Source organism: Xenorhabdus stockiae (assembly GCF_002632825.1).
Lineage (GTDB): Bacteria > Pseudomonadota > Gammaproteobacteria > Enterobacterales > Enterobacteriaceae > Xenorhabdus > Xenorhabdus stockiae.
Genome location: NZ_NJAJ01000016.1, coordinates 1 through 112,040 on the forward strand (window position 1 = coordinate 1; position 112,040 = coordinate 112,040).

Below are 112,040 nucleotides of genomic sequence, written 5' to 3' on the forward strand. Positions count from 1 at the left end.
TTATTCCAAATCTGAAGAGATGCATGACAAAGTGGTAGGTACGTTCATTGAGCGTGAATACTATCTTTCATAACAGATCTAACTATTGGAAGCATGACCGGAATTAGCTACCCGGCTGACCGATAATTTCCAAACTTTAATTCCTGCATCTTCAAGTTAATTGCATATACAACAATTAAAAGCATTACCTGTTAAAGGAATTCCAGCAACCAGTGTTGTTCAGTTCGGTGCAATAGTAGGGATTAAATCCGCCGATATATATTACTTTACCCTCTGTAAGAATAGGCATATAACATCTCCCGCCTAATCAAGCGGGAGATAACAGGAGGGGGTTATAACTCAGTTTTATCCTCAAACTCACACAGATCTTCAATAATGCAAGATCCACAACGCGGTTTACGGGCAATGCAGGTATAGCGTCCGTGTAAAATCAGCCAGTGATGGCAATCAACCTTGAACTCATCGGGGACGACTTTCAGCAGTTTCTTTTCCACTTCATCAACGTTTTTCCCCGGTGCAAACTGCGTCCGGTTACTGACGCGGAAAATATGGGTATCAACCGCAATAGTCGGCCAGCCAAACGCGGTGTTCAGCACAACGTTAGCTGTTTTACGGCCCACGCCCGGTAATGCCTCCAGCGCTGCGCGATCTTCCGGCACTTCACCCTGATGCTTTTCCAGCAGAATCCGGCAGGTTTTAATCACGTTCTCGGCTTTGGTGTTATATAGCCCGATGGTTTTTATATACTCTTTTAAGCCATCAACGCCTAAATCAAGAATAGCTTGTGGCGTATTAGCAACCGGATACAGTTTTGCTGTTGCCTTATTCACGCTGACATCAGTCGCCTGAGCGGACAGCAATACCGAAATCAATAATTCAAACGGTGAATTGAAAACCAGTTCAGTAGTTGGTGTTGGGTTGTTATCCCGTAAGCGGGTCAGAATTTCGACCCGTTTTTGTTTATTCATGCCTGATTACACTCTTAGCCTTTTGTGATATTGCTGCCACAGCCTTTATCCACTTCGTAGTGACGTGTTTTGCTTTCTGAACGGTTTCTGAGGCGTTCATCAATAATGTATTTCCCTGCCAGCATTAATCCTAATCCGATAAAGGCTCCCGGTGGCAGGATAGCGAGCAGGAATGGGGAATCCATATGAATAATTTCAATCCGCAGGACTTTAGCCCAGTTGCCTAATAGCAGATCTGCTCCATCAAACAGGGTGCCATTACCCAGAATTTCACGCATCGCACCCAGTACGAACAGGGCAAACGTTGCCCCGAGTCCCATAGCAATGCCATCAACCGCTGAGTGATAGATAGAATTTTTTGATGCGTAGGCTTCTGCACGGCCGATAACGATACAATTAGTCACGATCAGCGGAATAAAAATTCCCAGTGATTCATATAACCCGAATGCAAAGGCATTGATTAACATCTGAACGGCACTGACGACAGAGGCAATGATCATCACATAAATCGGAATGCGGATTTCATGGGGAACCCAGCGGCGCAGGGCGGATACCGCAATATTGGTACTCAGCAGCACCAGCGTTGTTGCCAGCCCTAATCCCAATGCATTGGTGGCAGTAGAAGAGACGGCTAAAAGGGGGCAAAGCCCCAGAAGCTGTACTAATGCAGAGTTGTTCTTCCATAACCCCTGAAAAAATAGGTTCTTGGTTTCACTCATTTATTTGGCTCCACATGTCGGTAATGAAGAGAGTTGTGTTGGAATGGTTTCCATATAGATTGCTGTGCGTTTAACGGCGTTGACCACAGCACGTGGGGTAATGGTTGCTCCGGTAAACTGATCAAATTCTCCGCCATCTTTTTTCACCGCCCAGTGCGGATCACTTGGTGAGGTAATTTTTTTGCCGGAAAACGCATAAATCCAATTGGAGATACGAGTATCAATTTTATCCCCTAATCCCGGTGTTTCATGGTGCTCAGTTACACGAACACCAAACACCTTGCCGGAAAAGTCAGCCCCGACCAATAATTGGATGGCACCTGAATAACCATCTGGCGCGGTGCTTTCCAGTGCTGCCGCAACAGGAATTCCATTTTTACGGGCGAGATAGAGGCGATGAGGTTGTTGGCTGCCCAGAGCATCGGCAGTTACCAGATAGCATTCATTAGGCATATCGTTGTCATAGAGGGCTGGTGGAACAACCTGATCCAGTAATATTTTATGCTGTAATGCAGCCTGCTCTGCAATCCTGTCTTTTGTTAAAGAGTAGACAACCGCAGTTAACCCTGTCGTGCAGGCGGCAAAAATAGCGAGAGTAATACCGTGACGTCGCATAGTTTCTAACATAGTCACTCCCTTATTTATGACCGTAAGCACGAGGCTGAGTGTAATTGTCGATCAGCGGTACACAGATGTTTGCCAGTAAAACAGCAAAAGCGACAGCATCCGGGTAACCGCCATAAACTCGGATTATCCAAATCAGTAAACCAATAATGGCACCGTAAATCAGGCGGCCTTTCGGTGTTGTTGAGGCACTGACCGGATCGGTTGCGATAAAAAATGCACCTAACATAGTTGCTCCGGAGAAGAGCTGTAGTAAAGGCGGTGAATAACGGCCGGGATCAATCAGCCAGCTAATCAGGGCACAGCTTCCCAGTACCAGAATAAATGTAGTTGGAATATGCCAGCTAATGATTTTGCGGTTCAGCATGATTAATCCGCCAATCAGGTAAGCCACATTGATCCACTGCCAGCCAATGCCTGCCAGAGTCCCTTGCAAGATGGGCTGTTGTAATACTTCACTTATATCATGTGTTAGTCTGCCGGTTTTGAAGCTGTCCAACGGCGTGGCCTGACTTAACCCATCAATACCCTGTAAAAGTTGTAACAGAGTCGAGCCGTCAGGTGTATGGCCTGTGAAAATGACCATCAGACACTCCCAGGGCGTTAAAGTAACGGCCTGTAAGGAAGCGGGTGGCATCCAGCTGGTCATTTGTACCGGAAATGAGATAAGAAGAACCACATAACCGACCATCGCCGGATTAAATGGGTTTTGTCCCAGACCGCCATAAAGATGCTTGGCAATAATAATGGCGGAGAAAGTCCCTAGTACGATCAGCCACCACGGTGCCAGCGGTGGCAGGCTGATCCCGAGTAATAACCCGGTGACTAAGGCAGAGTTATCTTTCAGGTAGGGAATAACCAGCTGTTTTTTTAATGTGATAGCAGCGGATTCTGCTAACAAAGCGGTAATGACTGCCAATAGGATCTGGATCAGTGTTCCATAACCAAAGAAGTAAGTTTGTAGTGCGATACCGGGTATGGCAGCAAAAACCACCCATAACATAATTTGGCTGGTATTTTTTTTACTGTGTGTAAAAGGCGAACTGGCGACTTTTAACAGGTTATTGTCAGTGTTGACTGGCCTAAATTTCATCGATAAATGTCACTATTCTGTTAGAGTTTCTTGTTTTTCCTGAGCAGCTTTCTTCGCTTTGACACGAGCAATAGCTGCTGCAACAGCGGCTTTACGGGGATCTGCTTCTTCTGAAACCGCAGGTTGAACCTCTGGTGCGGGTGTCGGTTCAGGTTGAGTCTGCGCGGCTTTTTTCGCTTTGGCGCGGGCAATGGCTGCTGCAACAGCGGCTTTACGGGGATCAGCTTCTTCCGAAACCACCGGCTGAACTTCATGTGTCGATGTCGGTTCTGGCTGAGCCTGAGCAGTTTTCTTCGCTTTGGTGCGGGCAATCGCTGCCGCAACAGCGGCTTTACGCGGATCTGTTTCTTCCGAAACCGCAGTTTGAACCTCTGGTGCGGGTGTCGGTTCAGGTTGAGTCTGCGCGGCTTTTTTCGCTTTGGCGCGGGCAATGGCTGCTGCAACAGCGGCTTTACGCGGATCTGTTTCTTCTGAAACCGCAGGTTGAACTTCTGGTGCGGGTGCTGCTTCAGGCTGAGGCTGAGCCGCTTTCTTCGCTTTGGCGCGGGCAATGGCTGCCGCAACAGCGGCTTTACGCGGATCTGTTTCTTCTGAAACCACCGGCTGAACTTCATGTGTCGATGTCGGTTCAGGCTGAGTCTGCGCGGCTTTTTTCGCTTTGGCGCGGGCAATCGCTGCCGCAAGAGCCGCTTTACGGGGATCAGCTTCTTCCGAAACCGTAGGCTGAACTTCTGGCGCGGGTGCTGGTTCAGGCTGAGTCTGAGCCGCTTTTTTCGCTTTTTTCGCTTTGGCGCGGGCAATCGCTGCCGCAAGAGCCGCTTTACGCGGATCTTCTTCGTTTTCTACAGAGGCTGCTGCGGTTGCTGGTGTAGTCGCAGCAGCTGTCTGTTTTTCAGCCTGGCGAGCGCGTAATTGTTCCTTTCTTGCCTTACGTGCTGCAATTGCTGCTGCATTATCAGGTAACTGACCAGCTTGTACGGTGATTTCCTCTCCCGCAGAGGATTGTTTTTCCTTCACACGAGCCAGTGCTGCTTGTACTGCACTTGTATCCTGATTGCCCACCTGAACGGCGGCTTTTTTATGACGTTCTTCACGAGCCAGTTTTTCGCGCTCCATACGTGCTTGCTTGGCTTCAAACCTCAGTTTAGCTTCGGCAGCCCGGCGGGTTTCAGCATCAATGGCGCGTATTTCGGCCTTTTCCTGTCGGTAGTATTGAACAAGCGGGATATTGCTAGGGCAGACATAAGCACAGGCCCCACACTCAATACAGTCAAATAAGTTATGGTTTTTGGCTTTTTCGTGTTCCTGTCCCCGGCTGAACCAGTAAAGTTGTTGAGGCAATAACCCGGCGGGGCAGGCCTCAACACATAAACCACAACGAATACAGGCTTCTTCCGTAGTTTTTGGCTCCATTTCCTGTACAGAAGGAGCAAGTATACAGTTGCTGATTTTGACGATGGGGACATTCAAATCAGGCAGAGTAAAACCCATTAACGGGCCACCCATGATGACCATCTGCTCTGACTGAGGAATAAACCCGGCCTGTTGCAACAGAAACTGAACCGGTGTTCCTAAACGTGCCCAGAAATTGCCGGGTGAAGCAACAGCTTCTCCTGTCAGAGTAACCACGCGCTCAATCAATGGTTCCCCATCAATAATAGCCCGCTTGATAGCCACCACAGTACCGACATTCTGCATCAGGGTACCAATATCAGAAGAACGGCCACCAGACGGGACTTCTTTGCCTGTCAGTATCTTGGTTAGCTGCTTTGCACCACCGGAAGGGTATTTTGTCGGAATGACTCGCACGGTAATCGATTTATCACCTTGCAGAGCAAGATTCAGAGCGCTGATCGCCTCTGGTTTGTTATCTTCGATACCAATCAGAACCTGCTTCGGATTAAGCAGATGCATCAGAATGCGGATGCCTTCAATGATCTCGCTGGCATGTTCCTGCATCAGACGATCATCTGCTGTGATATAAGGTTCACATTCAGCCGCATTGATGATCAATGTGTTGATGTAGCTCCCGCCACCTTTCAATTTTGCTGCTGTCGGAAACCCTGCTCCGCCAAGGCCAGCAATACCTGAGGCATGAATACGTTGTAGTAAGGTATTAGCATCAAGGGATGTGTAATCTAAGGTTTTAACTTGTTCGCACCATTGATCTTGACCATCCGGCAGTAAACGGACGCATAATTCTTTCAGACCCGATGGGTGAGCTGTAACACAGGGTTCAATGGCAGTGATCGTACCGGAAGTTGAAGCATGAACAGGGACGGTTCTACCAGAACCTTGTGTCAGTGGCTGGCCTTTCAATACCTTATCTCCGGTTTTCACCAGCAACTCTCCCTCCGGGCCAATGTGCTGCTGGAGGGGAATAATTAATTCTTCTGGTAACGGAGCATAGCGTAATGGTGTCCGGCTGGATTGCAGCTTCATTTCCGGTGGATGAATGCCACCATCAAAATCCCATATTTTGTTTTTGTTGGTAAGCAAATTGAATAGGTTAAACATTGGCTTTAACCTCAACAGGCTTAACAGATGACATAAACAGAGAATGGGAATCAGCAGGAATATTTTTGACCGGAATGGCATTCAAATCCCATTTCCAGTTGGATGTGGTAGTGGCTACAGGGATCATCGTGATGCAATCGGTCGGGCATGGGGCGACACATAAATCGCAGCCAGTACAGAGATCTTCAACTACGGTATGCATTGCGCGGTTTGCACCGATAATCGCATCAACAGGGCAGGCCTGAATACACTTTGTGCAGCCTATGCAGTTTTCTTCATCAATAAAAGCAACTTTTCTGGCCGGATTTTGTATGCTTTCATCGCCATCCAGCGGTTGTGGATCAATGCCGAGTAATTCAGACATTTTGAGCATCACTTGCTCTCCGCCCGGAGCACATTTGTTGATCATCTCTCCATTGTTGATAACCGCCTCGGCATAAGGGCGGCAGCCCGGATAACCACATTGCCCACACTGGCTTTGCGGCAACAGATTATCAACTTTCTCAACGATTGGATCTTCTTCCACTTTAAAACGGCGAGCAGCAAAACCCAGAATTAATCCGAAAATTAACCCGAGTACACTGAGTACACCGACAGCAATCCATAAAGATATCATCAGAATTTCACCAAACCACTAAAGCCCATAAATGCAAGGGACATTAACCCCGCAGTGACAAGCCCTATCGATGAACCACGAAAAGGGGCAGGTATATTGGCAACAGCCAGACGTTCACGAATGGCGGCAAATAGCACCATAACAAGTGAAAACCCGGCCGCAGCGCCGAAACCGTATACAGCGGACTGTAAAAAGTTATGCGATTGATTGACATTCAGCAGAGCTACGCCGAGTACAGCACAGTTTGTTGTTATCAGAGGCAGGAAAATGCCTAATAAACGGTAGAGTGAAGGGCTGGTTTTACGGACGGCTAACTCAGTGAACTGAACGACAACAGCAATTACAAGAATGAAACTTAATGTGCGTAAATAAACCAAATCCAATGTAATAAGAATATAAGTATTTACCAGCCATGAACTGATGGAAGCAAGCGTCAGAACAAATGTGGTCGCCATTCCCATACCAATAGCGGTTTCAAGTTTTTTTGAAACACCCATAAACGGACATAGGCCCAAAAACTTCACTAAAACGAAGTTATTGACCAGAACCGTGCCAATAAATAACAGAAGGTATTCAGTCATTGCTATACCTGAAAATAAGATTATTTGATGAAAATTATATAGTCGTGAAAGTGACAGAAACTCCCCACGTTGCGGTGAGGCAAGTGGGGCAATGATAACAACCAATTGTGGGGGATGTTATCGATCTTGTGTGAAAGTCATTTTTACCCGATAAGAGCGCTTAATATAAGGAACAAAAACAGCAGCCGCTAATAGTGACCAAAGTAATGAGCTGACTGCAAGTTCATCTGAAATGGGGGAGAATGCAAAAGCTTTGACAGCAATAAGTACTGAAAGTGTCAGCCAGATGATAAAAATACGTGGGAATCGTTTTGAACGAATAAAAAGCAATTTTAATACCCAAAGCGTAAAACACCACATAATAGCCGTGGTTAATACGGATATATACCATTGGACTGCGAAATCGCCACCTATTCGATGAATTAACGTACTTTGATAGGAATAGGTTATTCCATATAACACTAACATTGTACTGGCAGCAATAAATGTCATGACTAAATAAGCAGCAGGTGCTAATAGCCAACCATTAATACGGTAATAATCATTGGATTGATACATACAAAACATTCTCTCCATGATGGGTATTCAAATATAAAAAAGATAGTAACACAGGAAGTAGGATTATTTGCTAATGAGTCACCGCAGGTGATATTTTCTTATCCTTTTTGTAAATGTTGAGAGGTCATTATGAGTCATCTTCTGAAGGTTGGTCTGGTTGGATATGGTTATGCCAGTAAAACGTTTCATGCGCCATTGATTGCGGGAACGCCGAATGTAGAATTAGTTGCTATTTCCAGCTCTGATGCAGAGAAAGTCAAAAAAGACTGGCCAGGCATTAATGTTGTTTCTTCTCCAGAAGCATTATTTAACGATCCTGACATTGATCTTATTGTGATCCCAACGCCTAACGATACACATTTCCCATTAGCACAAAAAGCGTTGGCTGCCGGAAAGCATGTTGTAGTCGATAAGCCTTTCACAATTACGGTGGCAGAAGCCGAAGCCCTCAAAAAACAGGCAGAAGAGGCTAATTTATTATTATCGGTATTTCATAATCGTCGCTGGGATTCAGGTTTTCTGACAGTTCAGTCACTACTGAAAGACAATGTGTTGGGCGAATTAAAGTATTATGAATCTCATTTTGACCGTTATCGCCCGGCTGTACGTCAGCGCTGGAGAGAGGCGGCAGGCGCAGGCAGCGGGATTTGGTATGATTTAGGCCCTCATTTGTTGGATCAGGCAGTGCAGCTTTTTGGCAAACCTCAGGCCATTACAACCGATTTGGGCATAATACGTCCAAATGCTGAAACTGCTGATTATTTCCATGCTCAGTTAAAATACCCTACGCTGAAAGTTGTATTACATGCATCAATGCTTGTTGCCGCAGAATCCCCGATTTATACCTTACATGGTATGTCTAGCAGTTACGTAAAATATGGTTTAGATACACAGGAAGATTGTCTGAAGGCCGGGGAAAGTCTGACACAAGAAAATTGGGGATATGATGCGCGTGATGGTCATGTGACAGCGTCACAAAATGATAATCTGATTACGCAGACTGTTCCTAATTTACCGGGTAATTATGGCGCGTATTATGCTGCTGTCCGTGATGCTATTTTGGCGGGAAAACCGAATCCTGTGACGGCGGAGGAAGCTATCCTGATTATGAAACTGATTGAAGCAGGTGAAAAATCAGCGAAAGAGCAACGCACAGTAGTTATCGATTGACTGATTTAGTGATGGAGTAATCCTAAGGCAAGAGGTAGGGTACTGATGAATTGGTTGCAAAAATTAAAAATAGATCCTTTTCTGTTAACACTGCTTACTGTGGTCATGATTGCATCGTTTTTTCCCTGTGAAGGGGAAGTGAAAACGTGGTTCCAGTACCTGACTACGGCAGCCATTGCACTGTTATTTTTTATGCATGGAGCCAAACTTTCGCGTGATGCCATTCTGGCGGGAATAGGGCACTGGCGTTTGCATCTGGTTATTTTTCTGAGCACGTTTGTTTTGTTTCCTGTACTGGGTATGGGGTTACATTTCATTGTACCGGAATGGATGTCACCGCCCGTTTACATGGGGTTTCTGTATCTTTGTGCATTACCAGCCACGGTGCAGTCAGCCATCGCTTTTACCTCCGTTGCTAAAGGAAATGTTGCCGCAGCGATATGCAGTGCTTCTGCTTCCAGTTTACTGGGAATATTTCTCTCACCTCTACTTGTCGGCTACCTTATCCAGACGCATGATGGTGGAAGCCATCCTGATACATGGCAGGCGATAAAAGATATTATCCTGCAATTGATGGTACCTTTTATTGTTGGCCATCTGTCACGTCCATTGATTGCTAAATGGGTCGAAAAGCATAAAAAATTGGTTAATATCACCGATCGCTCATCTATTTTGCTGGTGGTTTATGTTGCATTCAGTGAAGCCGTTGTCGAAGGAATCTGGCATAAAATTGATGCTTACTCACTGGTCATGATAGGTATTATCTGCTGTGTTCTGCTTGCTGTGGTATTAACTATCAATGTATACAGCTCACGCTTACTGGGGTTCAGTAAAGAAGATGAGATCACAATCGTTTTTTGTGGTTCGAAGAAAAGCCTTGCTAATGGTGTGCCGATGGCAAATGTGCTATTTCCGGCTGCGATGGTGGGCATTATGCTGTTGCCACTGATGATATTCCATCAAATCCAGCTGATGGTTTGTGCTGTACTTGCCAATCGATATGCCAGACGTTCAAAAAAGGTCTAATTGTTCAAAAAAGGCAGAAGTTATTCTGCCTTTATACCCTCATATCATCAGCCTGATATAAGCTTAAATCGCCTGTTAACGATTTGCGACTTTCATTCTTAATGCCTGTTTCTCTGTTTCGCTGAGGAATGCGGTTTCCAGACCATTTATCTGTGCCAGTCGGATTTGCTCCGGTGACAAACCAGCGGCAGGGGCAGCAACATGGTACTCATGGCGAATTTCAATTCCTTCAACAGCCGGATCATCAGTATTGATGGATGCCAGAATGCCATGTTCAAGGAATTTTTTCAGTGGGTGAGCGGATAAAGCACTGACAGTACTGGTTTGCAGGTTTGATGTCAGGCAGGATTCAATACCAATACGGTGCTCTGCTAAATAATCCATTAGTGCCGGATCGGTAATGGCTTTAACACCATGACCAATTCGGGTTGCTCCCAGTTCACGAATCGCGTGCCAGATGCTTTCTGCACCTGCTGCTTCTCCGGCGTGTACGCTGATATTCCAGCCTGCATCACGGGCCTGAATAAAATGTTGTTCAAATAAATGCCCGGGGAAACCCAGCTCATCACCCGCTAAATCCATTGCAGTAATATGTTGCTTATGAGCGAGCAGACCGGCTAACTCCTCAGAACAAGCTTTTTCTCCGAACGTTCTGCTCAGAATACCAATCAGACGGATTTGGATATCGTGCTGCTTGCTGGCGGAATGAATCCCATCGATGACGGCTTCCACGACCCCCTCAACAGGAAGCTGGTGTTTCATTGCCATATAATAAGGAGAGAAACGTAGCTCAGCATAATCCAGTCCGGCATTAACGGCATCTTCTACGTTTTCTACAGCAACGCGGCGGCAGGCATCCAGATCAGCCAGTACAGCAACGCCCCAGTCAAGTTTTTGCAGGAAACTGACGAGATCTGGCTCACTTTCAATGATCTGAACATGAGGACGCAGAGCTTCCAGCTCATAGGCAGGAAGAATGATATTGTGTTGACGACCAAGATCCAGAATCGTTTCGGGACGAATGTTGCCGTCAAGGTGGCGGTGTAAATCGGTCAGCGGAAGCTGTGTATCAATCATTTTTTATCCTTTTTGTTTTACTAAAGTTATCATAAAAAGTATACAAAAAAGCCAGTCAACGCATTGACTGGCAATGAAAGTACTATCTATCGGTTTTTTTTACGATGTTTTCGCTGTTTAGGCTTCTCCAGCCTCAGCATGTACTTTCTTATAGAGAACCTTGATAGGGTTTTGTGTTACTCAGCCGCAGGAAGACTAGCTTCATCATCATGCTGATTTTGCTCATCGGCATCATCATAGGAGTCGATGAGGTTATGATCAAGCAGGAATTGATGCAGGTTGAACTCTTCACCGTTAAATTTGACTTTGTCATCGGCATAGTTGAGATTCATGTCAATGGAGTCATCAGTATGGGTAAATAAATTAAGTGCCGTAGCCTGTGCTTCAATCATTTGCATAACACTTTTTCCGGTAGCATCGGCTGATTCTCTGTCTTCACCTCTGACCATCGCAGACAGAGCGATAGATTCTGTCAGCATTGGTTTTGATAGCTTAATGTCAAGTGAGAATTTTTTGATCAGACTACGAATGATTTCTTCTTGATTACTATTCTGTAGTTTACTGAAATCGTCAGGAAGGTTATTCAGGGTTGTTGTGAAGTTAGCTGTACTTTCGCCTTTGCTATTTTTGAAGCTAAGAGTTTCGAGGGTGAATGTTGGATTATGTTGCAATAATGCTGGCAGGTTTTCCATCAGCGCAGCGTCTGTAATCTGAGAATATTTTTCTATATCAAAAGAATTAATTGTTTTGAAGAGAGCATCATAAGTTGCCCGGTCTACCTTACTGTAAGCTTGGTTATCAATATGGTACATGGCTAACACAAATTTGGCTGAACCAAAATCCAGGTTTTTCACTTTGATGCCATCAATGGTAAGAGAAGATTTTCCATCCAGATTGTTCTTTTCACCTTCAGTAAAGGTAGAAAAAGATTTGATACCGTTAATGGACATCATATCTTCACCAAATCCACTCAGGCTCACTTCGTCTATGTTTGATGAAGTGTCACCGAGATAGACACCAAATTGGTTTTTTTTGCTATTAAATGAAAAACTTAAATTTTTCATTTTAAATTCGGTGTTTTGCTGAGCAGGCTGAACAAATTTTATTTCATCGCTTTTCCCTGTGGATGTAATTTCACTGAAATCCTTATTAGTATCTACAGTTATATCTGCTCCTGAAATGACCCAATGGAGGCCTTTTTCAGTGGTGTAATCAACAGGAATAATATTGATACCAAAAGATAAATTACCATCATACGCGACACGGGTATCTACATTAAGTAAGGATTTATTTTTGGTGATTTCGAACAGTTCTTTCAGTAATTCACCGTCTTTTAGTTCGGAATGGATTGATGCTAATTTAGGGCTAAATTTAAATTTAGCAATATCGGAAAGAGGGAAAGGCCCATGCTCAATATTGGATGCGATAACAATGCCTTCTTTCTTATCAAGTTTGCTAGTAAGAGCAAGTTGGACATCCGTGCTAAAGATACCGCGTTTCACATCTTTTTTCTGCAACTCTAATCCAAGGTCTGGCATCTTTTCGGCCAGTTTTGTATTTGCTTTTTGGAGCGCTTCATCCATACGCGCTTCAACCTGCTTCCCTGTGTACCAGGACGCGCCTGTCCATGCTGCACCTAAAGCAACAATAACACCTACAGCTACTAGCGATTTTTTCATGTGGGAATTCCATCCTTTTTTGCGCATACGGCATTATTGCCATATGCGATATGTCTTTGTGTAAAAAATAGTTGTTAATTGTATAGATTAACTAGAGAACTTTTAATCACTTTTCAATAAAAGTGTGATTAGCTACTGATGGGTCATTTTGTAACTATATGAATCACAATTATTTATTAGATACTAAGGCAAGTTTTCCATTACCATAAATAGTTACATTTTTCTCTGCCGCAGCTAAGAAGATGGATTCACCAGCATATAGTTTCAGTTCCTGCTCAGCAGACTTGACTGTAATCTGACCGCAAGAACAAAAGAGAACCGATGCGGAATCATTTTCCAGCGTTATCGGCTGCCCTGAAACAGCATAAATAGAAAAATGAAAATCGTTGACTGGAACAGAATAATTCAGAGCTTCTTTTTCTTGTGTTGGGATAGTTAACAAGGTGGCAGCGGGTTTAGAGGTAAACTCCAGATTTGCCATCAATTCAGGAACATCGATATGTTTGCTGGTTAAGCCGGCGCGAAGGACATTATCTGAATTTGCCATAACTTCTAATGCAACGCCTTCAAGATAAGCATGTGGAGTACGGGCATAGAGAAACATGGCCTGACCCGGTTGTAATTCCACAATATTGAGCAGGAGAGGAGTAAACAGACCATTATCGTCGGGATAAAATTCTGTCATTTTTTTAATCGTCTCCCATGGCTCTCCCTGACGGCTATTCAATGCCGATTTCAATACCGCAATCGCTAAACTTTTCTGCTTACCCTGCATATTTAGCAACTGAGCAAAAAGGAACGATAAACCTTGCTCGGTAGGGTGTTGAATAAATGGTTGAATATCGGGATGTGCGTTCGAGACATAATTCAGCAGCTCAGTTATTTCTGATAAAGGCCGGAAAGCATTCATCGCTCTGAATGGAGTCAGCGCATACACTAATTCAGGCTTATGATTATCATCTTTATAATTACGCTGGGATGAATTCAGAGGAATACCCGCAGCATTTTCTCTGGCAAAACCTTTTTCTGCCGATAATTTATCCGGATGCACCTGAATAGAAAGTGGCTGAGCTGCGCACAAGACTTTAAATAAAAAGGGTAGCCGACCGAACTGCGTGGTGACTTTTTTACCCAGATATTTTTCTGGATCTTGAGCGATAAGCTGATTCAGGGCAATAGGCCGGCCCGTTTCAGGATCAGCTACCTGAGAACTGCATTTGGGATGTGCGCCCATCCATAGCTCTGCCATAGGCTGATTATCCGGATTCGCGATACCATAAATATCGGTCAGTGCGGTTGTACTTCCCCAATCATAATGTTGGATTTGGTTGGTCATTTTCAGCATGGCGGGTTTCCTGTAATAAAAAAACTTATTTATACAACAACTTTATATGACAACAATACAATAAACACGATTAGGTCGCATTATCGATAATAAATTTATGGCATTATAAAGAGATGCCGATTAATTTATCTGCACTGTTGGGTGAGTTAAAAACAGTTGGATCCGGCGTATTCAATTATTCTGTGTGCTAAGGAGATAGTAATGGCAGCCACTCGCATTGAAAAAGACTCAATGGGACCTATCGAAGTACCTGCTGACCAATTATGGGGAGCGCAAACTCAGCGCTCACTGGAGCATTTCCGCATTTCTCAGGAAAAAATGCCTGTTGCATTGATTCATGCTCTTGCGTTAACCAAGCAGGCCGCGGCCAGTGTTAATATGGATCTGGGCCTTTTACCTAAGGAACGCGGTGATGCAATTATCGCTGCGGCGAAAGAGGTGTTGGAAGGTAAACACCCGACAGAATTCCCTCTCGCTATCTGGCAGACGGGTTCTGGCACTCAAAGTAACATGAACATGAACGAAGTGCTGGCGAACCGTGGTAGTGAGATCCTTGGTGGTCAAAGGGGTAATGAACGCCTGATCCACCCTAATGATGATGTTAATAAGAGCCAAAGCTCTAATGACGTCTTCCCGACAGCAATGCACGTTGCGGCAGTTATCGCATTACGTGAACACCTGTTGCCTGAGTTGAAAGTTCTGCAAAAAACGTTGGCAGATAAAGCCGAAGCATTTAGAGATATCGTAAAAATTGGCCGTACTCACCTACAGGATGCCACACCACTGACTTTAGGTCAGGAAATTTCAGGTTGGGCAGCAATGCTGGCTCATAACCTGAAACACATCGAAAACAGCATCCCTCATGTTTGTGAGCTGGCGTTGGGCGGAACGGCGGTTGGTACAGGTCTGAATACTCACCCTGAATATGCCGTTCGTGTTGCGAAAAAAATCGCTGAATTATCCGGTCAGCCTTTTATCACTTCACCAAACAAATTTGAAGCATTAGGTACTTGTGATGCACTGGTTCATTCCCATGGTGCACTGAAAGGTCTGGCTTCATCATTGATGAAAATTGCTAACGATGTTCGCTGGTTGGCTTCCGGCCCTCGCTGTGGTATCGGTGAAATTTCTATCCCTGAAAATGAGCCGGGTAGCTCCATTATGCCGGGCAAAGTAAACCCGACTCAGTGTGAAGCTATGACGATGCTGTGCGCTCAGGTTATGGGTAACGATGTGGCTGTCAATATTGGTGGTGCGTCCGGTAACTTTGAACTGAACGTATTCCGTCCAATGGTAATTCATAACTTCTTGCAGTCTGTCCGTCTGTTGGCTGATGGTATGCGTAGCTTCAATGAGCATTGTGCTATTGGAATTGAGCCTAATCGTGATCGCATTACTCAATTACTGAATGAATCGCTGATGCTGGTAACTGCTCTGAATACCCATATTGGCTATGACAAGGCAGCAGAAATTGCTAAAAAAGCACATAAAGAAGGTCTGACTCTGAAACAATCAGCAATGCAGTTGGGTTACCTGACTGAAGCTGAATTTGACGCTTGGGTTCGTCCGGAAGATATGGTTGGTAGTATGAAGTAACTCTTGCCTATTAATGGCTGATGTGGAACCGGAGGTATTTCCTCCGGTTTTTTGCCTATATTTCCCGATAAAGATGTAAACGGGGGATTACTAGTTCAAGCGGTTTAGCTTTGGGTTTGTGGCGGTATTTTATTGTATTGGCGTTATAATTTGGCAGTGAACCTACTTTTGGGGTTACGTTACTATCTTTTGTATAAAAAGCGATGATGGGGAGAGGGCAGGCATATTGAACCTGCTTTTGTATTTCTGAGTACCAGACACGTGCGATAGGCTGTACTTTTACTGGTCGTTTAATTTTCAAAACAACATCATCAGGCAACTTCTTAATATCGGTGATTTCCAATGCGACCAACGCGGTCCACTGATCGCTGGAGTAGGGGGGGACTGCACGACCGGAATTATAACTCTTTTCCAGCCTTTCCAGAATTTGTTGCTTTGCCACTTTATTAATGATGTTTTTATTGGCCCAACCAAAGTTGATAGTATCCGGATCTACAAGTGGGGTAATCGTTCGATAGGCATTTAAGGTAATTAAACCACGTAAATGATCATGAACAAATTCAAACCGCTCTTCTTTGCTGACACCTGACTCCTTAGTTACTATATTTTCCAGTTCTATTTTTAACTCGTTGACATCATTAATAATACTCATAGCCGCTTTATATTGTTGCTGGCTGACAGAAAAACATAATGCTCCCGGTAATCGGCTTGCGGATTTGCTGCTGATATTGGGATGATTATGATGTATGAATAACTTCTGATAAAACCGTAAACCTAAGTTAAGGGCATCTTCACCTTGTAGAGGAGTGACTTCAATTTCAGTAATCTGATCATGTTCATCGCCTTTTTCAATTTGCGGTAATTGGAATACCCGGGCATCAATAAGGGGATATTTCATCAACAGTTCAGCTAATTCAGCTAATTTTTTTTCCTGTTTTTTAAAGCAAGAAGTAAGTGACTCTATTGAAAGGTATTTATTCATATTCGAACGCTCACACTCGTATTCTAGTGGATTTCCTCAATTTTAGTTACAACATACTTATTAAAACACAAAAAATCCAGTGTAACCTTCGAAAACAGAAGAAAATAAAGCTAATTAGGGAAGTTCATGGCAAATTATCTTTTAAATTGATTATTGCCAATTATTTCTACATTATGATAAAAGCTAAAAATAGATGCTTGCTATCAGTGTCAGTGCGATTACTTCGCTCTTGGGAGAGTTTTTTGAAATCGGTTGGATAAAGCGCTTTTCATTTCTCAAAACGTATGAGAAAAATTTTTATTTTTTATGGGCGTTATTCTGGGGTGGTTTGATATGAATAAATTAATTAAGCCAGTGAATTCTTTTAATAAAATTATTGATGCATTATTACCTTCCTCTGAAGAAATTTTATCCGATTTACCAACGCAAGGTTCATTAATTAAAATTGAGAATGAATTTGCCAAGTTTTTTTTACTAGTGCAGGGATATGTAAACATACGCAGAGTAGAAGATAATTTAATTATTTCGACTGTTTTTTCTCCTTATATCTTAGGGTTATCTTTTTATTCTGGATCAGAAACCTATTATTCTATCGAGCTTGGCCCTGATTGTAAGATATATCAATTGCCTCGTGTTAGTGCATTGAATGCAATAAAAAAACACGACCTTTACAGAGAGTGGATGAGAGTGATTTCATATAAAATGGCTTTCCTATATGCTAGAGATATGAGTATATTCCGTCACGGCGCTAAAGATATAGTATGTAGTCTATTATCCCGTCTTATCACGTTACCTGATGAATTCAGAGAAAATATCTCAGCTATTAAATATATAGAGCAGCGATGTACACTTTCGCGCAGTTGTATTCAGCGCATATTAGCTTCTTTGAAAAAAAGTAAAAATATTGAGATTATTGATGGTTATTTAGTAAAGGTGATTTTTTTGCCAACAGAATCATATTATTAATAATCATATCTGCCTTTTTTAAGTCAATTTTTTATTGATTGTACTTAACAATAATCGTTTTTATAATATATGATTATCTATATTTCTCTGGATTTTGAGAGGGTTCTGCCTCTCAAAATCCATTGGATATGTTTTGTTATGCTGATAATTTATTGAGCTTAATTCCTATATAAAAAGCTATGATTGTTAATAGTGAAATAAAAATAGCAACACCGTTCCATTGATAGTAAAACCAAAATATTCCACCTAATGTTCCTGATATACTCGAACCCGCATAATAACAGAACAGATAAAGTGATGAGGCCTGTGCTTTGGCTCGTTTAGTTCTTGCGCCTATCCATCCACTGGCTACGGTATGAGCGGCAAAGAAGCCCATTGTCAAAATTGTCATACCAAGGAACAAAGCCCAGAGAGAGGAAAAAACCATGATTAAATTACCAATCAGCATCATACTGATCGCAATGAGTAAAACCTTTCCTCGTCCATGCTTACTCAGTAATGAACCAGCTTTTGTTGCACTGTAAACACCTGTCAGATAAACAACGGATAATAATCCGACTACTGTCTGGCTCAAATGATAGGGAGCATCTAATAACCGATAACCAATATAGTTAAACATTGTGATAAAGCTTCCCATCAATAAGAAAGCTTCGGCGAATAAAAGGGGCAATCCCTGATCGCGGAAATGTAATTTCAGATTAATAAATAACGTCTTAGGCTTGAGAGAACTGGATTTAAAATGTTGGGAGGAAGGAAGCATCACCCAAAATACGATAGCGGCAATAAGTGAAAATGAACCTAATAAAATGACAGCGAGATGCCAGGAATAATAATCTGTCATTACACCGGTTACTAATCGCCCACTCATTCCACCAAATGAATTTCCACTGATATACAGTCCAATCGATAAGGCTGCACAACTCGGATGAATTTCTTCACTTAAATAAGTCATTGCAACGGCCGCTACGCCGCTTAAAGACAAACCTACCAAAGCCCGAATAATTAAAAAACCATACCAACTGGTAGTCATACTACTTAAAAGTGTAAGTAAGGAAGCGAAAATCAGAGAGATAACTATCACATTTTTACGACCAATTGCATCAGACAGAGGGCCAGTGATCAATAATCCCAGTGATAACATGCCAGTAGATAATGAGAGAGCTAAGCTGCTATTAGCCGGTGAAACTGAAAACTCTTTCGATAAGATAGGTAATATAGGTTGGATAAAGTAAAGCAGGGCAAAAGTTGCCAACCCGACCGCAAAAAATGACAAAGTAACACGTAGGTAGGCAGGGTCGCTGCTCTGTATGTAGCCACTATGTTCCCTATAACGAACTTCTTTTTCAGTATCTCGTGTAACATCAGCGTTTACTGAATTTCTACTGATATCAGAGATTGTACCCATTCTACTTCCTTAAAATCCCTTCATTCAGGATTTATACTAAGAGGCTAAAAAAACGTTAATGTTTTGTTTCATAAAAAGGTTCCGGGATAAGGGTAGGAAGTTGTCAATATTTTGTCTAATATATTAATAATAATAAATGATATTTTAAACATATCAATTGACGGAAGATGATGAATATTAATATTGAATTAAGGCACTTACGTTATTTTATTGCGGTTGCAGAAGAACTGCATTTTGGGCGAGCAGCAGAACGACTGAACATTTCACAGCCTCCATTAAGCCAGCAGATCCAGTCTCTTGAAGCAAATATTAAAGCTAAATTGCTGGCACGTAATAATCGTACTGTTACCCTTACACCTGCGGGTCATATGTTCCTCAAAGAGGCCTATCAGATATTATCTCAAGTTGATGCTGCGGCAACTAAAGCAGCCAGAATGCAGCAGGGTGAATTAGGCGAAATATCAATCGGTTTCACATCCACCACACCTTTTATGCATAAAGTGGCGCTTAGTTTACGTCAGTTTCGGGAGCGTTACCCTGATGTATCGGTTCATATGCATCAGATGAACACCAAAACTCAGATTGCTCCATTGCAGACTGGTCGGATTGATATCGGGATCATGCGTAATACGTTATTACCTGATAATTTGCAGCACCGGCTATTGTTTCGTGAACGTTTTATGCTCGCTGTGTACGATGGCCATCCTTTACTAGAGCGTGTAAACGAAGGGATCACAATAAAAGTGCTATCTAAATACCCTTTGGTGTTTTTTGAACGAGATGTGGGAACGGCTTTATATGATGAAATTATTGCATTGTTTATCAGTGCCGGAGTATCTCCGATGATTTCACAAGAAGCGGGTGAAGCGATGACTATACTTGGCCTTGTTGCCGCTGGTTTGGGAATTAGTATTGTTACGGAATCATTTATACGGATGAAAATCGATGGGGTGCAATATATTCCGTTAGCTCATACGTCGGTTCACTCTGAAGTTTGGCTGGTTAACCATAAAAAACGGCAGAACAATCCGGCAGTAGAGAGGTTAACTGATCTATTGCTCTCAAATATCTACAGTTGACAGAGAGTGGTTAAACAAACGTAACAATCACGAGAAATTCGTGTGAAAGATCACATTTTTGTTCTAAACGGATATCTTCAAATTTAAACAACGACATAATCATTACTAATTATTTAGAGGTGTAAATTAAATAGCGGGAGGCTCAGTGAGTATAGACGTACAACCAAGCCATGTTGACCAAATCAAACAGATTAATCTTGGTTTGGTTTACGGTTTGATAGATCAATATGGGCCTATTTCACGTATTGCACTTTCTAAAAAATCTCAGTTAGCACCTGCCAGTATTACAAAAATTACCCGAGAACTGTTCGATGCTCACTTAGTGAAAGAAGTTGAATTTCCTGATCTAGGGTTTCGTGGGCGTCCGGCAATCGGGTTAAAAACCGACAGCAAAGGATGGCAATTCTTATGTATACGGATTGATAAAGATAGTACTGTATTGGGGCTTAGGGATTTGAGCAATAACCTTATTGTTGAAGAAGAGTTATCCTTATCTGCTTCTGAAAACCAGTCTTTTTTGAATTGTCTTGCTGAGCTGATCGATAATTTTTTTTCCCGGCATCAATCCCACCTTGAACGTTTAACGGCTATCAGTGTGACCACAAACGGGATTGTTGACCCGATTAATGGAATTATTCATAACTCACCGCATTACAGTATCCAGAATCTTCCTCTCAGCACATTTTTATACCGACGTATCGGCGTGCCGGTTTTTTTGCAGCATGGTATTACCGCATGGACAATAGCTGAATCTTTATATGGTGCAGGGAAGGGATGCCAGAACATTATTCAGATTGTTATTGATGATAACGTTGGTGTTGGCATTATGATCGCCGGGAAAATGCTTCATGCAGGAAATCAGAGTGTTGTTGAAATTGGGCATACTCAGGTCGAACCTGATGGCGAGCGTTGCTATTGTGGCAATACGGGCTGTCTGGAAACCGTTGTCGGCATTAAAAATATTTTGCTGAAAGCACGAGAACTAGCCAGCCAATACCCCGATTCATTAATATCTCCGGCAACGCCTCTGACAGTGGAATTGCTTTGTCTGGCAGCTAATCAGGGTGATCCTCTGGCAACAGAGATTATCCGGGGTGTAGGGGAAAGAATAGGGCACATCATGGCGATTATGGTCAATATCTTCAATCCCGATAAGATATTGATTGGTTCACCGCTAAACAAGGCGAAACATATTCTTTATCCTGTCATTCAACAGAAAATAACGCAGCTTTCACTTCCCGGATACAGCCAAAGAGTCAATCTAGCAGCGACCGCATTTGCTAATTCAGGAACCTTACCAGCCGCATCATTGATCAAGCAATCCTTGTACAGTGGTCATTTACTGCTCGAAATTATGCAGGGATAGCGCACATCAGGCAAAACATTGAGCTAACGCAATCCCTATCTCAAACACTTCACCTAAACTTCAACTCAGTTCTCTAGTTACAGCAAAGAGTAACCAGTCTAATCGGTTATTACGGAAATAAATTTATGTTAACGCGCTTATTTGTTACAGGCACGGATACCAACATCGGTAAAACGGTTGTTACCCGCGCATTACTGCAATTGTTTAATCATGAAAAGGAAATTGCTGTAGGGTATGAACCTATAACAGGGGAAGGAACTTCGGTTGATTTTGCTCAAATGACTGACTGTCTTAATAAGCTGAGTCATAAGGCAGATCGTGTGATTGTTGACGGAAATGGTGGCTGGCGAGCGTTATTACAAGATAATTCTTTCTATTCTGATTGGGTTGTGAAAGAAAAACTACCCGTAATTTTGGTTGTCGGTATTCAAGCCGGGTGTGTTAATCATGCCATTTTGACTGCACAATCCATTATCAGTGATGGTGTGCCATTGCTTGGTTGGATAGCTAATCGCATCAATCCCGGTTTAGCACATTACGCTGAAGTACTGGAAAGGTTACGTTGTCACATACCAGCCCCTCAACTGGGTGAAATTCCTTATCTATTAAGGCCAGAAGAGCGGGAATTATCCCATTATCTGGATAGCACCGTCATATCGACGTTTGATTATCTGTGAATACAAGAAGGGAGTGCTGCTGTGCTCACTCCCTTCTTGTGATGTCATTACTTGTGGCGATAGATTAGTGAGTGGACTGGTTTTCGTCATTAGTGTGAAGAAGTCGGGTATAAATAATTTTCTGTTTGCCGCGGTTACAGCTTCCAACGACTTTCTCATCACTGTTAACCACTTGATCATTATCGATAACTTCAAGCTTAAAGTTTGCTTGTTTAACGCCGTTGTTAATAATTTTCTGCGCTATTTGCTCTTTTAGAACATCACATGTTACAACTTTATTTGTCACTACATTGGATTGCGGATTTTGATCTTGTGATGCCTGAGTTACAAAAGATGTAGCTGCAGTCATTAAAATAGCCCCGGCTAGTAAGAATTTTTTCACCTTATCTCCTTGTTTTATTGGTATGGGTATAGCCTATTTAGGATTAATAGGGCGACCTGTATTCACATCCAGACAGCGCTTTGTTTTTGGTTCCCAATAAGCATTCAGGTTGAAGTTTTTCAAACAAGCATCCTCATTGTCAATGTCATTCTCATATTCTTCAAATCTCTTTTCTTTGCGTTTATTAATTTTATTACGCAAATCACGTTGTGCGTTCCACTCTTCTCTATCCTGTCTGGCGGTCTCTCTGGTCATAGAATTCTCACCACCGCCATTAATAATGACGCAGTTATCTGATATGCAAGGATTAGATCTGGATAGCGCAGGAGTTTGCCAAAATAGTAGTAAAAGAAGGGCAATGGCAGGGAAATACTTAGATATTAAGGAATTATGAACATTCATGCTTTAACCTCTCTCACAAAGTATTCATTGAATGATACCCGAAATAATTGAAACCTCTTTTAAAGAGCCGCCTTATTATTTCGGGTATAAAATAACACCTATACCATTACCCATTGATCAACAGATTAAATTTTTAAGCTCTATGTATAGTCAGGCCTGCAAATGTCTGGCAAACAGGCATCATTTCTAATGTATTAATATTGACGCGACCTGGCAGGTTAGCAACCCAGAATACAGCTTCTGCAATATCATCCGCAGTCAGTGCATCTGCGCCTTCATAGGTTTTATTCACTTTTTCACCATCACCTTTAAAGCGAACCTGAGAAAACTCCGTTCCTCCGACCAAACCCGGTTCAATATCTGTAACCCGAACTTTCTTCCCTTGTAAATCAGCACGAAGACCCAGGCTGAACTGTTTTACAAATGCTTTGGTAGCACCGTAAACGTTACCGCCGGCATATGGCCAGCTTGCTGCAACTGAACCAATATTAATAATATGACCATGATTCATTTTTACCATGTTAGGTAATAAGGCGCGGGTCATATTCACTAAGCCTTTTGTATTGGTATCAATCATCGTTTCCCAATCATCAAGGTTAGCCTGATGAGCGGGCTCCAGCCCTAATGCCAGACCTGCATTATTCACGAGAATATCGATATTACGTAAGTTATCAGGCAAATCCTGCATCACTTTCTCTATTGCAGCACGATCTTTCACATCCAGTTGTATAGGATAAAATTTTTCACCTAATTCTTCCCTTAATTTATCCAGACGTTCTTTACGACGCCCGGTAGCAATAACGATGGAACCATGTTCAATAAATTTTCGTGCAATTGCTTCACCAAAACCAGCTGTTGCTCCAGTCACAAAAACAATCATAGTCGTCCCCTTTTACCGATTATTAACTAATTTTCCTATTTAACTATTAATTAGAGAAAGTTATTTATCTTTAGTCAAGAAAGAATTTAATAAGTTCTTTAGTTGTGATGAACAAAGGAAGGGTGTTCAGATCCCATTGATTAATGTAACCATATGATATTGATTTGATTTACTGATTTTTCATCTTCATAAAACAATGGGAGTCATTTCGATAATTAACCATAATGAGTTATTTTATGGGTTGCAGAAAATCATGGGAATACAATATTAATTCCCTGCCACTTGCAGCAGGGACGCTGGCCCTTAATTTTAATGGCTTGAACTATTTAATGAATAGCCCAAATCTCTGTAGCTGATTGATTTGGTTAAAAAACCCACCATAATATTTATTTTCTTCTACAGTATCATTTGCAGAATATTTGCCATATATTGTAGATAAATCAATGGTTACTTGGTTAATTTCTTCCCAGAGTTTATCGTAAATATTCGGATTGTCGGAAGATTTAATCTGATTTAATAATGAAACCAATTTTTCTGCTTCTTTCTGCACATCAGCGTGTTTAAATTGCGGTGTAGGTACAGTGTAATCAAATACCGTATTCACAGTATCGTTGTTTTCATCAGCTTTGGTCTCAGGAGTGAACTTTTCATCGTATTCTGTTAAAAAGTATTGCAATAACTCTGGTTTATCAAAACATTTTGAGGTTATTTTTCCCTGCGATTTTTTATCATAAAGATTAATTTCTTCTGGGAATGGTTTGCCTAAAGGAAATTGGCAGTTAAAGATATTGCCATCAATAACTGCTGCGTTACTACTTCGTAATGGCATTTCAAGCTCATGTCCGTTAATAGTAACCTCATATTCTGCAGGCATGAAACGATCAGCCTGACCCTTTAACGCATATACTTCTGATAAGGTGTAATACATATAATTGTTCGGATTGAGAATGCCGCCATTATTGTGCTCCAGTACCATAAAGGTAGATTTATTACCTTTATTATTATCAAGATAATGTACTCCCGGTGACAGTTTTACACTTCCGCTGATCCCCGGTTCGATGGTGTAATCCTTATCGTCAATTTTAAATGTGATAGTGCTGTTTGTTGGGTTGCTATAATAGAATTTGTTTTTATTGCTTTCAGGATCTAAGGCATCACAGGCTGCAAGAAGTAATGCTGCGCTACTTAATACACCAACTTTTAAAAATGTTTTCATTGTTTATCGTCCATAACAAAAAAGTTTTCAAATTATTCATACACCAGAAAATTTTTGCAAATGTTTTGTTTTTAAAAAAAGAAAAATAAAGTATTCGGAGTTTTCAACTGAGTATGATGTTACGTTGAGTACGGTTTTAATTATCTGATAATTTTATCAAGGAGAGCATATTCATGATAAAACCAGCTACGCTTCTGATCCCTGTACCTGATGTTAGTCAGGGTTTGGAATGGTATAAACAGGCATTTCCAGAAGCAGAAAGTATTTATTTGAAAGAATTTAACTTTACTATATTAAAAATAAGAAATTTTATTCTAGAAATAGTTCAGGCAGATGAAAAAGTTTATGCTGGAAAAAATGGTACTGTTCTGTATTGGTCAGTCCCTTGTCTTAAATCAGCTATTCATAACTTCGAAGAAATAGGTGCGAAACTATATAGGGGACCGATGAAAATTGAAAATAATTTAGGAATGTGCCAATTAGAAGATCCGTTCGGAAATCTGATAGGATTGCGTGGTAAATTCTTACTATAAATGTATTATTATTACTCAATAATACCTTTGTACTGATGAGATACATATGAGCAAAAGAATACTTGAAGTCGTTGATTACAATCCTCAGTGGCCTGTTCTGTACCAAAAAGAAGCTGAATTGTTACTTGATATATTGAACAAAAATATATCTAAGATTCATCATATAGGTAGTACTAGTGTTGAACATCTTGCTGCAAAACCAATTATCGATATTTTAGTTGAAGTGAATGATATTAACTTACTGGACAGTTATTCAGATATTATGTTTCATCATGGTTATAAAGCGAAAGGGGAAAATGGTATCGCAGGAAGGCGATATTTCCAGAAAGGGGACGATAATCGGACTCACCACATACATGCTTTTGAGGTCGGTAATCCACGTATTGTAGATCATTTGGCTTTTCGTGATTATTTAAAGCAACACTCTAATATTGCGAAAAAATATGGAGAGCTTAAAAAGCAAATAGTTAAAGTTTGCAATAATGATAGTGATAAATATTGCCGTAGCAAAGAGGCCTTTATCACTTATCACCTTATTGAAGCGCTCCGTGTTTAGCTATAAGAAAAGATTTTTTGCATGGCTGTAATTAAGCGCTGATTTTCCCACTCACTGAGTACGGCTATTCGATAGTAACGGTTATCTAGTCCGGCATAATTTTTACAATGGCGGATTAGCAACTGATGTTTCAGTAAGGCATGCCACAGATCAATCTCAGGTCGCTCACAACGAAAAAACAAAAAATTGGCTGATGGCGGCCAGATTGTCAGTTCAGAAAAGGCTGAAAGTTGGTTCCATAAATAATGTTGCTGTGATTTAAGCCATTGATGTGTAGCAGCAATATAGTCATGCTCCTCAAATAAAATTTCACCGACTTTTGCGGCAAAAGCGTTAATTGACCACGGCTCACGTCTGTTTTTCATCTCTGCAATAACAGTTGTATTTCCGCTGATTAAATAACCTAAGCGTAGCCCGGGAATAGCAAAAAATTTTGTCATTGAACGCAATATATAGAGATGTTTTGTGGTCGAAATTTGAGGGGTCAATCCTCGGTTATCAGGTAAAAAATCAATAAAGGATTCATCGACAATCAGCGAAATTCCATTTTTCTCGCAATATTCCACCAGCGCCTGTATGACTTGATTATCCGGCATTAACCCAGTGGGATTATTCGGCGTAGCAATAAACAAACAATCGGGTTTAATCGCAGCAAGCATATCCAGTAGACGTAAATCAGGCTGAAATCCGGTTTCTTCTGTTAATGGATAGTCGATGATTTTTGTTCCGATTTGCTGCAAAGCCCGTCGATATTCGGCAAACCCCGGAGTAAGAAGTAGAGCGCGTTTGGGTTTAAGATAACGGACAATGGCATAAATCAGCTCTGTCGCACCGTTACCTGCAATGACCTTTGTCTCATCACATTTATGCGCTTTTGCAATTACCTGATGTAAATAGCGATATTCCACATCGGGATATTTTTCAATATCGGCCAGACTATTCTTTATCAACGTCTTAACGCTTTCCGGCGGGCCTAGCGGGTTAATATTGGCACTGAAATCAATGAGTGCATCGGCTGAAAGACCATATTGTTGAGAAATGCCGATAATATTGCCGCCATGTTCACTCATGGTATTACTCCGTCAATAGAACCTTCCAGTGTAGGGCAAAGCGAAGAAAGATTCAGATAAGAGGGAGAGAAGGCTAGCATTTCACTTAAATTAACCACATCACCGATCACAATCAGAGCAGGTGCATGCAGTTCCTTTTCTTCTGCCTTTGCTGCCAGTGTTTCCAGTGTGCCGATAACGCTCTCCTGCTTCGGATGGCTGGCATACATAACGACTGCCGCTGGCGTTGTCACGGGTTTTCCATGCTGAACTAATTGCTGACAGATATCTGTCAGGCGGGTCATTCCCATCAAAATGATCAGAGTACCTTCCAGTTGAGCGAGTATTCTCCAGTTCTGTTGTGTATTTTCCTGGGAAGTGTGTCCGGTCACAATATGAAAACCCGATGCGTAATCGCGGTGAGTGACCGGGATCCCTGCATAGGCTAATCCGCCAATTGAGGAACTGATCCCCGGAACAATTTCAAATTTAATACCATATTGCGCCAGAATTTCTGCTTCTTCTCCCCCACGACCGAAAACATAAGGATCGCCGCCTTTTAAGCGCACGACTCGTTTTCCGTCCAGAGCATGTTTTACCAGAATTTCGTTAATCGCTTCTTGTGGAATAGGGTGATAATCATGTTCTTTACCGACATTAATAATTTCACAGTGATCGGGTATTTGAGCAATAAGTTCAGGATTAACGAGACGATCATGAACAATGACATCAGCAGATTGAATGCAATGTAATCCCTTGATTGTAATTAAACCCACATCGCCGGGACCTGCACCGACTAACCATACACATCCTTTATTCATGAGATGACCTCTATGGATGTAAAATATAATGAAATTATATTTTTCTTTATCTCAGGGTTTTTACTATACACAATATAAATATGTTGATAATTATTACTGCAATGCTGAACAATTGAAATTGATTCAAATCAATTTTTGTATTTTTTGATGATGAATATTTTTCAGATTAGATGTTATCGTTTTAAATTAAAGTGTTTTATGTGAAGTTAATTTAATTAAAGATAAACGATATTCATTTTTAAACTAAAAATATCAATGCACTACTGGTTGTTATTGCCACCTCATTGTTGTTATGTGTCATTTTTCATTTTATCTCACTATAAATAATTATTAGAGGTTGTCATTAATATTATCAGTGGAATATTAATTGTTATATGGCGGGTTAATTAAAAGTCATTTTGTTTGATATATGTCAATGATTAGGAATGCATGAATTTAACATCCTATTACTAATACAAGATTAAAACTAAGAAAGTCTTAAAAACTAAATCTGATTTTAATATCAAATCAGAATTTATATGTTTTGGGGTAAGCACATGCAACAGAAATATGCTTTTATCATCGCAGGTACAGGCAGCGGATGTGGTAAAACGACGGTAACGTTGGGCATTATGCGATCCTTGATAAACCGAGAACTACGGGTACAACCGTTCAAAATCGGGCCTGATTATCTGGATGGTGGATGGCATTGTGCAGTAACGGGAGTTGCTTCACGGAATCTTGATGCTTTTATGCTCCCGGAACCTATCCTGAATGGTTTATTTAACGAAGCTATAGTTGATTACGATGTTGCCGTCATTGAAGGCGTGATGGGGCTGTATGATGGTTATGGTACAGATCCTGACTATTGCAGCAGTGCAGCGATGGCAAAGCAATTGGGTTGTCCGGTAATTTTGGTGGTGGATGGTAAGGCTGTTTCCACCTCGATTGCTGCAACAGTGATGGGATTTCAGCTATTTGATCCGGCAGTGAATATTGCAGGTGTACTGATTAATCGCGTTAATCGGGATAGTCATTTTCAGCTTTTAAAACAGGCAATTGAAAATTACTGCGGTATTCCTGTTTTGGGGCGGCTTCCCGTTATGCCTGAAGTGACACTGCCTTCCCGTCATTTAGGTTTGCTTCCAGCGCAAGAACAGCGAGATCAACATGCTGAACGCTGGTCCCGTCTTGCTCAGCAGGTTGCAGACTCAATAGATTTGGATAAGTTGCTGGATTTAACCCGGCTATCTTCGCTGCCAAAAGGCGATATAGGTTCTTTGGTTGATCCTACTCTAGGGCGGGGTTTAACGCTGGCACTGGCGGAAGACGAAGCATTTCACTTTTATTACCCGGATAACCTGTTGTTATTGGAAAAGGCCGGTGTATCAATCAAACGTTTCAGTCCTCTGCATGATCACCAACTTCCTGAATGTCAGATGGTTTATCTGGGGGGAGGGTATCCTGAAATTTATGCCAGCACTTTAGCTACCAACTACGCCATGCATATAGCATTACGTCAGGCACACCAGAAAGGTATTCCCATTTATGCAGAATGCGGGGGGTTGATGTACCTCGGTGATGCCCTGATTGATACGGATGGTGTACGGCATAGCATGGTGGGGCTGATTTCTGGTGAAAGCCGGATGGATGATCACCTGAAACGCTTTGGTTACTGCGAAGCCACGGCAATGTGCGATACGCCTTTAATTGCGAAGGGAGAAACATTGCGTGGGCATGAGTTTCATTACTCAGATTTTATTACGACTCAGCCTGCGGTTTTTCAATGTATTAAGAAAACAAATACCAAAGAAGCCTCAGAGAAAATCCAGAAAAGCTGGCAGGGCAGTTACCTGAATGGCAATACACTGGCGGGTTATCTGCATATCCATTTTGCCCAACGGCCTCATTTGCTCCATCGCTGGTTAATGCTGGCCCGGAGGCTGTTATGACCGTCTTATTGTGGTTCTCTGCTTTTATTCTGGATATGAAATTGGGTGATCCTCTTCATTGGCCTCATCCCGTACGCTGGATAGGGCAGCTTATCAGCCGGTCTGAGCAATTTATTCGTCGGGTTTGTCAGACCGAAGCCAGTCTGAAATGGGGTGGTGTGCTGCTATGGCTTGTCGTTGTGGGGATTACTTGGCTGGCGAGCTATTGGTTTTTGCAACTGGCCTATGGGCTGATGTTCTGGCTGGGATGTGTAGCGGAAATCTGGCTGATCTATACCATGCTGGCAGGACGTAGCCTGAGCGATGCAGCAAATACTGTTTATCAGGCATTGTGCAAGGAAGCTACAGATCACAATAATTTGGATATCAGCCGTCAGGAGCTTGCCAAAATTGTTGGCCGTGACACTTCTCAATTACAACCACCACAAATCAGCTGCGCTGTGATTGAAACCGTAGCTGAAAATAGCGTGGATGGCGTGATTGCTCCTTTATTTTTCTTAATGCTTGGCGGCGCTCCACTGGCTATGGCTTATAAGGCAATCAATACCCTTGATTCAATGGTGGGATATAAAATTCCTCGTTATCAGGCAATAGGAATGTTTTCAGCCCGTATGGATGATGTCGCGAATTGGTTACCTGCGCGTCTTGGATGGCTTCTCTTGGCAATGGCCGCAAAATGGCAGGGACTGGATTTTCGGCAGGCATTGCGTATTGGCTGGCGTGACCGCTACCAGCACAGCAGCCCGAATAGCGGCTGGTCAGAGGCAACGATGGCAGGAGCATTAGGTATCCGCTTGGGTGGGCCGAATGTCTACTTTAACCAGCGGGTGGAAAAGCCGTGGATTGGTGATGAAAAGCGCGAAGTCACACCAGACGATATACCTCAGTCTGTTCGAATAATGCAAGTAGCATCAGTCATGGCGCTTTTGCTTTTTGCCCTGCTGTATAGCCTGTTCAGCGTGATGATATAAGGAGGGAACAACATGAGTGATTACATCCGACAGCCTCAACAGATTGAAAAAAATAGTTTCGATATCATCAGCCGGATTATTTCCGAATCATATCCTGATTTTCACTTTGCCGATGAGGAGCAGGAAGCGGTCATCAAACGGGTCATTCATACCACTGCTGATTTTGACTGGCTTCATCTTCTCTACTTTTCCCCTGATGTTTTTCAGCTTATTCGTAACGGCATATTGCGTGGCTGTACCCTATACACCGATACAACTATGGCGCTGTCTGGCATCAATAAAACCCGTCTGGCTCAGTATGGAAGCAAATGCCGTTGCTATGTCAGTGATTGCCGTACTATTCACATGGCAAAAGCGCAGCAAATTACGCGTTCGATGGCGGCTGTCGATCTGGCTCTGCAAGAACCGGGAGAGAAGATTTTTATCTTTGGCAATGCTCCGACAGCCTTGTTTCGTTTAATGGAACATCAAATTGCCCCCATTGCTGTCGTCGGTGTACCGGTTGGGTTTGTTGGGGCAGAAGAATCAAAAAATGCCCTGATCCATAGCGGAATAAGCTGTATTGCAGCAAAAGGCCGTAAAGGAGGCAGTAATATTGCGGCTGCGATAATTAACGCGATTCTGTACCGGATGCCAGAGGTAAACTATGAATGATCTCATTGAACTCGGTACAGTCTGGCACAGAGGAAAGCAGTATCGTAAAGGCTATACTACCGGCTCTTGTGCGACCGCTGCGGCAAAGGTGGCTGCGTTAATGATCCTGCGTCAGCAGATTATCCATCAGGTTTCAATTGTCACACCTTCCGGCATCACTCTGGCTTTGAATATTGAACAACCCTTGATTGAAGGCGATCAAGCTGTCGCGGCTATCCGCAAAGATGGTGGTGATGACGTAGACGCAACTCATGGGATGCTGATTTTTGCCCGGGTATCCCTGAACGACAGCGGTGTTATCACACTGGATGGCGGTGACGGTATTGGCAGGGTAACGCGGGTGGGAGTCGGGTTGCCTATAGGCTGGGCGGCAATCAATAAAACCCCGCGTCAGACCATAGAAGAGACGGTACGGGAGGTAATCGGTCCGAATCGGGGGGCAGATATCATCATTTTTGCACCTGAAGGTGAGGAGCGAGCGAAGCAAACTTATAACGACCGATTGGGGATTAAAGGCGGAATTTCGATTATCGGTACAACAGGCATTGTAACTCCGATGTCAGAAGAGAGCTGGAAACGCTCACTGGCGCTGGAGTTAGAAACGAAACGTGCCAGTGGGCTGGATCGCATTATTTTTGTGCCGGGTAATCATGGGGAACGTTTTGTCAGCCAGCAGTTGGGCATTGATGCCAGCTATGTCGTCACCATGAGTAACTTTGTCGGTTACATGTTACAGGAAGCCGTACGTTTGGAATTCCGCCATATCGTACTGGTCGGGCATGTCGGCAAATTAGTGAAAATTGCCGCGGGTATTTTTCATACTCACAGCCATATTGCCGATGGACGTATGGAGACGCTGATTGCCAATCTGGCCTTAATGGGCGCTCCTTTCGAACTGATTCAGGCGGTGGATCAGTGTGACACCACTGAAGCAGCCATTGAATTGATTGCTGGACAGGGCTGGCAGGGAGTGTATCAGCAGATAGCGCAGAAAATATGTTGGCGTATCGACCAAATGCTGCGTTTCGCCAAGAGTAAGCCACAGTGTGACGCCATTTTATTCTCCTTTGATAATCAGGTATTAGGTTGTAACCGGTCTGTAGACCAGATAGTGCGGGATTTTATGGAGGGCGGCCGATGATCACAGTTGTGGGCGTTGGCCCGGGTGCTTTAGAAAATCAGACACTGTCTGCGTTGGATGTTATCAGTCAGGCCGATGTACTGGTTGGAGGAAAACGCCATCTTGCCGAATTTCCTTACTTCGATGGTGAAACCCATCCTATAAATGCTGATATGGATACGTTAATGCAGTGGCTGGAACAGAATCAGCATCGGAAAGTTGTTGTACTGGCTTCAGGTGATCCGCTTTTCTATGGCATCGGTAAACGGATTAGCCAGCATTTTTCAAAGCTATCTTTTATAAAAAAACCAAATGCTGATGACCAGCATAATGGTAGAAAAAATATCCGCATTATTCCCGGTATCAGTTCAGTCCAGTATTTGTGCGCGCAAATGTTGCTGGATATGAATGACATTTATCTCACCAGCAGTCATGGTCGCAAGCCAGATTTTGACTGGTTACTCCAACACGAAAAGATCGCCATGGTGACGGATAACATTATTGGCCCTTACCAGATCGCACAGGAAATTCTGGCGCGAGGGCAACAGCGTTGCATGGTGATTGGTGAAAATTTATCCCACAAACATGAACACATTCGTTGCCTGACCGCAGAGCAGATCGAGCAACGTGGCGACATTCATTATGGTCTGAATGTCGTGATTATCCTGAATGGTGATTTCGATGAAAGATGAACTGTTTTTGCGTGGTCATCGCATTCCAATGACCAAAGAAGTGGTTAGAGCGCTGGCACTGGAACGTTTGCAACTGGAAAACGCCCGCCATTTTATTGATGTCGGTGCAGGTACTGGCAGCGTCAGTATTGAAGCAGCACTGCGTTATCCCGCACTGGATATTATCGCCATTGAGCGCAAAGAAGATGCACTACGGCTACTGGTTGAAAATGTTCAGCATTTTTCCTGCCATCAGGTTCGTATTAAATCGGGGATAGCCCCTGTGCCACTGGAAATCAGTGCAGATGCTATTTTCATTGGCGGAACGGGTGGGCATCTGACCGAAATTATTGATTGGGCGTTGCTCAATCTGAATTCAGGCGGGCGTTTGGTCATGACTTTCATTCTGTTAGAAAACTTTACACAGGCATTATCCTATTTGGGAGCGTGTTCTGTAGCTGAGTTGGACGGGCGTGAAATTCAGGTGGGGGAACTGACAGCATTAGGACAGGGGCATTATTTCAAGCCTAACAATCCGACTTATCTATTGTCCTGCCTGAAGAGTTCTGATCAGGAGGTACAAAATGGATAACGTCAGCTTTGACACCGAAAAAGTCTGGTTTGTTGGTGCCGGGCCGGGAGATAAGAGTCTGATTACCCTAAAGGGATATCAATTATTACGTCAGGCTCAGATAGTGATTTATGCCGGTTCACTGATTAATCACGAACTGTTGAGTTATTGCCGGCCCGATGCTGAATGCCATGACAGTGCCGGATTAACGTTATCAGAGATCACCGAATTAATGGTGAATGGCGTGAAAGGGAAAAAATTGGTGGTTCGTCTGCAAACGGGAGATTTATCGCTGTTTGGTTCTATTCGTGAACAGGCGGAGGAGCTGAAAAACCACGGGATCAGTTTTATCTCTGTTCCCGGCGTGAGTTCATTTCTTGGCGCGGCCGCGCAATTAGGGGTGGAGTACACGGTCCCCGAAGTTGCCCAAAGTTTAATTATTACCCGTATGGAAGGCAGAACACCCATGCCCCCGCAGGAGACACTGGAAGCCTTTGCCGCTCATCAAACCTCAATGGCGATTTTCCTTTCGGTACAGAACATCAGGGAGGTTGTTGCTCGGTTAATTCAGGGCGGTTATGAACAGGGAACACCGGTTGCTGTGGTTTATAAGGCAACGTGGCCTGATTCACAGATTGTGCGGGGAACACTGGAAACCATTACTGAACAGGTACGCAGTGCCGGTATTCGTAAAACGGCTCTGATTCTGGTGGGTGCTTTTCTTGGGCAAGAGTACCACTATTCAAAACTGTACGATGCGAGGTTCAGCCATGAATACCGTAGCGCCTGACATAATGATTGCTGACACAATAACAGATGAAGTGACAATGTCACTTCATGCAGTCACTCCTGATAACAAATATGCCTTGTTTTGTCTGACAGCGGGAGGCATCGCACTGGCTCGTCGTTTGCAGTCCTATTTAGCGATAGATTGCTTTACTTCCCCTGAGCTGGTGGAAAGTGGATTTTTCACATTTGACGGTAGTTTTTCCAATACGGTACGCAAAGTATTCACACGGTATAGTGCCCTGATCATGGTTGGTGCAACGGGGATCGCCATTCGGGTTATTGCGCCTTTACTCCGGGATAAAATGACTGATCCGGCGGTTATTGTGCTGGATGAAAAAGGGCAGTTTGCTATCAGTTTATTGTCAGGGCATATGGGAGGCGCCAATAAATTGGCACAGCAGATTGCCGATATCCTTGATGGTCAGGCTGTCATTACGACAGCAACGGATGTCAATCAGGTCGCGGCGCTGGATCTCTTATCCCAACAATTAGATGGAAAGATGGATAATTTCCGGGAGAGCGTTAAAACCGTTAATCAAATGCTGGTTAATGGTAAACGGGTTGGAATTTGGTTTCACCCTGATTTGAGTGATGAAAAAAATCGTTACGATATACGTGGGTTTATTCCCGTTGATTCTCTTGAAGAGCGCCCTGAGCTGGATGCTTTGGTATATGTCAGTTATGAACGAACTAATATAATGCTGGCAATCCCTGTATTTAAATTAATTCCTCGCCGTATTGTGGCAGGAATAGGTTGCCGGCGAGGGGTAGAACCTGAGCAATGCGCCGAACTCTTAGAACGCCATCTGTTAGAACTCAACCTTGAACCACTGGCACTGAAAGCCATCGGCAGTATTGAATTGAAAAAAAACGAGCCAGCATTAATCCAATTAAGTCAGCAGCATCAAATTCCCTTTCAAACTTTTTCTGTTAATCAGCTTTCCCGCTATGAGCAAGTATTTCCCACGTCTGAATTTGTCCGGAAAACGGTAGGCATCGGCAGTGTCTCCCAGCCTGTAGCTTGGTTAATGAGTAAAGGGCACTTAGTTGGCCATACTCTGCGAGAGCAAGGTGTCACCATCACATTAGGAGTATTGAGTCCATGTTAACTGTTATTGGAATTGGTCCCGGTAGCGAAGCCATGATGACGCAGGAAGCGATAACAGCACTGAAAGCCGCTGATATCGTGGTGGGTTATAAAACCTACACCCATTTAGTGAAACCGTTGGTTGGCGACAAAGAAATTATTAAAACTGGCATGTGTAAGGAGATAGAACGTTGTCAGACAGCGATTGAGCTGGCAGAACAGGGTAAAAATGTGGCGGTGGTTTGCAGTGGTGACGCGGGTATTTATGGCATGGCCGGTCTGATTCTGGAACTGGTCAGCCAGCAAAAACGTAATGTAGAAGTCAGGCTGGTGGCGGGAGTGACGGCAAGTACCGCCTGTGCTGCTTTGCTGGGGGCGCCGTTAATGCATGACTTTTGTCATATCAGCCTGAGTGATCTGCTGACGCCGTGGGAATTGATCGAAAAACGGGTGAAGGCGGCGGCAGAAGCCGATTTTGTCATCTGTTTCTATAATCCGCGCAGCCGTGGACGGGAAGAACATCTGGCCCGGGCATTTGCCCTGATGGAACCGTGGAAATCAGCAGATACGCCTGTGGGAGTGGTGAAAGCAGCAGGACGTAAACATGAAGATAAATGGCTGACCACTTTTGGCTCAATGGATTTCTCCCGTGTTGATATGCGTAGTCTGGTGATAGTGGGTAATCAGTCAACATATGTACGTGACGGGCTGATGATCACACCAAGGGGATACCGGTTATGAAACGGCCAGCGACTCTCATTTTTGGCGGAACCAGCGATGCCCGCCAGATTTGCCAGATGATGGATACTGTCGGTATCAATTACTGCCTGTCAGTGGCGACTTCCGCAGGCGTACAACAGGCGATGGGAATCTGTGGCGAGATAATTACCGGCAGAATGGAAGCGGAAGAGATGGCTGATTATCTGAAAACGCGTGAAATGGAAAGGGTAATTGATGCCTCTCATCCCTATGCTGAACGACTGAGCCAGAATATTGTCAGCGCCTGCCAGAAGTTAGGTATTCCTCTCATTCGTTATATCCGACCCAGCGATATTGATACCGTCGATAACCCGCTTATTCATAAAGTCACAACCATCAAACAGGCATGCGAAACAGCGGTCAGGCTGGGTACACGGGTTTTGCTGACAACCGGTAGTAAACAGCTGGCCGATTATATGAAGTACCTGAAAGAGAAAACGGTACTGGCCCGGGTATTACCAACCGCAGAAGTGCTGAAAATGTGTGAATCCTGTGGCTTATCTGTCGATCAGATTTTTGCCCTGAAAGGCCCGTTCAGTGCTGATTTTAATCGGGCTTTTTACCAGTTTTGCCGGGCAGATGTTGTGATTACCAAAGAGTCTGGTGAACAGGGGGGCTTCAGGGAAAAAGTGGAACCGTGTCTTTCTCTTGGGCTGCCCTGCATTGTGATTTGTCGCCCGGAACAACAATTTGAAGGCGAGGGGATCACTCAGATTCATGGATTAGAAGAGATGGCGTGCTTGTTGGCAAATTAAAACAAACCAATAAGGAAAAACGAAATGAAAAAAGCACTGTTGGTGATCAGTTTCGGAACCAGTTATCACGAAACACTGAAAAATAATATTGAAGCCTGTGAGCAACAACTGGCATCCGTATTTCCGGACAGGGAACTCTTCAGGGCATTTACCTCCGGTATGATCATTCGCAAATTGCGCCAGCGCGATGATATTCATATTGATAACCCCCATGATGCGTTAACCAGATTACACCACGCCGGTTATAACGATGTTGCCGTTCAGTGTTTGCATATTATCAAGGGCGATGAATATGAAAAGGTGTTACATGAAGTTGAAAAATTTCGTCCTCGCTTTAGACGATTAGTGCTCGGCGCTCCATTACTCAGCCATTTTGATGATTATCTGCAACTGATGCGGGCATTACACCACCAGCTTCCTGTACTGACGGAAAACGAACGTGTCGTCTTTATGGGACATGGCACAGAACACCATGCTTTTTCTGCTTACTCCTGTCTTGACCATCTGATGAATCATTATCACTTTCCGGCACGGGTAGGTGCGGTTGAAAGTTATCCGGAACTTCCCCTGATTATAAAAGGATTAAAAGAGCAACGGATCCGCAAAGTATATCTGATGCCATTGATGCTGGTGGCCGGAGATCATGCCATCAATGACATGGCTTCAAGTGAAGACGGTTCGTGGAAATCACAGCTGGAAAAAGCCGGAATAGCCGCAATCCCCTGGCTACAGGGATTGGGAGAAAATCCGAAAATTCGGCAGATGTTTGTCGACCACCTGACTTGTGCGCTGAACTGTCAGGAGAAAATCTGATGGATGAAAAATCGTCGGATAATATGGGAAAATTGTATGTTATTGGCGTAGGGCCGGGAGCCAGTGATCTGATTACGGTACGGGCAGCCCGCATTCTTGCTGAACTTGATGTGATCTATACCCCAACGGGCAAAAAGGGAGCCAAAAGCCTTGCTCACTCCATTATTGAAGAATATCTTTTGGCGGAAACCAAAGTTTTCACTTACCACTTTTTAATGAAAGCCGATATAGACGCTAAAAATGCAGTGTGGGATGAAGTTGCTCACTCATTGCAAGAAGAAGTGTCTGATGGCAGAAAAGTCGGTTTTATCACTTTGGGTGATCCTATGCTGTTCAGCACATGGGTATACCTTTTGCAGCGGCTGGTATCGACTCAAATGGTCATTCCGCCGTGGCTGGAAATTGTGCCGGGAATAACTTCATTTTCTGCTATCGCCGCTGCCGGTACGATGCCATTGGCAATGGAAAACCAAACATTGGCTGTTATTTCCTGTACTGCTTCTGAAACCACTTTAGAGCAGGCATTGCTTAATCACGATTGCCTTGTCCTGATGAAAGTCTATTCGCATTTCCCCCTGATCCGTAACTTGTTACAACGTCACAATCTTCTGGAACATGCATTGATGATGGCTGATGCCACATTGCCGGGTGAACAATGCTGGCGCGACCTTACCACACTGCCGTTCAGTGAAAAAGATTGCAGACAGGAGTTATCTTATTTTTCAACGATTTTAATTAATAAAAACTGGCAATTATCGAGGTGAGTTATGCAACAGAAACTGACGAACTCTACGTTATTGAGTGCAATTATCGCACTGTTGTTGGTGATGGCACCGCAGGAAGTTTTTGCTATGCATGTCATGGAGGGTTTTTTGCCCCCCATGTGGGCGATTGGATGGTGGCTGGCTTTTCTGCCTTGTCTGGCGGTCGGGTTGGTAAAGTTACGCCAGATTGTGCAGGATGAGGGGAATCAGAAAGTCTTACTGGCACTGTGTGGTGCATTTATTTTTGTCCTTTCAGCTCTGAAAATTCCTTCGGTTACCGGAAGTTGCTCACATCCTACCGGCGTGGCGCTGGCGGTGATTTTATTTGGCCCTTCTGTTGTGGCGATACTGGGCGCAATTGTCTTGTTGTTTCAGGCGTTATTGCTGGCGCATGGCGGTATCACAACGCTGGGTGCTAACGGAATGTCAATGGCAGTCATTGGCCCAGTGGCCGGGTATTTGATCTGGCGTTTCTCCTGCAAGATGGGAATGCGCAAAGATATTAGCGTCTTTTTGTGTGCTTTTGTCGCTGATATCGTCACTTACGCCATTACCTCCATTCAGTTGGGTGTTGCTTTTCCTGATCCGCAACTCGGTATGGGGGCGGCGATCCTTAAATTCATGGGTATTTTCTGCATAACTCAGCTTCCCATTGCCGTGGCTGAAGGGTTACTAACCGTACTGATTTACGACCAGTTGGTAAAAAGACAATTAATTCAGGCCCGCAGTTTCTGAGGAGAACAACAAATGAAAAAGACCTTGATATTACTGTCCCTCGTTGCAGCACTGTGCATTATCCCGTTTTTCATTGAGCATGGCGGAGAATTTGGTGGAGCAGATGGACAGGCAGAAGCCCAGATTATGGAAATAGCGCCGGATTATACACCGTGGTTTGAATCGCTCTATGAACCTGCCAGTGGTGAGATTGAAAGCCTGTTGTTTACTTTACAGGGAAGCCTGGGTACTGCCGTGATTTTCTACATTTTTGGCTACTATCACCGTAATCGGAAAGATCATGATCGGAATAGATAAACTCAGTTACCAGAGCCGCTGGCGTGATAAAGATCCCAGGGCGAAATTCGCCCTGTATCTCCTGTTCATGACTCTGGCAATGGTGCTTTCGCCATTGTGGCAGGCCGTATTGTTGGTCGGGCTTGTGATGCTTAGCTGCTATCTATTGCGGATCAGCCTGCTGCGTTATTTGAAATGGCTGTTAATTCCTTGTGGTTTTTTGGTATTCGGCCTGATTGCTATTGTGTTGTCCATTGGTATGCAGCCGGAAAAAATGCTGTGGGGATTTCGTATCGGGCAATATTGGCTTGGTATTGATACGCAGGGAATTCAGATAGCTAATCAAACTCTCTGGCGCAGCCTTGCTGCGCTATCTGCAACATTCTGGTTCATGATGAACATGCCCTTTGAGCAGATAATCCGATTACTGAAATTTTGCCGCGTTCCTCATCTGCTAATCGAACAACTCCTGCTGACATGGCGTTTTATTTTTATCTTTGTAGAGGAAGCAGCCGCAATTCATCATGCGCAATCATTACGGTTCGGTTACCGCACTTTGCGAACGAGTTACCACTCACTGGCAATGCTAATCAGTATGTTATTTGTGCGGGTAATGAACCGTTATCAGCAAATGAGCGTGGCATTAGAACTCAAGCTATATCAGGGGAATTTCCATTTATCAGCGGGAAAACAATGAAATAAGGATAAACAATATGTTAGAAACTCGGGCACTGTCTTTCAGCTATCAGGATGATCCGGTCTTAAAAGATCTCACACTTGATTTCAGTCGCTTTCAGGTTACTGGCATTATTGGTGCAAATGGCTGTGGCAAATCCACCTTATTTATGAATCTTTCCGGTATTCTGCGCCCACAAAAAGGCGCAATCTGGTGGAATAACACACCGCTGGATTACAGTAAAAAAGGTTTGATGGCTCTACGCCAGCGTGTTGTGACAGTTTTTCAGGACCCTGACCAACAAATTTTTTATACCGATATCAACAGCGATCTCGCTTTTAGCTTGCGTAATCTGGGTGTTGATGAAACTGAAATTCAGCGCCGGATAGAATATGCACTGACACAGGTAGATGCACACACTTTTCGCGATAAGCCTATTCAATACCTGAGTTTTGGTCAGAAAAAAAGAGTCGCTATTGCGGGTGCGCTGGTTATGGATGCTGATTATTTATTGCTGGATGAACCAACCGCAGGGCTTGATCCGGCAGGGCGCCAACAAATGCTAGATATTATCCACGCTATTGCAGCTGAAGGTAAAAGGATCATTATTTCCAGTCATGATATAGATTTAATCTATCAAATCTGCGATGGCTTATATGTGCTGGCAAATGGAGAAATGATCAGTTCCGGCAGCACTGAAACCGTGTTCCTGCAAAAAACTCAGCTTGAGCAGGCTGGATTGGTACAACCGTGGCTGGTGAAAGTACACACTGAAGGTGGTTTGTCTCTGTGTAAGACAGAGCAACAGCTTTTTTCCATGCTTCACAAAAATATCCCTCATCATTAACGCTTTTGTAAAGCAGCAATATGAAGTTTGCTATGCAACTTTGTAACTACCAAAACCCCAGCTATACTGCATTCGTTAAATTTTCTGTTGCTGAGATATTAAGTACGAATACAACTGGAAAAATATTTTTAGTCAAAAAGTGGGTTACTTGTCTAATCCCGTAACATCCGATTTGTGTATAGGATAAAGTAACCACACAGTGTGCCAGCTAATCTTTAATCGAGTTGAATTCCTTTTTCATTCATCACCCCGAACACTTCTTCGCTCACAGGAAAACATCCACCAGCACACGGGTTTCACATGATTAAAATGGTTTTGTCGGTAAATACTTACCGTCCAGAGTGATTACAGCCCGGCTTCCGCCTGCGGGATCTTCGGTTTTCTTGATATCTAATTTAAAGTCAATCGCACTAATAATACCGTCGCCAAATTGCTCATGAATTAACGCTTTTAAGGTTGTCCCGTAGACTTGTAATATTTCATAGAAGCGATAAATCGTTGGGTCAGTGGGTATTCCGGTTGGGATTGAACCCCGCATAGGAATTGCCTGTAGAAGTTTTACCGCATCATCTTTCAGCCCCAATTGTTCGACAACCTTTTTGGCTGCTTCCACCGGTAATGAATGTTGCCCAAGTAAGGCCGCGGTAACAAAAGTCACACTCAGCCCTGTGCCACGCGCAATGTCTTCCCATGAGAGGTTTTTAGCAAGTTTGGCTGTGATAATACGTTCAGTCAGTTCGAGACGAGAGGTTTGAGTGGTTAATGTTTGTTGCATGTTATTTTCCTGAATAGTCGTGATTCGTGTTATTGACTGCTTACTTTTTCATTTCAATAATATAGTGATGACTTCCTATCAGGGAGAAATTAAGATTGTATACATTTGTTATGGTGAGACCAGCTTGTCCTGCTATTGATTCGAATTCTGAGCGATATCGTGATTTACCCGATACTGTGACGTCCATATATAAATCAAAAGACTCTGAGGTCGCATTATTTTTCTCTTTAATCATCTCGATAATATATAAAACAGAATCTTTTCTCATTGCTTTATGGCAATTTCTGAGAATGTCAACGGCTTTTTTATCTGGCCAGTTATGTAATACATTTTGTATACAATAAGCATCGTATCCTGAAGGGATATCAGCAAAAAAATCACCATTAATTAAAGTTACACCTTCAGATTCTTTTTTGTCAAAATCATACAGATCCATGACGTGACACTGGATATGAGGATATCGGATTTTTATATTTTTTGCTAAAGCACCAAGACCTCCACCGATATCAATAAATGAATTAATGCCATTTAGAGGTATATTTTCAATAATTTGATCACTCTTTGATTCAGTTGCTTTTGCCATAGAAGCATCAAAAATCATTTTGAAGTTTTTATTACTTTCATGACCAGCATAAGCGAAAAATGATTGATGATTTTGTATTTCAAACGCCGGTTTGTCGCTCATTTCATTCAGAGATGTGCTGTATTGTGACCATGCATTCCAAATGGCTGGGTTTAATTCGAATTTTATGTGTAATGTCTCAAAACTGTTTGGATCGCTGAGAGTTGAACATTGTTCAGTGAGATAAAATTTATCTTCTTTTTTTGTTAACACATTGAGTGTTTGCATATAATTCAACAACCTATGAAACCTATCCTCAGAAACATGACATAATTGAGCAAGATGTTTCGCTGTTTTACCCTCTTGGGTGGTTAAATATAATGGCGCTTTACTTTCCACAAAGGCAAACAGTGCAGCAGACTTACGATAAGACACCGTCATTTCTGATAGCATTACTTTCTCCTACATGTATATATATTTAGGGTTAAAATATATTCTTTTAATAAATCTCACATTATCAAATAATGACATAAGAGCAATAATTATTTCCATGAAAAAAAGATCAAATATTATCACATGGTCTTTATGGAAACCTGTTTATTAAATTATTCATCTTTGACAAATATCAATTAATTATCAAGTAATTATCATATGGCATAATTTTATTATGTGTTTAATAAAAAATGTAATGCAATGTAAAATAATACCCCTTGTGTTGAGTAAAGCGTGGTTCATAAAATAAAACACCCGAATTACGATGTAAGCAGTAAACCGTTATGAAAACTTCACAATTAGTACCTCTTACCCAGTACCAAAAAGAAATTTATTATGAAACTCAACGTAATCCAGAAAGTAATCAATTTACTATAGCCATCGCGCGAAAATTAAAAGAAAATATTAACTTTGAAAGATATTTTCATGTGGTTAATAACATTATAAGTCGCGATGTAACACATAAATTACGTATCCTTGAACAGGATGGAGTGCTGAATCAGCAGATAAAAAACAGTGCTGTTAATCAAGTGAAAATTATTGATGCTGAAGGTAAAGATATTTCTGTGCTCTTCAAAGAATGGTCAAAACACATTTTTACTCTGAATGACAAATCATTACTTGAAGTTGCCTTACTGCGCAATTTGAAAAATAACCAGTCGGCTATTTTTATTCGTGCTCATCATATTGTTTGTGATGGTTGGGGAATAAATCAGCTAACAAAAAAAATTGCCAAATATTATCGGAATACTAAAAATAATACAGAATCACTATCCCTCAACACTGAAAAGTATATTTCATCGATCCTTGAACAGGAAAGAATACTGTCACAGCCAGAAACAGAACAGCAAATAACAAAACTGGCTGAGCTTACACAACGTCATGAACCGGTTTTTTTTAATCGGAAAAAGAAAACGCATCAGTCTCACTTTATACAGCATAGACACCTATTAGCGCCTGCTAAAGTAGAAAAAATGCTTTCTCAGGGAATCAATCCTTATCAGGTTGTTATGGCTTCAGTGGCTATCTTGTTATCACGAATACACAATAACACCCGATTAACAATTGGTGTTCCATTCCTTAATCGTCGTATGAATCAGCTTGATATTGCAGGGGAGTGGGCTAATACACTGCCATTGACTGTTACAGTCAACGCACAGGATACGTTTCTTGAACTGGCGGCGCGTATTAAAGCAGATATTTCAAATCTAAAAACGTTTGAACATATTCCTCTTGGGCGTTTACTTAAATCTATAGGCGCCGGGAAACGTCAGTGTTTCGATGTCACTGTATCTTATAACTATTCACCCCTAACTGCGGCTTCCAGTGATATCTATAGCGACGAAGAGATTTATGCCGCAGCAACGGCCCATGAAGATGATGCTATTGCGATTCATGTTCATAGCTGTGGGAATAATAGGGAAGTTGCGATTGATATTACCGGGGCTGAGGATATTTTCGATGAAGATTATTCATTTGAATCCCTTACTTCATCTTTAGGGTATATCATTGAGCAGATGGTTGCATCACCGGAGCAGACTGTTGCTCAGGTGAACCTCTCTTCAATAGAAGAAGTGGCACGACTTGCTCTTTTCGAGCAAGGGCCGCTTACTGAATTCTCAAAACAAGAAACCTTATCAACGCTATTTGATACTCAGGTTGCATTAGACGGTGAAGCAATCGCTATTGCAAGTTCTGGCGCGAAACCAGCCCTGACTTATCTCCAGTTCCAAAACCGTATAGACAGTATGGTGGCCGTTTTACTGAAGGCTGGCGTGAAAAAAGGGGACATGGTTGCTATTTTGATGGATCGTAGTACGGATATGCTCACAGCGATTTTCGCGGTATTGAAAGCTGGTGCTGCTTATTTGCCTGTAGATCCCAATTATCCGCAAGAGCGGGTTAACTATATGCTGAAGGACAGTGGTGTCACAGTCATCATTTCCGATGAGGTTAATCCATCTTTGAGTGAGCAATCGTATGTTGTTATTGACGGAAGTCGCATTTCTCATGAGCATATAAAGCAGCCCAATTTATCTGACGCAGATTCGCTGGCTTATATGATTTATACCTCAGGTTCTACCGGACAGCCTAAAGGTGTAATGATCAACCATAATTCAGCGGTAAACCGGATTGAGTGGATGCAGGAACGTTATCCCTTGAATAACACGGATGTGATATTACAAAAGACACCCATTTCATTTGATGTATCTGTCTGGGAATTATTCTGGTGGTCGATTTCCGGAGCATCTGTTCACTTATTACCTCCCGGTGCTCATAAAGATCCGCGGGAGATAATAAAAGCAATAAGTACACACAACGTAACAACATTGCACTTTGTTCCTTCTATGCTTCAGCCTTTCCTCGATATTCTGGAAGCTGAGCCAGATTTAGTGAATCAACTAACTAGCTTACGCCGTGTATTCACCAGCGGTGAAGCCTTGCCTCCGGCACGAGTTAATCAGTTCCGTAATATTTTTTCCGCTCTTGGTTTAAATGCACCGGCTTTGATCAATCTCTATGGCCCGACAGAGGCAACCGTAGATGTGTCATATTTTGAGTTTCTTCCCGAAAATGACAGTGTTATCAATCGGGTTCCTATTGGATTCCCGATCAACAATATTACACTGAGAATCGTGTCCCAGCATGGCAGCCGGCAACCAATAGGTATTGCGGGTGAGTTGCAGATTAGTGGCATTGGGTTAGCCCGTGGTTATCACAATAAAACTGAATTAACAGACGAGAAATTCATTCTGGATGGTGATAAACGCTGGTATCGCACAGGGGATTTAGCTAAATGGTTAGCTGATGGCAGCATTGAATATTTGGGGCGAATTGATAATCAGGTAAAAATCAGAGGTAACCGTATTGAGCTGGGGGAAATACAAAATACGCTTGAGCGTATTCAGGGGATCAGCCGGGCGGAGGTTTTACCACAGGTAAACAGTAATGGGGATACTTACCTGTGTGCATATTATGTTGTTAACCCGAATGTCATCAACAACCAGTATTTTACTTCCGAAAAACTGCGTGAGGTGTTACTGGAATGCTTGCCTGATTTCATGATCCCGCAGCAATTTATCCCTGTTTCTTATATTCCTCTTACTCCAAACGGAAAAGTTGATCGTCAGGCACTTATTACGCTGGTAAATAGCTCATTGGTAAAAACGGAGGTTTCGGCTATCTATGATGATGCTCAGACTGAAACTGAATATCAATTGGCTGAAATATGGCAAAAGGTATTAAAGATTGAGAAGCTCAGCGTGCAGGATAATTTTTACACATTAGGCGGTGATTCAATCCTGATGTTGAAAGTGCGTTCTGAGGCTGAAAAAGCAGGAATGAATGTCACGCTTTCTGAGTTATCACAATATTTGACAATAGCTGAGTTGAGCCAGCAAATTGACGCTGGCCGGAAAGTTCAAAAACATGTTGAGCTATCTCCGATTGCCTTGATCAAAGAAAAAGAGCGTGCAGCACTTTCACACTATGAAGATGCGTTTCCTGCCACTCAACTTCAGCTTGGTTTGATATATCACAGCCAGCAGAGTAAACATTCAGCCACTTATAAAGATGTTTTCCGTTATACGCTGAAAGGAAAGTGGGAGCCTGAAACTTTTCGTCAAAGTATATCAGCGATAATCCAGCGGCATCCTGTCCTGCGTTCCCACTTTAATCTGGCGGATTTCAGTGAACCATTACAAATTATCAACCACAATATCAGGCTTGATGATGTTGTAGAGATTCGTGATATCAGCTCACTGACAAAGGATGACTACGAAATAACGATCAAAGAGTGCATGGAAAAAGGACGTCGTCATAACTACCAATTTGATTGTGCACCATTGTATCGAATCAGCTTATTCAGAACGGCAGATACTATCGATATGGTATTCAGTTTTCATCATGCCATTCTGGATGGTGGCAGTGTGGCAAATTTGATACGTGAACTCTTTTCTCGTTACCAGCATGAGGGGATGTATTCTTCTGAGGCAGATGTATTACCATCACCAGCTCTATATGTTCAGGATGAGATCCACGTATTACAGTGTCAGGAACACCAGTTGTTCTGGAAAAGCATGTTTAGCGGGCTTTCCAGAACGCAATTACCTGCCTACCGATTGTACGACAGTGGGCCAGAAGATCGGATCTTCACTAAAAAATCAATCATTCCCAAAGAGACGGAAGAAAAGCTGACGACGTTAGTCCAACGTGAACGTGTTTCAGTTAAATCAGTATTCTTTGCCGCCCATTGTTTAACTGTGGCTAAAATTACAGCTCAGGATGAAATTGCAACCGGATTAGTCACTCATGGCAGACCGGATGCACAGAATTCAGAGCAAATACTGGGTTTGTTTCTCAATACATTACCTGTCCGTTTTTCTGCGCAGAATAAAACATGGAAAGAGTGTATCCATGCTGTATTTAGCGCTGAACAGCGTCATGCCCCATATCGTAAATATCCGCTTAATGCTATCCGGCAAGTGGCCGGAGAAGGCGCTGAAATAAGTTCCGCGTTTAATTACATTCATTTTCACGTATTAAAGGACGTTTTTGACACTCCTGATTTATCTCTCACTGCATTTGATCCGTGGGAAGAGACGAATTTTGAATTACTGCTCAATGTCATGACCGATTTCAGTACTGGCCAACATTATCTGCGATGTGATTTTGATGGCAGGGTGTTCTCACAGATTCAGGCTGATACATATATGGATATCTATATGTCCATATTGAACAGAATGGTCAGCCATCATGATCAACCGGCAACGCTGAGCCAGCCGCTTACACAAAGCAATAAAGAAATATCTTCTCAGGAATTTATCTCTGTGCTGGCGATGATGGCCAAAAATGTACGGGAACAGCCGGATGCAATTGCAATCCGTTATCATGATCTGCAATGGAGCTATAGAAAACTCTGGTCGGAATCCGGGAAAATTGCTTCCGTGTTGATTGCGGGTGGCATTGTACAAAATACACCTGTTGCGATTGCGCTTGAACGCTCTCCGATACTGGTTGCATCACTGCTTGGTGTTATGAGAGCAGGCGGAGTTTGTCTTCCGTTGGATTTAAGCTATCCGGCTCAGCGTATTGAAGCCATGATGGAACAAGCTCAGCCAGCACTTGCCATTGTTGATGATAAATCCAGTCAGTTATTTAACGTGGCGGAAATTCCAACCGTAAGGGTTGATACGCTGATACACAGAGATGAGCTTTTATCAGATACAGAGGAACCAGAGACAGACATAGCGCCTGAGCAACTGGCTTATTTACTGTTTACCTCCGGTTCAACGGGAAAACCTAAAGGCGTGGCAATGCCGCACCGTAGCCTGTCAAATATGGTTATCTGGCAGAATGAAACCCATTCCGGTAAAAATATTTGTTCTACCTTACAGTATGCGCCACTGAGTTTTGACGTTTCATTTCAGGAAATTTTCTCTACGTTGGCTGCCGGTGGCGAGCTACATCTTATCAGTGAAGATAAGCGACGCGATCCTTTGCAACTACTGCGTACTCTTGATAATTACCGGACAGAAAGAATTTATCTGCCTTATGTTGCGCTTCAGCAATTAGCTGAAACCGCCGTTGCATTGGAAACCTACCCGAAAAACCTGAAAGTTGTTATTTCATCAGGTGAACAACTTCGGGTGACGGATGATATTCGTTTGCTTATCGGTCAGATTAATAACGGTATTCTTGAGAACCAGTACGGCCCGACGGAAACCCATGTTATCACGGCATTTACCATGCAGGGTGATCCGGCCGCTTTTCCGGCACTTCCTCCCATTGGTAAAAGTATCAACAACGCAGATATCATCTTACTTAATAGTCAGTTAGAAGAAGTCGCCACTGGTGAACAGGGGGAGATTTATGCCCGTGGTTTACCTGTGGCACAGGGTTATTACCGCCAGCCAGAATTAACCGCAGAACGATTTATTACCCTTAAAGGTAGCGGAGAGACACTGTATCGAACCGGTGATTTAGGCGTAAAACTCAAGGATGGCAATATCCTCAGCTTAGGACGAAAAGATACTCAAGTGAAAGTACGTGGGTATCGTGTAGAACTGGCAGAAATAGAATTAGCGATATCGAGTACGCCCGGTGCTGACAAGGTTCTGCAAGACGTAGCAGTTGTCGTTCAGCAACATGGGGAAAATGATAGCCTGCTGGTGGCATTCTTGATCGGAGAAAAGAATGAAGCATTAATTGGGCGTATACAGCAACATGTGTCCGAAAAATTGCCTAAATACATGGTGCCTTCGCGAATAGAGTGGCTGAGTACTCTGCCCAAAACGTTAAGTGGTAAGCGTGATGATGCAGCATTACGCAGTATGAAGGTCATGCAATGCCATAATAACGCAGAATATATTGCGCCACGAGACAATTATGAACAGGTTCTGTGTGATTTGGCCGCTGATTTGCTGAAAATTCCTGCTGTATCTGTTCACCAGAATCTGTTTGATATCGGTGCTACTTCATTAACTGCCATGAGAATGGTGGTCTTGATTGAAAAGCATTTCAGCATCAACGTGCCTTTGTCTCTTTTTATCAGTTACCCGACGGTTGCTCAGTTAGCTGCACATATCAGGGAAGAGGGAGGGTATCCCAAATTTAGTCCGCTTGTCCCCATGCGAACGACAGGGCATAAACAGCCACTGTTTTTTGTCCATCCTATGGGGGGAAATGTGTTGTCCTATTTGCGGTTAGTGAAGTATTTCCCTGACGACCAACCTTTCTATGCATTACAGGCGCATGGCGTAGACGCAGGATCTATGCCGCTGAACAGCATACAGGAACAGGCTGCAAATTATCTGGAAGCTATACGTGAAATACAGCAACATGGCCCATATTCAATCGGAGGTTGGTCTTATGGTGGATTTGTCGCATTCGAAATGGCCCGACAATTGAAGGAGCAGGGTGAAGATGTGACAGACCTTTTCATTTTAGACACAGTTGCTGTTAATGCATCGTCTCAGACAACAATAAATGAAGGTGCTTTGCTGCGATGGTTCTTTTGGGAATTATTGTGGCTGAATGAAGGTGCCACACTCCCGGAGCAGACGTTACCGGAGCAGATTACTTCTTTGCAGGAACAATTCGAATATATCACCGAGCATGCTATCGCAACAGGTGCAATTCCTCAGGGCAGTTCCCGCGCAGTCATACAGCGGTTATTCGATGTGTATAAAGCTAACTGGAAAGCGGCTACAGACCATGTTGCTTATAAAGCTGATATCAATATGACTTTATTACATGCAACACGGCCGTTACCTGTCATTCTGCGCTCTATGCATGATGCGGTACGAAGTGAGTATCGTGATCCGAAAAATGGTTGGGAGAGCAAGACAAGCGGGTATATCAATGTCATTGATGTGCCCGGGGATCATCTGGAAATCATGGAAGAACCTTATGTACAGGAAGTGGCAAAGGTCATTCTTCAGGAAATGGAAAAATCGTCTACAAAACAAGTCATATCGGATTCGGAGAAAATATGTCCCGTCCATTGAAAGTTATTATAGCTGGTGCAGGTATTGGCGGATTAACGACGGCGGTTGTTTTACAGCGGCTTGGTTATGAGGTTGAAGTTTACGAACAGGCAACGACTTTACGAACGGCAGGTTCTGGCCTTTCTGTGATAACTAATGCTGTTGCAGCGTTATCCTCTATTGGGGTTAATTTGAAACTGGAAAACTTTGGTGCTCCGGTTAAGAATTTCGAAATCAGGAACGTTAAGGATCAGCTTATACGCAGAATGCCTGTACCTGAAATCTCGTCTTCCAATGGATTTGATAGTGTCTGTTTATCACGTAAGGCACTACAGGAAGCCCTGTTACAGCAATTAGATCAGAGCATTATCCATGTCGATGCGAAAGTAGATGAAATTATCGAAAGTGATAATGCTGTTACTGTCCGTTTTGCTGACGGCAGAGAAACACAGGGTGATCTGTTGATTGGTGCTGATGGTATTCATTCTGTTGTCCGGGAATATCTACAGGGGAATCAGCCACTCCGCGCTTCTGATTATATCTGCTGGCTGGCAATTACCCGCTATCAGCATCCGCAAATTACCCCCGGCTACGTTGTCCATTATTTGGGGCAGGGAAAACGAGTCGGTTTAATCGATATAGGCGGAGGGGAAGTCTATTGGTGGGGAACTGCAAACATGAGCAACAAGCAGGCCTGTCACTGGCAAGGGAGTAATCAGGATGTTCTGGCCTATTTTGAGGGTTGGCCAACAATTGTTTCCGACATTATTTCACAAACGCCATCGGAAGATATTATCTCCGTATCTGCGCAGGACAGGCCTTTTTCCCCGCTTTGGGGAAAAGGAAGAATTACGCTTTTAGGTGATGCCGCTCATCCTATGCTTACGACACTGGGCCAAGGTGCCGGGATGGCGATTGAAGATGCTGCTGTTTTGGGGCATATGTTGAAGCAGCAGCCTGATCCAGTTGCCGCTCTGCGCCAATACGAGAAAGTTCGTATCCCAAGAGCTGAATTATTTGTTAATGAATCAAAGATACAAAGTGACCTTGGACAGGAAGATGGTATTTTTGATTGTCAGCAGAGGGAGTTAACTTTACAGTCTTTACCAGAGACAGCGCTCAGACAAGACTTTGAAAGATTCTTACACTTTCCGGTGGGAGATCTTACTCTCCAGACCCTATAACGGCTCTTTTGGTTAAAGCGTTTTTGTCGTAAAAATCTGCAATGGGCTGTGTTTAAAGTAAAAATACAGCCCGTTATTATTCAGCAATGATTGGCTCTGAGATCCCAAATTTTCATTATTTGCGTAATGGATGATTCAAGAACCTCCAGCGAAACGCCATCTCTGGCTAAAGTTGAAAATCCTAACAGAAGACCATTGAACATCGCCGCCATTGCTGAAGGATCACTTTCGCTTGCTAACTCACCGCTATCTATGGCGCGCTGTATACACGAAGCAAAACCTTTCCGCGTTTCTTCTCTGATATCTGCCAGCAGTTTTTGGATATGTTCATGCTCTGGTGAGCAAACACTAGCTGACAATACGAGTAAACAACCCGAGGGGTGATCGTATTCTGTTTGCATTCTCGCTGAGTGACGTAGTGCCATTTCAACCGCGTCTTTGGGTGGTATGCTCTGATCCCAAAGGCTTGCGGTTACCTGACCATATGTATCCAGATAACGGGTCACCACTTCTTTAAATAGTGCCTCTTTGGAGCCAAAGGCAGCATAGAAACTGGGAGCAGAAATGCCACCCATTCCAGCTTTTAGCTGACTCAGAGACGTTGATTCATAGCCGTGTTCCCAAAACAGAAACATCGCCTGATTGACCGCTACATTTCGATCAAAACGACGTGGACGCCCCATTTTAGCCATCATTTTTCCCTCATTAAAGTCTACTTAAATACTAATCGATATAAAAGTCCTTGACAAGGTAGCCTTGTTATCCTTAATTTTATATCGATCGATACATATATTAAAAGGGTCATTTAAATGCATGAAAACACGTCTGTATTATCAGTAACGACAACTGAACGCCTTCCTATTTCCGGATTATTGGGGCTGGCAATGACGGGCTTTATTGCTATTTTGACGGAAACACTACCCGCAGGGTTACTACCTCAAATTAGCTTGGATCTTGGTGTTTCAGAAGCGTTAGCGGGTCAGTTAGTCACTCTTTATGCTTTAGGGTCATTATTAGCAGCAATTCCTCTTGTCGCCGCAGTGCGCGGTTATCGGAGACGACCCGTTTTACTCTGCGCTATTGTTGGTTTTTTGATTTTTAATACGATTACTGCATTATCCTCAAATTATTTTCTGACGTTAACTGTACGTTTTCTGGCTGGAGTTGCAGCGGGTCTTGCGTGGGGGTTTTTAGCCGGTTATGCACGGCTGATGGTACCAGTTTCATTGCAGGGCCGGGCAATGGCAGTAGCAATGGTGGGAACACCAATTGCATTATCTCTGGGGGTTCCTGTCGGGACTTGGGCTGGTAATCTGATTGGCTGGAAAGGAACCTTTGCGATTATGTCTGGCCTGACAGTCATACTGGCGATATGGGTCATACTTAAGGTACCTGATTTTCCTGGGCAAAGTGCAGAGCAACGTGTTCCTGTTTACAGAGTTTTTACCACAGCGGGTGTTCGTCCGGTGTTGCTTGTCATTTTTTTCTGGATGTTGGCACATAACATTCTTTATACCTATATCTCACCTTTCCTTGTACCCGCCGGATTATCGGAACGTGTTGATTTCATTCTCCTGATATTTGGGATAGCAGCTTTACTGGGTATCTGGATCATCGGGTTATTGGTTGATAACTATCTGCGAATACTGGTGTTACTCAGCCTTAGCATATTCACCTTAACTGCCGTTATGCTTGGTTTTGGTGGTAATATCCCTTCAGTCATTTATCTGGGAGTTGCTGTCTGGGGATTAACCTTTGGTGGTGCAGGGACATTATTGCAAACAGCTTCTGCTGACGCCACAGGGGATGGTGCCGATATAGCGCAATCTATGGTTGTTACTATATGGAATATTGCTATCGCTGGTGGGGGTATTGTGGGAGGAGTTCTGCTGGAAACCCGTGGAGTATCTTCATTCCCCTGGGTGATCTGTCTATTGTTATTAGCTGGATTAACTTTAGGCTGGAAGTCTAAAAAATATGGTTTTCCCAGCAGCCGTAGGCTCCAATAATTTGAGGGTATTGGCGCAAAATAGAGTGTGTTTTTGGTACCGTCTTCACTCTGAAGATGGTACCTGAACAATATTCGTTAAGAGCTGCTCCCCTGTTTTAAACGCAGACCTTTTTGTATATGAGCATGGAAACATACAGTGATGATTACTCTGTGCTCGTAGCGCAATTCCCATCAATATGTTCACCTGAAAAAGCGCGTTTAACAAAAATGGTAGAGTCGGGCAAAGAACCTTTCATTGTGGCCGAATGGCTCAAATCGGGATAGAGATGCCACTCAATATGGCTGCCTCGTTTGCACGCAGCAGTAACAAGCTGAACTTGACCGGCTTTTGGTGAGTCTACATCCTGCCCACCTGTTCCCCAGAAAATAGGAATGTCGGTTTTTATGGCGGGGTAATATCTGATGTCCATGATAGCTTGTATAAGCGGTGATGGATCTTTCTTAAAGCTATTTGCGCCGGTTAGGTTATCTGAAAATATTTGTTTTTCTATATCACGCAGACAGTGAGTTTGTGAAAGGCGAAAAGCCGGGATTGCTTTGTCACTCAGATAATCCTCTGGCGATAATGATGGTTCGACTAACGATACGGTATTTATTGCTAACAGAAGGTAAGCAAGCGTATGTCTGACAATATCATCTCGTTTTACTATTTTCTTGATAGCGTCAGGCACACTGGTTCCCGTTGTTACAGCACCGACAATATCGAGATCAGGTGAGTAGCTTTTTGCGTATAAGGTAGCGGCAAAGGTTGCTCCTCCGCCTTGCGATTGCCCAATGAGTATTGTTTTCTTTGATAGATGAAAATGGCCTTGCTGAACTGCGCGGATACTATCAAGCAGGCTATAAGCTGTAGCCCGATAGTCAGAATATGGGTGTAATCCCGGGGTTCCCAATCCTTGATAGTCTGTAGCAACAATGGCATATCCTTGTTTGAGCCAGTAGTTGAGGTAGCCAATATCACGTTTACTTCGGCCTGCAAACGATGGAGCACAAATATTCGCGATACCGACGGTGCCATGTGCCCAGGCTAATAATGGCCATCCCCCTTTTGGTGGTGTTCCTTTCGGTAAAAATAGCGCGCCAGAAACCGTAATTGGAGAGTGATTATCGATACCGTCGGTCGAACTATAGAGAATACGAATGTTTTGATCGGCATTCGACAGGCTTTGTACAGAGTCTAATGGTTCGACGCGAAGTAATTGACCGGCTTGTTCTGGTGTTTTCCCTGACCAATTATAAAATGTGGGTAGATTACGCTCTCCGGTGCTTATTGGAGCCCCGGCAAAAGCAAGCACAGGATTGATTGTTAATACAAAAAATAAAATATTAATCAATCTGTTATTCCATGATGATATCGCTGTCATGATTTTTCGCCCTGATTTCTTCAAATATCACTCACCTTAGCAAACTCCACTTATCTGTAGATGAAATGCTTATTTGTTTAATTACGTATCTGTGGATGGCGATGCAGGCATTTTTGTCATTAACCTGAAATACCTTACATATGAAGTGCAAGGTATTTCAGGTTTGTTAAGGGGAGTTTTAGATATCCTGAAGTCGGAGTAAGGCGTCAGAGTATTAACTGATAAACTCAATATCGTTTAAGTCACTATTTTGGATTGGAGACTTTCCATCAAAGAATTGAATAAGAATATCAGTCAGCACATCAGGCCGTTCTATCATTACAAGATGGTCTGATTTCTTTATTGTCGTAAATATAGAGTTAGGGAAAATAGAGGCACAACGTTTAATAATTTCTGATGGAGTGATGATATCGTATTCACCCGTTATGAATAAAGTGGCTTTGTTAAAGCCGTTTGCTTTCTCATAATCTCGTTGGTTTAAAAGGCGTTTTTGGAGATACTTATATCTTTCTGCATGATGGCGTGTTGATTCCAGTAATGTTTTCTTAACAAGTTTATATGTTGTTTCTCTGCCTAGTATGTCGACATCCGGATCAAGGCAAAGAATACTTGCAATGGTATTTTCTGTAAATTCTTCATAATTCCCTTCGGTCAGTGCCTTTAATGCTGTATCCAGTTTATCTTGAATATGAAGTGGCTGGGTGAGTGCAGTGCCTATAAATGCTGTTTTATTCACTCTTTCAGGCCATTTGTACGTAAACTCAAGCGCTGTAGCTCCGCCGTATGAAATACCGATGAGATTTATTGTTTGTAAAGACAAGGTATCTAAAAGGTGTCGTGTGCATTCCGCCAGAAACTCAAAATTTTGATTTGGGGGAATATCGTCAGCAGAACCCGTACCGGGCAGGTCGACAAAGATGAGAGGACTGTCTTCTTTGAGGAGGTATTCTAGGTGAGGTAAGGAGTACATATCCTGAAAACCACCAACGATAATAAATATGGGGACTACTTGGGGGTCACTGATGTCACCAATAACCCGAAAAGCATATTTTACTCCGTTCCATGTGATTTCCTTTCTGTCATGAGGCGGAATGCGAAAACTGGAATCAATAAAAGCAGCGAGTGATTGAACATTTCTGAATCGTAGAACATCGCTCCAGTCTATTTTCTTTCCTAGCTTATCCTCAATAAAGATTTGTATTTCAACTAAAGAAATAGAATCTGCGCCAAGGCTGAAAAAATCATCATAAATATCCATTGATTCAACAAGTAGCACTTCACGACATATTTCCAGTACATCATGTTCAGTCTTATTTAGCTTGGTTTTTTGCAATGACTCAGTCATATCTTCCTCCTATTGTCATCTAACCAATATTATATCCTAATTTTCATTCTGTGAAATATAGCCATTAAAATGTAGAAACTAAAAAAAATAAATCATTTTTTAATAGTATCCACTGAAACTAATGTTAGAATTTTTAATTTTATTAAAAATATCAATCTAAATAGCATTTAGCTGATATTACCTCTATTGATTTTATTGTTCTTTTTGAGAAGGAAGATAGAAATAACTATATTTTTAATTGTCTAATCTGGCATTCTTTTATCTATATACGGTAAACTTATTCATTATTTTTATATGAGAATAAAAAAGAGAGAGCTTCATGGAAAATTCCTTCCAGAAAGCACGCTGGTTAGTAGGTAAAAGAACGAATCGTTGATAGTACGGACAAGTTATCATCGTAGTAAGAATTTGAAATTTGTAACAGGACAGTCGCATTTTCAGAAGAAAGAGATACTGCACGTGATAGAGATATTGATGCTATCTGGTGTCAGCAACACCATCAGCTACAAATCCATTGTGTATATATTTGGGAGAAAAACGAGTGACAGATAATAGTCCAAAGAAAAATTTTATAATCAGAAATATAAATGAAATTGAGCTGGATAATTTTGAACGTTCTCCATTGTATGCATCTCATGGTGGCTCTCTCACAGAGGGGACTCAGGCTTCTAAACTAGGCGCTTCTATTGACTGCGTTCCTCCCGGAAAACGCGCAGTACCATATCATTTCCATTATTCACAAGAAGAAATGTTCATTGTTATCAACGGATCTGGAACACTTCGTATTGCTGGTGACATGATACCGATAAAAGAAGGAGATGTTATCTGCATTCCTCCGGGAGATAAGTATCCCCATCAGATTATTAATACATCCAATGAAATGCTGCGTTATGTTTCCATCAGTACAATGGAAAGTCCTGAAATCTGCGAATACCCCGATTCAAATAAATACTTAGCTAAAACAAAATCTGATGTAAATGGGATGAAACAATTCCGTGCCATGAATTTTATGGGCGAGGGTGTTGATTATTGGGAGAATGAGCCATAAAAAATCTGTAGTAGTAAGGTGATATACAATGAATTATCGCCATGGAGACTCGATTCCCCATGGCGAAGATTAACTCCATGATGCTTATCTAATAGCTAACCTGCAAATGGTGTTGCGGCTGGCCCTGAAACACCTGGTTGGCAAACAAACAGTCCTCCTGCTCCGGGGGCTGTGGCAGAATGTTCCACAACTTCCTGAGAAAGACCATACAAATTATTAGTGATATCCGGTAATTTTCGGCCTGCACTAGTGATAAACAGGTTGTCACCGTGAACGCCACCAAATGTACAACTTGTGACCGCCGGTGTGGATACTCTGACTTTCGCTATTAACTCTCCTGCGGGAGAGTAGCGGTGTATTTCTCCGCTGCCCATTAAAGCAAGCCAGACATGCCCTTCATGATCAACAACTAAACCGTTTGGTATTCCTTCACCTTTGGCGAATGCTTTAAAGCAACGCCGGTTGTGAAGTGTGCCCTCAGTGGCATCAAAATCGAAGATATCCACGGCCAGCGTGTGTGAATCAACATAATAAAAAGACGTTGTGCCATCAGGACTCCAATCCAGTCCATTAGAGAGAGTCACATGGCTCAGTATGGTCGTGATTGTTCCATCAGGATCGATCCGGTAGAGTGCTCCTTGGCCTTCAATAACCTCACCGGTAGAAGTGAGAATATCATTACCGAGTGTGCCAACCCACAACCTGCCTTTAGCGTCACATTTCACATCGTTCGCCCGTACTTTTTTGGGGTCTGCGTCGAGTTGAGCAAATTGTGTGATGTGACCGTCACCATCCAGCGCTAAAATATCAATACCCGCGACAACAATGATGCCACCATTTTTACGGGGAACAGCACCACCAATATGACGGTTTAATGTCCAGCGCCTGCCGATATGCCAGTCTATATTGTTATTAGATTGGGCTTCCTGCACGATACCAAGCGCATTATCACACCAGAGAAGGCGATTTCCTCTGGCATCCCACAAAGGTCCTTCTCCTATTGTGTTTTTGACATCAATGGCCAATGTTGCTTTTATATGAGTGTTCATGTTCATTTGTAACTTTCACCCAATCGTTTATTTATCACCTAACTTACGGTCAAGTTCATTACGTAAGATCGCCTGAAATGTTGCTAAATTTTTTGGCCCCATCAGGTCGTAATGGTCACCTGCTACCGGGATATAATTATTTGTCTGACGGGAAAAAGCATCCCAACATTTGAGGTGAGTAAACCACTCCTCTTTTGATCCGCGAGGTGGATCGGCATAAAAGACACTAATTGATTCAACATTACCAGTTGGTACATATGAACGCCCAATATTCAATAATGATTGGGTTAATGTTGCCCATGCTTTGAATTTCTCTAAATTTAAATCCAGTTCTTGCAGACGTTCAGATGACACATCTTTCAGTAGATATTCACAAGCTTCTTGGTTCCCTGCGGCTGCACGGATCTTGGCTGCTAATCCATCTTTTTCCTCTTTGTCAACTAAGGAGAGGAAAAAGGCTAATGTGGTGGCGATATCGGCTTCGTCAACTGCGGCCATCTGATGCATAAGCAATGGAGCCATATCAATACTACCAACAAAAGCCACACGCTCACCTTGTGACTCAAGGCGCTTGGCAATTTCGAAAGCCACAGGGCTACCATAGGAATATCCTGCGATTGCATACGGACCATGTGGCTGACGTGAGCGGATCCCTTCAAGGTACACGTTGACCAACTCTTCGAATGATGTGAAGTGCTCTTCACCTTCTTCAAGACCGCGGGCGCGCAATGCGTAGAAAGGACGATCATTGATAAAATATTTTGCAAGATTGACAAAAACCAGTATCTCACCAATTCCGGGATGGATGCAGAAAACTGGTGTTTTATTACCCGTGGCTTGTAGGGTAACCACAGGATCATAGATACCACTATCATGGGAAGCTAGACGAGCCGCTAGTGTTCGTACTGTTGGATTCTGAATAAGAGTGACGATAGGGACATCTTTAATGTTGAACTGTTGTTGAACAGCTTGTTTAAGTCTGACGATATCGAGGGAAGTACCTCCCACATCAAAAAAGTTTTCTGTTGCGCTTATCTGGTCGGTTTCAATACTAAACAGTTCAGCATAGATATTGGCAATTATCTCTTCTGTTTCACCTGCTGGTGGAATATAGCCGCCCGTATGCTTATCACTCACCTCTTTGATATAACGAACTTCATCGGCAAATATGCCCGATTCCAGACGCTTGCGCATAATTGCACGTTGTATTTTACCCAGACTGGTTTTCTGAAAAGCTTCTTGTGGTAGAGGCAAAATTAGTGTGGGACGGAAGCCCCAAAGCAGGATAGTGGTATTGCGGATAGCAGTGAGCAAGTGATACAGCTTGTTATCGTCGGAATGTGGGAATGAGGCGGAAAAAGCAACAACAAGCTGCTCGGTATCACTGCCCACAGACCGTATCGGGAATGCCGCAACAAATGATTTTTCAATGCCTGAAAGCTGCTCGAGTGTAGTTTCAAGTTCATGACTGAAATAATTCACTCCACTCACAATAATACTGTCTTTATTTCTTCCGACTAGATTCAGTCGCCCATTTTCGATCAAGGCAAGATCACCTGTTCGGAACCAGCCATCTTCAGTGAACGCTTCCCGAGTTGCCTCTTCATTATTATAGTACCGGGTGAAGATCATCGGGCCGTACAACTGTAGTTCTCCCACTTCATCGGCTTGTGACAGAGGACCATCTTCATTAGCAACACGCATTTGCAAGCCGAGAATAGGAAAACCAAGTGAACCAAATTCTTTATTGGCATCAATATCAGGGAATTCGCATGAATAGATGGAGCCTGCACAAGTTTCTGTCATGCCAAACCCGGGCCAGATGACATTGTTTGCCAGTCCGTAAGGGGCAAGGAGATGATGGAAATTTCTTCCTGTTTCAACAACAGTAGCTTCTCCGCCTGAAATGATTTGCCGCAAGCAGGAGAGATCGAACGGTTTGTTTTCAAGCTCTAGAGCAACTGTTCGTCCTGATTTCAATGCAGCATTAATTTGGCCTAAAAGGAAATTGGGTGTGAAGGTCATAGCGACTCTATAATCGCTGATAAGGCGCAGGAACAATAGAGGTTCAGCAAGAATGGTCTCGGGTGGGACATGAAGCTGTTCAGCTCCAACAGATAAAGGTAATAGGTGGGCTTCTGAAAAAGCGGCTACGTGATCGAAAGAAATCCAGTTGAGCGTGATATCTTCTGCCGTCAGGCGTTGACGCTCATTTTTCCCTTTCATTGCCGACAGTAGATTTCCATGTGTTAGCACTACGGCTTTTGAATTACCAGTTGATCCTGAAGTCAGCATAAATATGGCAGGATCATCAATACTCGCTTGATGAATACTATCATCCGGCATTGCCGTGCGTAATTTATTCACATCGATAGCATCAGAGAGCCCAACCAGTTCCCTCTGCAGTGATTTGGTGGAAATCAACAGTGGGTTTCCGAGTAGAGAGCTAACATGGTTAAGATGTTTTTCCCAACGTTCAGGGTCATTACGAATAGGAATAACAGGGCAAGGAACATATCCCCCAAGAATACAAGCCCATATGGCGGAAACGAAATCGTAGGCATGCTCGAGGATCAGAATGACATGAACATCAGGTTTGGGCGCATGAGCACGCAATCCTCCCAGTACCCGCTGTGCTTCTTTTATCAAATCGGGGTACGTAACCCATGTACTCTCGTTGGCTTTATCACCGGAAATAAAGCGGAGGCCGGAATGAGGATACTGTTGTACCGCTTGTAATAAGAGATCACTGATGGTTGTTACTGTGGGTTCAATATTTTCATTCGGTTTTTTATAAATTTTATTTTCAGGCATGTTTGATATTCCATATAAAAAGTAGCGGTAGGTTATTTATGTCTTTCATCTTCCAAGTTTCGGCTCTATTGGCGGTGTTTACTTAACAAAATGAATTATGTTCTTTGTTATCGTTGTGCTGTGATATTAAAATATATTGGTATGTTTTAATATTTGTTCTATGACAAAAAATAACAGGCGAAGTTATGCGAAGGAAATTTAACCCGAAAATATTGAGTCGGTAAAGTTCTCACCCAGCATATAGAGCGACATAATCTTACGCTACGTTCATATCAAACAATTAGCAAGAGGAACGATTTGTTATTCCAGTTCGATATAAAATAATGAAAAACTGATTGATACCCATATTAAAAAACATCATTATAATTTTTTTAATCATTAAAGTTTTTTAATCATGATTATTTTATCTTTAAGGGAAACGGCACTGACTATTGAATTAAATTTGACAGATACTTTTATTGATCCGCTCGCCGACTCTACATATTGGAAATATACGGCTGCCTGATAAATGTATTTCTTGATAACCTAATTTTTAACTTTGGGAAAACGTATGAGCTGGTATTGTCAGAATCAATTTGAAGTTCGTCTGGAATGGGGATTACACGCTGCTGAAAATCTGGCGCAATATGTTGATTGTGTGGTTGTTGTTGATGTTATGTCGTTTTCAACCTGTGTCAGTATAGCAAGCGACAATAATGCTTATGTTTATCCTTACTCGTGGAAAGACGAGACAGCTATTCAGTATGCAAGAAATTTAGGGGCACTTTCTGCCAGCTACAACAGAAAATGTGCTGACAGTCAATTCAGCCTTTCACCAGCTTCTCTTCAGGCAATTCCTGAAGGTACTAAACTGGTTCTACCATCACCTAATGGCTCATCAATTTCATTCAAAGCAAAAGATTATGGTGTTACGGTTTTTAGTGGTTGCTTTAGGAACATAACTGCGTGTGCAAGAGCTTGTGAGGATTTTAAACGCATTCTCGTTATCCCAAGCGGAGAGCGTTGGCCTGATGGGAGTATCCGTTTTTCTATTGAAGACTATGTTGCTGCTGGTGGAATTATTGCGTTTCTTGGCGATCGTAAATTATCCCCTGAAGCATACGCAGCCGTTGCTGTCTATGAGCAACAACGGCTGCATGGTTTATCATCACTTTATAACTGTTCATCTGCACTTGAGCTGAAAGAAAGAGGGTTTGAAGCTGATGTTAATCTATGCCTTGAAATTGATGTGAGTGTAAATGCTAATCGTCTTAATGATAATTTTTATATGGCGGTATAAGTAATAGCAAATGCCATAATTTAATTCCATAACAGAAGATGTATGTGGTTTTTATTCATTAATTTTTCTATCAAAATAAGGAGAGAATCGAGCCTTTATGGGCATTCGCTCCTTAATTCTTGCCATATTAACGCTGATATCTTCCTCAGTTACCTGATAATCGTTCCATAAATTGTGATAAACACTGACACTCTCTGGCCATCTGTTTATTACGGAAAAACCTCGATTCAAACATTCCTGATGTATAGCTTCATATCTTTTCTTCAAAAAGAACAGCTTATCTCTGAAAAAAATCACATGTCCTTTTCCTAGCAGGTATTTTTCCGATGTACTCAAGGTCACATTACCTTTCCTCCTAACTATCTCATTGGGAATTCTGGTTAATTCTCTATGTTCGGCAAGTAAGTGTTGATCACACAATTCACTTGGCTGGATAAGATTTATTCTGGTCATAATTTTTAATCACAAAATCGATAAATGTTATTTTTAAATTAGATAGGGTTGAGGAGGTAAAAGCTTTCTATAGCCGTAGGCCTTAATCGCCTTACTATGTCACCGAGAGAGCATCTTTAAAAGACTTGGTCATGATGCAGAAATGTGGATTTTTGAAGCAGATCTCAAAAATTGCTCATAAGGCATAGAAGGGGACTGTTACCGGAAACCGACGAGTAAATATTGACATTTCGTTTGCCACCGAAGCATCGCAATACCTTCCCTTATATTATTTTCCCATGCCTTTTGTGGCTATTAATCTGAAAAAGGAAAATATTCGTATGTATGATATTCATGTTGTTCTCAGTAATACTCCCGGCGCTCTTGCTTTTCTCGGTTCTTTACTTGGTAAAAATGGCGTTAGCCTGGAAGGTGGTGGAGTTTTTACGATTGACAATGAAAGCCACGCCCATTTTTTAGTTGAAGATGGAGAGCTGGCCCGTCAGGTTCTGATGGCTGCTGGTTTAGATGTACGCGATGTAGTTAAGCCTTTAATCAGAAAACTAAATCAGGAACGGTCAGGTGAACTGGGTGAAGTAGCTGATGCTATTGCACGAGCTGGTATCAATATAATTGCTCAATACAGCGACCACAATAACCGCTTAATCCTTCTTACTGAGAATAACGAACTTGCTGCAAATGCCACCATTAAATGGGATGTACCCTAGGAATGAAAAATAAAAGCCATTAAGCCATATAAATGAATAAACCGACTAAACTGTAAAACATTCAATTCATCGTGGATTTGGTTGAATAAAAAGGCTTTATCATTCCGAAAAATTTTACAAAGTGGAGTATATGATGGCTGAACAGCAGCTTGAATTTGATGAAGTGATTGAAACGCTGCCATTGCACAGTTGGTCGGAAAATGTACCTCATCCAGTACAGCAGAATGCGCTTACTTCTCTGGAACTGGGTAAGGTTCTCTATCTGCCAGAACTGAGTTTCTCTTTGATGCCAGAAGAACAGAAGTTACTCAGAGAAGACGCGGTAAAAGCAGGGCGTAAGAATATCAGCTACCGCCCGGATGAACATAAAATAGCAGGAGTAGCGGTGCAGTCTGATGAACAACTGGTGCATGTGCTGATGCAACGTTATTATGAACACTGTCAACAATTGATTGAACATCTGTTGCCAATATATACGAAAGTACTGCATACACCCGTCAATTCGCTGCGAGTTCATCCGGTAACTACATGGAAAAAAGGTAACTCCTGGCGTAAAGATGATAGCCGGTTACATGTAGATGCATTTCCTTCCAGACCGATTCAGGGGCAGCGTATTCTTCGCATATTCACTAACATTAACCCAGTCGGCGAACCTAGGGTATGGCGAGTTGGTGATAAATTCCCTCAGATAGCCGATCAATTTCTTCCTGCGACCCGTAGCTATTCCCGTATTAATAGCTGGCTACAGCACAAACTGGGGATAACCAAAAGCCGCCGTACCCATTATGATCATCTGATGCTTGGGCTGCATGATGCGATGAAAGCCAACCAGCAATATCAGCAGCAGGGGGCTCAGTTAGAAGTTCAATTTCCTGCTGGTAGTACCTGGATTTGCTACTCAGATCAGACCCCCCATGCGGCGATGTCAGGGCAATTTATGCTGGAGCAGACTTATCTATTGCCAATATCTAAAATGGCTTCGCCAGAAAATTCGCCACTAAAAGTGTTGGAAAATAAACTCGATAAAGCGCTGCTGTAAATAATTTGGCTGGGCTAAACATTGAGCGTTTTTTGTTAAAGTCCAGCCATTACTCATAATTAATACTCAATTTGCATATATGGAGTAAGGCATTATATTAAATTGGTGAGCTTAAATAGGGTGCCACCAATTTATAAAAAATGACACTATTATCCGAGCAATAACCAGTGATGAACTTGTCTAAGTATCGCATTTATCATATCAGGCTCTTTAATTGCTAACAGGATTGCAATGACAATTCCCACAATAATACCCGCTAAAAACCACATTATCTTGTATTTGCATTCTCCTTTTTGCTTATGTTGGCTGGCATGCCATTTGTTTCGGCCTCGGAATTCTTTAGGGTTGTAGTAGTAGTCTTTTTTAGCTGAATTTGTCATAGAGTCTTTTAACTCCCCCGTATTATTGCCCGTTATTTGTTCAGTTGTGTAATGAAATTGAATCAGACTAGCTGTAAATTTTTACTGCCCGATCATGATGTTTTTCTTTGTTAAGTGGAATTTATTTTCTATAAAAGCTGCGTCAGACATTAATGTATTTTTTGATAGTTTTGCAAATGTGCGTTGATTAAGTAAAAAGTTAGGGATTGAAAAGACGTAATGAATGAAGGGAAGGCTGAGGTTGTCTACTGACTGTTGATAAGTGCATATCTCATAAGGAGGAAATACCAGAGTTTACACAGGATTGCTTAAAAATATTTGGTTCAGATATGCCATAGTTCGTGAGTGGACTTGGATAAAATAAGGTCGGAAAATCCGACCTTACTATTACTCGTAATCTTATTGATCTGCTGCTGGGCCACAGCCGCCAATGATCTTGGAGATAGATACTGCCGGATGCAGCAAGTAATCATAGCTACAATTATTTTTTTTATTTTCCACACGACCAGTACATGCAGTCAATGTTGCCAAAACAGTCCCTACTAATACAATTTTAATTAATTTTTCCATAATGTTTAATAACACCTTGTCTTTTTTAGTTCCTATGAAAATTAAGCTAAATTAAATCATTAGCTTAATTAGATTATATTAAACCCATAATAATTTCAAGTATTATTGCAACTACAAAAGTAACACTATTTAGTTAATAGTGTTTTGATAGAACAGGGTAATGAGTTTTCGATATACAGATGATTTTACTATGCCGCTTAGTTCTTTTCCTCGTCATCTGATTTTTTGTAATTACATATCATAAAACCTCATCATAAATACGCTGTTATTCCATAATAAATTTGATATTCACTATATTTATTTCGAATTGTACAAAATTATAAGCTAAAATGAATTAATTGAATTACATCTCTTACTTAAAGTAAATATCCAGCACACCCCATGTAAGGTGCATTTCTGGTTCAGTGACCGGTGTATCATAACTAAAAGGAAATAAGATATGCGTATTCGTTGTTCAGCGCGTTTACTGATCATTAGCCCGTCTAATCGAGTATTATTGTTTAATTTTGTACGTAATGAAGGTGCATTAGCCGGTCGGTCATATTGGGCCACGCCAGGAGGAGGCGTTAAAAAAGGAGAATCTTTTGAACAAGCCGCGATTAGAGAACTGCGTGAAGAAACAGGTATCCGAAAAGATAACGTTGGACAATGTGTTGCTCAAAGAACATTTGAAATGATTCTCCCTAGTGGAGAGGCTGTTTTAGCAAAAGAACATTTTTATATCGTCAAGTTTGATAAAGAAGACATCAACACCACTGAGTGGACTGAAAATGAAAAATCAGTTATTAAACACCATCATTGGTGGAGTATTGATCAGCTTGCCAATACAGTGGAAACTGTTTATCCAAATGATATAAAAGAAATATTTTTTACTGCGGTAAAAAATAATATCTTTCAGTAGCCATGTAATGACTATTGAATCTTTTTTTCAAATATTCCCGCGTCGCTTCAAATTAGCTAAACGTAGATTCCGATTTTACAAATCGGAATTGATAACGAGGTTGCTGCATTTTCAGTACGCATTGTTTATGCAGGATTCACAGGCCAGCTTTAACTATGAGTGTTCAAGAGGTTTCTTTTGAGAGATATAAAGGATGCAGACTAAGCCCAGACCATCTGATTTTCCGTCTAGCGGTAAAGATTCGCATAATCTATATTATGTTAAATTAAAATCATATGCATAATCCAAGCATCATAGAGTAATCCTACTCTGCATTTTTTATTGATGAATTAGTGCACATTACACATAATATGTATCAGGGTTCCCTCCCTACTCTTCTCTGAAAATACGAGGGATTCAGATAAAACAATTAACCCTCAAAACATATCAGCGACTAAAGCTTTGTAGCAGAGAATTAGAAACATCCAATGTCATGATTCATTCAGTAAATAGCGCTTATAATCTTCAAGATCACCCTCAAAGTCCCTTACATCCCCATTACCGACTAACCAGAATTCATCACATACTGAGCGTAACAGTGCTCTGTCATGACTCACAAGTAGCACCGTTCCGTCATACTGATTAAGAGCTAGCGACAGAGCTTCTCGAGTTATTAAGTCAAGATGGTTTGTCGGTTCGTCAAGGAGCAGGAGGTTTGGTTTTTTCCAGACGATCATTGCTAGAACAAGACGCGCTTTTTCTCCGCCACTCATTGTACCCACAGGCCGTGTAATCACGTTTCCGCTGAAATTAAATGTGCCCAAATAGTTTCGTAACTCCTGCTCTCGGCTTGAAGAAATATGAGTCATAGAAAGCCGAATCATATGCTGTAAAGGAGAATCTTCAGGCTGTAAGACATCAAGTTCATGTTGCGCGAAATATCCAATGCTCAGCCCTCTCCCTTCAGTTACAGAACCGGATAATGGCGGTATTGTCCCTGCTATCGTTTTTATAAAAGTAGATTTACCCTGTCCATTCGCCCCCAAAATACCTATCCTTTGTCCTGCAAGGATAGTACGGTTTATTCCACTTAGAATCAGCACAGTCTGCTGATCTTCAGCTCCAGCGTGTGGACTATAGCCAAAGTCAAGATCACGTAACACCAGCATCGGGTTAGGAAGACTAGCTGGTTCACTGAACAGCAAAGTAAATTCACTGTCCGCGACTACAGCAGACACCTTTTCCATTCGTTCGAGTGCTTTGATTCTGCTTTGGGCCTGCCTGGCTTTAGTAGCTTTATAGCGAAACCGGTTTATATATTTCTGCAGGTGACTGACCTGCTCTTGTTGTTTGGTGTAGGCAGCCTGCTGCAATTCTAGCTGCTGTGCTCTTAGCGTTTCGAATAAACTATAATTTCCGTTATAGCGGATCAGCTGATTGTGCTCCAGATGAACGGTAACATTCGTTATGTTGTCCAGAAACTCACGGTCATGACTGATAATTATGATTGTGCCTGTGTGAATACTTAACCATGATTCAAGCCATGATAAAGCATCAAGATCTAAGTGGTTTGTCGGTTCATCCAGAAGCATCAGATCAGAAGGACACATCAGGGTGCGCGCTAGTTGCAGACGCATACGCCATCCCCCTGAAAACTGATTTACCGGCGTATTCATTTCTTCTGGTCTGAAGCCAAGCCCCATCAGGATCGACTGTGCTCGTGGTGCAGCATCGTAGTCACCAGCATCGGATAAATCACAATATGCCTGAGCCATAGCCATGCCGTCGTCCTGTTCTGTAGCTTGTATGAGCCGAGCTCGGGCCGCCATCAGCTCTGTGTCTCCGGCAATAACAAAATCGGTAGCACTTTCAGTAGATTCAGGCATGTTTTGATCAACCTGAGTTATTCGACAATATTTTGGTAGATCAACATCTCCGTTTTCTTCATTCATTCTGCCAGAGATCAAAGCAAATAAAGTAGATTTACCCACACCGTTTCTGCCGACCAAACCAACCTTCTCACCCTGATTTATTTTCAGGTTTGCTTTATTCAGAAGAACTTTGCTGCCGTGCTGTAGCATGATATTTTTTATATTAATCATATAATTGATTCTCTTAACGTTTCTTATTTGTACCAGTGGCCTGTTGTTCTCATATCAAACAAGGCGATGCGCGATCTATTCCACTTCAATAATGCAACACAAACTCAAATGAATCAATATTGATTCATTTGAGTTTGTGTTAATACAGAGCCATTATTTTGGTCGGAACATCAGCGAAGCAAGTTTTGATCTGCAAGAAATTATTTGCATTCTCATTAATGAAATAGACGAAAGTAGAGTATTTAAGAGTGCACTGGAGTCAATTTTGATTTAAATGATTTATATATGAATCTTTTTAATTCAAAACAATATGCTTACAATATATTCATTTGATAAATGGACTAAGTAAGCACTAAAGGCGTCACTAACATGGCAAATATGATTACAAAAGATGAAAAATTTATGGTGTCGCTAGCAATAGCGCTTGTTGATCATCCTAGGGCGACACTCAAGGAACTGGCCGAAGCGATGGGTATTAGTAAGGCGACTCTGTATCGCTTTTGTAAAACCCGTGAATTGCTTATCCAAAATCTGACAATCCACAGCGTGAAAGTTATGAACAAAGCCATCTATGGTGCACAACTCCAAGAACTACCCGTAGATATAGCTTTGAGAAAATTGATTGAAAACTACTATGAACACCGTGAAATATTATCATTCATGATATTTTATTGGGAAAATCTTCAGATCGAACAGGTGGTAGAGGATGAATGGAGCAACAATCTCGACAGTTTTTTCTTGCGTGGGCAAAAAGAAGGGATATACCGTCTCGACATCAGCTCAGCTGAGTATACCGAGATTTTCACCTCTATCATTCGTGGACTGGTTTATGCCGAACGCAGGGGCCGCGTGGGACGGGCTAGTTTAGTAGCCCTGACAGAAAAAGCCTTTCTCAACGGTGCAAAAGTTTAGTGCTCTTTGTTAAAGGCTGAAAATTAAATATTTTTGATTATTTTCTTAATCAGCAGAATCACTCCAATAATGCAAATATAAAAATTGAGATACGGATAGGCAATTAACATGGTTTGTCATCCACCTCAAAAACTCTGAGGTTGTCGAGCACAGCCTCTGAGATACGTAACGCTTCTTCTTTGATCCGTACGGTAAGTAGAGCCACATTTGTGAAATCCGGTGACTCAACAAGTACCGCCTCTAATACACTGTACTGAGGCATTTCGGTGCGTTCTGCATTCCACGAACTATTTTTCAGAGTGTTCCAGTATGCTTTCTGGATAGTTGCGTTTTTTCCCATCAACCATAGTTCGAAGCGTAAAGCTTTATGATTCAGAACTATGCCAAAGCGTAGTTTTCGCTCCCGCAGATAGTCGTCAAAGAACGAAAAGTACGTAAAGTCCAGATATCCGGGCGAGACATTTCCGAAAGAAAATTTATCGGCAAGATTATTTGTTAAATACGCTTTTAGATGCATCATGTACCGCAATAGATAATGATATGCTTTTTGGATATCCCCTTGTTCAAGCTGGGTTTTGTATACAGAGATACATTTATCGACATCTTGTATATCACTGATTATGTCAGTCACAGAAGATGTGTAGAGTATTTGTTGTTTGTTATCGTCAATCATGATTTATTCCATAGTCTTTATCTTGGCACAGAATAGGCAGTTACTTGAACAATTCAGCTGGCAGATAGCCGGGGTAGCCTTTACATTAGTTTAGATATTCTTAGCCTGATGTCTAATGATGGGTAGAAACAAGCTATATAGTTGTTTTACTGCTCTACCCTGCATTTTTTACTTGCATACATAATGTTGAAATTGCTTGGCAATAGTTTGTTGAGCTAATGTATTTACTCTTCTGATTGTTCTATCTATGATTCCATATTAATTCATTCGCTTATGATTTATTTATCAATGGAGCTTTCATGATTCATATCATTCTTGCACCAACCAATCTTGGATTAAGTCCCCTATGGGAAGGACACATACCCGGGACATGGCGGGCTCCGCAAGTACTGATGGAACATGGATTAGCGAAAAAGCTGCGAACTAATACTATCAGTAAATTAATGCCTCCAGCATATTCGCTTGAAGCTCAAATTGGGACACGTATACGCAATGGTTATGGTATTCGTGACTTTAATTTACAGTTGGCGGAGGAAGTGGCTAAGATACAAGAGTGTGGCAATTTTCCACTAGTTATTGGTGGTGACTGCTCAATTCTATTAGGCGCATTGGCTGGTTCTCGTCGTACAGGGCCTATTTCTCTCATCCACATTGATGGACACAGTGATTATCGTCATCCAGACAACTACGATACAAATCAAATGTTAGGTGCAGTGGCAGGGATGGATTTGGCTTTGGCAACAGGTCGCGGTGAGGCGCTATTAACAGATTGGCCAGATATAGAAAGCCCATTAGTGCCAGAGCAGCAGGTACTCCAGTTAGGCGAACGCGAGAACCGTGATGCTGATTTCGCGTGGCCTGATATTAACCAAACAGCTATTTCACAGATTGATGTATTTACAGCAAATTCAATAGGTGAAAAAGGGATCCTCAACAAAATTGAGCAAATATTAGGTGCTCAACCAACATGGCGTTTTTGGGTACATTTAGATGTTGATGTGCTTGACCAAAGCATCATGCCAGCGGTTGATTCACCCGGGAGCCCGGGTATTGAACTAAGTTGGTTAAAAAATATCGGTGCACAATTAATTAATAATCCATTATGTTGTGGCATGACTGTTTCCGTTTTCGATCCTGATTTAGATCCAGATGGTTATTATGCAGAGCTGATTATTGAAACCCTAGAAGAAATGTTTTTGCGTTGTACACCCCCTTCCCTCTGAAAATTATATTTCAGGAACAGTTTTCTTATAGGATATCAAGTCTGTTTGATATCCTATAAGTAACATATGACCTTACTTACGAATAAAATTATCGACGATCAACCCAATCGCTTCTTCGCTACGCCCATGTAAAATAGCTTTTGCAGTATATAACCCCATTCCAACCACGCTATTTAATTCTACATTTGGTGGCATCACCAATTCATTTGGCGAAGTATGTACGTCTAGCACGGCTGGGCCATCATAATTTAGAAAACGAATAACGGATTCTTCTAAATTCTCAGGTGATTCAATTGATTCACCAAAGATCCCCAATGATGTCGCAAGTTTGCTAAAATCAGGGTTATCTAAGTTAGTATAGTTATTAAGAAGCCCTTCTACTTTCTGTTCCAGCTCTACGAAGTTAAGTGATTTATTATTAATTACCACTACTTTCACAGCGAGTTTTTCTTGTGTCATTGTCAGTAAATCACCCAATAACATCGCTAAACCACCATCGCCAGAAATAGAAATAATCTGACGTTCAGGGAACGCTTTCTTTAGCCCTAGTGCCTGAGGCATTGCGTTCGCCATTGTGCCATGTTTTAAGCTAGTTAATGTTCTCCTCTGACCATTGGTATTAATATAACGCAATAACCACACCATCGCAGAACCGCCATCTGCCGTAAAAATAGCATCTGCATCAGCATGTTTATCCAACAACTGAACTAAATATTGAGGATGAATAATTTTTGATTTCGCGCCCTTATCCAGCCAATTTATTTTTTTCAATGTCTTTTTATGTAATTCGACAGATTTATGCAAGAAACCATCATCGGTTTTCTTTTCAATGAGAGGAAGCAGTTCTAACAGGGTTTCTTTAACACCACCATTAATTCCTAAATGAACAGAATGGCGTTTCCCTATGTTAGCTGAATTAATATCAACTTGTATGATAGTCGCCTTTTTGGGAAAAAATTGAGGCCAAGCAAAATCAGTACCCAACAAGAGTAAAACATTGCAATTTTTTAGCATAGTAAAACCAGACTCTATACCAAGCATGCCTGTCATTCCCACATTATAAGGGTTATCATATTCAATGAAATCTTTTACGCGAGAAGTATGTGCAATTGGAGCTTTCAATTTTTCAGCAAGCTGAAGCAGTTCATCTCTTGCATCTTTACTGCCTATCCCTGCATAAATGCCTATTTTTTTACCTTTATTTAATAAATCAGCCAGTGATTTAATATCTTCTAAAGCAGGAATTACTTGTGGTGGATGATAATTAACAGCAATTTTTGATGGATATTCAATCTCCGATTTACTAATATTGACAGGTAATATAATGACAGCCACCCCTTTTTGACTCAGTGCAGCACTAATTGCATTCTTTGTAATTTCAATCGCTTTTTCTGGGCTGCTAATTTCTTCACAAAACACAGAGCATTCGCTATAAACTTTTTTAAAATCGACATACTGAGGGAAAGAACTATCATTCACATCTGTTGCTAACTGGCTTGCGATTAGTATTACTGGCGCTCCGTTCCGATGAGATTCATACAATCCGTTGATGAAATGTAAGCTTCCCGGTCCACAAGAACCAGCACATGCACTAATCTGCCCAGAAATGAATGATTCAGCGCCTGCTGCAAAACCACCAACTTCTTCGTGACGAACATGGATCCATTCCATATCACTGGCATGAATAGCATCTGTTACATAATTAAGAGTATCGCCAACAATACCATAGCAATGTTTCACACCGGAATTTTGAAGGATATCAACGATAACACTAGCAATATTTTTTTTCATAAAAGTAACCTAGCAATCATATAAATAGTAGATAAAAATGTTAACCACCCTTTTATATTAGTTGTTAACCCCATAAAAACCATGAAAATAAAATCCCGTGAAAAATAAAGTGGCACCCATCAATGATTTTAACAAAATATTACTATGAATATATTTACTTTGTGCTTTTATTTTCATTCGAAAATAGACATTTCTCTATGATTACATCATTCCGATTTTTAATTAAGTTAAAATGTAATTAAAATTAACGCTGATGTGGTTTAATTCACATAATTGTGTGTAAAAAAATTTATCAGATATTTTTCTTCTATACGAAAGGTTCCACCTACTTTTAGTAGGTGGTTATTAAGCGGCAATGATCAAAAATAATAAAAGGCCTACGTGATAATTCCTTTAATAATAGTCTGTGTCTTTTCCTTTTTATCTGGAGGCAGTTACGTTTCAGGATTTTTTTTGCTGCAATATCCATTTATCCAGTTCATTGGCGAATCGCTGACGATCACGTTGGTTTAGCGTAGCGGGTCCCCCTGTTTGAATTCCACTTGCTCGCATCGTATCCATGAAATCACGCATAGTCAGGCGCTCACGTATCGTGGCATCACTATAACGCTCCCCGCGCGGATTGAGTGCGATAGCTCCCTTTTCCATGACTTCAGCAGCAAGAGGAATATCCGCCGTAATCACTAGATCACCACTTTCTGAGCGACGAACAATTTCATTGTCAGCGACATCAAACCCCGCAGGAACTTGTAAAGTACGTAGAAAAGCAGATGCAGGAACGCTTAATCGTTGATTGGCGACGAATGTAACCTGTATTTTTTCACGTTCTGCCGCACGATATAATACTTCCTTTATCACCTTAGGACATGCGTCGGCATCTACCCATATAGGCATAACAGGCTCCTCTCAATTTCATCTTTTTTCAATTCAAAATATTCCGACTATTTTCAAATAATCAAACCTTTTAGTGGGATTATATTAACCTTAAACAGCGCTTTCGTCTCTTATTGCTTTTTTGGTGTAATTTTGTACAGATGATAAACTTGTCCTTTTCCTCCATCCCACACTGAATAGCCTGTATATCCACATTTTTATCTACTACCTTATCCACAGATAATGTGGACAAAAAGCACTTAGTGATAGCTCTTACACAATCTGGCGGGTAATTGAAGAAATTGCTCCCGGTGAACGTTTTGGAGACGGCATTCCTAGTGCAAACATTCTTGTGAACGTTCTAACAAAAGAAGTGTATTGTAGATTTTAAACACGTCAGTGGTCTTATTTCCACTTTTTGGTCCGATAGCTACACCATTCCTGATATTTTATCCATGATGCTATTGCCACCAAAACAATAGAAAAAACAGGAACAGATAAAGTGAGTTCCTTAAAAATAAATTTACCTATACTGATTCCTGATATATCCCAGGATAAAAACAATGCTATCGGGCATACAAAGATACCTGAAATAAAACCAATAATGATCAGGCGAGAAAGCTTTTTTATGTTTTCTTTTTGTTCAGTGAGATGCAACCTTTTCTGATAGCGCCAGTATATTATGGCAATATATAGCAACCCTAAGCATGAACTCAGGTGTTGCAGTATCTTATAGACACCAACCCCCGGCCCGTTAGTTACAGATTGAAAAAGGTGAAATTGTAATAGAGAGATTTTTTCGACAAGGAATCCTGTCTCATGGGTGAATGAATCCCAGATGATATGGGTTACTGCCCCTAAAAATAACGAAAACACAAAAATAAGCCAATCCTTATGACCCGAAATTTTATTCGGAGAAAAAGATATTGGGAAAAGGCTAGATAAAGGAGATGATAATAGGTGTACAATTAAGAATATCAATAAACATAAGGGAAATGCAGTATAAAACCATCCAGTTAAACTATGCGCAGTTGTTGCAATACCATATAAGCCAACAGAGTAAAAAAGATCAGGAGACAAACTACCAGTAATTAACGCTGGTAAATTTAATAATCTTCCTCCCGGAAGATGCTTCAAAGGGAAAACAGCTGCGGGATGTGAAAATGTCCATGGCATATTATAGGAACCCCTGAAAAAACTTTAAGATTTATGGTGATAAAAATATCATCTAGTGAATCTTATCATTACCTTTGGTAATTAACAATTGTTAATGATGAAAGAGCTGACTCATCACTTTAAATATTTTTAGTCAGCTCAGTTTGTTTAATTAGTATTTAAATCAATAGCTACATTCATAAAAATTAGAGGGGCTTTAAATTAGCAGATTTTTCTATTGTAATTTTTACGTGAACATTATCTCCATGATCTCCTCCTTCACGGGATATCTTATACAAAGGAGAAGATGAATTAATTTCATAGGAAACGAATCCCCAATACGGAATATCCCAATGAATAGTAAACATAGAACTATTATCTCGTAATCTGTACTTTACTATTCCCTCTGTACCAGTGAGAAACCCATTAGACTCTGATCGAAAATAGCCAGAACCATTGGGGAAAATATTGTATGGTGGTTTATGTGCCCACTGACCATGAAGCAACTCCATTGATGATATTGTGAGAGTTTTACTTGTATTGTTATAAATAGTAATGTCTGCTGATCTTGCAGAAGGATCTGCATTTGCAGAAAAAACAGAGAAACCAGAGAAACCAGAGAAACCAGATATCGATAATAAAAAAATCAATATCCTAAGTGATATTCTTTTCATAATAATTAATTCCTTTAATGTTTTGAAAACATTAGTTTTAGCTAGAGAAAACTAGCTCTATCATTAGAAGGTAAAGTTGTTGTATTTCATTTATTTAAATATGAATGAAGCGGGTTATTACGATTACACCATGAATTTAAATAATGAAAAGTTATTTTTTTAAAATGATGGCATGGATGAATTCAATGTTTATAGTGTAATTTTAAGTCCCGCACACGTTATTTATTATAGCATGAATGAGTAAAAATATATTTTTTCTATTAGAAATTAAGAATCCTATCTTTTTTAAAGAAATTAATTTGTTGTTCTCCTATAAAAAATACAAAAGATAAAGGAGAGAACATAAATGACCTCTCCCTTATCTTTTTCTATCGGCAGTACTTCCTTACATAATGAATTTTAAGATATGTAGCTAACAGAACTACCATTCCGTATGTGTGTCTTTGAATCTCAAATCCTCAGATTGACACTAAAGCGGGAAAGTCGCAATACTGCTACATAGATTGAGCAACACCCTCTTATTCCTACAAAAAATTGCTGGAGTTTTCTTTTATGGCTATCTCGATGGAAAATAAAGTCGCTGCTATCACTGGCGCAGCATCAGGTATCGGTCTTGAGTGTGCACGTACTCTTATTAAGGCTGGTGCTAAAGTGGTTCTTATTGATTGCGCCGAAAAACGCCTGATGCAACTCGTTTCTGAGCTCGGTGAAAATGCCATCCCGCTGGTTATTGATCTGATGAAGCCGGAACAGGTTGACGGCATACTTAATGAAATACTGAAAAAAGCCGGGCGTCTTGATATTTTCCATGCAAATGCAGGTGCCTATATCGGTGGGCCTGTTGCTGAAGGTGATCCCGATGTTTGGGATAAGGTACTCAACCTGAACATTAATGCCGCATTCCGTAGTGTTCGTGCTGTATTGCCCCATTTTATTGAGCAGAAATCTGGCGATGTATTATTTACAAGTTCTATTTCTGGTGTGGTTCCGGTGGTCTGGGAACCTATTTACACCGCTTCTAAATTTGCAGTTCAGGCATTTGTTCATTCTACCCGTCGTCAGGTGGCTGAGCATGGCGTTCGTGTTGGTGCCGTACTTCCGGGGCCTGTAGTCACGGCCTTACTGGATGATTGGCCTAAAGCGAAAATGGAAGAGGCACTGGAAAATGGTAGCCTGATGCAGCCTATTGAAGTGGCAGAAGCGGTGCTATTTATGCTAACTCGCCCGAGAAATGTCACCATCCGTGATTTGGTTATTCTACCGAACAGTGTAGATCTCTAGCTACATAGTAAGGATAACCATGAACATTAACCTAGAAAATAAACCGGACAATGGCAAAGTCATCATTGGTATTGATGTCGGTACGGGCAGTGCCCGTGCCGGTATTTTTGATATGAACGGTAACATGCTGTCCTCTGCCAAACGCGATATAACGCTTTATCGTGATAACACCCATTTTGTCGAGCAGTCCAGTTGTGAAATCTGGGATGCCGTCTGCTATTGCATCAGGGAAGTCATGTCGCACTCTGGCTGTGTCCCACAACAAGTTGCTGGTATTGGTTTTGATGCCACCTGCTCACTGGTTGTTCTGGGAAAAGATCAGGAGCCAATTTCCGTCAGCCAGAGTAATGATCCGAATCGTAATATTATTGTTTGGATGGATCACCGGGCAACAGCACAGGCAGAGTATATCAATGCGTTAGGTCACTCTGTTCTCGATTATGTCGGCGGTAAAATCTCTCCAGAAATGGAAACACCAAAAATTCTCTGGCTGAAAGAAAATCTCCGCGAATCATTTGATAGCGCATGGCAATTTTTTGATCTGGCGGATTTTCTGACCTGGAAATCCACCAGCTCCCTTTCCCGCTCTACTTGTACTGTCACCTGCAAGTGGACTTACCTTGCACATGAAAAGCGTTGGGATGAGGATTATTTCAGGAAAATTGGTCTGTCTGAACTGGCAGATGAAAATTTTCATCGTATTGGACAGAACATTGTTGAACCGGGTACGCCTTGTGGTCAGGGACTGACAGAAAGTGCCGCCAAACAAATGGGTCTACTGACAGGAACACCGGTTGCAGCAGGAATGATTGATGCGCATGCCGGAGGCATCGGGACAGTTGGTATCAATGGTGATGCAACACGTAATATGGCTTATGTATTCGGCACCTCTTCCTGTACGATGACAACAACTCTGGAGCCGGTATTTATACCCGGTGTCTGGGGGCCATACTTTTCTGCAATGGTACCCGGTATGTGGCTCAGCGAAGGTGGGCAAAGTGCAGCTGGGGCCGCCATTGATCAACTATTGTCTTTGCACCCTGCCGCAATAGCAGCCAAAGCGATGGCAAAAGAAAAACACAAATCTTTGCCGGTTTTTTTAGCCGATAGGATTCTGAAAAAAACACAATCAGCCTCTCAAGCTGTAGAACTGGCAGAAGGCATACATGTTGTTCCTGAGTTTCTGGGAAACAGAGCACCTTTTGCTGATCCTCATGCACGCGCTGTCATAGCAGGATTGGGGATGGAGGATAGCCTTGATAATCTGCTTTCGCTTTATATTGCCGGTATATGTGGTATTGGTTACGGGCTAAGACAAATAATCGAAGCACAAGCGCAATCAGGCGCTACAATTGACAATATTGTGATCAGCGGAGGTGCGGGTCAGCATCCTTTAGTCCGACAGCTCATTGCAGATACCTGTGGTGTGACAGTCATTGCAACTCAGGCAAGTGAACCGGTTTTACTTGGCTCCGCTATTTTAGGGGCAGTTGCCGGAGGGATATGTGAAAGTGTTGGTGAGGCGATGCCGCGTTTTTCTAATATTGATCGTACATACGAACCGAACGAATCCCATCGGGAACATCATAATATTCGCTTTACATCATTTCAGAGCCTTCAGCAATGCGCCAGAGAGCTTAAAGGTTAGCTACGCAACTACGGAATAATCCGTACTGACTGATTTACAACCGCCCCGCTTTTCCTTCTGGGGCGGTCGAAAAATATTGACTCTTATTGTGCACTCATCAGTTCGACAACCGTAATATTCAGGAGATGAGTCCCCGGATTAATGTCCTTATGAGGCTCTAGACCTTGTTTTGTATCCAGATAAACAGGAATGCCTTTTTTCAAAATAATTTTGTCAGTTCTACCGCTTTCATAAACCACATCAAGTTCACCATCTCGGTCAGAAACTATGACTCGTGGATGTTGATGGGAATGGAACGGGAGTTCTCCCTTCGGGCAAATGTGTGATGATTTCACTTTGGCATTTTTGTTTTCAAAATAAAAAGTTGAATGTGTCGAACATGCTAGTGCCAAAGTTGAGGACATGCAAAAAATGGAAATGGCGTAAATCAACGTTCTCATTGTGTTCTCCCGGATTATATGGCGAAAAAGTATCATTCACGAGTTTGGCGTCTAATGATGTAAAAATGCAATATTGATATTACCGATTGATTTTAAAGCAAAGAAGACTAATTAGAGACATACCTATAACGAAGAAAAACCATTTGCTCGGAAAGTCTTTTGCACAATGTCTTAATTGAAAGAATGAGTTTGTCAGGTTTGGACATGTTAGATGTGAAAGGAAACGCTATGGTTATAACATTTTCAACCCGAAAACAGAACCAAACAACGTTTGCATAGTGGTTTTATGTTCAATCAAAAACTACTGTAAAAACCACCAGCATAATTATCTATTCTGAGTTGTCGGCACACATTATTTCGTATCTTTCACTTAGTAATGAATATATATATGATGCAAAATGCCGTTTTTACCCTTTTCGTTCTTTTGCCCCGTCTGAAGTATTTCCTATAGTTAAAAAACACTGTAGCTTAGCCGTTTATTAACAATGGCGTAACAAAAAATATTTTCAGGGCGTGTCAATGTTCTCCAAATCAAACATATCAACCAGTGTGTTACTTATTTCTTCTTTGCTTTTGACTATAGGACGTGGAGCAACAATCCCGTTTATGGCCATCTATCTGTCCCGTCAGTATCAGATGCCTGTTAATCAAGTCGGGTTTTCGATAAGTGTTGCTTTGACTATAGGTATACTCTTTAGTCTTGGATTTGGAATTCTGGCCGACAAATTTGATAAAAAAAACTACATGCTGTTAGCCATTATCGCATTTATCTGTGGTTTTATTGCAATCCCTTTGGTTAATCATGCAGGTTTAGTTGTCGTTTTTCTCTCTCTAATAAATTGTGCCTATACGGTATTTGCGACAGTACTGAAAGGTTATTTTGCCGATACCTTGTCGCCATCAACGAAAGCGAAAATTTTTTCGCTGAACTATACCTTTGTTAATATAGGCTGGACTATCGGTCCACCGATCGGTACATGGCTTTTGATGTACAGTGCCAATTTTCCGTTTTGGCTAGCTGCATTTTCCGCTGCTTTTCCTATCGTCTTTATCCAGCGCTATGTTCAACGAATCAGAACCGCTGAAAATAACCAAAATTCAGCCAAAAAGTGGGATCCAGCAGTAATGCTACGAGATCGCGCACTGGTATGGTTTATTCTTTCAACTTTTCTTGGCTCACTGGTATTCGGCTCTTTTACCGTCTGGATCTCACAATATGTCCTGACCGTTGCTGATAGCACCTCAGCTGAAGCCGTTATCGGTGTTGTATTACCAATCAATGCTGTGGTGGTGGTGACTTTACAGTATGCGGTGGGCAGGCGCATTCGTCCGGAAAATCTGAAAAACCTGATGACATTAGGTAGTGTCTTTTTCTTTATAGGCATAGCGGTATTTATGTTTGCGGACAAAAACCTTTACCTTTGGGGAATTGCAGCCGTTATTTTCACACTAGGCGAGCTGATTTATGCGCCGGGTGAGTATATGCTGATTGATAATATTGCACCGGAAGGCATGAAATCGAGTTATTTTGCAGCTCAGACACTGGGTTTTCTTGGCGGTGCATTTAGCCCGATGTTAAGTGGTATTGTACTCACCGAATTCCCACCTCATTTTTTATTTATCATCCAGATGGGGCTTGTCGTTCTTGCATGGTTAAGTATGCTTAAAGGAATGAGTATCAAGCCATTGAGTGCTGTTCAGCCAAGTCAATCATAATTATATCGGTGAGCCATAACAATGAAAGAGAATAAAATTGTTATTGTCGGTGCAGGTTTTGTCGGTACAACACTGGCATGGTATTTGTCTACTCACTATTTATCTAATGGCGACAAAGGAAAAATTATTCTTATTGATAAAGGCCTGTTGGGTAACGGTGTAACTAAACAGTCCTTCGCATGGCTAAATGTTTCTTATGGTAAGACTGGTGCTGACCGTAAACTCAGGCAACAAGCACTGAATGAGTGGCATGAACTGGATAAGCAAACAAACGGAAAATTAAATGTGAATTGGTCTGGTGCTATCAGTTGGCAAGAAACTGAATATGCAACCCGTCAATTCATTGATGATCATAATAAATCGGGTTTTAAGATTACATCTCTGACAAAGGATGAACTTCTGGTGCTAGAACCGCAGCTTTCTTCCTATCCTGATATTGCAGCGTTTGCAACGGAAGAAGGTGCTGTTGACCCAATTCACGCAACACAATTTCTTTTACAGGAAGCCATAAAAAACGGGGTGATTTATCTGCCGGAAACAGAAGTCAACTCCATTAACCATAATGGAAAGCTGATTACTGGCGTGACAACGTCACAGAAAACCATCCATGCTGAACAGGTAGTGCTTACAGCGGGTGTCGGTACCATTTCTTTAATGGAAACACTGGGAGAAACTGCTTACCTGTCTTTCTCCCCTTCTATCATCGCGCAATATCAGCATCAGGCTAACGTCCCTTTTGTACGCCATATTATTTCAACCCCCGATTTAGAAGTGCGACCGGTATCAGAAACAAGGCTGCTTGTAGCAGAAGATTATATAAGTGCTCAACCTGAGCATAGTGCTATGTGTATTGCTCAGAAAGCTCTAACTGTCATAAAGGAATCTTTTATAGGAAGTGATAGTTTATGTTTAGAACAGGCTTCCGTTGGTATACGTCCAATGCCAGATGATGGAATGCCGATTGTTGGAAAAGTAGCTGATTATCAAGGGTTATATATGATCAGTATGCATACGGCAATTACACTTGCACCATTGATATGTCGGCTGGCACAAGAAGAGATTATAAATGGAACCGAACAGACGGAATTAAAACCCTTCCGGATTGCCCGTTTTGTTCCTGAAAATAAGTAATCCTTTATCTGAATATCACTTGCAAAAGTTCAGAAAATGACTGCACGGAATGTCAAAATAGAGCATCAGATCTTTTGGATAAATCACTATTAATTGAGTGAAAACTTGGATAATGAAGTATATGGATAATTTTAACGATTACGAAAAACTTTCTGCACGCCATGTTTCTTTGCAACGCATTCTGACCCTATTTAAGCCTTGGCGAGGGCGTATTATTTTTATTGGTTTACTCATCGTCATTGGGGCTGGTATCGGCGTTCTTGCACCTTTCTTATTACGCGAAATTATTGATACTGCACTGCCGCAACAAAATATACAGCTTCTTGTCTGGTTAGCATTAGGTTTGATTGTGATTACTGCACTAAACGCAGTGATTAATGCGGCACAAATGATCTTATCTACCCAGATAGGTCAAGCCATTATGCACGGGCTGCGGGTACGGCTCTATGGGCATCTGCAAACACTTTCTCTTGCCTTTTTTACTCGAACTCGGACCGGCGAAATTCAATCAAGTATTGCCAGTGATATTGGCGGACTTCAATCTGTCGTCAGCAATACGGTGACCGAAATCATTCGCAGTGCCACCATTACCGTAACCACCGCCATTGCGATGTTGTTACTGGACTGGCGACTTGCACTGTTTTCCTTTGCTGTTTTGCCGCCATCACTCTGGCTCAGCCACAAAGTCGGCCTCATACGTGAACGCCTGACGCATCAACAACAAGATGGTCATGCAGATATGTCAGCTATCGTACAAGAAACTCTATCAGCACCGGGTATTATCCTGTCGCGTACTTTGGCACGCAGTTTTTTTCTGATCCAGCGTTTTGAAAAAGCATCGTCAAAAACCTTACATTTAGAAGTGCGTGCACATACTGCCGGTGAGTGGTCATGGTCGGTGATTGAACTACTACTCGGTGCGATGCCAGCGATGACATTACTATTGGGCGGTTTGCTGATTGGACAAGGTGTGCCTGTGACTATCGGTACGCTTGTAGCCTTGATCGCGCTACAGGAACAATTGTTGTGGCCCCTAGAAAATTTGCTGGAAAATGCGGTTAAACTGCGTACGACACGGGCGCTATTTACACGTATTTTTAAATACTTAGACACCCCTCCCGATATTGTAGAGCCTGCTCAGGTTCGAGATCTCAGTAATGAAGGTCCACGTGGTCACGTCCGATTTGAAAACGTCAGTTTTAGCTACGATAGTACTGACATGTCAAGCTTATGCAATGTGTCAATAGATATCCCGGCAGGGAGTCATGTAGCTATAGTCGGACCGACAGGTGCAGGTAAAAGCACCTTCGGTTATCTATTGGCCCGACTCGTTGATCCGAGCCAAGGTCGAATTACCATTGATGGCATTGACCTGCGAGAGATGAGCTTTGAACAACTTGCCAGCGTACTTGGCGTAGTCACGCAAGAGCCATTTCTTATGAATACTAGCATCGCAGAAAACTTACGCTTTGCTTGCCCAGAGGCCAGTGATGAGGATCTTGTTGCGTCCGCGCGTACTGCACAAATCCATGATTTAATCGTCTCGCTGCCTGAAGGTTATCAGACCAAAGTTGGTGAACGTGGCTATCGCTTTTCAGGCGGAGAAAAACAGCGCCTCGCGCTGGCTAGGACGATCCTGCGTAACCCGCCAATTCTGCTGCTTGATGAAGCAACCAGTGCGCTTGACAACACAACCGAGAAGGCAATTTCTCTGGCTTTGGCAAAAATGGCATCCGAACGTACAGTCATCTCTATTGCGCACCGTCTCTCTACTATTCGTCATGCGGATCAAATATTGGTGCTCAAAGATGGTCAGTTAAAAGAATGGGGAACCCATCAACAGTTGGTCGAAAAAGATGGCATCTATGCAGAGCTGTTACGTACCGTTGAGCCAACCTAAAATTCAATTTTCAGATGATGAGCCGCCTAAGGGTTGTAGGTCATTTAACAATTGTTGGCCATAATTAAATTATTTGAAAAATATTCATTACCCATTATTGAAGTAAGGAATTATTTATGAAAACTCGCATCTTAGGTAATAAAGGTCCTAAAGTTTCATCCATTGGACTTGGATGTATGGGGATGAGCGAATTCTATGGTGCTACAAACGATAAGGAATCAATTTCAACGATTCACCACGCTATTGATTTGGGCATTAACTTCTTAGATACAGCTGATATGTATGGGCCTTATATCAATGAAGAACTCATTGGTAAAGCTATCAATAAAGTCCGTAACAAGATTGTTCTGGCAACTAAGTTCGGAATCATTCGGGATCCAAACAATGTAACAGGGCGAGGAGTTAACGGCTCAAAAGAGCATGTAAAACAATCTGTTGAAGGGAGTCTTCGCAGATTGAATACTGATTATATCGATCTGTATTATTTGCACCGTGTAGATCCACAGACTCCTATTGAAGAAACCGTCAGCGCTATGGCTGAGCTTGTCAAAGAGGGTAAAATTGGGCATATCGGTTTGTCTGAGGTGTCTGCATCAACTCTGCACCGCGCGCACAAAATTTATCCCGTTACCGCCGTTCAAAGCGAATATTCCCTCTGGACTCGTGATCCGGAAGAGGAAATTATTGCGGCATGCAATGAACTCAATGTGAGCCTAGTTCCCTATAGCCCACTTGGCCGCGGCTTCCTTACCGGTTCATTAACAAATATCAATCAGCTTTCTGAAGATGATTATCGCCGTACCAGCCCTCGCTTCCAGGGAGAGAACTTCAACAAAAACCTAGAATTGGTCAACATTGTTAAAACACTCTCTCACCAAGTTGGATGCACACCGGCACAGCTTGCACTTGCTTGGGTTCTTGCTCAAGGCGAAAACATTATCCCTATTCCGGGCACTAAGCGTAGGAAATATCTTGAGGAAAATGTGAAAGCGGTAGACATAAATATTCCACAAGGCGTATTGGATGAACTCTCCAGTGCATTTTCACAAAATATGGCTATTGGCAATCGCTATCCAGATGTGACTCAAGGTCTTCTGAATGGCTAAGGATAATTTGCCTTTTCAAGGTATAACGCTGAACGGGGCTGTGTTATATAGCCCCGTTTATGCTTCATCAGAAAAATGTTAGTTGGGAAGATAATAAGTAAGATATTTTGAGAGTAGCTCTTTTCCCATCGGGGTAAAATGCACCGAATGTCCTGCATTAGCCAATGCCAGGCTGGTATTTCTAGAGTCGTAAATTGGCATATTTTCGCTGACTTCCCAGCGTGTTAACTGCTGATAGACACGCTCAGAAAGCATCGGCAATAAGGGTAACAGCGCGTTGTCGTGCAAGTGAGGATCAGAAGTTAGTTTCGATACCCACTCATTATAAGGAAGTGATTGCAGCGGAGAACCGTGACATTCTTCCAGAAGATGAAAGAACTTATCAACACTAACGGATTGTTCTCTTTCCGGAGGAACAAGGTGGTAAACCTGCCCCAAATTCTTTATATCCGCAGCGATAGTTAAAAGCGCAGCACTGACATAGTCAACAGGCACAAATTCTTTCCACTGTAGTGGTAATTTCGGGCAGGCTCCGATAGCTATACATCCCATTATCAGGCGTGCAACAAAGTCATTAGGGTTACCGACACCACGAACACTATCCCCCATGATAAAACCAGGCCGATAGACAGATAATGGGATACCTAGTTCCCGTGCCTGCAACATCAGTTGTTCAACAACCCACTTGCTTTGTGCGTAGCCGATATCGTATTTAAGACCTTCAATATAAGGTATAAGGCTATCATTCTCGTAGACCCGGGGTCTCGCGTTCAATAATCCCACCGGACCAAATACGGCTATCGTTGAAGCGTAATGCACCGCTTTAGCTTGACCTTGTGTGGCGAAACGAAGAATGTTCAGTGTACTCTCAATGTTAGAGGCTCGCTGGATGCGATAAGGATGAATATAGTTAACATTCGCTGCCAGATGAAAAACGACATCACAGGTATTAGCCAATTCATGGTGGAGTTTGTCACTTAACCCTAATTTTGATTGAGACAGGTCGCCCGCGATAGCTTTAATACGTCCTGCAAACGAGGGTTCCCATAATCCGTATTTGGAGAGCGTACTTTCAATACGTTGGTATGCCGTATCGTCGTCTTTTGCCCGAACGAGACAAATTACATTTTTTATATTCCCTTTTATCTTCTTGAAGGTGAGCAGTTCACGTAAGAAAAATGCCCCAAGAAAACCGGTCACACCCGTCAGAAAAATGGTGGGGCTGGCAAGCTCTGCCCAGTTTTGAGGTGCTTCAGGTAATGGTTTGATATCTGCAGGAAGTTGCCCATCGTATAGCCATTCTTTAACTTCATCATCCAGTATAGGAAGCGTGTTTCCTTGTGAAATAATTTTGGCAAGCTGTCGAAGGTTTGGTACTTCGTAAAGGGTCTGTACCATAAAATGCTGGTTGAATTGGCGAGCAAGTTCAATCACAAGGCGCGCAGCTTGCAAGGAACTTCCTCCTATCTGAAAGAAATTATCATCAAGGGAGATTTCGCTATGATTTAGGATCTTGCTCCAGATACGAAATACTGCATACTCGGTATCATTAAAACCTGCCGGACGCTCTTCTGATGGTGCTGGTTTTTCCAGCAAAGCCATTAACTTACGATGGTCTGCTTTTCCGTGCGGTGTCGTCGGAATATCTTCGATGACGAAAATACGAGGCAGCATATATGCAGGAAGATACTCCTCCAGTTCGTGTATAATCCGTTCTTTATCGAACGTTTCCGGTGAAAGCGGCACAACAAAAGCGGCAAGAAAATCGTCTTCACCTTCGTGGTCTTCATGTTTCACTGCACAAACTTTGGTCAAGCGGACTTCTTTACTTTCCAGAAGACGAACTTCTATTTCTTCCAGCTCGATACGATGACCACGTAATTTGACTTGACTGTCCATACGACCAGAGTACATAAAGACACCATCGTCACGCTGCCAGCTGAGATCGCCTGTCTTATAAAGCCGTATTGGTTGGGGGTATCCGGGAATAGCAACATGCACGAAGCGGTCAGCATTCAGCTCACTGCGGTTCCAGTAACCTCGTGAAAGACCCTCACCACCGAGATAGAGTTGTCCCAAATTGCCGGGTGCCAGAGGTTTCATATTATCGTCTAAAACAAATGCACAGGTATGGTTTATGGGGCTTCCGATAGGAACGCTACCATCCACTAGATCTTCCAGCTTGATATCGTGTGAAAGCGCAAATATGGTACTTTCAGTTGGGCCATATCCATTAATAATATGCTGGGGTGGTGCGCCTGCTTCCAAAACCAGTTTCACCGTATGAGCATTGAGCGCTTCAGCCCCTATTACAAGATAGCGAATTTCACGGAATGCCTGAGGGTATGTTTTTGCTATCAGATTAAAAAGTGTTGCCGCAACGAAAACAATAGAAATTTCTTGGTTCGTCAGTTCAGACTGAAAATATTCTATGTCCAGCACATCTTTTTTGGGTGGAATGAAAGCTGTTGCACCGTTGAGCAGTGTTCCCCAGACTTCAAACAATGATATATCGAATGTTGAGTTGCAGGTACAGGCAATGCGGTCTTTCGGAGTGATATTTATATATCCCGCATCGACAATCACTCGCATGATGCCTTTACTCTCAACCTGTACCCCTTTGGGTTTACCGGTTGTACCAGAGGTAAAAAGTACATGAGTTCGATGAGTTGGGGCCAGACAAGCAATATCGGTATCAGCTAGCTCCTCTCCTGCTGCAAGCAAATCAGAAAATGAAACGAATGTCGTTTTTAACTGGGAAAATTTCTCTGGAGAATCGGTAATCGTCCACTTCACAGCCAGATCTTCCAGCATATCGTTTAAGCGTGCCGGAGGTACATTGGGATCAAGAGGTACACAGCTTCCACCAGCCATCAGAATAGCAATCTGGCTCGTAATTTGTTCTATGCCAGGAGGCAACAAGATGGCAACAGGCACTTCATGGGTTATTCCGAGAGATCTCAGGGAGCCTGCGATTGTCGCTGAATGCAACTTAAGAGTTCGATAACTGAGCTCTTTTTCAGGTGTGAAAATAGCGATTTTTTCCGGATAATTCTGGACCTGTTTTAGGAAATGAGACAACATGCAACCCCCTACAAGGCAATGGGATAATTTTATTAATTAATTCGATAACATGTTAAAACTATCACTTAATGTGATTATTTCAATCATGAACGTTGTCTCTTTCGAATACAAGCACCTCTACGATGCTTTATGCTTTTCATCCTTTTTTTGCGACGCATTTCAAAAAATTCTATTTTTTCTAATTAAAAAATTAATTGAGAAAAATTTATGAATAATTCTCTTTTTAAGGGATAATTTAACCCGTAATCACAAATATCAAATACTATACGAGGTTGATTATGTCTGTTCCCGCATTTGGATTAGGTACTTTTCGTCTGAAAGATGATGTTGTTATTGCATCAGTAAAAAATGCTATTGAATTGGGGTATCGGACGATTGATACCGCACAGATTTATGAGAATGAAGCAGAAGTGGGTCAGGCTATTAAAGAAAGTGGCGTAGCCCGTGAGGATATCTATATCACGGATAATATGGGCGCAGAGAAAGTGATACCGAGCCTCAAAGAAAGTCTTGCTAAATTAGGCACGGATTATGTTGACCTGACATTAATTCATTGGCCGTCGCCAAATAATGCCGTTAGTCTTGAAGAAACAATGAATGCGTTACTGGAAGCAAAAAAAATGGGTCTGACACGCGAAATCGGCGTATCAAACTTTACCGTTGCTCTGATGCAACAGGCTATTGATGCGGTAGGTGCCGAAAATATCGCAACTAACCAAATTGAAGTTTCCCCCTATTTGCAAAACCGTTATGTAACAGACTGGGCGAAAGAGCACGGGATCCATATCACTTCTTATATGACCCTTGCGTATGGCAAAGTGCTTCAGGATGAGGTTATCGGACGTATCGCAGCAAAACATCAGGCGAGCCCCGTTCAGGTGAGTTTGGCATGGGCAATGGAATTAGGTTATAGCGTGATCCCATCTTCAACTAAACGTGAAAATTTAAAAAATAACCTGAAAGCGACGGCTCTAAAACTTGATGCAGAAGATATGGCTGCTATAGCTACCCTTGAGCGTAATGAGCGTATAGCTGATCCGGAAGGTTTAGCCCCTCAGTGGAATAACTGATTATCCCTGTATCTGTGCTATATATTACAGCCCAATAATGGGCTGTTTATACTTGAGCTTTATTTCTCAGGGTGATAATGCAATAAATCCTTTTTCCAGCCCATGAATTTCTAACCCTTCTGGCATAGCTTCACCGACCGTTATCTGGCGGGAAGTTGCCTGACTTTTTAAATCCGGGCGCCAGCTTACGCTCAAATTCCCATCATTGTCACGTGACAACGCTTTTTCGGGTATCACAACTCCCTGCTCATTGTGATAAATAACGATACTGACTTTAGCGCTCATACCGGGCCTGATGAGATAATTCGTGTTTATGGGTGATGTCACTTTGATCGCAACATCATAATAAACGGCTGTTCCGGGCTGATCGTTGCTTGTACTTTGCATAGCGATAGTTTCAATTTTTCCATCCATAGAATAGCCAGAAAACCCTTCGCCGCTGATTTTGGCTGGTAACCCTTCCTTTAATTTGACGAGGTCCGCTTCTTCAACCTGCGCCAATACCTGAAACTGGGTTGTATCCATAATTTCCAGCAAAGGCATTCCTTCTGTGACCCGCACACCTGTCTGAATTGCGAATGATTTGCCCTTTTCTCCCTGCTGTGCCTTGAGGATGACACCAGAAAATGGCGCTTTTATTTCCTTATTCGCGTATTGTTCCTGTAACGCCTGATAACGGCTTGTGGCATTTTTAAGTCCCATTTCTGCCACTTGTACATGACTGGCACTGCCTTTTTGTCGGGTAGATGTAAGATCATCCTTCGCTGAAGCAAGTTCCGTCAGTTGCCGACGAAGTTGTTGTTCAAGGTTTTCAACTTCCATTCTCGGGACAATTCCCCGTGAAAAAAGCGCCTGTGTTTTTGCCAGATTATTTTTAAGCTCCATTACCATGTGGTTCGCGTTTTCGACGTTCCTTCTGGCCCGAATGACTTCCTGACTGTTTTCCCAGTCCCGTAATTCTTCAACCGCAGAGGAGGCTTTAATCATTTCCACCTGAGCCTGTCGAATTTCTATTTCAATTTTCCGGGTATCAAGCGTGATTAAAGTCTGGTTTGGGGAAACTTGCTGTCCTTCTTTAACCAGAACCTGTTGGATAATCCCCTCAAATGGCGCTGGGATAGTTTCAAGGCGTCCGGACTGGAGTTTACCTACCAAGTCCAATCGTTTTTCTATCGGAGAGGGATTTATAGCGATCCACTGTACAGCGTCTTGAGCGGGAGAGTTTTCTGAGGACAACTCCCCTGAAGTGAATAAAGCCCAAAAACAGACGATAGCCGCCAGCACACCCGTGATGACCCACCGATAACGCCTAAGCATGGAGTAGTTAAAAACTGAGTGTTTATTCATTAATCGTTATCTCCCAGCTTTCCAGTGTTGTGCCCAGAGTTTGATCCAGTTCAGCCTGAGCATTGAGGTACTGGATAAGCGTATTCAGGCGGGCATTTTCCGCATTTCTCAGGTCGGTTTCAAAACTCAGTACCTGAAAGTTGCTGGATCGCCCCGCCTGTAACTTTTCCTTTTCGATTTCAAGTTTTTGTTGCGAAAGTGAACTGGCCTTTATGGCCAACTGATATTCCTGCCAGCGTGATTCAGTATCACGGATGGCATTCGTTACTCTCTGCTCCAGATTGATTCTGGCCTCTTCCAGATGTAATGCCTGCTTCTGAACATCAACTCTGGCCTGAATTTCCGCTTGTTGTTTTGTCATATCCCCGATTGGGATATCCAGTTGGATACCGACATAATTTTCCCAGTTTCGGTTGTCAGCAGAAGAAGAAGAACGATACTGGGAGGTTCTGCCAACCAGTGATAAATCCCAGAGTTTGTTATCTCTGGCCTGCAATAACTGAATATCGGCGGTTTTTGCAGAAAGTAGCTGAGTAAGATAACCCGGTTGTTGAGCTTGTGCCTTTTTAATTGATTGTTCAACATCCAGCCTGACATAAGTCCCTTTCAGAGTATCTGTTGCATGAATAGGCGTTTTGAGGCTCAGAGCCAGTAGCTTCAGGAGTGTCAGTTTTGCCGCATGAACATTATTTTCAGCCTCTTTTGCTGAGAGTTCTTGCATCGCCAAATCGGCCTGTGTCTGTATGATATCTGTCTGAGCCATTCGGCCTGCATCAATCAATTCCTTATTCGTCTCTACCAGTTTCTGCATACGTTTAAGGGAAGCGGCAGACAACGCCTGTTGCTCCTGCGCCCGGAGTAACGCGTGATAGGCCAGAATAATTTGTGTGATGGACTCGGAAATTGTCGATTTTAAATTCAGACGGTTAGTTTGTTCCCGGAATTTTGCCAGTAAAACCGGAGCATTATTCACATCTGTTCCGGCTCCTCGTAAAAGAGGCTGTATCATAGTAATACTTGCGCCATCATTGTGAAGGCTGCTTATTCCTGACTTATTGTGCTCACGCGCCCATGACAGAGTGAAACGTGTCCCCAGAGGGGTGAGTAATGTGGCGTTAGAAGACAAGCTGGTTTTGTTGAAATTCTCTGCCTGATTTTTGCCCGTAATATAACGCCCGCTCAGTTGCAATTTCGGCGTAAACCGGTCTTCTGCTACCCGTAAATCAAACTTTTGAGCGATACGATCCAGATAAACACTGCGAATGGCATAGTTATTCCGTAAACCCAGCGATATTGCATCACTCAGCGACAGGCCGATGACTTCTCCTGTATTTTTACGATCCAGACTGTGATCAGATTCAGAAACTCCGGCTTGAGAAAAACAGAGACACAGAGTCAGAACACCATAAATGAAATAATTTTTAATCATCACGTAATGCCTGTACAGGTTCCATTTGTGAGGCTTTATGAGCGGGATAAAAGCCGGAGATAAGCCCCGCTATAACGGCACTTCCTATTCCTAAAGGGATGGATAGCGGAGCCAGAGAAAATGACCAACCAGAGTAAAGGACAAAAAGGAAGGCAACGATAATCCCCACTAAAGTACCAAGTATTGCGCCGGTAAAAGTCAATACAGCCGCTTCATACAAAAACAGGCGTCGGATATCCTGTGCTCTTGCCCCCAAAGCCATACGCAACCCTATTTCTTTTCGCCGGGCAGAAACATTCATCAACATCACATTAGAGATCGCAATTCCGCCCGTTAGCAGTGAGATACCAGCCAACCCGATCAACATAAAAGTAAAGGTTTTACCCTGCTCCGTCTGCCCTTGTAACAATTGTTGAGCAACGCGAACGTTAATTTCAACCTCGGGAAACTTATTCTTAAAAAACGCAGACAAATTTTCTGCATCCGCTTCTGTTGTCGAAGTTGTGGCTGAACGGGTAATCAGGCCATTCAGCTGAGCATGTTGTGATATTTTACGCATGGTTTCGAGAGGAACCACGACAACGGAATCCAGAGAAAAAGGAAAAATAGGGTTTTGCCCTTTTGTTTCAAAAATACCAATCACGGTATATAGATAATTACCAAGCTGAATCTGCTTGCCAAGTATTTGGGACGTGTCATCTCCCACAAGAGAAACGGCGACATCATTACCCATAACCAGATAAGGAGAGTGACGATCATAATCGGAGATAAATCGCCCATGCCGCAATTGTAATAACATAACTTCCTCAAGTGCGGCCGTGGAGCCTATCAGGGTAAAGTGTTCGGTTTTACCGTTATAACGCACAGGAGAAGAATAATAGATCCAGGGTGCTGCGGAAGATAAACTCGGAATAGCCGTTTTCAGCGCGTCTATTTTAATGTCTTCACTATCAATGCCATGATTGTAAGAATAGAAATTAGTTGTGATCACATTAATATCCAACCCGCTGAACATCTTCAGCGCTGCAAGGGTCGCGTTATGCCCTGTATTCAGAAAGGCCACGACAGATGCACAACCAATCGCAATTCCAGACAAAGCAAGCAGAGAGCTTTTTCCCGTAGCCATTAAATTACGCCAGGCTTCCCGCCACATCATAAATACTGACATGCCATAATGACTAGGCTGACTTTTATCATGCATGCATTGTCGTTCCTCTGATCTCATGCAACTGACCATCGCTCATACGTAATTCGCGCTGCATATGGTTCGCTACCATCGCATCATGGGTTATTACAACCAGAGTCATCGCATTGTCGGTGTGAAGAGTGGAAAGTAACGATAAAATTTCTTCTGCTGTTTTCGGGTCCAAATTACCGGTAGGTTCATCAGCCAGCAGCAATGAAGGCTCTCCGACCAATGCTCTGGCAAGCGCGACACGCTGCCGTTGCCCGCCAGATAAGTCTGCCGGGTAATGACTTTCTCTGTGTGAAAGCCCAACCAAACCCAATTTTTCTCTGGCAATTTTATGAGCCTGTGAAGCTGAAATGCCCCGATAAAGCAGTGGTAACGCGACATTTTCTGTCGCTGTCATTCCGGCTAATAAATGAAAACTCTGAAATACAAAACCGATTTCTTTATTTCGCATTCTGGCACGCAGATCAGCATCTGCTACTGACATATCAACGCCACAAAGAAAATACTCTCCGGAAGTGGGTTTATCCAGCAAACCGAGAATATTCAGTAAAGTGCTTTTACCCGAACCTGACGTACCGACAATAGCGCAACTCTGACCGGCATAAATCTGTGCGGTAATATCTTTCAGAATAGAGACCTGCCCTTCTTCCCCGTGTTGATAAACACGAGTGAGTTTTTGCATATTAATAACAGGTGATATCGGTTCTGGGGGATGAATAAAATTTATTACGGTATCCATTATTTTTATAATACCCCTCACATCTTAATATCTAAATTAATATTTCTTAGTCTAGCCATTAATATGTTAAGGAAGTAATAGGAAAATAACAACACAAAACAAGCTGAATAAATATCAGTCAATGTATCTGGTTGAGTATATAGATGATTTAATTACCCATCGTTAGTAATAGCGTTATAATCATGCATTATAAATCATGATAATGAGAATTAGTTTTATAATGAAGAAAGAAAGGTATAGGCAATGTATAAATTTTAAAATTGCTACTCTATCTAATGATGATTTAGATTTATCGTGCATTATCAATTTTAATTTAATCGACGACTTAAATTTAATATTATTATAGGAGTAATTTTATGATTAAGAAGTTGTTAGTAACAGCGACACTGATAACAGGTTTTTTATTAAGTGGTAATGCGATGGCATTAAATAAATGTCAGGTTGATAATGTACCAAAGCATATTGAAGGAAATCTTTATCAGATGTTTGTCGTTAATCCTACAGATAACTTTGCAAATACCTTTGAGAGATTTGGAATTAAATGGTATTTTAAAGGTAAAATTGGACAGTGTGAATATCATACAGGAAGATCGGCTTATCAAGCTTATTATCAAGGAAGAAAATAGGTGAGTTACCAAAAGGAATAATAGATCTAAAAAAGCCGTTTTTAAAAACGGCTTTTTTAGATCTATTATTAATCATAACCACTTGGTATTATTCTTTAAATATTAATTAACTTAACAATTAAACGATTAAAAATATAAAAACACACACTGTATCTAAATTTTGCAATAGTAAAAGTCGATGATCATAGCTTACATTTATCGCTCATTATAAAATGTGATTTTATGAATTATAAACTTAGATCATAAACTGGAAAACCATTAAAGGAATGTTTTGATGTTCAAAAAATTATTAATAGTTGGAGCATTGGCTGCAGCATCGTTCGGTGGGATTGCAACTGCAGCGGCTGAAAACCTGTGTCCAAATGAATCTGTATATATTTCAACAAAGCCGAACTATACCCGAGTAGTTGTTAAGCCGAACAGAAATTTCTCTCAAGGATTTATACAGCAAAATACGATGTATGGAGATATAGAGTGGTTTTATCAGGGACCTCTCTTTAGCTGTGTAGATAAAAAAGGGAAACCAGCTTGGGCTGCTGTGTATATTGGTACTAATGTAAGAAATTAAAACCCTACCACCCCCCCCCTCCCCCTTTTTTCTAGAAGGGGGTTGTAAAAAATATTTTTTTATTTCCATTGCTGATTCATTTAAATGAATCTCCATAAAAATTCCAAACTTCGAATCTAAAATAAAAACATACACTGTTTATAAATTTTGAAATGGTAAAATCCTCTGTTAGTCATTTACATTTACCGCGTATTATAAAATGTGATTTGATAAGTAATAAACTGAAAAAAATTAAAGGAAGGTTTTATGTTGAAGAAATTCTTCGTGGGTGGAGCATTGGCTGCAGTTATCTCATTAACTGGCGGAATTGCAACTGCATCAGCAAACAGCACAGATATCCCTTGGAATAATTGCCACTCATCTCCTATAGAGTATAAAAATGGCGTATATACTAAATACCTAGTAAAAGATGGAATTGTTTTCCTTGATGTGCGCAATGAAGATGGATTCAAATGGCATTTGAAAGGATTTAAAAAATTATACGTTTGTGGAATGAACGTTTATGTTGGTAAATATGAAGGTGTAAAATCATAGGTAAGCCCTTTCGCTATAGCACATCAGAATGCTAATAAACCTCGTTAATATAACGGGGTTTTTTGATTTTGTCATAGATAATTATATTTGGTTATTTTATTAATCAATATTATTTGCTATTTTTTAATCATTGCAATCTCAAATTTAATATAAAAACATACACTGTTTCCAATTTTTGAAATAGTAAACTCCTCTTATGATGATTTATATTTAGCGCATCTTATCAAAGAATATTTGGTAAGTGATAAATTTAAATAAAAAGTTATTATGATGTTAAATTAGAGGTTTTATTATGTTTAAAAAATTATTAGTAGGCGGAGCATTGGTAGCTGGTCTTGCATTAACTAGCGGAATTGCAACTGCATCAGCAGCAAATAAAGATTTTACCTATAACGATTGTTATAGCTCAGGCAGAACTTATACTGGTACAAATGGAACAGTATATGTTGTGTATGAAGTACGTAAAAATCACATTTTTGAAAGCGTATTCACAGATGGAAAAATTCAATATCATTTGCAAGGCATAAAGCCGGTAGCATCACATTGTGGTAAAGGCTATGTGGGTTACTATGAAGGTAAGAAAATATAATGCTTTTCAGAGAGCCTCTTATTAGAGGCTTTTTCGTTTACATTGTTTATATTCAGAGATCATGTCATATTCCGGTTAACTAAGTGGCTTCTAATTCCAACTGGTTCAACCGCATTTTGATTTCATCAACATATATTTGTTTTAACGTTGTTGGTTTGATCTCAATAAGATGTCGGGAAAATCCATTTATATAGTCAAGCAGATAACCCAATTCCTCCTGATGATAATAACCAGAGATTAGTGCACCATCATCGGTTAATTTGAGGGAGATATGTGAAAATGATTTGCTATGATAATGCTCAACACCTGAACTTTTTATCGTTATTTCAAAATAATGTTGCTGTTGTTTCTGCCTTAATTGTTCAAAATTAGACAGGTTAAAATCTGTTAAACGAATTTTTTCGGGAACAACTAATGACCTTGTCATCGGGCGAAATGACTGGATTGCATGGCAGCGTAATACGCGTAAATCTTGTGCTTCATAATCAAATACGGCTAAAAACCACCGCCCTGACTCAAACCACATCGCAACCGGGTAAATAAAAACTTTTTTATCACCGTATATGACTTCCAGATTTTCCTGTTGAAAAATATGATTGAGTAACATATTAAGATGTTTAATTGGATTGAGCTGTCTGACAGTTCGCACCCCCAGACATTTGCGTAATGTTTCATCTTTTACTTTTTCATCCTGAGGCAAGACTTGCTTTAATTTTTCAGAAATACTACGAAATTGCAGATTAAACGGGGTAGATTGCAGAACATGCATACCTGAAATCGCAAATAACATGGCATGAATTTCATCCGCGCTAAATCTGACTGGTGCTAACCGGTATGTTGGAGCAACAACATATCCACCATTTCTCCCCCGCTCAGAATATAAAGGAACGCCCAATTCTTCTAAAGCTGAAATGTAACGTAAAGCACTACTACGGGATAACTGAAACTCTTGCATCAGTTCTTTTAAGGTCACTTTCTGCCTTCCCTGTAAGAAGAGCTGCATTTGTTGCAATAACAATGTTTTCTTCATTGAAAATCCTTAAAAGGTATCAGGAAGGGCAACTTATATAACGCAGAAGCAGAATTAGTCCAGATAAAAAATAAAAGTTAGGGGGGTAATTTAGGTACCGAGGATCTCTGCTCCCTCGGATGAAGATTGTTATATGTCGCTATATCAATTATTTTTTTCAAAAAACTCAAGGATCTTAATGAATTTATCGCATACATATTCAAATCCAAAAAATGCCATAACGATTAACACTACATTATAATAGTGATTACTATCACCATTATATATCAATGATAATGATGATTTATTGACGAAAAATATTGTAAGACATAAGCTAACTGTGTTTGCAATAGTTCTTCTTGTCGATTTTTTCATTTTTTGGCATTTAACCTCGTTGATTTATTAAAAATTACCATAACTCAATCGTGTTGATCATAGGTTAGATATTTTTGTTTCCGAGGTGCTGAAAATAGGGAGACTATGTCTCCCATGTGAATAATTGAGTATCTATTTGAAATTTAATTGCTATTTTTTCTGTGGTGAATTACGGAATTTTTCCGCTTCTTCTAATGTTAGAATGTGACTGACTCCAAAAAGAATGGCACCTATCCCCCCTATAACATATCCTACCAACCGGCTATTCAGTATATGGCGAATGATTTTCATTTCTTTCTCCGAATTGGATAAATAAAATTTTCGATCAGTTATATGCATATTACGCTTTAGTGGGCTTTTTAACCTTTTTAGCATCTTCATCACTAGGGTTACATTCTTGATGTGTTCCGGGAAGATAAAATTTTCCACCTGCCGATGGGTTTGTTCCACCATCACATCCTGGCAATCCTGCTGTACCGTCCCTGTCTCCCCCATTCAGTCCATTGCCGCCATTGGCATTGCCGTGAGCTGTATTTGCATATACTGATGGCACAGAAATAGTTAGCATTAAATAAATAAAAGTGATAATTAATCTGCTCATACTGAACCCTTATGTGTAGATTGAACCAATCTTAGTTGAAATCTTAATATTTGCACTTAAATCCTGATAACTGCTAGCATCTCACCAACTTCTTCATCCATACCAACTTCGACGAAACCAACGCTGGCATAAAGATTCTTTGCAATGATATTCTTAGGATTATAAGAGATTGCTATTTCCCTCTAACTGATCTGTACGCCCGATTTCATCAATTGCTAACGCGAGTGCTTTGCGCCCAATATTTTTCTTTTGATGGCTTTGATCTATCATAAATCGCCAAATCGTTATTCTTCGGTCAGCATCGGGCACCCACATAAAAAAACCAACGGGCTCCCCATTCAGACAAATAGCACGTGTTTGATATGAAGGGTTAAATTTTGATTGAACGATGGAATATACGTTTTCCGCAACATAAGAGAGTTGTTCGTCAGTTACTGATAAATCGCAAACTGCTTCATAATTATTCTTGGTTACGTCAGTTAAGGTAATCAGCATATGCTGCTCCAATATGGGTTCATAATTCAGAGATGTTAAAAATAGGGTGATATTAATTTAATGTTGTTTTTTTAAGTATTAAGCTTAAAAACGAATTCACAGTAACTGGGGTAATGGCAATAGCAAATTGATTTAATTTTGATAAAAAGTCAATAACTATTAAGGGAAAATCAATTAGCCTCAGACCCATTTTTTAAGTAGGCCACTGAATAGTGGCCTGATATTTTTTCTTTACATCAAAGCATCATTACACAATGCCTGCAATTTTTTAATAAATAAAGCGACATGATAGCCGTCACAGGCTGCGTGGTGTACTTGCACCGATAATGGTAACAATACTTTCCCGCCCTCTTGCTGATATTTCCCCATTGTAAAAATCGGGGAGAAATAATCAGTGATATCAGATATATTCAGGTTGAAACCATCAAATCCTATCCACGGGATTGAGGAAATATTAATATGATTTTTCGGTTTCTCTGTTTGTGGATAAAGACGTGTGTTATCACCGTATCGTTCAATATCAGCACAATAATTTATCATAAACTGCGGCAAATCAGGTGAAAATGTCGTACACAACACAGAAAATGTTTCGGTTTTTTTATGAAAAACAGTATAAATTGGATCAATACTGTCCCAAATAATTAACTCCTCATCTTTTATCGCTAACCTGAATTCAGGGTATTGATTGACGACCTTGGTGAGCAGGTAAATCATAGCGGGATAAAATTTATAATGTGTTTTTGCTAAGGATAAGCACAGAGCTGTAATGTCAATTTTCGTCGTCAGACTAAATCCACACTTAACACTATGGCGATAATACGCAAAGTGCTCTCCACGATTCCACGTGTTAAGATCTATTTTTGTGTAATTCATCTTTTTCCCTTCTAATCAAGTATGTTAATAACAAAATTAATTAGAAGGGAATTATCTCTGTCTGGATTGATGACACCTAATGACTCCTTTGTATGTTTTGAATTGTAGTCACATTATCATTTAAGCGAAAAAATACCAATCGTTAATCGCCGGAGGTCATAGTAATATACTACCCCTCCGGGATGAAAAAAACTTAATCAGAGCTGTCTCCCTGGCTGGAGCGCAGTATTAAAAGTAAATTTATTTTTTAATTTCAAAAAGATAATAATTTCCATTTTCTGTGGAAAAATTTAAATTATAGATATTTTTAATAGATAACCCAGCTTGTTTTACCATAAATTCAAAGTCGGACTGATACCGCCTTCTCCCTAACAAAAGGGTATCTATGTATAAATCAAATGAAGTTGCTTCATGTGGTTCTTTAATTATATCGATAAGATATAAAACTGAATCATCACGCATTGCTGTATGGCAATTCTTCAAAATATCGATAGCTTGATCATCTGGCCAATCATCCAATACATTTTTTATGCTATAAGCATCATAGCTGGATGGAATTTCAGAAAAGAAATCACCATTAATAAAAGTAATTTCCTCTGATTCTTTTTTGGTGAAATTATATTGATCCATGACATGACACTGAATATGTGGATGGTGAGTTTTTATGTTTTTTACGAAATTACCGACACCCCCTCCGATATCAATAAATGTCTTAATACCATCCAGAGGAATATAATCAATAATATGATTATTTGTTTTATTCGTCATTTCTCCCATTAAGTTATCAAAAGTCGTTTTAATATCTTTATGCTTTTCATTATTGAGATAGTCAAAGAATGACTCATGATGGGTAAGCTCGAAAGCGGATTTTTTATTCGGTTTTTTTAAAGACGAACTGTATTGTGACCAAGTATTCCAGAATACGGGATCTAATTCGAACTTGATATATAGTGTTTCAAAGCTATTCTGATCATTGAGTGATGCCCATTGTTCAGTAAGATAAAACTTATCCTCTTTTTTTGTTAAAATATTAAGTTTTTTCATGTAATTCAATAGGCTGTGAAATCTATCCTGATAGACATTGCATAGCCTAGCAAGTTGTTCCACTGTTTTACCCTTCTCAGTACTTAAATATAATGGTGCTTTACTGTCAACAAAGGCAAATAATGCATTTGATTTACGATAGGCAGTAATTATATCCAATGGCATTATCATTCTCCTTATTTATCTCCATTAATTAATGTGTCATACTCTAAAACCTCAGGTTAACTTGAGATCAAGTCTTTTTTATCTTATTTTTTAATGTCATAAAAATACGTAACTCAACATGTATTTTTATTGAAGTTATACCGCGCTATAAAAAATAGAGAACCACTTGTTGATGGTTTAAATTATAAAACAGAGTGCATAATGAAATTATTATTTGAACAGGTTAATGTTTTTTCCGATAAAAAATTACAGGGTAATCCACTGACCGTAGTGGTTGGTGCCGATAACCTGACTGAAAAACTATGAGATTGGTTTGTGTGCAATTTATCCTGAAGGAAATCAGGTAAGTCTGGAAGTTAGGGGCTTATGTGGTTCAATTTCTGAGGAGGATCCGGTGACTGGCAGTCTGAACGCAGCTTTTGCTCAGTGGTTGATACCACATGGGAAATTACCAGCAAATTATATCGCCAGACAAGGACGATGTATTGAACGAGATGGCTGGATTTATATCACTTCAGATGAAGATGGCATCTGGATTTCTGGTGACGTCGTTGACTGTATCAGTGGTATGGTTGAATTCGATTAAGTAACCACACAGCCGTGTTGATAAATAAGGTACTAACAATTTTTTCAGCAGAAATGTTTAAAAGTGTCAAAAAGTGAAACCTATATATCTTAGGATTATTTTCATCTAATCGCAGTCTAAAAGGAAAGCATGATGACACGAGTTTCTTTAGTACAAAGTTTCCCCAATATTTATCAACAACTGAAAATAGTGAATGCTGAAATCGATAAATCAGCCGTCTCTTCCGGTATTAGTGAAGGATTTTGCCATCTGATAAAATTACGTATATCCCAGATTAATGGGTGTGCATATTGTGTCAGGTTGCATACCCGGGATGCCTTACAACAGAACGAATCTATCGATAAAGTTGCCGTGCTGCCAGCCTGGAAGGAAACAGAATATTTTACAGAAAAGGAACGGGCTGCCCTGTTATTAGTGGAGGCGATAACAGAAATACAAAATGATCATATTCCCGATGATGTTTATCAAAAAGCAGCAACGGTATGGAGCGATAAACAGGTTGCGGCAATTGAGTGGCTGGCTATTATGATGAACGCCCTGAATAGGTTAGGAATAGCCGGAAGATATCATGTTGCTCCGTAGTTTTTCCATGGTACTTTTTCTATGATACTACCCGCCTGATTCAGGCGGGTATACAGATAGCAGACTACCCTTTTCTTTTGTTAATCGATAATGTCAGTGATTGTGTTTTTTGGTCTGTTATCAGCAGTAATAACAACCCAACGAGCGCAACAAAACCCCCCGAATAACTGACCATTTCATACCCTAACCCCAGTGATAAAACAGTTGCCCCCAATGCAGCACCGATGGCATTACCCAGATTAAATGCGCCAATATTGACAGAAGAAGCTAATGACTGAGCTTCAGATGCAACCTGCATTACTTTTAGCTGTAATGGCGGGACAACACCAAAGCTAGCCGCTCCCCAAAGCACTAATATGATACCGCCAGTAATCGTGTCTTTTGCGATTTGTGGAAATAACATCATAATCAGGAACAGTGATGCAAATAATCCATAAAGCGTTTTGGATACGGAACGGTTAGCCAGAATACCACCGATATAATTCCCGACGGTAAACCCCACACCAACCAGCACCAGCATTATACTGACCTGTGTTTCTGCGACATGAGAGAGCGTCATTAACATTGGCACAATATAAGTATAGAAAGTGAACATAGCGCTGGCCCCAAGCACCGTACAAAATAGCGTCGTCAATACGGCGGGTTTCAATAAAATCTGTAGTTCACGGCGTAAATTGAGCGGCTGCCCCTGCATTCCTCGTGGGAGCGCTAATAACAGAGAAATCATGGTAATGAATCCCAATACACTGATCAGGAAAAAAGCCTCCCGCCAGCCCAGTACTTGAGATAAGCGCGTAATCGCCGGAACACCGCCGAGATTAGCGATAGTCAAGCCCATAAACATGCTGGCAATTGCGCTGGCTTCCTTCCCCTTTTCGACCACTCGGGTTGCTACCAAGGCGCCTATACCGAAAAATGCGCCATGATTTAGACTGGTGACAAAACGGGCAATAAGTAATAGGGAAAAATCAGGTGATAACGCCGACAAGATATTTCCTACGGTAAAAATGCTCATTAAAAAAATCAGAGCGGCTTTCGGGGAACGTTTAATCAGTAACAAGGTCATTACCGGCGCACCCAACATTACACCAATTGCATAGACCATCACCAGAATACCTGCGGTGGGGATAGAAATTGCCAGATCAGAAGCTATCTCCGGCAACATACCCATTGGTGAAAACTCGGTGGCCCCGATAGCAAATGCCCCAACAGAAAGTGATAACAGAGCGGTGCTCGTTCGCATAATTTCCTCATATCTTTAATCTCAGCGTAATTGCTGACACGACATCACTGTAAGTGAGGGTGATTATGTCAGTTTGATATTTGCATAAACACTGACTAATATGAGAAAAACTTTTGACTAAAATGCGAAAATGAAAATTACTCTGGAAGAAATGCGGGTGTTTATTGCTGTAGTGGACAGTGGCTCAATAACCGCAGCGGCTGAATGGCTGGGGTTCACTATTTCTGCCACCAGCCGAGCGTTATTGCGGCTTGAAGAAAAAGTGGACAGTACTTTGTTATACCGTACTACCCGGCGTATAAAGTTAAGCGAAGAAGGTGCTGCATTTCTACAAAAAGCACGGGAAGTGGTGAAACTGGCGCAAGAAGCGGAAGAAGTATTGCTGAGTCACAAAGATATTCCTTCCGGAACGTTACGAGTAGATGCAGCGACCCCTTTTCTACTACATGTCATTACACCACTGGTTGCTCAATTTCACGAAATATACCCACAGATAGCGCTGGAACTGACTAATTATGAAGGTGTAACGGATCTACTGGAAAAGCAGACTGATATTGCCTTTCGCATTGGAACACTGAGTGATTCCTCTCTGCACGCGACCTTGTTAGGTCACAGTAAACTGCGAGTTCTGGCAAGCCCCCTCTATTTAGAACGTTTTGGTGAACCAAAAACGGTTGAAGAATTACAACAGCACTGTCTGCTCGGGTTTACTGCACCAGAAAATCTCAACGAATGGCCACTTCTTCATGGTGATAAAAAGGGGATCAAAATTACCCCAACAATTGCTGCAAGTAGTGGTGAAGTATTATGTAATCTGACCCGAAAAGGAGTCGGGATCGTATGTATGTCTGATTTTATGACTCATGAAATGAGAGAATCCGGTGAATTTAAACAGATACTTTCTCATATCACTTTTGAGCAAAGACAGCCGATTAATGCAGTTTATTACCGTAACCAGACGCTTTCCCCCCGGTTACGGTGCTTTATTGATTTTATTAAAAATAATAGCTTGAGTCTTAATCGGTTGTGATATTCGTTAACCCCTAGCAACATAGATAATCGTATGTTTATACCGGGGTGAACGAGTGCGCCAACAAAGAAACAACTTGAAAGTATACAATACTTATTCTTGAGCTTTTTTCAGTACTTGGTTAATGCTAATGGGAAAAAAATTATTAACATCAACACCAACGTTAATAGCTCTTGGTCCGAGTATGCTTAATCGTTTGTATTGGTCAGGATCTTTACCTGCATTGTGAACGTGACCATAAAGATGAATCGCATTACGAAAATAGCCCTGCCATTCGAGAATTGGGTAGTGAAACATCACAATTTTTTGTTTTTGATAATCCATTTCGTAGTAGTCTTTTACCCATTCAAACATCGAAATATCAAAGTCTGGATCGTTCAAAAACTTATCATGATTACCGCGGATCAGATATTTTTTACCGTTAAGCCGACGGAGTATTTTATTCGCATCTGCTCCAGTTCCACGATAAAGAAAATCACCTAAAATATAAATTTCATCCCGATCAGCAACACAAGCGTTCCAGTTGTGTATCAGGGCGTTATTCATATGGTGTGCACTTTCAAATGGTCGCCCGCATAGGTTTATGATGCTGGAGTGGCAAAAATGAGTATCGGAAGTAAAATAAATCATAAAAATCTTCTTGTGACTATAGTAAGCGCTATAGTCTAACAAAAGATATTAAGTTACCCATTTGTTTTATAAGTTAATTACTTAAAACCGTCAGTGATCTTTGTAATTTTTTCCAATCATCTTCAAAATACTTACGTAATAAAAATAATTTTATCTTTGTTTTTATTTTACCTACTATCCCCGCCATAGTCCGTTGTTTATGAAAAGATTGAATGTCTTCCCAAAGCTGTTCGCGCTCAAACACGGTCCATATATAAGGTACGGGAGTAAAGCCATTGGTGTAACATACAGGAGCGACCCATTCGAAAAAGACAGTTTCTGCATGTTCAATAGAAAAATATTTTACGATAGAAACAATTTCTTCATAATCAACTTCATTATCTACGAAAATAGTTGATAGCGCTTCGCACAAATCTATATCCGTGAATTGATTATTCAACGGGTATCTCCTGATTTTTATCTTTTTTTCTTCAGTTTATAAGTGAGTGACATCTCAATACATATGCTTAACTCATTTACTGGTAAATCGGCGTAAGGGTCTAAAATTATTGCCCGGTTTTTTGAATAAATTAACTCAGGAAAGAGTGTTCTGAATGTATCAATTAATGTTGTCTGGCAGTGAAAAAAGATAGCCACATGGGTATCCCCGAAACGGTCCAGCCGGATTGTAGTTCCAGCCTTTGTCTCAAGAGTTAGGTAACTGGGCTGACCCCATTTCAAAGTTTCAGTAATCACGCCAACCCCTTCTGTTTTTGACGCGACATCAAATATTAATTCTCTTATTTTCAATAGTGGCTGCTGATATTCTTGAGGATAATGTTCAAATACCGAGCGGACTTCGTGACTCTGAAATGCTGTCATAAGATTGCTACCTTATCTGTTAATTCGTATAGCAGCGCGAAAAGCGCTGCTTGCCTCAATGTTATACGTATGTTAAGGCCAGTTTTTCAAGAATGTCTTTTGATTTACGCCAGAGTAAAGAGCCTCCTTCATTATCGAAAACAGTGTGTTCTGCATGAGGGAACCGTGTTGATAAAATTTCACCAAAGTCTGGTGAGTGAACGGTGCTGGCATCCTGCTTCCCGTACCATAAATGTACCGGGCAGGTAATATCTTCAGGATCAAAAGGCCATTGTCCAAAAGTAAGCATTAGATCCTGGGCATACCCTTCTGCCCCTTGGGAAAAACCTTCATTTAAACACTGACGATAAGCCTGTAGAAAATTGGGCTGGGAGTACAAAGACAAATCCACTGCTGAACTGTGAGCCATAATAAAATTCATTAGCCAGTCGGCAGTGATATTCTGAGAAACCCACTGCTTTAATATTTCCGGTTCGGCATTTCTTTGCTTCACCATATTAACAATATCCTGATTTAACAGTTGCTGAGTGGCGGGATAACTAAACTGATCCTGCCCGGCTACAATTGCCAGCCCTGTCGCTTTACAGATTTTTGCCAGTGTCAGTGCGAATACTGCTCCCTGAGAGAAACCCAAAACCATGCACTTTTGTAACCCGTAGTGCTTCAGTATCTCAGCAACATCTTGGGCAAAACTCACTAAAGTCTTATGGAAATGTAAAGATGAATTCCCCAGACCGGGGCGATCCGGCACGATTAATCTGATATTCAATCTTTCCAACTCTTGTTCCCCGAAACTCAGTGAGCCGCTCATTCCAGCGCCGGTGCAGAAAATAAGTGGTTTACCAGTGATTGGTCCCCACTCGTACCAGTGAAGCGTACGAGCATCAGGAAGAGATAAGTTACCGGTTCTTGTTGCGGGATTTACATTATATGTTGTCATTTTTCCCTCAAAATAAATTACCAATTGCTATTTCGGAGTAACTTAACTCTTCCCTTCCATCATCCTTTAATGAACTGAGTTACAGATATCCGATATAGTGACGTAGTAGCTGTAATATATAACTGGTCACCATTAATGCCACCCAAAGTGCAGTTTGATACACGTTCTGGCACTTCAATCTTATCTATTTTCGTACCAAATTTATCAAAAATGATAACGCCGTTTTCACAACTACAATAAATGTTACCTGATTTATCAATACAAAAACCATCCGGAAACCCCGGAGAGATAGTAGCGAAATGTTTACCTATCCCTAATACTTTATCCCGTACCGGATAGATACGTAGTTCATGTCTGCCATTTTTCGGAAAATCGACGATAGACATATCGGCAATGTACAGATATTTTTCATCAGGAGAAAATGCTAAACCGTTTGGCCGTTGAGTATCACTGGCTGCGATAGAAATGCTGTTATCAGCAGGATCATAACAATATACGTAGCACCCGATAATCTGGCTTTCTGATTTATATCCTTCATTATCGTTAATAATTCCGTAAGGCGGATCAGTAAACCAAATTGTCCCGTCAGAACGTACAACTACATCATTGGGTGAATTGAATCTTTTACCGTCAATCTTTTCAACCAATAGGTTAACACTTCCGTCTTTTTCTGTGCGGGAAATACCTCTTCTGCCATGTTCGCAGCTGATGATCCTCCCTTCTCTATCCAGTGTATTACCGTTGGTAAAATGCGAATATTTCCGCCATAAATGAACGCCATCATTTTCTGACCAGCGAAACATTCTATTCCCTTTTACGTCACTGAAAATAACTGCATCTTCTGTTGGTAGCCAAACAGGGCCTTCTGCCCAAATAGCCGGAGAACAGAGTAATTCTAAGTATGGTTTCATTATTATTACTCCTTTATATTCGCAGTTTTTAAATAAAAACACAGAAATTAAATCTGAATAATTTTGTTTCAGTTTCGACTAAGTAAGTTATGATGTTTTAATATTTTTATAACTCTGTCTTTAGGGATAGAATAAGATGTATTTCCATTTCTACCAACCATAGTTTCAGCTGCAAACATGGCATTAATAATGGCTTCCTCTGTAGCACTAACAGTTGCCTCATATAAAGGATCAAGTTTGTCATTGGGTAATATTTTAATTGTTTTTATATCTTCTCTGGAAAATGCATCGTTATTCGCGGTGGAGAATGCAATAAATATTTCCCCGCTGGTGTTTCTGGCCACGCCACCTATTTTGGCAAGCCCGAGAGAGACTCTTTTGGCTATTTTCTCTAACTGATGAGGTGCTAATGGGGCATCTGTAGCAACGACAGCGATGATAGAACCTGCATCCTTTATTTTTTTCTTATCTCCATGATATATCGGCATGAGATCCTTTATCTCTTGACCAACCGGAATCCCAGCAATAATTAGGTCATCTCTGAATCCGAAATTTCCCTGAACCAGTACCCCGACAGTATATCCGCCGTCTTTTTTATCTAAAACTCTCGATGAAGTCCCTGTGCCTCCCTTGAAATCAAACAGGTTCATGCCTGTTCCACCACCGACATTACCTTCTTTTATCATTCCTGATTTAGCGCTATCCAATGCGTGATAGACATGTTCTTTTTTTACATGCATACCATTTATATCATTTAATATCCCATCCCATGTTTCTGTAACTACGGGGAGTAACCAAAATAAATCATCCTTAAGTGGTGATACCAGATGGTTATCAACCAGCCAGCTGATTGCTGAGTCTCTGACAACACCGACACTGTGCGTATTAGTGATTAATATCGGTGTTTCCAGAAAACCACTTTCCTGAACCCATTGGCTTCCTGTCATTTCCCCATTCCCGTTTAAAGAAAATATGCTGGAGAATACTGGGCTGAATTTTTTCCCTCTGGGTAATATTGCGGTTACGCCGGTTCTTATCGGCCCTTTCCCCACTTCCAGTTTTCCATTACCTTTGATCATGGTTGAATACCCAACAGTTACACCATTAACATCGGTAATTGCATTATATTTCCCAGTTGTGCCAGAAAAAGGAATGCCGAAATCTCTGGCTCTGGTTTCACTCTTGGCGAAAGAATTTGAAGTTATTATTATTGAGATAAATAATGTTGCCATTTTTATGGTTTTTATCATAAATACTCCTTGTTGTGATTAATTGGTTATCACTATTTTATTATTAATCTATGGAAGTATTTAATTAAATCATGATTTGTATCGATACACAGTGCTATAAAAAATCACACAGCTGATACTATTTGATAAAAAATTGATTTCAAAGTGCCACTAATTACACGGTAATTTGAAATCAATAAGAAAATCGAGGTAAGTTTTTATTACTTCGGTAAACCAATCAGAAATTTATCATCAGATATAACAAGAGCCTTATTTGAAAGATAATCATCACCCAATAATCCATCAAAATTTATACGTTCATCATGTACCTGAAAAAGAAATGCTGATAACTCAACACCATCAGGTGTCACAATTGTTTGCTTTGGACATAATAATGAAAAATCAACACAGCCCTCCTTTGAACGGGTAAAAATGATAGTATGGCTGGCACCAGTATCAATAACCATATGATTTAACTTTTTATTACCGGACGATACACTCACCTCTATTCCATAATTTTTACGAGTGAATGGAATGTTTTTCCAGTGATAACCGGCAGGAAGTTTTTTAGCATTATCGGTAATTGTGAGCACCTTTGAAGGATAGTCGATAATCAGTATATTGTTTTTGACAACACCCAGCCCTAATAAGCCATTAATGCGAAGCTGCCCATTATAGTCCAACATACCGTTTCCCCAGGGTTTTAATACTTCAACGTCAACGCCTGAAAGCTTTTCACCATTCACAGTAATATCAACTGCTTTTGCTACTACATTATCCAATGTTTCATTACCGAAAACATCATTGGAACGTGATGTTTCAATGTTATGGTCACGAGATGTGAAAATAGAATCAAAGACTGATTGGGGTAAATAAAGGGCACTGGAGGCACCTGTATCAATTTCAATTTTGTCAATTTCTTTACCATTGATATTAAGTGATACGGAAGGCGTTTGGCGATCAAGGTAAACAATTGGGGCAGTAATATCGGCTTTTACAGTTTTAGCTGAGATTATTGTGAAAAATAAGGCTGCTATACACATACCCAGAGTTTTATTTATATTCTGAAAATACGATCTTTTCTGCGATATCATTTTTTCTTTTCTCCTATCTCATTAGTCAGATAAAAACATAAATTTTACTTATCATTATTTCACGGGATTAATATAGGTCATTAGAAAAAATTACACAATCATATTGAATTAACAGAAAAAAATATCGATTAGCTGGTATTCTTGTTCGGTATTGCTAGGCTTCATATTAGAGCACTATCTATATTAATATTTAACCTGCCTTATCCATTAACCAACAAAAAACATCAGAGAATACAAATGCATGACTACGGAATCTGGACGATTGTTACACCTGTCATCACCATCATATTAGCCATTCTAACCCGACAAGTGATGTTGTCATTGATGCTGGGGATTTTGGTTGGGTTCACGGTAATACATGATCACAACATTATTTTGGGAATAAAAAGTACGCTCGAGGGAGTAATTAATACTTTTACGTCATCGGGAAATACCAAAACGGTTATTTTTATGATAATGATTGGCGGTATTATGCGGCTGGTTACTGTCACGGGTGGTGTACGGGCTTTGGTTCAACTATTAACTGACCGAACTAAAATTATTAAAAGTAAGAAAAACGTACAATTTCTGGCGATTATTATTTCTGCTCTTATTTTTATCGAAAGTTCCATCAACCAATTAGTGGCCGGTGCATCGACCAAAAACCTTGCCAGAAAGTATGCCATTCCTCCTGAAAAAATGTCCTATCTGATTCAGACTGCCGGTGTTTCTGTCTGCTCGCTGGCAATGATTAATGGCTGGGGCGCAGTCATGATGGGAATAGTCGGAGTGCAAATTTCCAATGGGCTAATTTCAGGTGAGCCTTTTGATATTGTTATACATTCTCTGGGTTATAATCTGATGGCCTGGCTCTCACTTGCCAGCATATTATTTTATATTTTTACCAATATTTCCTGGGGCCCCATGAAAAAAGCAGAGCAGAATGCTTTTCATCAGCACAATACGCCAGCACTGGACAGCAAAGAAACAGAATCTGATGAAGTTATTGAGCACCCTAACAGTAACAGTGTTCTGAATTTTTTTATCCCTATTCTGTCAACAGTGCTGATGGTTCCTGTCGCTCTCTATATTACTGGCGAAGGGGATTTCAGCAAAGGCAGTGGCTCAACATCCGTTTATTGGGGGGTGATGTTTGGTACGGTTATTTCTTTCTTTTGGTTCTTAGGCCGCCGGATTTTATCCATTAATACCTTTTTTGAAGAAATTTATATTGGTTATGCCAGTATGCTGAAAATCAGCTCTATTATGATTCTGGCATTCTTAATGGGAACAGTTTCGGCTGATCTGAATACGGGGGCTTATATTGCGCAGATCACACATGGTGTACTCCCTGTCGGATTCTCGGTAGGTTTTATCTTTGTCATCAGCGCTATCATGTCACTGGCGACCGGCACATCATGGGGAACTTTTGCGATTATGATCCCGATTGGTGTGCAACTTGGCCTTTCGGTTGGGATGCCGGTGGAATATATGATTGGAGCGGCCATTTCCGGCTCTATTTTCGGTGATATGACTTCACCCATTTCTGGTGATGCAATAGTGGCGTCAATGGCAACAGATTGTGATCATATCGAACATATCCGTACACAAATGCCCTACGCTCTTGTGACAGCCAGTATTGTACTGAGTATCTATCTCTATTTAGGATTTACTTACTGAGTATTCTTTTTCGGGCAAAAATCTGGCGGCTTTACTTTATAAATAAGCCAGCCGCCAGATAACTAACTAACCCCAATTCCGCTTAAGCTATTGCTGAAATATCTTCTTCTGAGTAGAAAATTTTCAGTGATGGCTTTTTCTCTTTAAGGCAGTAAGCAATCAATCC

Annotated in this window: 105 protein-coding genes; 51 read left to right on the forward strand and 54 right to left on the reverse strand. The window is 41.4% G+C overall.

Features of this window, described 5'->3' with window-relative positions; translation table 11 throughout:
* Nucleotides 1-332: 332 nt before the first annotated feature.
* The 8 genes from nth to Xsto_RS09725 form a co-directional block, all read right to left on the reverse strand.
* Entirely contained in the window at nucleotides 333-968 is a 636-nt protein-coding gene (nth, locus tag Xsto_RS09690) for an endonuclease III (protein WP_099124934.1), read from the reverse strand.
* A 14-nt stretch (nucleotides 969-982) separates the two neighbouring features.
* Complete coding sequence (locus tag Xsto_RS09695; RefSeq protein ID WP_099111464.1) at nucleotides 983-1,687, reverse strand: electron transport complex subunit E; 705 nt, start codon at nucleotides 1,685-1,687, stop codon at nucleotides 983-985.
* On the reverse strand, nucleotides 1,688-2,314 hold the full coding sequence (rsxG, locus tag Xsto_RS09700) for an electron transport complex subunit RsxG (protein WP_099124935.1): 627 nt from the start codon (nucleotides 2,312-2,314) through the stop codon (nucleotides 1,688-1,690).
* A 10-nt stretch (nucleotides 2,315-2,324) separates the two neighbouring features.
* Nucleotides 2,325-3,404, reverse strand: a complete 1,080-nt coding sequence (rsxD, locus tag Xsto_RS09705) for an electron transport complex subunit RsxD (RefSeq protein ID WP_099124936.1) — start codon at nucleotides 3,402-3,404, stop codon at nucleotides 2,325-2,327.
* 12 nt (nucleotides 3,405-3,416) lie between these two features.
* Entirely contained in the window at nucleotides 3,417-5,921 is a 2,505-nt protein-coding gene (rsxC, locus tag Xsto_RS09710) for an electron transport complex subunit RsxC (protein WP_099124937.1), read from the reverse strand.
* Nucleotides 5,914-6,537, reverse strand: coding sequence for an electron transport complex subunit RsxB (gene rsxB / locus Xsto_RS09715; protein WP_099124938.1), 624 nt, complete (start codon nucleotides 6,535-6,537; stop codon nucleotides 5,914-5,916). The genes rsxC and rsxB overlap by 8 nt, the downstream gene beginning before the upstream one ends.
* Nucleotides 6,537-7,118: an electron transport complex subunit RsxA gene (gene rsxA, locus Xsto_RS09720; protein ID WP_099124939.1), complete on the reverse strand. Its 582-nt coding sequence runs from the start codon at nucleotides 7,116-7,118 to the stop codon at nucleotides 6,537-6,539. Before rsxA ends, rsxB begins: the two co-directional genes overlap by 1 nt.
* 117 nt (nucleotides 7,119-7,235) lie before the next feature.
* Entirely contained in the window at nucleotides 7,236-7,676 is a 441-nt protein-coding gene (locus tag Xsto_RS09725; RefSeq protein WP_099111458.1) for a DUF2569 domain-containing protein, read from the reverse strand.
* Between the two features lie 129 nt (nucleotides 7,677-7,805).
* Between Xsto_RS09725 and Xsto_RS09730 the strand changes: the two genes are divergently transcribed.
* Together Xsto_RS09730 and Xsto_RS09735 are read left to right on the forward strand one after the other, a co-directional pair.
* Nucleotides 7,806-8,846 carry an oxidoreductase gene (locus Xsto_RS09730; protein ID WP_099124940.1) on the forward strand — a complete coding sequence of 347 codons (1,041 nt, stop codon included), beginning with the start codon at nucleotides 7,806-7,808 and terminating at the stop codon, nucleotides 8,844-8,846.
* Between the two features lie 45 nt (nucleotides 8,847-8,891).
* Nucleotides 8,892-9,872 carry a bile acid:sodium symporter family protein gene (locus Xsto_RS09735; protein WP_099111456.1) on the forward strand — a complete coding sequence of 327 codons (981 nt, stop codon included), beginning with the start codon at nucleotides 8,892-8,894 and terminating at the stop codon, nucleotides 9,870-9,872.
* Between the two features lie 75 nt (nucleotides 9,873-9,947).
* Here Xsto_RS09735 and add read toward each other — a convergent pair whose 3' ends face one another.
* The 3 genes from add to manA all read right to left on the reverse strand — a co-directional run bounded on the left by add (nucleotide 9,948) and on the right by manA (nucleotide 13,973).
* Nucleotides 9,948-10,949 (reverse strand): adenosine deaminase, encoded by a 1,002-nt coding sequence (gene add / locus Xsto_RS09740; RefSeq protein WP_099124941.1) that lies wholly within the window; start codon nucleotides 10,947-10,949, stop codon nucleotides 9,948-9,950.
* Nucleotides 10,950-11,125: 176 nt separating this feature from the next.
* Nucleotides 11,126-12,655 (reverse strand): YdgA family protein, encoded by a 1,530-nt coding sequence (locus Xsto_RS09745; protein WP_099124942.1) that lies wholly within the window; start codon nucleotides 12,653-12,655, stop codon nucleotides 11,126-11,128.
* 142 nt (nucleotides 12,656-12,797) lie between these two features.
* On the reverse strand, nucleotides 12,798-13,973 hold the full coding sequence (manA, locus tag Xsto_RS09750) for a mannose-6-phosphate isomerase (protein WP_099124943.1): 1,176 nt from the start codon (nucleotides 13,971-13,973) through the stop codon (nucleotides 12,798-12,800).
* 201 nt (nucleotides 13,974-14,174) lie between these two features.
* On the opposite strand from manA, the gene fumC reads away from it, so the two are divergent.
* A complete protein-coding gene (gene fumC / locus Xsto_RS09755) occupies nucleotides 14,175-15,569 on the forward strand; it encodes a class II fumarate hydratase (protein WP_099111452.1) in 1,395 nt (464 codons plus the stop codon).
* A gap of 55 nt (nucleotides 15,570-15,624) precedes the next feature.
* Here fumC and tus read toward each other — a convergent pair whose 3' ends face one another.
* Nucleotides 15,625-16,551, reverse strand: coding sequence for a DNA replication terminus site-binding protein (gene tus / locus Xsto_RS09760; RefSeq protein ID WP_099124944.1), 927 nt, complete (start codon nucleotides 16,549-16,551; stop codon nucleotides 15,625-15,627).
* 333 nt (nucleotides 16,552-16,884) lie between these two features.
* Between tus and Xsto_RS09765 the strand changes: the two genes are divergently transcribed.
* Nucleotides 16,885-17,517 carry a helix-turn-helix domain-containing protein gene (locus tag Xsto_RS09765; protein WP_099111482.1) on the forward strand — a complete coding sequence of 211 codons (633 nt, stop codon included), beginning with the start codon at nucleotides 16,885-16,887 and terminating at the stop codon, nucleotides 17,515-17,517.
* Between the two features lie 136 nt (nucleotides 17,518-17,653).
* On the opposite strand, the gene Xsto_RS09770 is transcribed toward Xsto_RS09765, so the two are convergent.
* Entirely contained in the window at nucleotides 17,654-18,922 is a 1,269-nt protein-coding gene (locus tag Xsto_RS09770; RefSeq protein WP_099124945.1) for an MFS transporter, read from the reverse strand.
* A 176-nt stretch (nucleotides 18,923-19,098) separates the two neighbouring features.
* Between Xsto_RS09770 and Xsto_RS09775 the strand changes: the two genes are divergently transcribed.
* From Xsto_RS09775 to bioD, 3 genes are all read left to right on the forward strand, one after another.
* Nucleotides 19,099-20,001, forward strand: coding sequence for a LysR family transcriptional regulator (locus Xsto_RS09775; protein ID WP_099125007.1), 903 nt, complete (start codon nucleotides 19,099-19,101; stop codon nucleotides 19,999-20,001).
* Nucleotides 20,002-20,146: 145 nt separating this feature from the next.
* Nucleotides 20,147-21,367 carry a sugar metabolism global transcriptional regulator Mlc gene (gene mlc, locus Xsto_RS09780; protein WP_099124946.1) on the forward strand — a complete coding sequence of 407 codons (1,221 nt, stop codon included), beginning with the start codon at nucleotides 20,147-20,149 and terminating at the stop codon, nucleotides 21,365-21,367.
* Between the two features lie 125 nt (nucleotides 21,368-21,492).
* Nucleotides 21,493-22,044 (forward strand): ATP-dependent dethiobiotin synthetase BioD, encoded by a 552-nt coding sequence (gene bioD / locus Xsto_RS09785; RefSeq protein WP_099124947.1) that lies wholly within the window; start codon nucleotides 21,493-21,495, stop codon nucleotides 22,042-22,044.
* 64 nt (nucleotides 22,045-22,108) lie between these two features.
* Here bioD and Xsto_RS09790 read toward each other — a convergent pair whose 3' ends face one another.
* From Xsto_RS09790 to Xsto_RS09805, 4 genes are all read right to left on the reverse strand, one after another.
* On the reverse strand, nucleotides 22,109-22,426 hold the full coding sequence (locus tag Xsto_RS09790) for a DUF1161 domain-containing protein (RefSeq protein ID WP_099124948.1): 318 nt from the start codon (nucleotides 22,424-22,426) through the stop codon (nucleotides 22,109-22,111).
* A 33-nt stretch (nucleotides 22,427-22,459) separates the two neighbouring features.
* The gene (locus tag Xsto_RS09795; protein WP_099124949.1) at nucleotides 22,460-22,828 is read right to left on the reverse strand and encodes a DUF1283 family protein; all 369 of its coding nucleotides are present in this window, start codon (nucleotides 22,826-22,828) and stop codon (nucleotides 22,460-22,462) included.
* Between the two features lie 133 nt (nucleotides 22,829-22,961).
* The gene (ydfG, locus tag Xsto_RS09800) at nucleotides 22,962-23,708 is read right to left on the reverse strand and encodes a bifunctional NADP-dependent 3-hydroxy acid dehydrogenase/3-hydroxypropionate dehydrogenase YdfG (protein WP_099111445.1); all 747 of its coding nucleotides are present in this window, start codon (nucleotides 23,706-23,708) and stop codon (nucleotides 22,962-22,964) included.
* A 322-nt stretch (nucleotides 23,709-24,030) separates the two neighbouring features.
* Nucleotides 24,031-24,924: a hypothetical protein gene (locus Xsto_RS09805; RefSeq protein ID WP_099124950.1), complete on the reverse strand. Its 894-nt coding sequence runs from the start codon at nucleotides 24,922-24,924 to the stop codon at nucleotides 24,031-24,033.
* A gap of 173 nt (nucleotides 24,925-25,097) precedes the next feature.
* Here Xsto_RS09805 and Xsto_RS09810 point away from each other — a divergent pair, with 173 nt between their 5' ends.
* Nucleotides 25,098-25,457: a VOC family protein gene (locus Xsto_RS09810; RefSeq protein ID WP_241537950.1), complete on the forward strand. Its 360-nt coding sequence runs from the start codon at nucleotides 25,098-25,100 to the stop codon at nucleotides 25,455-25,457.
* Between the two features lie 46 nt (nucleotides 25,458-25,503).
* Nucleotides 25,504-26,013 carry a GrpB family protein gene (locus Xsto_RS09815; RefSeq protein WP_099124951.1) on the forward strand — a complete coding sequence of 170 codons (510 nt, stop codon included), beginning with the start codon at nucleotides 25,504-25,506 and terminating at the stop codon, nucleotides 26,011-26,013.
* Here the strand turns inward: Xsto_RS09815 and cobD are convergent.
* Both cobD and cobA read right to left on the reverse strand, forming a co-directional pair.
* Nucleotides 26,010-27,083 carry a threonine-phosphate decarboxylase CobD gene (gene cobD / locus Xsto_RS09820; RefSeq protein ID WP_099124952.1) on the reverse strand — a complete coding sequence of 358 codons (1,074 nt, stop codon included), beginning with the start codon at nucleotides 27,081-27,083 and terminating at the stop codon, nucleotides 26,010-26,012. The two genes, Xsto_RS09815 and cobD, sit on opposite strands and share 4 nt — an antisense overlap.
* A complete protein-coding gene (cobA, locus tag Xsto_RS09825) occupies nucleotides 27,080-27,883 on the reverse strand; it encodes a uroporphyrinogen-III C-methyltransferase (protein WP_099124953.1) in 804 nt (267 codons plus the stop codon). The genes cobD and cobA overlap by 4 nt, the downstream gene beginning before the upstream one ends.
* Nucleotides 27,884-28,419: 536 nt before the next feature.
* Here cobA and Xsto_RS09830 point away from each other — a divergent pair.
* From Xsto_RS09830 to Xsto_RS09905, 16 genes are read left to right on the forward strand one after another with little or no spacing between them, the layout of a single operon-like run.
* A complete protein-coding gene (locus tag Xsto_RS09830) occupies nucleotides 28,420-29,814 on the forward strand; it encodes a cobyrinic acid a,c-diamide synthase CobB (protein WP_099124954.1) in 1,395 nt (464 codons plus the stop codon).
* The gene (gene cbiB, locus Xsto_RS09835; RefSeq protein ID WP_099124955.1) at nucleotides 29,811-30,785 is read left to right on the forward strand and encodes an adenosylcobinamide-phosphate synthase CbiB; all 975 of its coding nucleotides are present in this window, start codon (nucleotides 29,811-29,813) and stop codon (nucleotides 30,783-30,785) included. Before Xsto_RS09830 ends, cbiB begins: the two co-directional genes overlap by 4 nt.
* 12 nt (nucleotides 30,786-30,797) lie before the next feature.
* A complete protein-coding gene (locus tag Xsto_RS09840) occupies nucleotides 30,798-31,439 on the forward strand; it encodes a cobalt-precorrin-8 methylmutase (protein WP_099124956.1) in 642 nt (213 codons plus the stop codon).
* Nucleotides 31,432-32,580 (forward strand): cobalt-precorrin-5B (C(1))-methyltransferase CbiD, encoded by a 1,149-nt coding sequence (gene cbiD, locus Xsto_RS09845; protein WP_099124957.1) that lies wholly within the window; start codon nucleotides 31,432-31,434, stop codon nucleotides 32,578-32,580. Before Xsto_RS09840 ends, cbiD begins: the two co-directional genes overlap by 8 nt.
* Nucleotides 32,577-33,251 (forward strand): cobalt-precorrin-7 (C(5))-methyltransferase, encoded by a 675-nt coding sequence (locus tag Xsto_RS09850; RefSeq protein ID WP_099110267.1) that lies wholly within the window; start codon nucleotides 32,577-32,579, stop codon nucleotides 33,249-33,251. The genes cbiD and Xsto_RS09850 overlap by 4 nt, the downstream gene beginning before the upstream one ends.
* The gene (locus Xsto_RS09855) at nucleotides 33,241-33,822 is read left to right on the forward strand and encodes a decarboxylating cobalt-precorrin-6B (C(15))-methyltransferase (protein ID WP_099124958.1); all 582 of its coding nucleotides are present in this window, start codon (nucleotides 33,241-33,243) and stop codon (nucleotides 33,820-33,822) included. Before Xsto_RS09850 ends, Xsto_RS09855 begins: the two co-directional genes overlap by 11 nt.
* Nucleotides 33,815-34,591, forward strand: a complete 777-nt coding sequence (locus tag Xsto_RS09860) for a cobalt-precorrin-4 methyltransferase (protein ID WP_099124959.1) — start codon at nucleotides 33,815-33,817, stop codon at nucleotides 34,589-34,591. Before Xsto_RS09855 ends, Xsto_RS09860 begins: the two co-directional genes overlap by 8 nt.
* Before the next feature lie 37 nt (nucleotides 34,592-34,628).
* Complete coding sequence (cbiG, locus tag Xsto_RS09865; protein WP_099125008.1) at nucleotides 34,629-35,699, forward strand: cobalt-precorrin 5A hydrolase; 1,071 nt, start codon at nucleotides 34,629-34,631, stop codon at nucleotides 35,697-35,699.
* Nucleotides 35,693-36,418 carry a precorrin-3B C(17)-methyltransferase gene (locus Xsto_RS09870; RefSeq protein WP_099124960.1) on the forward strand — a complete coding sequence of 242 codons (726 nt, stop codon included), beginning with the start codon at nucleotides 35,693-35,695 and terminating at the stop codon, nucleotides 36,416-36,418. Before cbiG ends, Xsto_RS09870 begins: the two co-directional genes overlap by 7 nt.
* Complete coding sequence (locus Xsto_RS09875) at nucleotides 36,415-37,191, forward strand: cobalt-precorrin-6A reductase (RefSeq protein ID WP_099124961.1); 777 nt, start codon at nucleotides 36,415-36,417, stop codon at nucleotides 37,189-37,191. Before Xsto_RS09870 ends, Xsto_RS09875 begins: the two co-directional genes overlap by 4 nt.
* Nucleotides 37,192-37,215: 24 nt before the next feature.
* Nucleotides 37,216-38,004: a sirohydrochlorin cobaltochelatase gene (gene cbiK, locus Xsto_RS09880; RefSeq protein WP_099124962.1), complete on the forward strand. Its 789-nt coding sequence runs from the start codon at nucleotides 37,216-37,218 to the stop codon at nucleotides 38,002-38,004.
* Nucleotides 38,004-38,768: a cobalt-factor II C(20)-methyltransferase gene (locus Xsto_RS09885; protein ID WP_099124963.1), complete on the forward strand. Its 765-nt coding sequence runs from the start codon at nucleotides 38,004-38,006 to the stop codon at nucleotides 38,766-38,768. The genes cbiK and Xsto_RS09885 overlap by 1 nt, the downstream gene beginning before the upstream one ends.
* A gap of 3 nt (nucleotides 38,769-38,771) precedes the next feature.
* Nucleotides 38,772-39,503: an energy-coupling factor ABC transporter permease gene (locus Xsto_RS09890; protein ID WP_099110260.1), complete on the forward strand. Its 732-nt coding sequence runs from the start codon at nucleotides 38,772-38,774 to the stop codon at nucleotides 39,501-39,503.
* 12 nt (nucleotides 39,504-39,515) lie between these two features.
* Nucleotides 39,516-39,800 (forward strand): energy-coupling factor ABC transporter substrate-binding protein, encoded by a 285-nt coding sequence (locus Xsto_RS09895; protein ID WP_099110259.1) that lies wholly within the window; start codon nucleotides 39,516-39,518, stop codon nucleotides 39,798-39,800.
* On the forward strand, nucleotides 39,784-40,476 hold the full coding sequence (locus Xsto_RS09900) for an energy-coupling factor ABC transporter transmembrane protein (protein WP_099124964.1): 693 nt from the start codon (nucleotides 39,784-39,786) through the stop codon (nucleotides 40,474-40,476). The genes Xsto_RS09895 and Xsto_RS09900 overlap by 17 nt, the downstream gene beginning before the upstream one ends.
* A gap of 16 nt (nucleotides 40,477-40,492) precedes the next feature.
* On the forward strand, nucleotides 40,493-41,302 hold the full coding sequence (locus tag Xsto_RS09905; RefSeq protein WP_099124965.1) for an ATP-binding cassette domain-containing protein: 810 nt from the start codon (nucleotides 40,493-40,495) through the stop codon (nucleotides 41,300-41,302).
* A gap of 304 nt (nucleotides 41,303-41,606) precedes the next feature.
* Here the strand turns inward: Xsto_RS09905 and cynS are convergent, their stop codons facing one another.
* Both cynS and Xsto_RS09915 read right to left on the reverse strand, forming a co-directional pair.
* Nucleotides 41,607-42,077, reverse strand: a complete 471-nt coding sequence (cynS, locus tag Xsto_RS09910; RefSeq protein WP_099110256.1) for a cyanase — start codon at nucleotides 42,075-42,077, stop codon at nucleotides 41,607-41,609.
* Between the two features lie 40 nt (nucleotides 42,078-42,117).
* On the reverse strand, nucleotides 42,118-43,092 hold the full coding sequence (locus Xsto_RS09915) for a methyltransferase (protein ID WP_099110255.1): 975 nt from the start codon (nucleotides 43,090-43,092) through the stop codon (nucleotides 42,118-42,120).
* A 323-nt stretch (nucleotides 43,093-43,415) separates the two neighbouring features.
* Here Xsto_RS09915 and Xsto_RS09920 point away from each other — a divergent pair, with 323 nt between their 5' ends.
* Both Xsto_RS09920 and Xsto_RS09925 read left to right on the forward strand, forming a co-directional pair.
* Nucleotides 43,416-50,639, forward strand: coding sequence for an amino acid adenylation domain-containing protein (locus Xsto_RS09920; protein WP_099124966.1), 7,224 nt, complete (start codon nucleotides 43,416-43,418; stop codon nucleotides 50,637-50,639).
* A complete protein-coding gene (locus Xsto_RS09925) occupies nucleotides 50,624-51,802 on the forward strand; it encodes an FAD-dependent monooxygenase (protein WP_099124967.1) in 1,179 nt (392 codons plus the stop codon). Before Xsto_RS09920 ends, Xsto_RS09925 begins: the two co-directional genes overlap by 16 nt.
* 80 nt (nucleotides 51,803-51,882) lie before the next feature.
* On the opposite strand, the gene Xsto_RS09930 is transcribed toward Xsto_RS09925, so the two are convergent.
* Nucleotides 51,883-52,494, reverse strand: a complete 612-nt coding sequence (locus tag Xsto_RS09930; RefSeq protein ID WP_099124968.1) for a TetR/AcrR family transcriptional regulator — start codon at nucleotides 52,492-52,494, stop codon at nucleotides 51,883-51,885.
* Between the two features lie 117 nt (nucleotides 52,495-52,611).
* Between Xsto_RS09930 and Xsto_RS09935 the strand changes: the two genes are divergently transcribed.
* On the forward strand, nucleotides 52,612-53,811 hold the full coding sequence (locus Xsto_RS09935; protein WP_099124969.1) for an MFS transporter: 1,200 nt from the start codon (nucleotides 52,612-52,614) through the stop codon (nucleotides 53,809-53,811).
* Nucleotides 53,812-53,956: 145 nt separating this feature from the next.
* Here the strand turns inward: Xsto_RS09935 and Xsto_RS09940 are convergent, their stop codons facing one another.
* Entirely contained in the window at nucleotides 53,957-55,177 is a 1,221-nt protein-coding gene (locus Xsto_RS09940; protein ID WP_099124970.1) for a lipase family protein, read from the reverse strand.
* A gap of 214 nt (nucleotides 55,178-55,391) precedes the next feature.
* A complete protein-coding gene (locus Xsto_RS09945) occupies nucleotides 55,392-56,522 on the reverse strand; it encodes an alpha/beta fold hydrolase (RefSeq protein WP_099124971.1) in 1,131 nt (376 codons plus the stop codon).
* A 541-nt stretch (nucleotides 56,523-57,063) separates the two neighbouring features.
* Here Xsto_RS09945 and Xsto_RS09950 point away from each other — a divergent pair.
* Nucleotides 57,064-57,570: a cupin domain-containing protein gene (locus tag Xsto_RS09950; RefSeq protein WP_099124972.1), complete on the forward strand. Its 507-nt coding sequence runs from the start codon at nucleotides 57,064-57,066 to the stop codon at nucleotides 57,568-57,570.
* A gap of 95 nt (nucleotides 57,571-57,665) precedes the next feature.
* Here the strand turns inward: Xsto_RS09950 and Xsto_RS09955 are convergent, their stop codons facing one another.
* Both Xsto_RS09955 and Xsto_RS09960 read right to left on the reverse strand, forming a co-directional pair.
* Nucleotides 57,666-58,625, reverse strand: a complete 960-nt coding sequence (locus Xsto_RS09955) for an SMP-30/gluconolactonase/LRE family protein (RefSeq protein ID WP_099124973.1) — start codon at nucleotides 58,623-58,625, stop codon at nucleotides 57,666-57,668.
* Between the two features lie 21 nt (nucleotides 58,626-58,646).
* Complete coding sequence (locus Xsto_RS09960; protein WP_099110248.1) at nucleotides 58,647-61,433, reverse strand: non-ribosomal peptide synthetase; 2,787 nt, start codon at nucleotides 61,431-61,433, stop codon at nucleotides 58,647-58,649.
* A 550-nt stretch (nucleotides 61,434-61,983) separates the two neighbouring features.
* Here Xsto_RS09960 and Xsto_RS09965 point away from each other — a divergent pair.
* Nucleotides 61,984-62,712 carry a 2-phosphosulfolactate phosphatase gene (locus tag Xsto_RS09965; protein WP_099110247.1) on the forward strand — a complete coding sequence of 243 codons (729 nt, stop codon included), beginning with the start codon at nucleotides 61,984-61,986 and terminating at the stop codon, nucleotides 62,710-62,712.
* 51 nt (nucleotides 62,713-62,763) lie between these two features.
* On the opposite strand, the gene Xsto_RS09970 is transcribed toward Xsto_RS09965, so the two are convergent.
* Nucleotides 62,764-63,165 (reverse strand): pyrimidine dimer DNA glycosylase/endonuclease V, encoded by a 402-nt coding sequence (locus tag Xsto_RS09970; protein WP_099110246.1) that lies wholly within the window; start codon nucleotides 63,163-63,165, stop codon nucleotides 62,764-62,766.
* Between the two features lie 320 nt (nucleotides 63,166-63,485).
* Between Xsto_RS09970 and Xsto_RS09975 the strand changes: the two genes are divergently transcribed.
* Together Xsto_RS09975 and kdoO are read left to right on the forward strand one after the other, a co-directional pair.
* Entirely contained in the window at nucleotides 63,486-63,872 is a 387-nt protein-coding gene (locus Xsto_RS09975) for an amino acid-binding protein (RefSeq protein ID WP_099110245.1), read from the forward strand.
* 133 nt (nucleotides 63,873-64,005) lie between these two features.
* A complete protein-coding gene (kdoO, locus tag Xsto_RS09980) occupies nucleotides 64,006-64,911 on the forward strand; it encodes a Kdo hydroxylase KdoO (RefSeq protein ID WP_099124974.1) in 906 nt (301 codons plus the stop codon).
* A 149-nt stretch (nucleotides 64,912-65,060) separates the two neighbouring features.
* Here kdoO and Xsto_RS09985 read toward each other — a convergent pair whose 3' ends face one another.
* Complete coding sequence (locus Xsto_RS09985; protein ID WP_099124975.1) at nucleotides 65,061-65,291, reverse strand: hypothetical protein; 231 nt, start codon at nucleotides 65,289-65,291, stop codon at nucleotides 65,061-65,063.
* Between the two features lie 399 nt (nucleotides 65,292-65,690).
* Nucleotides 65,691-65,861: a YhfL family protein gene (locus Xsto_RS09990; RefSeq protein ID WP_099110242.1), complete on the reverse strand. Its 171-nt coding sequence runs from the start codon at nucleotides 65,859-65,861 to the stop codon at nucleotides 65,691-65,693.
* 439 nt (nucleotides 65,862-66,300) lie between these two features.
* Here Xsto_RS09990 and Xsto_RS09995 point away from each other — a divergent pair, with 439 nt between their 5' ends.
* Nucleotides 66,301-66,762, forward strand: coding sequence for an NUDIX hydrolase (locus Xsto_RS09995; protein WP_099124976.1), 462 nt, complete (start codon nucleotides 66,301-66,303; stop codon nucleotides 66,760-66,762).
* Between the two features lie 470 nt (nucleotides 66,763-67,232).
* Here the strand turns inward: Xsto_RS09995 and Xsto_RS10000 are convergent, their stop codons facing one another.
* Nucleotides 67,233-68,843, reverse strand: a complete 1,611-nt coding sequence (locus Xsto_RS10000) for an ABC-F family ATP-binding cassette domain-containing protein (RefSeq protein WP_099124977.1) — start codon at nucleotides 68,841-68,843, stop codon at nucleotides 67,233-67,235.
* Between the two features lie 369 nt (nucleotides 68,844-69,212).
* Between Xsto_RS10000 and Xsto_RS10005 the strand changes: the two genes are divergently transcribed.
* Nucleotides 69,213-69,755 carry a TetR/AcrR family transcriptional regulator gene (locus tag Xsto_RS10005; RefSeq protein WP_099124978.1) on the forward strand — a complete coding sequence of 181 codons (543 nt, stop codon included), beginning with the start codon at nucleotides 69,213-69,215 and terminating at the stop codon, nucleotides 69,753-69,755.
* Nucleotides 69,756-69,858: 103 nt separating this feature from the next.
* Here Xsto_RS10005 and Xsto_RS10010 read toward each other — a convergent pair whose 3' ends face one another.
* A complete protein-coding gene (locus Xsto_RS10010; protein WP_211284307.1) occupies nucleotides 69,859-70,428 on the reverse strand; it encodes a DUF7000 family protein in 570 nt (189 codons plus the stop codon).
* A gap of 299 nt (nucleotides 70,429-70,727) precedes the next feature.
* Between Xsto_RS10010 and Xsto_RS10015 the strand changes: the two genes are divergently transcribed.
* A complete protein-coding gene (locus tag Xsto_RS10015; RefSeq protein WP_244590371.1) occupies nucleotides 70,728-71,651 on the forward strand; it encodes an arginase family protein in 924 nt (307 codons plus the stop codon).
* A 72-nt stretch (nucleotides 71,652-71,723) separates the two neighbouring features.
* Here Xsto_RS10015 and Xsto_RS10020 read toward each other — a convergent pair whose 3' ends face one another.
* The 4 genes from Xsto_RS10020 to Xsto_RS10035 form a co-directional block, all read right to left on the reverse strand.
* On the reverse strand, nucleotides 71,724-73,442 hold the full coding sequence (locus Xsto_RS10020; RefSeq protein ID WP_099124979.1) for a thiamine pyrophosphate-dependent enzyme: 1,719 nt from the start codon (nucleotides 73,440-73,442) through the stop codon (nucleotides 71,724-71,726).
* Nucleotides 73,443-73,883: 441 nt separating this feature from the next.
* Entirely contained in the window at nucleotides 73,884-74,336 is a 453-nt protein-coding gene (locus Xsto_RS10025) for a YaiI/YqxD family protein (protein ID WP_099110226.1), read from the reverse strand.
* Between the two features lie 384 nt (nucleotides 74,337-74,720).
* Entirely contained in the window at nucleotides 74,721-75,491 is a 771-nt protein-coding gene (locus Xsto_RS10030; RefSeq protein WP_099124980.1) for a DUF4184 family protein, read from the reverse strand.
* A gap of 185 nt (nucleotides 75,492-75,676) precedes the next feature.
* Nucleotides 75,677-76,144, reverse strand: coding sequence for an aegerolysin family protein (locus Xsto_RS10035; RefSeq protein WP_099124981.1), 468 nt, complete (start codon nucleotides 76,142-76,144; stop codon nucleotides 75,677-75,679).
* Nucleotides 76,145-76,696: 552 nt separating this feature from the next.
* Between Xsto_RS10035 and Xsto_RS10040 the strand changes: the two genes are divergently transcribed.
* The gene (locus Xsto_RS10040; RefSeq protein ID WP_099124982.1) at nucleotides 76,697-77,425 is read left to right on the forward strand and encodes an SDR family oxidoreductase; all 729 of its coding nucleotides are present in this window, start codon (nucleotides 76,697-76,699) and stop codon (nucleotides 77,423-77,425) included.
* Nucleotides 77,426-77,444: 19 nt separating this feature from the next.
* Nucleotides 77,445-79,073, forward strand: coding sequence for an FGGY-family carbohydrate kinase (locus Xsto_RS10045; RefSeq protein WP_099124983.1), 1,629 nt, complete (start codon nucleotides 77,445-77,447; stop codon nucleotides 79,071-79,073).
* 83 nt (nucleotides 79,074-79,156) lie between these two features.
* On the opposite strand, the gene Xsto_RS10050 is transcribed toward Xsto_RS10045, so the two are convergent.
* The gene (locus Xsto_RS10050; RefSeq protein WP_099124984.1) at nucleotides 79,157-79,513 is read right to left on the reverse strand and encodes a cupin domain-containing protein; all 357 of its coding nucleotides are present in this window, start codon (nucleotides 79,511-79,513) and stop codon (nucleotides 79,157-79,159) included.
* A gap of 519 nt (nucleotides 79,514-80,032) precedes the next feature.
* Here Xsto_RS10050 and ydeE point away from each other — a divergent pair.
* From ydeE to Xsto_RS10070, 4 genes are all read left to right on the forward strand, one after another.
* The gene (gene ydeE / locus Xsto_RS10055) at nucleotides 80,033-81,229 is read left to right on the forward strand and encodes an efflux MFS transporter YdeE (RefSeq protein ID WP_099124985.1); all 1,197 of its coding nucleotides are present in this window, start codon (nucleotides 80,033-80,035) and stop codon (nucleotides 81,227-81,229) included.
* 21 nt (nucleotides 81,230-81,250) lie between these two features.
* The gene (locus Xsto_RS10060; RefSeq protein WP_099124986.1) at nucleotides 81,251-82,360 is read left to right on the forward strand and encodes an NAD(P)/FAD-dependent oxidoreductase; all 1,110 of its coding nucleotides are present in this window, start codon (nucleotides 81,251-81,253) and stop codon (nucleotides 82,358-82,360) included.
* Between the two features lie 121 nt (nucleotides 82,361-82,481).
* Nucleotides 82,482-84,260, forward strand: coding sequence for an ABC transporter ATP-binding protein (locus Xsto_RS10065; RefSeq protein ID WP_211284308.1), 1,779 nt, complete (start codon nucleotides 82,482-82,484; stop codon nucleotides 84,258-84,260).
* Nucleotides 84,261-84,376: 116 nt separating this feature from the next.
* Nucleotides 84,377-85,366, forward strand: a complete 990-nt coding sequence (locus Xsto_RS10070; RefSeq protein ID WP_099124988.1) for an aldo/keto reductase — start codon at nucleotides 84,377-84,379, stop codon at nucleotides 85,364-85,366.
* A 78-nt stretch (nucleotides 85,367-85,444) separates the two neighbouring features.
* Here Xsto_RS10070 and Xsto_RS10075 read toward each other — a convergent pair whose 3' ends face one another.
* Complete coding sequence (locus tag Xsto_RS10075; RefSeq protein ID WP_099124989.1) at nucleotides 85,445-88,450, reverse strand: non-ribosomal peptide synthetase; 3,006 nt, start codon at nucleotides 88,448-88,450, stop codon at nucleotides 85,445-85,447.
* Nucleotides 88,451-88,728: 278 nt separating this feature from the next.
* On the opposite strand from Xsto_RS10075, the gene dkgB reads away from it, so the two are divergent.
* Nucleotides 88,729-89,520, forward strand: coding sequence for a 2,5-didehydrogluconate reductase DkgB (gene dkgB / locus Xsto_RS10080; RefSeq protein ID WP_099124990.1), 792 nt, complete (start codon nucleotides 88,729-88,731; stop codon nucleotides 89,518-89,520).
* Between the two features lie 66 nt (nucleotides 89,521-89,586).
* On the opposite strand, the gene Xsto_RS10085 is transcribed toward dkgB, so the two are convergent.
* Genes Xsto_RS10085 through Xsto_RS10100 form a run of 4 tightly spaced genes read right to left on the reverse strand, consistent with a single transcriptional unit; the run spans nucleotide 89,587 to nucleotide 94,230 of the window.
* Nucleotides 89,587-90,867: an HlyD family secretion protein gene (locus Xsto_RS10085; RefSeq protein ID WP_099124991.1), complete on the reverse strand. Its 1,281-nt coding sequence runs from the start codon at nucleotides 90,865-90,867 to the stop codon at nucleotides 89,587-89,589.
* Nucleotides 90,860-92,296, reverse strand: a complete 1,437-nt coding sequence (locus Xsto_RS10090) for a TolC family protein (RefSeq protein ID WP_099124992.1) — start codon at nucleotides 92,294-92,296, stop codon at nucleotides 90,860-90,862. The genes Xsto_RS10085 and Xsto_RS10090 overlap by 8 nt, the downstream gene beginning before the upstream one ends.
* Nucleotides 92,289-93,497, reverse strand: coding sequence for an ABC transporter permease (locus Xsto_RS10095; protein ID WP_099110213.1), 1,209 nt, complete (start codon nucleotides 93,495-93,497; stop codon nucleotides 92,289-92,291). Before Xsto_RS10095 ends, Xsto_RS10090 begins: the two co-directional genes overlap by 8 nt.
* Nucleotides 93,490-94,230: an ABC transporter ATP-binding protein gene (locus tag Xsto_RS10100; RefSeq protein WP_099124993.1), complete on the reverse strand. Its 741-nt coding sequence runs from the start codon at nucleotides 94,228-94,230 to the stop codon at nucleotides 93,490-93,492. The genes Xsto_RS10095 and Xsto_RS10100 overlap by 8 nt, the downstream gene beginning before the upstream one ends.
* Nucleotides 94,231-94,586: 356 nt before the next feature.
* Between Xsto_RS10100 and Xsto_RS10105 the strand changes: the two genes are divergently transcribed.
* The 4 genes from Xsto_RS10105 (at nucleotide 94,587) to Xsto_RS10120 (ending at nucleotide 96,547) form a co-directional block, all read left to right on the forward strand.
* Nucleotides 94,587-94,856, forward strand: coding sequence for an LCI fold-containing protein (locus Xsto_RS10105; protein WP_099110211.1), 270 nt, complete (start codon nucleotides 94,587-94,589; stop codon nucleotides 94,854-94,856).
* A gap of 274 nt (nucleotides 94,857-95,130) precedes the next feature.
* Nucleotides 95,131-95,424, forward strand: coding sequence for a hypothetical protein (locus Xsto_RS10110; protein WP_099124994.1), 294 nt, complete (start codon nucleotides 95,131-95,133; stop codon nucleotides 95,422-95,424).
* Nucleotides 95,425-95,670: 246 nt separating this feature from the next.
* On the forward strand, nucleotides 95,671-95,958 hold the full coding sequence (locus tag Xsto_RS10115) for a hypothetical protein (protein WP_099124995.1): 288 nt from the start codon (nucleotides 95,671-95,673) through the stop codon (nucleotides 95,956-95,958).
* Between the two features lie 292 nt (nucleotides 95,959-96,250).
* Nucleotides 96,251-96,547, forward strand: a complete 297-nt coding sequence (locus Xsto_RS10120; RefSeq protein ID WP_099124996.1) for a hypothetical protein — start codon at nucleotides 96,251-96,253, stop codon at nucleotides 96,545-96,547.
* Nucleotides 96,548-96,626: 79 nt separating this feature from the next.
* Here the strand turns inward: Xsto_RS10120 and Xsto_RS10125 are convergent, their stop codons facing one another.
* The 5 genes from Xsto_RS10125 to Xsto_RS10145 form a co-directional block, all read right to left on the reverse strand.
* Entirely contained in the window at nucleotides 96,627-97,577 is a 951-nt protein-coding gene (locus Xsto_RS10125; RefSeq protein WP_099124997.1) for a helix-turn-helix transcriptional regulator, read from the reverse strand.
* Between the two features lie 694 nt (nucleotides 97,578-98,271).
* Nucleotides 98,272-98,532: a hypothetical protein gene (locus Xsto_RS21055; protein ID WP_141554500.1), complete on the reverse strand. Its 261-nt coding sequence runs from the start codon at nucleotides 98,530-98,532 to the stop codon at nucleotides 98,272-98,274.
* A 159-nt stretch (nucleotides 98,533-98,691) separates the two neighbouring features.
* The gene (locus tag Xsto_RS10135) at nucleotides 98,692-99,027 is read right to left on the reverse strand and encodes a GNAT family N-acetyltransferase (protein WP_244590372.1); all 336 of its coding nucleotides are present in this window, start codon (nucleotides 99,025-99,027) and stop codon (nucleotides 98,692-98,694) included.
* Between the two features lie 231 nt (nucleotides 99,028-99,258).
* Nucleotides 99,259-99,900 carry a type A chloramphenicol O-acetyltransferase gene (gene catA / locus Xsto_RS10140; protein WP_099124999.1) on the reverse strand — a complete coding sequence of 214 codons (642 nt, stop codon included), beginning with the start codon at nucleotides 99,898-99,900 and terminating at the stop codon, nucleotides 99,259-99,261.
* Nucleotides 99,901-100,140: 240 nt separating this feature from the next.
* Nucleotides 100,141-101,109 carry a methyltransferase gene (locus Xsto_RS10145; protein WP_169926623.1) on the reverse strand — a complete coding sequence of 323 codons (969 nt, stop codon included), beginning with the start codon at nucleotides 101,107-101,109 and terminating at the stop codon, nucleotides 100,141-100,143.
* A gap of 201 nt (nucleotides 101,110-101,310) precedes the next feature.
* Between Xsto_RS10145 and Xsto_RS21060 the strand changes: the two genes are divergently transcribed.
* The 3 genes from Xsto_RS21060 to Xsto_RS10155 all read left to right on the forward strand — a co-directional run bounded on the left by Xsto_RS21060 (nucleotide 101,311) and on the right by Xsto_RS10155 (nucleotide 102,277).
* The gene (locus Xsto_RS21060; RefSeq protein WP_141554501.1) at nucleotides 101,311-101,415 is read left to right on the forward strand and encodes a PhzF family phenazine biosynthesis protein; all 105 of its coding nucleotides are present in this window, start codon (nucleotides 101,311-101,313) and stop codon (nucleotides 101,413-101,415) included.
* 88 nt (nucleotides 101,416-101,503) lie between these two features.
* Nucleotides 101,504-101,695, forward strand: coding sequence for a hypothetical protein (locus Xsto_RS10150; RefSeq protein ID WP_244590373.1), 192 nt, complete (start codon nucleotides 101,504-101,506; stop codon nucleotides 101,693-101,695).
* A gap of 129 nt (nucleotides 101,696-101,824) precedes the next feature.
* On the forward strand, nucleotides 101,825-102,277 hold the full coding sequence (locus tag Xsto_RS10155; RefSeq protein WP_241537947.1) for a carboxymuconolactone decarboxylase family protein: 453 nt from the start codon (nucleotides 101,825-101,827) through the stop codon (nucleotides 102,275-102,277).
* A 64-nt stretch (nucleotides 102,278-102,341) separates the two neighbouring features.
* Here the strand turns inward: Xsto_RS10155 and Xsto_RS10160 are convergent, their stop codons facing one another.
* Nucleotides 102,342-103,520, reverse strand: a complete 1,179-nt coding sequence (locus tag Xsto_RS10160; protein ID WP_099125001.1) for an MFS transporter — start codon at nucleotides 103,518-103,520, stop codon at nucleotides 102,342-102,344.
* Between the two features lie 130 nt (nucleotides 103,521-103,650).
* Here Xsto_RS10160 and Xsto_RS10165 point away from each other — a divergent pair, with 130 nt between their 5' ends.
* Nucleotides 103,651-104,550 carry a LysR substrate-binding domain-containing protein gene (locus tag Xsto_RS10165; RefSeq protein ID WP_099110199.1) on the forward strand — a complete coding sequence of 300 codons (900 nt, stop codon included), beginning with the start codon at nucleotides 103,651-103,653 and terminating at the stop codon, nucleotides 104,548-104,550.
* A gap of 93 nt (nucleotides 104,551-104,643) precedes the next feature.
* On the opposite strand, the gene Xsto_RS10170 is transcribed toward Xsto_RS10165, so the two are convergent.
* The 7 genes from Xsto_RS10170 to Xsto_RS10200 form a co-directional block, all read right to left on the reverse strand.
* A complete protein-coding gene (locus Xsto_RS10170) occupies nucleotides 104,644-105,180 on the reverse strand; it encodes a metallophosphoesterase (protein ID WP_099125002.1) in 537 nt (178 codons plus the stop codon).
* A 73-nt stretch (nucleotides 105,181-105,253) separates the two neighbouring features.
* Nucleotides 105,254-105,619: a DUF7079 family protein gene (locus Xsto_RS10175; protein WP_099125003.1), complete on the reverse strand. Its 366-nt coding sequence runs from the start codon at nucleotides 105,617-105,619 to the stop codon at nucleotides 105,254-105,256.
* A gap of 17 nt (nucleotides 105,620-105,636) precedes the next feature.
* A complete protein-coding gene (locus Xsto_RS10180; RefSeq protein ID WP_099110196.1) occupies nucleotides 105,637-106,041 on the reverse strand; it encodes a DUF1801 domain-containing protein in 405 nt (134 codons plus the stop codon).
* Between the two features lie 61 nt (nucleotides 106,042-106,102).
* Complete coding sequence (locus Xsto_RS10185; RefSeq protein ID WP_099125004.1) at nucleotides 106,103-106,981, reverse strand: alpha/beta fold hydrolase; 879 nt, start codon at nucleotides 106,979-106,981, stop codon at nucleotides 106,103-106,105.
* 59 nt (nucleotides 106,982-107,040) lie between these two features.
* A complete protein-coding gene (locus tag Xsto_RS10190) occupies nucleotides 107,041-107,892 on the reverse strand; it encodes an SMP-30/gluconolactonase/LRE family protein (RefSeq protein WP_099110194.1) in 852 nt (283 codons plus the stop codon).
* 68 nt (nucleotides 107,893-107,960) lie between these two features.
* Nucleotides 107,961-109,142 carry a DmpA family aminopeptidase gene (locus tag Xsto_RS10195; RefSeq protein WP_099125005.1) on the reverse strand — a complete coding sequence of 394 codons (1,182 nt, stop codon included), beginning with the start codon at nucleotides 109,140-109,142 and terminating at the stop codon, nucleotides 107,961-107,963.
* A gap of 200 nt (nucleotides 109,143-109,342) precedes the next feature.
* A complete protein-coding gene (locus Xsto_RS10200; RefSeq protein WP_244590374.1) occupies nucleotides 109,343-110,215 on the reverse strand; it encodes a hypothetical protein in 873 nt (290 codons plus the stop codon).
* 237 nt (nucleotides 110,216-110,452) lie between these two features.
* Here Xsto_RS10200 and Xsto_RS10205 point away from each other — a divergent pair, with 237 nt between their 5' ends.
* Entirely contained in the window at nucleotides 110,453-111,874 is a 1,422-nt protein-coding gene (locus tag Xsto_RS10205) for a Na+/H+ antiporter NhaC family protein (RefSeq protein WP_099125006.1), read from the forward strand.
* The last annotated feature ends 166 nt before the right edge of the window (nucleotides 111,875-112,040 follow it).

Excerpts from the sequence above, each read along its gene's own strand:
- nth (WP_099124934.1), bottom strand. The coding sequence starts at position 968 with ATGAATAAACAAAAACGGGTCGAAATTCTGACCCGCTTACGGGATAAC.
- Xsto_RS09695 (WP_099111464.1), bottom strand. The coding sequence starts at position 1,687 with ATGAGTGAAACCAAGAACCTATTTTTTCAGGGGTTATGGAAGAACAAC.
- rsxG (WP_099124935.1), bottom strand. The coding sequence starts at position 2,314 with ATGTTAGAAACTATGCGACGTCACGGTATTACTCTCGCTATTTTTGCC.
- rsxD (WP_099124936.1), bottom strand. The coding sequence starts at position 3,404 with ATGAAATTTAGGCCAGTCAACACTGACAATAACCTGTTAAAAGTCGCC.
- rsxC (WP_099124937.1), bottom strand. The coding sequence starts at position 5,921 with ATGTTTAACCTATTCAATTTGCTTACCAACAAAAACAAAATATGGGAT.
- rsxB (WP_099124938.1), bottom strand. The coding sequence starts at position 6,537 with ATGATATCTTTATGGATTGCTGTCGGTGTACTCAGTGTACTCGGGTTA.
- rsxA (WP_099124939.1), bottom strand. The coding sequence starts at position 7,118 with ATGACTGAATACCTTCTGTTATTTATTGGCACGGTTCTGGTCAATAAC.
- Xsto_RS09725 (WP_099111458.1), bottom strand. The coding sequence starts at position 7,676 with ATGTATCAATCCAATGATTATTACCGTATTAATGGTTGGCTATTAGCA.
- Xsto_RS09730 (WP_099124940.1), top strand. The coding sequence starts at position 7,806 with ATGAGTCATCTTCTGAAGGTTGGTCTGGTTGGATATGGTTATGCCAGT.
- Xsto_RS09735 (WP_099111456.1), top strand. The coding sequence starts at position 8,892 with ATGAATTGGTTGCAAAAATTAAAAATAGATCCTTTTCTGTTAACACTG.
- add (WP_099124941.1), bottom strand. The coding sequence starts at position 10,949 with ATGATTGATACACAGCTTCCGCTGACCGATTTACACCGCCACCTTGAC.
- Xsto_RS09745 (WP_099124942.1), bottom strand. The coding sequence starts at position 12,655 with ATGCGCAAAAAAGGATGGAATTCCCACATGAAAAAATCGCTAGTAGCT.
- manA (WP_099124943.1), bottom strand. The coding sequence starts at position 13,973 with ATGCTGAAAATGACCAACCAAATCCAACATTATGATTGGGGAAGTACA.
- fumC (WP_099111452.1), top strand. The coding sequence starts at position 14,175 with ATGGCAGCCACTCGCATTGAAAAAGACTCAATGGGACCTATCGAAGTA.
- tus (WP_099124944.1), bottom strand. The coding sequence starts at position 16,551 with ATGAATAAATACCTTTCAATAGAGTCACTTACTTCTTGCTTTAAAAAA.
- Xsto_RS09765 (WP_099111482.1), top strand. The coding sequence starts at position 16,885 with ATGAATAAATTAATTAAGCCAGTGAATTCTTTTAATAAAATTATTGAT.
- Xsto_RS09770 (WP_099124945.1), bottom strand. The coding sequence starts at position 18,922 with ATGGGTACAATCTCTGATATCAGTAGAAATTCAGTAAACGCTGATGTT.
- bioD (WP_099124947.1), top strand. The coding sequence starts at position 21,493 with ATGTTAACGCGCTTATTTGTTACAGGCACGGATACCAACATCGGTAAA.
- Xsto_RS09795 (WP_099124949.1), bottom strand. The coding sequence starts at position 22,828 with ATGAATGTTCATAATTCCTTAATATCTAAGTATTTCCCTGCCATTGCC.
- ydfG (WP_099111445.1), bottom strand. The coding sequence starts at position 23,708 with ATGATTGTTTTTGTGACTGGAGCAACAGCTGGTTTTGGTGAAGCAATT.
- Xsto_RS09805 (WP_099124950.1), bottom strand. The coding sequence starts at position 24,924 with ATGAAAACATTTTTAAAAGTTGGTGTATTAAGTAGCGCAGCATTACTT.
- Xsto_RS09810 (WP_241537950.1), top strand. The coding sequence starts at position 25,098 with ATGATAAAACCAGCTACGCTTCTGATCCCTGTACCTGATGTTAGTCAG.
- Xsto_RS09815 (WP_099124951.1), top strand. The coding sequence starts at position 25,504 with ATGAGCAAAAGAATACTTGAAGTCGTTGATTACAATCCTCAGTGGCCT.
- cobD (WP_099124952.1), bottom strand. The coding sequence starts at position 27,083 with ATGAGTGAACATGGCGGCAATATTATCGGCATTTCTCAACAATATGGT.
- cobA (WP_099124953.1), bottom strand. The coding sequence starts at position 27,883 with ATGAATAAAGGATGTGTATGGTTAGTCGGTGCAGGTCCCGGCGATGTG.
- Xsto_RS09830 (WP_099124954.1), top strand. The coding sequence starts at position 28,420 with ATGCAACAGAAATATGCTTTTATCATCGCAGGTACAGGCAGCGGATGT.
- cbiB (WP_099124955.1), top strand. The coding sequence starts at position 29,811 with ATGACCGTCTTATTGTGGTTCTCTGCTTTTATTCTGGATATGAAATTG.
- Xsto_RS09840 (WP_099124956.1), top strand. The coding sequence starts at position 30,798 with ATGAGTGATTACATCCGACAGCCTCAACAGATTGAAAAAAATAGTTTC.
- cbiD (WP_099124957.1), top strand. The coding sequence starts at position 31,432 with ATGAATGATCTCATTGAACTCGGTACAGTCTGGCACAGAGGAAAGCAG.
- Xsto_RS09850 (WP_099110267.1), top strand. The coding sequence starts at position 32,577 with ATGATCACAGTTGTGGGCGTTGGCCCGGGTGCTTTAGAAAATCAGACA.
- Xsto_RS09855 (WP_099124958.1), top strand. The coding sequence starts at position 33,241 with ATGAAAGATGAACTGTTTTTGCGTGGTCATCGCATTCCAATGACCAAA.
- Xsto_RS09860 (WP_099124959.1), top strand. The coding sequence starts at position 33,815 with ATGGATAACGTCAGCTTTGACACCGAAAAAGTCTGGTTTGTTGGTGCC.
- cbiG (WP_099125008.1), top strand. The coding sequence starts at position 34,629 with ATGTCACTTCATGCAGTCACTCCTGATAACAAATATGCCTTGTTTTGT.
- Xsto_RS09870 (WP_099124960.1), top strand. The coding sequence starts at position 35,693 with ATGTTAACTGTTATTGGAATTGGTCCCGGTAGCGAAGCCATGATGACG.
- Xsto_RS09875 (WP_099124961.1), top strand. The coding sequence starts at position 36,415 with ATGAAACGGCCAGCGACTCTCATTTTTGGCGGAACCAGCGATGCCCGC.
- cbiK (WP_099124962.1), top strand. The coding sequence starts at position 37,216 with ATGAAAAAAGCACTGTTGGTGATCAGTTTCGGAACCAGTTATCACGAA.
- Xsto_RS09885 (WP_099124963.1), top strand. The coding sequence starts at position 38,004 with ATGGATGAAAAATCGTCGGATAATATGGGAAAATTGTATGTTATTGGC.
- Xsto_RS09890 (WP_099110260.1), top strand. The coding sequence starts at position 38,772 with ATGCAACAGAAACTGACGAACTCTACGTTATTGAGTGCAATTATCGCA.
- Xsto_RS09895 (WP_099110259.1), top strand. The coding sequence starts at position 39,516 with ATGAAAAAGACCTTGATATTACTGTCCCTCGTTGCAGCACTGTGCATT.
- Xsto_RS09900 (WP_099124964.1), top strand. The coding sequence starts at position 39,784 with ATGATCGGAATAGATAAACTCAGTTACCAGAGCCGCTGGCGTGATAAA.
- Xsto_RS09905 (WP_099124965.1), top strand. The coding sequence starts at position 40,493 with ATGTTAGAAACTCGGGCACTGTCTTTCAGCTATCAGGATGATCCGGTC.
- cynS (WP_099110256.1), bottom strand. The coding sequence starts at position 42,077 with ATGCAACAAACATTAACCACTCAAACCTCTCGTCTCGAACTGACTGAA.
- Xsto_RS09915 (WP_099110255.1), bottom strand. The coding sequence starts at position 43,092 with ATGCTATCAGAAATGACGGTGTCTTATCGTAAGTCTGCTGCACTGTTT.
- Xsto_RS09920 (WP_099124966.1), top strand. The coding sequence starts at position 43,416 with ATGAAAACTTCACAATTAGTACCTCTTACCCAGTACCAAAAAGAAATT.
- Xsto_RS09925 (WP_099124967.1), top strand. The coding sequence starts at position 50,624 with ATGTCCCGTCCATTGAAAGTTATTATAGCTGGTGCAGGTATTGGCGGA.
- Xsto_RS09930 (WP_099124968.1), bottom strand. The coding sequence starts at position 52,494 with ATGGCTAAAATGGGGCGTCCACGTCGTTTTGATCGAAATGTAGCGGTC.
- Xsto_RS09935 (WP_099124969.1), top strand. The coding sequence starts at position 52,612 with ATGCATGAAAACACGTCTGTATTATCAGTAACGACAACTGAACGCCTT.
- Xsto_RS09940 (WP_099124970.1), bottom strand. The coding sequence starts at position 55,177 with ATGACAGCGATATCATCATGGAATAACAGATTGATTAATATTTTATTT.
- Xsto_RS09945 (WP_099124971.1), bottom strand. The coding sequence starts at position 56,522 with ATGACTGAGTCATTGCAAAAAACCAAGCTAAATAAGACTGAACATGAT.
- Xsto_RS09955 (WP_099124973.1), bottom strand. The coding sequence starts at position 58,625 with ATGAACATGAACACTCATATAAAAGCAACATTGGCCATTGATGTCAAA.
- Xsto_RS09960 (WP_099110248.1), bottom strand. The coding sequence starts at position 61,433 with ATGCCTGAAAATAAAATTTATAAAAAACCGAATGAAAATATTGAACCC.
- Xsto_RS09965 (WP_099110247.1), top strand. The coding sequence starts at position 61,984 with ATGAGCTGGTATTGTCAGAATCAATTTGAAGTTCGTCTGGAATGGGGA.
- Xsto_RS09970 (WP_099110246.1), bottom strand. The coding sequence starts at position 63,165 with ATGACCAGAATAAATCTTATCCAGCCAAGTGAATTGTGTGATCAACAC.
- Xsto_RS09975 (WP_099110245.1), top strand. The coding sequence starts at position 63,486 with ATGTATGATATTCATGTTGTTCTCAGTAATACTCCCGGCGCTCTTGCT.
- kdoO (WP_099124974.1), top strand. The coding sequence starts at position 64,006 with ATGGCTGAACAGCAGCTTGAATTTGATGAAGTGATTGAAACGCTGCCA.
- Xsto_RS09985 (WP_099124975.1), bottom strand. The coding sequence starts at position 65,291 with ATGACAAATTCAGCTAAAAAAGACTACTACTACAACCCTAAAGAATTC.
- Xsto_RS09990 (WP_099110242.1), bottom strand. The coding sequence starts at position 65,861 with ATGGAAAAATTAATTAAAATTGTATTAGTAGGGACTGTTTTGGCAACA.
- Xsto_RS09995 (WP_099124976.1), top strand. The coding sequence starts at position 66,301 with ATGCGTATTCGTTGTTCAGCGCGTTTACTGATCATTAGCCCGTCTAAT.
- Xsto_RS10000 (WP_099124977.1), bottom strand. The coding sequence starts at position 68,843 with ATGATTAATATAAAAAATATCATGCTACAGCACGGCAGCAAAGTTCTT.
- Xsto_RS10005 (WP_099124978.1), top strand. The coding sequence starts at position 69,213 with ATGGCAAATATGATTACAAAAGATGAAAAATTTATGGTGTCGCTAGCA.
- Xsto_RS10010 (WP_211284307.1), bottom strand. The coding sequence starts at position 70,428 with ATGATTGACGATAACAAACAACAAATACTCTACACATCTTCTGTGACT.
- Xsto_RS10015 (WP_244590371.1), top strand. The coding sequence starts at position 70,728 with ATGATTCATATCATTCTTGCACCAACCAATCTTGGATTAAGTCCCCTA.
- Xsto_RS10020 (WP_099124979.1), bottom strand. The coding sequence starts at position 73,442 with ATGAAAAAAAATATTGCTAGTGTTATCGTTGATATCCTTCAAAATTCC.
- Xsto_RS10025 (WP_099110226.1), bottom strand. The coding sequence starts at position 74,336 with ATGCCTATATGGGTAGATGCCGACGCATGTCCTAAGGTGATAAAGGAA.
- Xsto_RS10030 (WP_099124980.1), bottom strand. The coding sequence starts at position 75,491 with ATGCCATGGACATTTTCACATCCCGCAGCTGTTTTCCCTTTGAAGCAT.
- Xsto_RS10035 (WP_099124981.1), bottom strand. The coding sequence starts at position 76,144 with ATGAAAAGAATATCACTTAGGATATTGATTTTTTTATTATCGATATCT.
- Xsto_RS10040 (WP_099124982.1), top strand. The coding sequence starts at position 76,697 with ATGGCTATCTCGATGGAAAATAAAGTCGCTGCTATCACTGGCGCAGCA.
- Xsto_RS10045 (WP_099124983.1), top strand. The coding sequence starts at position 77,445 with ATGAACATTAACCTAGAAAATAAACCGGACAATGGCAAAGTCATCATT.
- Xsto_RS10050 (WP_099124984.1), bottom strand. The coding sequence starts at position 79,513 with ATGAGAACGTTGATTTACGCCATTTCCATTTTTTGCATGTCCTCAACT.
- ydeE (WP_099124985.1), top strand. The coding sequence starts at position 80,033 with ATGTTCTCCAAATCAAACATATCAACCAGTGTGTTACTTATTTCTTCT.
- Xsto_RS10060 (WP_099124986.1), top strand. The coding sequence starts at position 81,251 with ATGAAAGAGAATAAAATTGTTATTGTCGGTGCAGGTTTTGTCGGTACA.
- Xsto_RS10065 (WP_211284308.1), top strand. The coding sequence starts at position 82,482 with ATGGATAATTTTAACGATTACGAAAAACTTTCTGCACGCCATGTTTCT.
- Xsto_RS10070 (WP_099124988.1), top strand. The coding sequence starts at position 84,377 with ATGAAAACTCGCATCTTAGGTAATAAAGGTCCTAAAGTTTCATCCATT.
- Xsto_RS10075 (WP_099124989.1), bottom strand. The coding sequence starts at position 88,450 with ATGTTGTCTCATTTCCTAAAACAGGTCCAGAATTATCCGGAAAAAATC.
- dkgB (WP_099124990.1), top strand. The coding sequence starts at position 88,729 with ATGTCTGTTCCCGCATTTGGATTAGGTACTTTTCGTCTGAAAGATGAT.
- Xsto_RS10085 (WP_099124991.1), bottom strand. The coding sequence starts at position 90,867 with ATGAATAAACACTCAGTTTTTAACTACTCCATGCTTAGGCGTTATCGG.
- Xsto_RS10090 (WP_099124992.1), bottom strand. The coding sequence starts at position 92,296 with ATGATTAAAAATTATTTCATTTATGGTGTTCTGACTCTGTGTCTCTGT.
- Xsto_RS10095 (WP_099110213.1), bottom strand. The coding sequence starts at position 93,497 with ATGCATGATAAAAGTCAGCCTAGTCATTATGGCATGTCAGTATTTATG.
- Xsto_RS10100 (WP_099124993.1), bottom strand. The coding sequence starts at position 94,230 with ATGGATACCGTAATAAATTTTATTCATCCCCCAGAACCGATATCACCT.
- Xsto_RS10105 (WP_099110211.1), top strand. The coding sequence starts at position 94,587 with ATGATTAAGAAGTTGTTAGTAACAGCGACACTGATAACAGGTTTTTTA.
- Xsto_RS10110 (WP_099124994.1), top strand. The coding sequence starts at position 95,131 with ATGTTCAAAAAATTATTAATAGTTGGAGCATTGGCTGCAGCATCGTTC.
- Xsto_RS10115 (WP_099124995.1), top strand. The coding sequence starts at position 95,671 with ATGTTGAAGAAATTCTTCGTGGGTGGAGCATTGGCTGCAGTTATCTCA.
- Xsto_RS10120 (WP_099124996.1), top strand. The coding sequence starts at position 96,251 with ATGTTTAAAAAATTATTAGTAGGCGGAGCATTGGTAGCTGGTCTTGCA.
- Xsto_RS10125 (WP_099124997.1), bottom strand. The coding sequence starts at position 97,577 with ATGAAGAAAACATTGTTATTGCAACAAATGCAGCTCTTCTTACAGGGA.
- Xsto_RS21055 (WP_141554500.1), bottom strand. The coding sequence starts at position 98,532 with ATGAGCAGATTAATTATCACTTTTATTTATTTAATGCTAACTATTTCT.
- Xsto_RS10135 (WP_244590372.1), bottom strand. The coding sequence starts at position 99,027 with ATGCTGATTACCTTAACTGACGTAACCAAGAATAATTATGAAGCAGTT.
- catA (WP_099124999.1), bottom strand. The coding sequence starts at position 99,900 with ATGAATTACACAAAAATAGATCTTAACACGTGGAATCGTGGAGAGCAC.
- Xsto_RS10145 (WP_169926623.1), bottom strand. The coding sequence starts at position 101,109 with ATGCCATTGGATATAATTACTGCCTATCGTAAATCAAATGCATTATTT.
- Xsto_RS21060 (WP_141554501.1), top strand. The coding sequence starts at position 101,311 with ATGAAATTATTATTTGAACAGGTTAATGTTTTTTCCGATAAAAAATTA.
- Xsto_RS10155 (WP_241537947.1), top strand. The coding sequence starts at position 101,825 with ATGATGACACGAGTTTCTTTAGTACAAAGTTTCCCCAATATTTATCAA.
- Xsto_RS10160 (WP_099125001.1), bottom strand. The coding sequence starts at position 103,520 with ATGCGAACGAGCACCGCTCTGTTATCACTTTCTGTTGGGGCATTTGCT.
- Xsto_RS10165 (WP_099110199.1), top strand. The coding sequence starts at position 103,651 with ATGAAAATTACTCTGGAAGAAATGCGGGTGTTTATTGCTGTAGTGGAC.
- Xsto_RS10170 (WP_099125002.1), bottom strand. The coding sequence starts at position 105,180 with ATGATTTATTTTACTTCCGATACTCATTTTTGCCACTCCAGCATCATA.
- Xsto_RS10180 (WP_099110196.1), bottom strand. The coding sequence starts at position 106,041 with ATGACAGCATTTCAGAGTCACGAAGTCCGCTCGGTATTTGAACATTAT.
- Xsto_RS10185 (WP_099125004.1), bottom strand. The coding sequence starts at position 106,981 with ATGACAACATATAATGTAAATCCCGCAACAAGAACCGGTAACTTATCT.
- Xsto_RS10190 (WP_099110194.1), bottom strand. The coding sequence starts at position 107,892 with ATGAAACCATACTTAGAATTACTCTGTTCTCCGGCTATTTGGGCAGAA.
- Xsto_RS10195 (WP_099125005.1), bottom strand. The coding sequence starts at position 109,142 with ATGATAAAAACCATAAAAATGGCAACATTATTTATCTCAATAATAATA.
- Xsto_RS10200 (WP_244590374.1), bottom strand. The coding sequence starts at position 110,215 with ATGATATCGCAGAAAAGATCGTATTTTCAGAATATAAATAAAACTCTG.
- Xsto_RS10205 (WP_099125006.1), top strand. The coding sequence starts at position 110,453 with ATGCATGACTACGGAATCTGGACGATTGTTACACCTGTCATCACCATC.